Raw genomic sequence first — 115343 nt, 5'->3', positions numbered from 1 at the left:
CCATAAAAGGATATCCCGTAAGAATTCCGGCAGTAAGTATTCCTTGCGATTGGAGCGATGGATACTTGGAAAGAAGTGCCCGAACGTGAACATATCAGGTATTGCCAATTTATAGGACTTATCCGCCTGCAGTTTCTCTCCTTTTATAAGGATCCCTTTTACGATTCCATTCTCCATTTCGTTAAATTCAATTTGATCATAATGCATGACTCCCATGATTTTTCCGCGGAAACCGAAACCTTTCACCTGAATATGAGGCCACTCTTCATTTCTTGATTGCATTAAGATTTCCTTTAATTCATTCCCATCGACTTCAACGACGCAAGGATTGATCGGATGTGGGCAGATTCTGTGAATATCCCCTTTTGTGACAGGTCCCTTCGGAAGCCCTTCGAGGAGAAGACCTGCATTCAAAAAGGAACAATCCGCCTGACTCCACTCCCTTAGGGCCTCCCCAAGGATTTCCGTCAAAGGACTTCGTTTGAACCAATCATTATCCAGTGCAATCGGTAAGTCCACAGCAACCTGTTTTAGCGTTTTCCCTCCGGCCTGGTATATCTCTTCAATCCATGACCGTTCATTCTCCAATTCCAAAAAATCATTGGTATCATAAAGAATGGCTCTCTTCTGGCTAATTTTCTTTTCCTGATTGACGGTCATTTCCACCTGTCCAACAAAAAAACCATATTTCCCTGCCCCGCAAAGGAGTGTGTCATTGATCAATTTACCTTGGTGGAGGATGTGGTGGGTATGCGCGCCAAGTATAATGTCAATCTCCGGAAAGTCCCTTGCCATCCTCTCATCATCATGGATGCCCAGGTGGGAAAGGATAATGATTACATCCGCCTCTGTTTTGACCCTTTCAAGCTGTGCCTTTAACTCCATGAATGGTTCCGTTATTTCCCAGCCCATCGCAGAATAAAACTTTTGAAAAAAGGCTGTCAAACCTATCATCGCGATTTTGGTGCCTTTTACCGTTGTATGTATCCAAAATGGAAGCGCCCATTCCGGCCTTTCATTATCACCGTAATAAATATTGGCTGCCAAGACCTTGAACCTTGCATGATCATATAAGGAGTCCAACGCATCATGAGGTAAAGTGATCCCTTCATTATTGCCGATGGTCACATATTGGTAGCCCGCTTCATTAAGCAGTTCAATATTTCCTTTACCCAACGTACCTTCTGTATATGGATGCCAGCGGTCCACATGATCGCCTATATCCAGTATGATCGCTTCTTCTCCCGTTTCTTGATGAAGTTGTCTTCTTTCTTTAAGAAACTTATCAATACGAGGCCAATTCTCAAAATGACTATGGAGATCATTGGTGTGATATAAATGAATGATTTCTGACATCATTTTTCCTCCTCGTTTATCCTGTAATGCCTTGGTATATAAGACGTAAACCAATGATTATCAGCACTATTTTCAACATATTTTCCAGCGACGCACTCTTTAGGCGCGTATTTATGAATGCACCCAATTTAGCACCGAACCACGCACCTGGAATCAGGGCAAAAGCATATGGCCAATTTACATTTCCAAGGGAAATATGCGTAATCGAATTAGTGATGGAAGATAGAAATACCATGAACATCGAAGTCGCTACAGCCATATGCGGAGGGAAGAAGAAAAGAAGCATCATGACGGGTACCATTAAGGCTCCGCCGCCAATTCCAAATAACCCGGAGCTGAATCCCACGACAAAAGAAATCAATACAGCTAACAGGGGGTGGTAACCATAGGAAAATGAATGTCCATTTTCGGTTTTATACGTTTTCACTATTTTCCCTTTTCCAGGCTTGAAAAGCATGGGCTTCAAACGATTTTTCACTAATAACACGATGGCCATGAAAACCATGAAAATTCCAAAGTACAATGAAAAAGCTTCGGCGTTAAGGTTTTTATTCACATAGGCCCCCATTATTCCACCAGGTGCACTGCCAATAAAAAAGATTAAGCCGGCCTTATAATCCACCACCTTATGTTTTAAATAAGATAGAGTGGAAGATAGGCCGGTAAAAATCATGATTACGGTTGAAACACCAACGGCGACCTGTGGAGTCAGCTCATCGATAATATTTGTAGATGTACCTAAATATAAAAGGGAAGGCACGATGATGATGCCCCCGCCCAGACCGACAAGAGCGCCGATTGATCCCGCTAATAATCCAATACCCACTAATACTAACCATACCATGAAAAAATCCGCCTTTACCTGTTTGTGAGGATATGCCTCTACTAGCTTGTCACATCATTTCATTATTCATTATATAATTCCTCTTAAAACAAACCAAGCTGCTTAGGAGCCAGCCCTTCATATTCTATACCGAGCAACTCAATCATTTGTTTGGCATTATCAGCGGCATCCCCGCCTGAGTTATTATTGAACAGGACATATAACTCCTTGGATTCCTTTTCCAATATCCTGATTTTCTCCACCCATTCAGTCAATTCCTGATGATTATATCGATATAGGTACCTGACCTCACGCCAATCATCCCCCGAAGCAGGCCTTTGCCAACCATGCAGGTTACGGCCATGAAAGCGCACCAGGGTTTTATCTTTATCGGTGGCATGCAGAACGACAGGAATGGATCCCTCTCCAGCCTGCGGCTCATCGCATACAGTATGGATCCAGCCTTCCTTTTCGATAAAATCCAAAGTTTGCTGGACTACGTTGGGCCTGTACCAGCTTTGATTCCGGAACTCTATGGCAACTGGGATATCGCCCATTTCAGCTTTGCACCATCGCAGGTAATTCACATTTTCACGTTTACAATCAAACCATGGCGGAAACTGAAATAAGACCATCGCGAGCTTGCCGGACTTCCGATATGCTTCCAGTGAGTCGCAAAACGCCTTGAACATCTCCTTCTTACTTTCAAATGGGATTTCCCCACGTTGATGTCCTGTCATCCCTTGGTAGGCTTTAACGACAAACTGGAAGGATGCTGGCGTCTCGGATACCCACTTTTCACTGTTCCTCTTTGGCTGGACTGCATAGAATGAGGCATCCACCTCCACAATGGGAAAATGAGCCCCGTACTCTTTGAGTTTATCACGTTGGGACACACCGCCATATAAACTATCATGATCACCCCAACCGGTTACACCAACATAAATCATCTGCATCATCACTCCTTTGGGACAGGACCATTTCCTGACTTCTCCGTTTATTATTTTTTACCCTTATTGAGCCATATCTAATCTTTGGTATAAGGGTGCCAAATATCAAAACAAAAAGCCTGCCAGTCAGACCCGGCAGGCTTTTGTATGAATGGTTATTCTAAATCGCCTTACAGGCAGGCCAGTCGGTCATTATCCGATGGAGCCTTCCATTTCGAACTTGATCAGACGGTTCATTTCAACCGCATATTCCATTGGAAGTTCTTTTGTAAATGGTTCGATGAAGCCCATTACGATCATTTCCGTTGCTTCTTGCTCAGAAATTCCGCGGCTCATCAAGTAGAACAATTGTTCTTCAGATACTTTGGAAACCTTCGCTTCGTGTTCAAGGGAAATGTTATCATTCAAGATTTCATTGTAAGGGATCGTATCAGATGTAGACTGATTATCCATGATTAATGTATCACATTCAATGTTGGAACGGGCTCCATCCGCTTTACGTCCAAAATGAACGATACCACGGTATGTTACTTTACCGCCCTGTTTAGAAATTGATTTTGATACAATCGTTGAAGATGTATTTGGCGCTAGGTGAATCATTTTCGCTCCAGCGTCTTGGTGTTGGCCTTTTCCTGCAATGGCAATCGATAATGTCATACCGCGAGCGCCTTCACCTTTTAAGATGACAGCAGGATATTTCATTGTCAATTTGGAACCGATGTTACCATCAATCCATTCCATTGTTGCATTAGCGTCACAAACCGCACGTTTCGTAACCAGGTTAAACACGTTGTTTGCCCAGTTTTGGATCGTCGTATAACGGCAGTAAGCATCTTTCTTGATGACAATTTCAACAACCGCACTATGAAGGGAGTTAGTTGTATAAACAGGAGCTGTACAACCTTCTACATAGTGAACGGATGCGCCTTCATCAACAATGATTAGCGTACGTTCGAATTGCCCCATGTTTTCAGAGTTGATCCGGAAATAAGCTTGAAGCGGAGTATCCACTTTAACGCCTTTTGGTACATAGATGAATGATCCACCTGACCAAACTGCCGAGTTCAATGCAGAGAATTTATTGTCAGTAGGCGGGATCGTTTTCCCGAAATGCTCACGGAAGATATCTTCATTTTCACGAAGTGCTGAGTCCGTATCTTTAAACACGATACCCAAGTCTTCCAATTCTTCTTTCATGCTATGGTAAACCACTTCAGATTCATATTGGGCAGATACACCGGCAAGGTATTTTTGTTCGGCTTCAGGAATTCCCAATTTATCAAAAGTCTGTTTGATTTCATCAGGAACTTCATCCCAAGACTTCTCTGATTTCTCTGATGGCTTAACATAGTATGTGATTTCATCAAAGTTCAGGCTCTGCATGTCGCCGCCCCATTGAGGCATTGGCATGTTGTAAAAATGCTCCAATGATTTCAAACGGAAATCAAGCATCCATTGCGGTTCATCCTTCATTCGAGAAATCTCTTCCACGATTTCTTTTGTCAGACCACGCTTTGAACGGAAGATGGAAACATCTTTATCCGCAAAGCCATATTTATAATCGCCGATATCAGGCATTTTCTTTGCCATAGCTCGTATTCCTCCATTTCAAATGGCTGAATTACAACAGCTCATTTTAATTTAATTATTCCTTCAATCCCTTTTCCATGGCTTTCCAAGCTAGGGTAGCACACTTGATTCGGGCAGGAAATTTAGAAACACCCTGAAGGGCTTCAATATCCCCAAGGTCCATCTCATCGTCGTATTCTTTTCCCTGAATCATTAAGGAAAAAGTCTCGGACATCGCTAGGGCAGTATCAACGTCTTTGCCCTTAATGGCTTGCGTCATCATGGAAGCCGAACTCATGGATATCGAACAACCATCACCATCGAATTTAACATCGCTGACCTTGCCATCTTCAATCTTCATCGTTAAACGAATCCGATCGCCGCAAGTTGGATTATTCATATCGATTGTCATGCTTCCATCTTCTAGCATGCCCTTATTACGAGGTTTCTTATAGTGATCCATAATGACTTGACGGTAAAGTGTATCAAGGTTATCAAAAGACATTACTGAAATACTCCTTCGTTTTAACAAGCCCGGACACAAGCTTATCAATATCTTCTTCCGTGTTATATAGATAGAAACTTGCTCTTGCTGTCGCTGATACGTCAAGCCATTTCATTAATGGCTGTGCGCAGTGGTGACCGGCACGGACAGCAATTCCATCTGCATCAAGAACGGTAGCGACATCATGTGGATGTACGTCATCAATATTGAAGGTAATTACACCAGCACGTTTTTCTGCATCTTTAGGACCGTAAATGGTCAGCCCTTCAACTGCTGACATTTTTTCCATTGCATAAGCGGCAAGCTTATGTTCATGCCGTTCAATATTATCCAAACCGATTTCTTCCAAGAAATCAATGGCAGCCCCCATGCCGATGGCGCCGGCGATGATTGGGGTACCGCCTTCGAATTTCCACGGGAGTTCTTTCCATGTAGACTCATACAAACCTACAAAATCAATCATCTCTCCGCCGAATTCGATCGGTTCCATTTTTTCTAGAAGATCTTTCTTGCCATATAATGCGCCGATGCCTGTTGGACCGACCATTTTATGACCTGAGAAGGCAAAGAAATCACAATCCAAATCACGGACATCCACTTTTAGATGCGGCGTGCTTTGTGCCCCGTCGACTACCATTACAGCATTGTGATCATGGGCAATTTGGGCGATTTCCTTCACAGGATTGATAACGCCAAGCACATTCGAAACCTGCATGATGGACACGATTTTCGTTGCTTCCGTAATTGTAGCCCTCGCATCGTCAACGGAAATCGTGCCATCCTCCTGAAGCGGAATATACTTCAATACAGCGCCTTTTTCTTTGGCAAGCTGCTGCCACGGAATGATATTACTGTGATGCTCCATGTAAGAGATGACGATTTCGTCACCCTCTTTAATATTTGCGCCACCGTAACTTCTTGCTACAGTATTCAAAGCAGTCGTTGTGCCTCTGGTAAAGATGATTTCTTCTGTAGAAGAAGCATTAATGAATTTACGTACCTTTTCACGAGCACCTTCATACGCATCCGTAGCTTTTGTTCCTAGTGTATGCACCCCGCGGTGAACATTCGAGTTGTAGCCGCGGTAATATTGCTCAATCGCTTCAATCACTGCAGCCGGTTTTTGAGAGGTTGCAGCACTATCTAAATATACTAATGGCTGACCATTGACTTCTTGATCTAATATTGGAAAAAGCTTACGAATTTCGTATGGGTTCATTACTGTACTTTCCTTTCAATGACCGCTACTAATTGTTTTTTGACTCCCTCAATTGGAAGCTCGTTAACAACAGGGGCCAAGAATCCGTGAATGACAAGTCTTTCTGCTTCTTTCTTTGTAATACCACGGCTCATTAAATAATACAGTTGAAGCGGATCGACACGGCCGACGGAAGCAGCATGACCAGCCGTTACATCATCTTCATCGATCAAGAGGATCGGATTGGCGTCTCCGCGTGCTTTTTCACTTAACATCAATACGCGTGACTCTTGTTCGGCATTGGCCTTTGTAGCACCATACTCTATTTTCCCAATTCCATTAAAAATGGAGGATGCTGATTCTTTCATGACACCGTGCTTAAGGATATAACCCTCAGAGCGTTTGCCATAATGAATGATGGCAGTCGTGAAGTTCTGCTTTTGTTCCCCGCGCCCGACTACAACGGTTTTTGTATCACCGTGGGAGCCATCGCCCATTAGATATGTTGTATTATCTGAAATCGTATTTCCGTCGTTCATCAGGCCAAGCGCCCACTCAATGCGTGCGTCACGTCCTGCCACTCCACGGCGGTTAACATATGTCGTGAAGCCTTTTGAAAGGGTATCGACCGCACCATATTGGACTTTGGCATTCGCATTTGCAAATACTTCAGTTACGATGTTGGCAACACCTTCGTTAGACTCAACGGTTGAGAAATAGTTCTCTACATATGTTACAGAGCTATTATCTTCAGCTACGATCAAGACGTGGTTGAAAAGTGTAGTATCTGGATTATCCAAAAGGAATACCGATTGAATCGGCTCTTTGATTTCTACATTTTTCGGAACATAAAGGAATGCTCCCCCATTAACCAATGCAGCATGAAGTGCTGTTAAACGATGCTCATCTATTTTAACGCCGTCTTTCATGAAATATTTTTGCACGAGCTCAGCATGATCACGAGCCGCTGATAAAATATCCGTAAAAATGACGCCTTGTTCTTTCACATTTGCTGACAGATTGATATGTGCCGGCGTATTATTGCGTTGGATGTATAAGTTTTCATTTTCTTCAATGATGGACTTAATTTCTTCCGGAAGCTCCTCTAAAGAGGCAAAAGCTTCACTCTCAACCGTATGAGTTTGGAAAGAAGTGAAATTCCATTTATCGATTTTCGTTTTATCCGGCTTTGGCATCGGGAGCTTTTCTAATTCAGAAAACGCTTGAATCCGAAGCTCGGATAGCCAAGCTGGATCATTATTTTTAGTTGAATAGGAGCTTATATCCTCTTGTTCAAACGGTAATTTCGTTTCTGTAGTCATTGCAAATCCTCCTACTTACGCTTCTTCGCCAACAGTTTCGTCTTCAATGCCCAATTCTTGTTTAATCCAGTCATAACCTTCCGCTTCCAAGCGGGCAGCAAGTTCAGGACCGCCTGATTTTACGACACGCCCTTGCATCATTACATGTACAAAATCAGGAGTGATGTAATTTAATAGACGTTGGTAGTGAGTGATGATCAAGCATCCAAAGTCTTCTCCGCGCATTTCGTTGATTCCTTTTGAAACGACTTTAAGTGCATCGATATCTAGACCTGAATCAATCTCATCCAAGATTGCAATTTTAGGTTGGATCATCATTAATTGAAGAATCTCGTTGCGTTTTTTCTCTCCGCCTGAGAAACCTTCATTCAAATAGCGTTGCGCCATATCTTCATCCATTTCAAGGAATTCCATTTTTTGGTCCATTTGACGGATGAATTTCATCAATGAAATTTCATCGCCTTCTTCACGGCGTGCGTTAATGGAAGAACGTAAGAAGTCTGCGTTTGTAACACCGCTGATTTCACTTGGATATTGCATAGCTAGGAATAGACCGACACGAGCGCGCTCGTCTACTTCCATCTCCAATACATCTTCACCATCGAATGTGATGCTTCCGCTAGTTACCTCATATTTAGGGTGACCCATGATTGCTGATGATAAAGTGGATTTACCAGTTCCATTTGGTCCCATGATCGCATGGATTTCTCCACCTTTGACTTCAAGGTTTACCCCTTTTAAAATCTCTTTGCCTTCAATTGATACGTGAAGATCTTTAACCGTTAATGTAGAAGCTGACATAATAATACCTCCGTGAACTAATTCCAATTTTATTACCAGAAAGTAAAGATTACTTTCATTACTATAATTTGCGTAAAAGCATTCTCACTTTATTCTCATTCCAATTTTATAACAAATCCAATTTGGAATCAACTAAATAGATAGGGGTTTCCACTTCTGCCATGTTAAAAACCTGTCCAATTCATACAATACTAACAGATATGGCCTGTTTACTGCATATTCATACTTATTTTAGCTTTTGTTAAAATTATCTTATTATTCGGCAAATCTTCGTCCTTATTACTATATGTTCAAAGAATTCGATTGCAAGGTATGAACGTTCCGCTTTAAAAAGAAAAAAATCGGACTGTCAGGTATTATGTAAGTTTATCCAATAAGGAAACCCTTATTTTATGGACCACTTTCCATTTTACCTCTACAGACCGATCTTTTAAAGAACTACTTTTATATGCTTAGCCGTGAATTTTGCGTTGTAGGTCCTGGACCATTTTGTTGCACTTTACATGTTCCCTATCCCGTTCTTTCTCAACCTCGATACGGAGGTCTAAGTTTCTACTGTACTCACTGTAGCCAATCCCATGTGAAGACTGCATCGCCTTTTCCATTTCGCTTGTTACATTTAGATCCAGAGTATTGATAGTGAACCATCCTTTCAAATTTGTGTATCATTTTTTTCCTTCATTATCTCTATACCCTTTCCTTTCCTGATTAAACATAAAAGGAATTAAATTAAGCCGCAGACCGAAACAACCTGGATCATCATTATCCGAACTTAGAGAAGTGAGGCACTTTATTATGGAAATCCTAACCAGCATTGAACGGAATACAGAATGTAGGTGAAAGTGATTCTATCTGATTGTTTAGTCTTAGTGGATTGGAGCGGGTGTTCGAGACTCCTGCGGGAAAAGCGAGCCAAGGGAGACCCCGCAGGCGCAAAAGCGCCGAGGGCGGACCGCCCGCGGAAAGCGAGTGCCTGAAGTGGAAAGTAACGTTCAAATTTTGAAAACCTAAAAATCTAAAAAACTGTAGACAAACTAAAAATCATGAGCGACGCACTATGTGAAAGCTGAATGGACAAACCAGCTCGCTTATTTATTTATTTATTTATTTATGCGCCAGCAGACCGTAACGGTTTTGTGCTGGGACGATAGTAATACCCGGAAATACTCGTATTAAGAGCCTCTGATTGAACAAGTGATTAAGAAAGCTGTAAAACCTGAAGCTGTTGACGCAGATTCCGCAACCATGCTTATGTTTAATATGAGCGTTTTGGTTGTTATCTATGCCCATCGGCACTCAATAGCTATTATCGATTCAAATACATTATAAAAACAAAAAGGTTTCGGAATGAGACCATCCCGAAACCTTTTTAAACTGCGACCTGAATTAAACCAGGCCGCCATTCTCGAATTATTTATCCGCAGGTACAACTGCACCTTTGTATTCTTTAAGAATGAAATCTTGAATTTCTTTAGAATGCAATACTTCTACAAGCGCTTTGATTGCTTCTTTATTTTCGTCACCTTTGTTTACGGCAATGACATTCACATAAGGTGATTCGGAATCTTCAATCGCAATCGAATCTTCAAGCGGGTTCAAACCGGCGTCAATTGCATAGTTGGAGTTGATCAAGACTGCATCGCCTTCACCGCTCTCATAAATCTTAGGAAGCAGGGCCGCTTCATAATCTGCATCGAATTTAAGGTTTTTCTTATTTTCTACGATGTCTTTCGTTGTAGCCGTCGTTTTATCGATGCCTTCTTTCAAGGTGATCAGGCCATTCTTTTCCAAAAGGGATAAAGCGCGTCCATGATCAGCAACAGAGCTGCTCATAATGATTGTTGCACCTTCCGGAAGTTTATCAATGCTTTTATATTTTTGTGAATATAGAGCAATCGGCTCGATATGGATTCCGCCAGCATTGACGAAGTCATATCCATTTTCTTTAATTTGCCCCTCTAAATATGGAATGTGTTGAAAGTAGTTAGCATCCAATTCCTTATCATTCAGCGCCTTATTCGGTAAAATATAGTCCTGGAATGTTTCGATTTCCAATTCGATTCCTTTTTCTTCAAGAAGCGGTTTGGCTTCCTCAAGGATTTCTGCATGAGGAACATTGGATGCCCCTACAACTATTTTCTTAGATTCTTTTTCCGTATCGCTGCCACTTTTATCCTTTTCACTTCCACAAGCAGCCAAAGCGATAGATAACACTAAGATTAATGCAAATCCTAAAAACTTTTTCATCCTATTCATCTCCCTTTATCTTTTGTCCAATTTAGATGTAATCACATCTCCAATAATCTGAATTATGAAGACGATAATTAGAATAACGATCGTCGCTACAAGCGTAACGTCATTTTGATTTCTTTGATAGCCGTCCAAGTAGGCTAGATTACCAAGCCCGCCTGCGCCGATGACCCCGGCCATCGCGGTATATCCAACCAAGGCAATCGATGTTACCGTAATCCCGGAAATAAGGGCAGGCATCGACTCTGGAAGAAGGACCTTCCAAATGATCGTGCTCGTTTTTGCCCCCATCGATTTAGCGGCTTCAATTACACCTTTATCGATTTCACGAAGGCCGATTTCAACCATACGCGCATAAAATGGGGCCGCACCGATAATAAGTGCCGGCAGTGCAGCGTTCTCACCGATCATGGAACCGACAAGCGCTTTAGTGAAAGGAATGAGCAGCACGATCAAAATAAGAAATGGAATCGAACGGAATATATTGACGATAGCACTCATGACTCCGTTGACTGCCTGGTTTTGCCACATATTACCCTTCCCTGTCAGGAAAAGGATCAATCCTAGTATTATGCCTATAAAAAAGGTTGCCACTACAGAGACGCTTGTCATGTAAAGCGTTTCTTTCGTAGCTTCAATGATGTCTTCCCAATCAACATTCGGCAATAATTCTTCAAGCATGAGTAATCACCTCCACGCCTACCTGCTGTGCTTTAATGAATTCGATTGCGCGGAGCATTTCATCCTCTTTGCCATCTAGATGGATAAACAATGTGCCATATGAACCGCTTCTTGTTTGGGATATCTTACCTTGAACGATATTGACATCCAACTCGAAGTTACGTACAAGTTTGGTGATCAATGGGCTTTCTGCATGATCGCCTACAAAGGTCAATTGAATCACTTTGCCTGCTGGATAGCGTTCGAGCAAATGGTCCATCGTTTCTTTCGTTTCTTCCGGTTCCGTTACCTGTTGCACGAAACGCTTCGTCATTTGTTCTTTAGGATTCTTGAAGACATCCAGGACAGGACCCTGTTCAACAACCTGCCCGCTTTCCATCACGGCGACACGATGGCAGATTTTACGTATTACATGCATTTCATGCGTAATCAAGACGATCGTCAATCCCAAACGCTGATTGATGTCAACAAGCAATTCGAGTATGGAGTCGGTAGTCTGCGGATCCAAAGCAGAAGTCGCTTCATCACACAGCAGCACTTTAGGGTCATTTGCCAGTGCCCTGGCTATTCCCACCCTTTGCTTTTGCCCTCCGCTTAATTGCGAAGGATAGGCCTTTTCCCTGCCTTCAAGTCCGACTAACTTGATCAATTCGTTCACACGCTTGGTGCGTTCAGGTTTAGAAACTCCTGCAATTTCCAATGGAAAAGATATATTCTCCTGAACGGTCCTTGACCATAATAGATTGAAATGTTGGAAAATCATGCTGATTTCTTGACGGGCCTTACGGAGCTGAGCCCCTTTAATTTTTGAAATTTCCTTTTCAGCCACCACGACGGATCCCTCTGTCGGTGTTTCCAATCCATTGAGCATTCTGATCAAAGTACTTTTCCCCGCTCCACTGTAACCGATGATCCCGAAAATCTCGCCTTTATTTATTTCAACATTCACATTATTTACAGCCTTTATCGTCTCACTGTTTCCTTTTCCTGTTCGGAACAGCTTACTGACTTTCGTCAATGTAATCATTAACCCTCACCTCTTTTATCCAATAAAACCTATGAACTTAGTTGATTTCTCTACATTATTAGTCTGTTTCTCCTATCATGTAAAAGTTTTCTCCATTAATAAATAGAAAAAACCTTTCTGCATGAGCAGAAAGGCAGGTGAAGAAACAGGCCTTCCTCTCATCTTCCAAAGTGATTAAACTTTGTGTGAATTGGCACCTTTCCAAGGAAATCTCCTTGTCGGTTGCCGGGTTTCATCGGGCACATCCCTCCACCTCTCTTGATAAGAGCTAATATATAGAATATTTAAATATCATTAAGTTCTTTAGTATGCTGAAATTTTATCATAGATAAAAAAAGAGCGCAATGTATATTATTTCTAGTACAAGAATGAACAGGAACTTTACTTAAACCGATTTGGAAGTCAAGGAGACGATGTTCGTCGCCTTTTCAATTGCCTGCTCCAAATCTTCTATTAAGTCCTCTACATTTTCAATCCCAATCGATAATCGGACTTGATCGGCACTTACACCCGCTTTCTCAAGACCCGCCTCATTCAATTGTTGATGGGTTGTACTGGCTGGGTGGATGATCAAGCTCTTCGCATCCCCTACATTCGCCACATGGGACCATAATTCCACCGAATTGATAAGTTTTGCCCCAGCTTCGCGATTACCTTGAATCCCAAATGTCACGACAGATCCAGCTCCCTTTGGCAAATATTTATCCGCAAGGGCTTTATCGGGATGATCCTCATCACCAGGATGTGAAACCCAGGTCACGGCTGGATGGTTTTTTAAATAGTTTATGACAGACTTGGTGTTTGATAGATGCTCTTTCATCCTTACATGCAGCGTTTCAAGTCCAAGCGTAAACTGGAATGCACTTTGGGCACTTAGCGCAGGGCCCAAATCACGGAGTAACTGAACTCGGGCTTTCGTTATGAATGCGGCAGGTCCAACTGCCTCTGCGTATACCAGACCGTCGTAACTTGGGTCAGGCTCCGTGAAGCCTGGGTAGTTTGGCGAGTTCCAATCGAATTTCCCTCCATCCACTATGACACCGCCTAGCGTGGTTCCATTTCCAAGAAGCCATTTTGTAGCGGAATGGATGACAATATCCGCTCCAAAGTCAATTGGTCTGCAAAGATACGGTGTCGCGAAGGTATTATCAATGATTAAAGGTATGCCGGCTTCATGGGCGATTTCCGCTACCGCTTCAATATCAAGTACCCTCAAACTTGGATTTCCGATCGTTTCAGCAAAAATGGCTTTAGTTCTTGGCGTAATCGCCCTTTTGAAGTTTTCGGGATCATCGGGAGAAACGAACTTCACTTTGATCCCATATTTAGGAAGAGTGTTTTCAAATAGGTTATACGTACCGCCATATAATGTAGAGGCAGAAACAATCTCATCCCCTGCAGCGGCGATATTCAGGATTGAAAGTGAGATGGCGGCCATTCCGCTTGCCGTTGCCAATCCGCCGATACCGCCTTCCAATAAGGCCATCCTTTCCTCAAAAACACTGACCGTGGGATTATGAAGCCGTGTATATATATAACCATTCTCCTTTAGGCCAAATAAATTCGCTGCATGGTCGGTGTCTTTGAACAAGTATGCATTGCTTTGGTAGATAGGAACGGCACGTGCACCTGTTTCATCAGCTTGCAGACCTCCATGAACACTCAATGTTTCGAAGCGCAACTTTTTCTCTGACATATGAATTCACCTTTTTCTATGGATTTAGTTGGAATTATTTGAGTTCCGACTTTTTTATAAACAAAAAAACCACTTCAATAAGAAGAGGTTTCCAGAACACACCTCATCTACCAGAGCCAACACTCTGCTGGAATTAGCACCGTATATAAAAATTTATACCGGTTGCCGGGCTTCGTCGGGCCAGTCCCTCCGCCACTCTTGATAAGAACTATTAAATTCTGCCATTACTTATTTCAAAATATAGCATTTTAGATTAAATCAGTCAATGAATTGTTAGAATATTCTTTGTTTATTTCCTGCTCTCATTCAAATGTCAGCAACAAAGAAAACCAACCGCGGTCCTGATTGGTTTCCTAACTGATTTCCTTAAGCAATCCGTACAAATAAGGAACGGATTGAAAGGCATATATTTTTTTGTGCAGCTGCCCTTCTTTGAAAAGCAATAAGCAAGGAACACTTTCGATTTCATATGATTCGGCAATTGCTTGGACATAGTTCATATTCATTTTGCCTGCCTTCAATCCCGGAAAAAGCTCCAAGGATATCGTCAGCATCTTGGAGGCCACCTGACAGGTGCCGCATAAAGGCGTGTATAAATATAAGCAAAAGGTTTCCCCATTTTCAACAGCAAGCTTACACTCTTCTTCTTTCCATTCCTGCATCAATTAGTCGTTCACCCTTTGACTTAAAAATTTCATTTTCACATTCATATTGGCAGATAGGAGCACAGTTGCGATATGATGTTCGGGTGAGCTCTCCACTTCTTTGTACATTTTATTAATATACAGGTGGTTCGCTTCCGGCATTTCCCTTCGGAACTGCTTCCGCAGCTTTTCTCCTGATTCATCTGCGTCAAAAAGGAGATAAACATCACGGTCCATCAATTCATCCACTAATTCATCCAGCTTAGTTAATGATATGGTCCCATTCGTACATCTTATTTCCACATCTTCATTTAAAACGGAGGCAACTTTTCTTCTATCGGAACTGCCTTCTACAATGATCACTTTATCGAATTCGCCCCACTCCATGTCATCACTCCATCTCACGAATTATGTGCGCAACTCACCCACTGTACAAATGAAAAAGAGAGCAGGCCTTTTCAGTCCCCCCTCTCCTTTCTTTTTAACCGTTGATTAAACTCTCATACTCTTCAGCGCTCATCAAGTTTTCAATATCACTGCTATTAGATGGTTCAAGCACGACCATCCATGCCTTTTCATAAGGAGACTCATTTACATATTCAGGGTTGTCACTTAAATCTTCGTTCACTTCAACAACCTTGCCACTGATAGGTGCATAAAGCTCAGAAACGGTCTTAACGGATTCAACACTTCCAAATGGTTCGTTCGCTTTCAATTCATCGCCGATTTCCGGAAGCTCAACGAATACGATGTCCCCAAGCTCGGACTGTGCGAATGCCGTAATTCCAATTCGCACTGTTCCATCTTCCGTTTTGACCCATTCATGTTCTTTAGTGTAACGAAGTTCTTTTGGTGTTGTTGTCATAATTAACCCTCCATATGTACATCTTATTTTATCTATTCCATTATAAGGTAGATTGTTTGTTTAAGTAAGGAATTAACCAAATATTTCGTGAAATTTCAGTTCCAAACCTGTTCGAATTGCTCTTCTTTGAAACCTACCGTCACTTTGGTGCCATCCGTAACGATCGGCCTTTTCAGAAGCATGCCATCTGTGGACAATATATCAAGCATCTCTGCTTCAGAAGCTTCTTTCAGCTTATCCTTTAAGCCCAGCTCCCGATATTTTTGACCGCTAGTATTGAAAAACTTCTTCAACTCCAAATTGCTGTTTTTATATAGTTGTTCTATTTCAGTTCGCGAAGGGGGATTATCCGCTATATGGATCGCTTCATATTGCAGTTCATGATTATCCAGCCACTTCTTCGCATTACGGCATGTACCGCATTTCGGGTACCAATATAATGTAAAGCCCATCATTTCACCACCTATCAATAGAATACCCGTTTTTACCACGCAATACAACGAAATGTCTTTTGAATTTCCTATGCGATTTCATCAAAGGAAATAAAGGGAATGCCTTTACGGGCATTCCCTTTACGGATTCTGACTCATTGCTTAAAGAGCATATTTTTCCGTTTCGATTACTTTGACGGATGCTTCGCGTTTTTTCGCAATGACATTGATCGGAGTGTGTCTTGTCAGCTTACGGAGCGACGAAAGCATGATGCGAAGAGTATCGCCTGTTTCCACCGCAATTAACGTTTCCTTTGCATGCTGTTCTATTTCATTGAAAGCTTCCTGAACGAAGATTTCCGTGTAAAGCACTTTTTGTTTGTTCTTCTCCATACCTGTAGCTGCAATTGCTTTTTCCGTACGCAATACCACGGATTCAGCTGCATAGGCAAGGGATGCGATATCAGCAATGTTGGAGAGGATTTCTTGTTCTTGATCAAGATTTTTGCCATATTTCTGTGCCGCAAGCCCAGCTGCCAGAATACCGATTTTCTTAGCGTTCCTAACAAGCATTTTTTCTTGTGCCAGTGGCTCATCGCCAGGTTCTTCCGGCATCATCATCATCAATTCCTCTTGCAGGCCTTGAGCTTTTTGAAGTAGCGGCAATTCCCCTTTAAGTGCTTTCTTCAGGAATGTTCCCGGGACAAGCAATCTATTGATTTCATTTGTACCTTCAAAGATCCGGTTAATACGGGAATCGCGATATGCTTTTTCAATTTCATATTCCTGCATGAAACCATAACCGCCATGAAGCTGTACGCCTTCGTCCGTAACGTAATCCAATACTTCGGAAGCAAAGAATTTATTCAATGAACATTCAATGGCATATTCAGCGATTGCAGCCGCCATTGATTTCCCATCTTTCACTTGCTCATCCGTCAATTTGCTTTGTCTTTGATCATAAAGTCCAACCGTACGATATACAGAGCTTTCTGCTGCATAAATTTTCGCTGCCATTGTTGCAAGTTTTTCTTTCGTCAAGTTAAAATCGGAAATTTTCGTTTTGAACTGTTGACGTTGATTCGTATAAGCAGCTGTAATCTCAAGGGCACGTTTAGATCCGCCGACAGCACCGACGCCTAATTTATAGCGGCCGATATTCAGGATATTGAAAGCGATGACATGCCCTTTTCCGGCTACACCCAAAAGGTTTTCGACTGGTACATGAACATCTTCGAGGATTAAAGTTCGTGTAGATGAGCTTTTGATCCCCATTTTCTTTTCTTCAGCCCCAGTTGATACGCCTTTATAATCACGCTCAACAATGAAAGCGGAGAATTGTTCACCGTCGATTTTGGCGTATACACAGAAGACATCTGCAAAACCTGCATTTGTAATCCATTGTTTTTCGCCATTTAAAATATAGTGTGTTCCTTCTGCATTCAATTTCGCTGTCGTTTTTGCTCCCAAGGCATCTGAACCTGAGCTTGGTTCCGTTAAGGCATACGCAGCAATCTTCTCACCCGTTGCCAGTAAAGGAAGGTATTTTTTCTTTTGGTCTTCATTCCCGAATAATACGATTGGCAAAGAGCCGATACCAACATGTGCACCATGCGTAATTCCGAAGCCGCCTGCAAGTGCCATTTTTTCCGTAATCAATGCCGAACTGATTTTATCAAGACCCAATCCGCTGTATTCCTCAGGAACATCAGCACCAAGTAAACCGATTTCACCTGCATGCTTCAGTAATTTAACGGAACGGTCAAATTCATGGTTTTCTAAATGTTCAACCTGCGGCAGAATTTCATTCACTACGAATTCCTCCGAGGTTTTGGCAATCATTTTATGCTCATCAGAATAATCTTCCGGTGTAAACACTTGATCATACGTAATATCTTCTATTAAAAAGGCCCCGCCTTTAATGAGGTTATCTGTAGTTTGATTGGACATGTTATTTCCTCCTATGTGTTTAAGATAGTGATCCCGCCGGAAGCATGACAGCTTCCGGAAGGGGTCGGATTACGCCATTAATTCAAACACTCCGGCAGCACCCATCCCGCCGCCGATACACATTGTCACGACTCCGAACTGTTGGTTTCTGCGCTTCATTTCATGAAGCAGGCTTAATGTCAATTTTGCTCCCGAACATCCTAGTGGATGGCCTAAAGCGATGGCTCCTCCATTTACATTGACAATCTCTTCATTCAATCCAAGTTCACGAATGATTTGAATGGATTGGGAAGCAAAGGCTTCATTCAATTCAAATAAACCAATATCCGATAATTCAAGACCCGCTAGCTTCAAAGCTTTAGGTATGGCTGCAATCGGTCCGATGCCCATTATTTCAGGCGGTACTCCTGCTACAGCAAAGGAACGGAACTTACCCATCGGTTTCATTCCCAAGGAAGAAGCCTTTTCCCCGTCCATGACCATGACCGCGGCTGCACCATCACTCGTCTGTGATGAATTCCCTGCTGTTACGGATCCTGTAACGGAGAATGCAGGTCTTAGTTTTTTCAGCACTTCAGCTGTCGTTCCTGGACGAACGCCCTCATCCTGTGTAAAAGTAAATGATTTTTCCTTTAACTTAAGATCTGGTCCCACTGAACGAAGGGTAACGTCAACCGGTACGATTTCATCGGAAAACTTTCCTTCTGCAATGGCCTTAGCCGCCTTCTGATGACTTCTAACAGAAAATGCATCTTGATCGTCACGGGAAATGCCGTATTTTTTTGCAACGGCTTCAGCAGTGTGACCCATACCCATATAATATTCCGGTGCCGTTTCCGCAAGTCTCGCGTTCGGACGTGTTACATGGCCCATCATTGGCAAAAGGCTCATGGATTCCGCTCCGCCTGCAATGACTGTATCACTTTGGCCGAGCATGATCCTTTCCGCTCCATATGCGATACTTTGCAGACCGCTTGAACAGTAACGATTAATCGTTATGGCCGGTACTGTATAAGGCAATCCTGCCAATGCTCCAATGTTACGCGCCATGTTCAATCCTTGTTCCGCTTCAGGCATTGCGCAACCGATAATCAGGTCATCTATCGTTCCTTCATAATTCCCTGCACGCTTTAACGTTTCCTTTACGACAAGAGCCCCTAAATCATCAGGGCGTACACTGGCAAGAGAACCTTTTTTCGCTCTTCCTACCGGAGTCCTTGCTCCAGCTACTATTACCGCTTCTTTCATGAGGATCCCCCTTACTCATTTTTAAGCTATCGATCTATTGATCTCGTTTTGGCCATATCTTCATCTATCCATCAATTACGGAGTGGTTTACCTTTAACGAGCATGTGCTGCATCCTTGCCTGGGATTTCGGAGTCGAAATCAGTTTCAGGAATGCCTGTTTTTCCAGGTTCAAGATATACTGTTCATCTACTTCCGTGCCAAAGGGGAGTTTTCCTCCTGCCAGGACGTATGCCAGCTCTTTGGCTATGACAAGGTCATGTTCTGATAAGAATCCTGAAAGGCGCATGGATTCCGCCCCTAATAGCAGTGCGGCATATCCAGTTTCACCTACGACAGGGATCTTTGTGCGGGCTGGAGCGGTATAGCCTTGTTCATGCATGGAAAGTACCGCCTGTTTCGCATCATATAGCTGATGATCCGCATTCACGCTTATTCCATCAGATGAATTAAGGAAATTATTCCCCCTCGCTTCCTCGGCTGAGGTCGAAACTTTTGCCATGGCGACCGTTTCAAATACTTGGTTGGCCACTTTCTGTAAGTCGAAGTCAACGCCCTTCGGCATATTCCTCAACGTCTTCACATAAAGTTCTTTAGTCCCGCCGCCGCCTGGGATCAAGCCGACACCAGGTTCCACTAGTCCCATATACGTTTCAGTCGTTGCCTGGATGCGCGCTGCCGGAAGGGACACTTCAGCACCCCCGCCAAGTGTCATATTAAACGGGGCAGCCACTACAGGAACTGCACTGTACTTAATTTTAAGCATCGCCTGTTGGAATTGGCTGATGACCATATCGAGTTCAAAAATATTGTCATCCTGCGCTTCCATCAGCATCATTGCAATATTAGCGCCGACACAGAAATTCTTTCCTTGGTTTCCGATGACCAGGCCTTTAAAATTCGCTTCCGCTTCGTCAACCGCGGCATTGATCATTTGTATGATATCCAGACCGATTGCATTATTCGGCGAAGTGAATTCAAGCAGAGCCACTCCATCGCCGATATCGATCAAGCTTGCACCACTGTTTTTCTTGATTACGCCTTTTTGCTTCTTGATCGCTTTAAGATTGATCACTTTAGGATTTTCGACAAGCTCTTTATATTCACCATTATCATAATAGTGAACTATGCCATTTTCTTCTTTATAGAATGACTTGATGCCTTTAGCGAGCATATCCTTCACCCATTGCGGGACGGTTATGCCTTCCGCTTCCATTCGGGCTGCCGATTTTTCTACACCTATCGCATCCCAGGTTTCAAATGGGCCTGTGGACCATCCAAATCCCCATTTCATCGCTTGATCGATCGCCACGATGTCATCCGCGATGTCCCCAAGCAGCTGGGCAGAATACACAAGCGCCGGATTCAGGACATTCCATAGTAATTGGCCGGCACGGTCTTCGCTATAAACAAGCGCTTTCATTTTATTATCCAAGCCCTTGGCCTGTTTAGCCATTTCGATGGAAGGCGTTTTTAATCTTTTTCGTGCGGCATATTCAAGGGTTTCAGGATTCAGTTCAAGGATTTCCTTGCCTTTTTTCAAGAAGAATCCCTGTCCTGACTTGCTTCCAAGCCACCCATTCTTAAGCATTTCATTCATGAAATCAGGTATCTTGAAAACTTCTTTTTCTTCTCCGTCCACCTGGTCATAAACGTTTCTGGCAACATGTGCAAAGGTATCCAATCCAACGACATCAAGTGTCCGGAAAGTGGCGCTAGTTGCCCTTCCAATCAACGGACCTGTAACCGAATCGACCTCACCGACACTGTATCCGCCTTTTTGCATTTCCCGCAAAGTGACCAATAAACCATAAGTTCCAATGCGGTTTGCGATGAAGTTGGGGGTATCCTTGGCTTCGACAACACCTTTTCCAAGTACATCTTCGCCAAATCGCTTCATATATTCGAGCACTTCTGATGAAGTTGCCTTAGTAGGGATGATCTCCAACAATTTAAGATAACGCGGCGGATTGAAGAAGTGAGTTCCCAGAAAGTGCTTTTGAAAGTCCTCCGAACGTCCTTCTGCCATCGCTTCGATTGAAATTCCGGATGTATTCGAAGAAACGATGCTTCCTGGTTTACGATGCTGATCAACCTGGGCGAACACACTTTGCTTAACCTCAAGCTTCTCAACGACCACTTCGATGATCCAATCGACATCCTTTAAACGACTTATATCATCTTCCAGGTTTCCAGCCTCGATCAACGCGATGTTTCCCTTAGCCGAAAGCGGAGCTGGTTTCTGTTTTAAAAGTTTCGTAATCGCCGTTTGGCTGATGCGGTTACGCACTTGTTTATTATCTAATGTCAGTCCCTTTTTCTTTTCATCCTCAGTGAGTTCACGAGGTACAATATCCAATAATAAAGTCGGAATGCCGATGTTAGCAAGGTGTGCAGCAATCCCTGATCCCATAACTCCTGACCCTAGAACAGCAGCCTTTCGTATTTGTCGAACCAAGTTTATATCCCCCTTACACAATTTATTGAATGAATGTTCATTCATTTTTAATTCAAAAAAATTTTGAATATTTTTTCTTATTACTAATATAGAATATATTTGGAAATTCCGCAATGATTAAACAGGAAAAAATATATTTTTTTCTCCGCGTTCTTCCGGTTATTTCTCCTCCGTTCAGTAAAAAATAACCGGGCAGGAGGTGACTTATATAATGAAGCGTAAAGATAATCCTTCTAAAGCAGCCGTGAGCGCAGCAAGTGTTAAAGGCAATGCCGGCCCTGGCGCTGAACGTCAACATGGAATCAATAAAGTGAACAGCCAAAACAATCAGTTCAAAAGATAATCCTTCTTGATTTGAGCAGCCGTCCCTTTTCCAGGGCGGCTCTCGCTTCCTATTTCTTGAATAGGCCTTTTAAAACGAAAGCAATATTGGCCGGCCTCTCCGCAAGGCGGCGCATGAAATATCCATACCAATCCGTACCATAAGGAACATACACCCTTACCTTATATCCTTCTTTAGCAAGTTCAAGCTGCTTTTCAGTGCGGATTCCATATAACATTTGAAATTCAAATGAATCCCGGGATATTCCCTGATCTTTGACCAAGTCCCTCGTATAATCAATGATACTATCATCATGTGTGGCAACGGCTGTGTAATTTCCATTTTGCATATGCTTCTTGATGATTTTCTTGAAATTCTCATCCACATCTTTTTTTTCGGGAAAAGCCACTTCCCTTGGTTCTTTATAAGCCCCTTTAACAAGTCTTAAATTCGGATGGTATGCATCCAGCTCTTCAATATCCCTCTCAGTCCGATACAGATAAGCTTGAATGACAGTCCCCAATTCATTATATTCAGACTTCAAGGTTTTGAATACATCCAAAGTCGGCTGGCAGCGCGGAAAATCTTCCATATCAAGCGTCACGAAAACACGATGGTCTCTAGCTTCATCCAAGATTCTCCGCATGTTATTCATTACGACTTGTTCGGACACATCCAAGCCCATCGAGGTCAGCTTCAGGGATAACTGTGAATCGAGTTCATTTGTGCCAATCATCCGGATGGCTTCAATGCACTCTTCTGCCATCTTCCCTGCTTCTTGTTCATCTTCAATGAATTCACCCAAATAATCAATGGTGACAGCAAGCCCCTTCCGGTTAAGGTCAGCAATCACATCACATGCCATATCCAAGGATTCTCCTGCCACGAAGCGAGATGCACCAAACCGCAGCCCGTATTTTTTCGCTGCCTGTGTCATAGCTTTATTCTTTGATAAAAAAAGGAACAGATTTTTCAAAATCCTTTCCATCTGCATTCCCCTCCAAATCATTTTGGAAAATAGATGCACCTATTATTTTAACATTTAATTCATTTTTCAGATATTTAGAATCAAGAATAAAAAATTTCATGAAGGGAAAATTAAGCCCGATTAAAGAACACATAAGGAGGTAGAATGATGGAACAGCAAAATTCGTTTAATAGCCAACAGCAGTCGACCGGCTTCATGAAACAGCCACCGGAAATGGTTTCGGTGAAAGATAGCTTATACTTAACCGATATGCTTGCATGGAATCTGAATGCGGTTAAAAAAGCACATTTTTTTGCCACACAATGTAAGGACCCGCAAATCATTGATGCGTTAAATCGGTGCGGACTCATGCATCAACGCCATTACGATACCATTTTGAAACATTTGAACCCGGACCAAAACCAGAGTCAACAACAATATCAATAAAGGAGGGTTCTTGATGCCCAATGAAAACAAAGTCCAAAACCCTGAATCTCCCGTGGCAAAAACACCGCAAATGAATGACAGGGATTTTATAAATGATATGCTCACAACTGAAAAGTACTTTTGTAACTCCCTTTCCGTTGCCCTGCATGAAATGAGCAATCAAGCATTATTCCAAGACATTTTCTCCATTTCCAAAGAAAATCAGGAGATGCAGCGTGAACTCTATAACCTTATGTTCGAAAAAGGCTGGTATAGTTTAGAAAAGGCGCAAGCTACCAGCTTAGGCCAATCGTATCAACAATTTTCCGGTTATAAAAATCAATTTCCATCTGGAACGAACATTCAATAAACAAACATTCAGGGGGGTGGATTCTGCTCCTTTTGTTTTTTGCTACAAATAAAGCCGGCCCATCGGGGGCCGGCTTTATTATTAGATATCCGTAGAAAACATATACTTCTTATAGTGATACCGAATGCTGAATATTAAGCCCATCGCCATCATGTTCCCCATGAGCGAGCTTCCTCCATAACTGACAAATGGAAGCGGAATCCCCGTAATCGGCAAAAGGCCTACAGTCATGCCGATATTTTGAAAAACGTGGAACGTCAACATGCTTATAACGCCCACACAGATATATGTATAGAAGTTATTTTTCGTGTCCATTCCCGTTTTTGTTATGTGGTAAATCAATAGGAAAAACAAGGAAATGATGATGCTTGATCCGATGAAGCCGAATTCTTCACCGATGATGCTGAAAATGAAATCCGAATGACTCTCGGGCAAATACACTTCCCTTGAACCGATTCCCTTGCCTGTAGTCTGGCCGGAGCCTATGGCCAGTAAGGATTTGGTTAAGTGATACCCTTCGGAGCTGGCATAATTATATGGATCCAGCCAAGAATAGATACGGCCGAATTGATAAGATTTTACCCCTAGGTATTTTTCCAGGATTTCCGGCTTCCAAAGTACAAAGTACAGGACCGTGGACGCGACGACAATTCCTCCCGAAACGATCGGCAGCAGGATCTTCCATGTTACCCCTGATATGAAAATCATTCCGAGCATGATTGACATGATGACAAGCGAGGTGCCCAAATCCGGCTGTTGCATGATTAACAATAAAGGGGCACCGGTCACAAGACCGATTTTAATAAGCAGCCAGATATCCGTTTGAATCGTTTTCAGCGTGTTTTTGAGATGATGGTTCGATATGACATTCGCTAAAGCCAGGATCAGGAAAACCTTCATGAATTCCGATGGCTGAATCGAACCGATTCCCGGAATGATGAACCAACTTTTCGCACCATTCCGGACAGGAACGATGCTTTCCGGCATAATGATCAGCAAAAAAAGTAAAAATAATCCGAAGCCATAAGCGTACCATGAGATTTTTTTCAACTGGTCCGAATCCAGTGTGATGAACCCTAATACGATTCCAATCCCCACTATATACCAAAAAATTTGTTTTATTAAGAAGTTTTCAGCGTACTGTCCAGTCGTTTGGGCACTATAGATTGCCAGGCAACTTCCAACGCATAATAACAGCAATATTGTGACCAAAGAAAAATCTATTCGAGATGAAAATTTATTTTGTTCTTCCATACTAAACTCTCCCTTAAAAAGGCTCCTGCGATACTCTATAAATACACTTATTCATTATACTTTAAACAAATAAAATCACAACTATATCGAAGAATAGTTTACAGGCCTCATGGAGTTATTTCCATGAAGCCTGCAGGCATGGAGAGCTATGCATGTGATTCCTTTGATTTTCTCCGTTTCAGCAATAGGCTGACCAATCCATTGCCAGGGGAGAAGAGAAAGGCCAATCCGAATAATATGGCGGCCGAACCCACCATGCAACCTGATATCGAGGCATCCAAAATGGTGGCTGAATAGTAGCCGATGACGGAACTTAGCACCCCAACCCCGATACTGACCAATATCATGCGGCTTAAACGGTCTGACAGCAGATAGGCCGTTGCCGCAGGTATGATGAGCATCCCAACTACTAAAATGGAACCTACACTATCAAAAGAAGCAACAGTTGTCAGTGAAATGAGGCTCATCAATAAGTAATGAAAGAACAGTACAGGAATTCCCATCGCGGCAGCAAGTGATGGATCAAATGAAACGAGTTTAAACTGTTTGAAGAAAAGGAAAATCAGTAAGAGGTTCAGGATAAAACAACTGCCGACTATCCAAACAGCTTTTGGTCCAGCCTCGATTCCAGCGATTGTCATCGTGTTCCACGGAGTATAGGCTATTTCCCCATAAAGGACATGTTCCAGGTCAAAATCTATTTGTTGCGTGTACAAGCTCACAAGTACGATCCCCGTTGCAAAGAGGGAAGTGAATACAATCCCGATCGCAGCGTCGGATTGAACGCCCGACGATTGGAAAAGCTGGATCAAGAATACGGTAAGCAAGCCGAGCGCAGCAGCCCCGATCAGCATTGGAACCGAATCCCGGGTTCCGGTTATTAAAAATGCCAATACGATTCCCGGCAAAACGGAATGACTGATTGCATCCCCAATCAACGTCATTTTCCTGACTATCAAAAAACACCCTAATACACTACAAGAACCCGCCACTAATGCTCCGACTAAGATAATCCAAAAATCATTCATGATGAGTGGCTCCCTTTCCTTCTATCCTTTTCGAGAGAATATTTCTTTTTCGTCGAAACCCTTCTCCATATAGATGAAAGCACTCCGCGTTTAGGTGCAAAAAGCATGGAAAAGAAAAACCATACCGTCGCGGATAAGACAATTAACGGTCCTGTCGGCAAATCATTGACAGAGGTACTGATCAACGTTCCAGACACACCGCTCAACATTCCGAATATACCAGACAGGATGACCATGATATGCAGGCGCTCCGTCCAATATCTCGCGGATACCGCAGGTGTTATCAGTAAAGATGCCATCAATACGACGCCTACTGCCTGGATACCGATCACTACAGCTGCCACGATCAGCATCATGATGAAATAATCCAGAAAAACAACCGGCAATCCCATCCCCTTAGCAAACCCGGGATCAAAGGACAGTAATTTGAATTCTTTAAAAAATACGGTACAAGTGAAAATGAGAATAAAGGAAACCGTCATCATCATATATACATCGGACATGACCATTGACGCCGTCTGTCCGAATAAAAAGGTATCCAATCCGCTTTGGTTTCCATACTCGCTCTGCTGGATTTGCGTAAGCATCACAATTCCGAAACCAAAGAAAGAGGATAAGACGATTCCCAAGGCCGCATCCTGCTTGATCTTACTGTATCTCGTAAGCACACTGATCAAGAAGACAGCGACTAAGCCAGCCAGGGCGGCACCTATCAAAAAGTAGGAAGTGGATTTCACTCCAGTTAACATGAAGGCGACACAGATACCGGGTAACGCTGCATGTGCGAGCGTGTCGCCAAGCAAAGACTGCTTTCTGAGGTAGGCAAAGCTGCCGATGACCCCGCTGCTTAATCCGAGGAACATCGTGCCAAGCAATATCCACCTTGTATTTGGATCGGTGATAATGTCCATTATATTCATCGTGTACACCTCATTTTAATAAAAGGCCGGACTTTGTGTCTGATAGTATCGCTAGGCGGCCTCCATATGTTGCCTGTAGGTATTCGGGAATGAACACTTCATCTGTCGGACCTATTTTCATCACCTTCTTATTCAATAACATCGTCCAGTCGAAATATTCCTTCACGGTGGATAGGTCATGGTGCACAACCAGAACGGTTTTGCCTTTTTCCTTCAATTCCATCAGCAATTGTATGATCGCTTTCTCTGTTGCGGCATCCACCCCTACGAACGGTTCATCCATAAAATAAATATCCGCTTCCTGTGCCAATGCACGGGCCAGGAATATCCGTTGCTGCTGTCCGCCTGATAGCTGGCTGATCTGGCGGTTTGCGTATTCAGCCATCCCCACCTTCTCCAGGCACTCCATCCCCTTCTGCCTTTCGGACTTCCCAGGTCGCCTCAGCCATCCGAGATGACCATATCTGCCCATCATCACGACATCAAGTGCGTTGGTCGGAAAATCCCAATCCACTGACTCCCGCTGTGGTACATAGCCGATACTCTTCCTCATCGATTTATAAGTAGAGCCCTTTATCGTGATGTGCCCCGATATTTTTGGGATCAATTCGAGTATCCCCTTTATCAAAGTGGACTTCCCTGCTCCATTGGGGCCTATGATTCCGATTAAATTCCCTTCCGGCACCTCAAATGAGACATCTTCGACAACCGGCTTCTTATGATAAGCAATCGTTAAATTCTCGACCTTCAAAGCTGCTTGATTCATAGTTTCTCCCCCCTATTTCAAAGCACGGACGATGGTGTCCGTATTATGACGGACCATTCCGATATACGTTCCTTCTTCCGTCCCTCTTTCACCCATGGCATCCGAGAACAATTCACCGCCGATTTCCACTTTATGGCCCTGCTTACCTGCTCCTTGAATGACAGCCTCGATAGCCTTCCTCGGTACGCTTGACTCTATGAAAATCGCTTTTATTTTGTTCTCCACAAGATAGTTCCGCATATCCGTCACATCTTTTGATCCATATTCCGATAATGTATTGATCCCCTGGAGCCCTCTTACGTCCAGGCCATATGACTGCCCGTAGTATCCAAAAGCATCATGTGCCGTAACGAGCACCCGTTGATCTTCAGGCACTTTATTGATTTCCTCATGGACATATTTATCAAGTTCCTCCAATTGCAGAACGTACTCCTCATAATTTTCACGATACTCCGCTTCATGGTCCGGGTCCTTGGCAATCAATTCTTTCTTAACTGCCTCCGCCGCAACGATCCAAAGCTTTACATCAAACCAAACGTGGGGATCATGCTCCGTTGCACCCACTTTGCGAAGTTGGTTCTCCTTGAAGTCTTCCGTTACGGCAATCGTCGGTTTATCCTTGCTCATCATTTCAAATATATCCGTCATTTTCCCTTCAAGATGCAATCCGTTATAAAAAATCATATCAGCCGAATCCAGTGTCTTCACATCACCCTGCGTCGCTTTATATAGATGGGGGTCGACTCCCGGTCCCATTAAACTTGAGACCTCGACATGTTTACCGCCGATATTCTCAACCAAATCCCCAATCATTCCCGTTGTTGTAACGACATCCAGCTTGCCATTGCCATTATCGCTTTCGGCCGTATCATTGCCGCACCCCGTTAAAACCAGCAATGCAGCAAGCACGCCTCCAATAGATTTAAGAAAACCCATCCATATTCCCTCCCTTTTTCATCTTTCTAAAATAGTTTGCCATGTGCAAAACTAAGTGTAAATTTTTTTACATTGTCGTAAATGCTAAAAAGTTTCCTCTACACAACTTATTTTATACTATACACAAATATACAAAAAAAGTGCAACTATTTTTAAACATTTCAAAAAGGCAAATGACTTTTACATACAGCAAAAACTGTCAGGAAGCTCCACTAGGCAGCTTCCTGACAGTCAGTCATTCCGTATGATGAAATTATATTTATATTGTGGAGTTTTACTGGTGAACATAACTAGGGGAGCTATTTCTGGACGACGTGAAATTCACGAGTAAACGCGGTTTCCGCGCATAAAGCCGCGGACTTCTTGACGGGCATTGCCACTCATTTCTCCTGTTTCAAGGAAATGGCCAAGTACGCAAATCCCAATTCGATTCCGCAAAGCACAAACAGGGTGATTAAAGTTTGGAACATCATGATTTCCTCCTCCTCTAAGACTTAGACCAATCTTAAAGGATGAAACCAATACCATAACAAGACCTTATTTGAAGAAATCTTCAGCAGTCCCACACTGTTCCCTTGCCCTGAAATGGGTTTCATACTGTACAATATAAAAAAAGAAAAACGGTGATACCATGACAAATATTAAAGAAATAGCTCAATGTGCTGGTGTATCTGTCTCAACAGTGTCTCGTGTATTGAATGATCATCCATATGTAAGCCCCGATAAAAGAAAGAGCGTCTTAGAAGCGATCAATCGTTTGAATTATACGAGAAACATCAACGCCATTCATCTTTCAAAAGGGAAAACCAACCTTATCGGCGTCATCATCCCCTTCAACAATCACCCATATTACGGGGCAATCGTTAACGGAATCACAAAACAGGCAAATGCAATTGGCTGTCATATCGTCATCTTTCAAACAAATTATGACAGGGAGAAAGAGATCCAGGCTTTTAATATGCTGCAAATGAAGCAGCTCGATGGCATTATCGTTTGTTCAAGGATTTCGGAAATGAAAATCCTCTTGGATTATCAAAAATACGGACCGATTATTTTATGTGAAGATACCGCCCAGGCTGAATTCTCATCCATCAGCATTGATCATTATGCAGCTTTCTCCTGTGCCCTTGAGTACGTGATTGCTAAAGGATATAAGAAAATCGGATACAGCCTCGGCCGTAAAAAGAGCAGAAATAGTTCCCATCGTACAAAGGCCTTTAACGATATCATGAGTAAACATCAACTGATAAACAATGAAGCATGGCTGTTTGAAGGCAGTTATCACATCAAAGACGGTGAACAATTGTTTCAGGAATGGAATTCGATGATGGATAAACCTGAAGCCATCATCATCACGAATGATGACACGGCGGCGGGCTTCATTCTTACCGCTAGGAAATCGGGTATAAGGGTACCGGAAGATGTGGCCATTCTCGGCTTCAATAATGATAGCCTTGGCGAAATGCTCGACATCACGACCATTTCCTTACCGCTGGAATGGATCGGGAAAATGGCAGTGGATCTCTTTGAGAATCCTGAAGAGGTCAAACATGTAAAACTGGACTATGCCCTAATAAAACGGAAAACCGTTTAGTTATCAGGATGTGCTATATTTTAGTATATCGTCACTTGATTCTTCCTTCCTGCCTTCATTCATTAACTAGGGAAAAATAACCACATAAAATAATCATTGCGATATCCCAGAAGTTATTTTATAATTTTGATATAGTAAAGTTTACTCAATTACTAGCAATCTATTAGCGATTGCATGAATTTCATGAGTAAAATCGTCCGACGTCACCTACAAACTGACGCCAACGATTTTAGAAAATTGAATACTTCCTCATTTACCGATGAGTTAGAGGCTGCAGCTTATAAAAGTAAAACGGACGAGATTCTGGAAAATTAAAGACTCCGTTTGAAAGGATAAGTTGCCGAAGTTAGGGTATATTCCATGTATATTCTTGCTGGCGGTGTAACCGAATAGGAACACCACTGTCACGTTTTTTTTAAAAGCGTGGGGAGCTATCTTCGGAAGGATAAACGGGTTTATTATAAACAGCCGTCGATCTTTTTCGACTGCTGTTTTTTTATTTTTCGTTCCCTTCCAATAAAAAGGAGTGTAACATCAATTGTCAAATTCACAATCACCTTCAAGCCCTACTGAATTGAAAAGGAGCCTGAAAGCGCGTCATTTAATGATGATTTCATTAGGTGGAACGATAGGAACAGGTTTATTTTTAGCAAGTGGCGGTGCCATTCATTCAGCCGGTCCCGGCGGTGCCTTGGTGGCATACGCGGTCATCGGCATCATGGTTTATTACTTAATGACAAGTCTTGCAGAAATGGCAGCGTTCATGCCAGTGGCCGGTTCGTTCCGTGTCTATGCATCCAAATTCGTCGATCCGTCCTTCGGTTTTGCGATTGGTTGGAACTACTGGTATAACTGGGCAATCACCATTGCCGCCGAATTGGCAGCCGTTGTCTTAATTATGAAGTTCTGGTTCCCGGATAGCCCTTCATTTATCTGGAGTGCCATTGCGTTAATCACTATGTTTCTTATCAATTACATGTCAGTTAAAGGTTTCGGGGAAACAGAATTCTGGTTTGCCATGATCAAGGTCGTGACAGTCGTCATTTTCTTGATTACGGGTGTTCTGATCATTCTCGGAATCATGGGTGGGAATGACCCAATCGGTTTTTCCAATTTCACAATGGGCGAAGGTCCCTTTAACGGAGGGTTCTTCACGATTCTAGGCGTATTCATGGCTGCCGGCTTTTCTTTCCAAGGAACGGAATTGCTTGGAGTGACTGCTGGTGAAAGTGAAGATCCAGAAAAAAATATCCCAAAAGCGATCAGATCCGTTTTCTGGCGCATCCTCTTGTTCTATATCCTTGCAATTTTCGTTATTGGAATGATCATTCCGTTTACGGATTCACGTTTATTGAGTCAAGATGTTGCCGTAAGTCCATTCACGCTTGTATTTGAACGGGCCGGCCTTGCATTTGCTGCATCCATCATGAACGCGATCATTTTATCATCCGTACTCTCTGCCGGTAACTCTGGCATGTACGCTTCAACCCGTATGTTATGGGACTTGGCACGTGATGGGAAAGCACCGAAATTCCTAGGTAAGTTAGATAAAAGAGGAGTGCCCGTGAATGCACTTATCGTGACTTCTTTAGTTGGCTGCGTTGCATTCTTAGCTTCATTTTTCGGGGATGGCGTCGTTTATATCTGGTTATTGAACGCTTCAGGCATGGCAGGATTCGTCACCTGGGTAGGGATTGCGATTGCCCATTATCGGTTCCGCAAAGCTTACGCCGCTCAAGGCCTTGATATGAATGCTTTACCATTCCGGGCAAAAGGCTTCCCATTCGGACCTATATTCGCACTTGTCCTTTGTATTATCATTATCATCGGACAAGGCTATCAGGCTTTCAGCAGCGATGGGATCGACTGGAATTCAATGTTCGTTTCCTACATTGGCTTGATTCTATTTTTCGTTCTATGGTTCGGCTATAAAATTAAGCATAAAACGAAAATCATTCCGCTTGAGGAATGTGACCTTAAATCAAAATAATACGCAAAGGACCTGTTCTTCCCTAACCGGAGAAGAACAGGTCCTTTTTTCATTTCAAATGATAAACACGGCATTCATATGGTTGCAGGGGTTTGCTGGAGATTCCTTCTTCCTCCTGATCATAATTGCCGATCAGCTTTGTGGCAGAATATGCATGCAGCTCTTCAGGCAAAGTATAAGAGGCCTGCTCTTCTTTAAAGTTGCACAGCACCAACAGCTTTTCTTCCTCAAACGATCTCGTGTAGGCAAATATTCGTTCATCATCCGGCAACAGCAGTTCAAAACGGCCATAAACGACGATATCATGTTCCTTGCGCAGTTGGATAAGCTTTTTATAAAAATGAAAAATGGAATTCGGATCATTGTAAGCCTTTTCTGCATTAATCTCGGGAAAATTGGGATTAACCTTAATCCAAGGGGTCCCTTTCGTGAATCCTGCGTTCCGGGAGTCATTCCACTGAATAGGTGTCCTCGCATTATCCCGGCTGCGGGCGTGGATGGCTGACATCATCCGCTCTTTTGACCAGCCATGAGAATGGACGAGTTCGTCATATGAATTCAATGTTTCGATATCCCGGTATTCATCGATATTTTCAAATGCAACATTGGTCATTCCCAGCTCTTCCCCTTGATATATATAAGGTGTACCTTGCAGCATATGAAGACAAGCGGCAAGCATCTTTGCGCTTTCAATACGATACTTTCCATCATTACCAAACCTTGAGACAACCCGGGGCTGATCATGGTTGTTCCAGTATAAACTGTTCCAGCCATCCCCCTCCAAACCAGTCTGCCACTTAGAGAGGATTCGCTTTAAATCGGTTAGCTTCCATTTATCGTTACTCCATTTCCCTTCTGGTCCCCTCCCCAAATCCATATGTTCGAATTGAAAGACCATATGTAGCTCACCACGATCTTTACCTGTGAACAATTGCGCTTCCTCCGGTGTGACGCCTGGCATTTCCCCAACCGTAATCACGTCATGCCCAGAAAGTGCCCGTTGATTGATTTCCTGCAGAAACTCATGTATGCGCGGTCCATTCAGGAAAAAGGGGCTTCCATCACCATACTGCTTCTCATGATGAACGGCTCCATCTGAATAGCTTTGATCTTTTGAAAGGAAGTCGATGACATCCATCCGGAAGCCATCGACACCCTTATCCAGCCACCAAGTCATGATGCTGTAAACTTCTTCACGGAGCTTAGGGTTCTCCCAGTTTAAATCCGGTTGTTTCCTGCTGAATAAATGTAAATAATATTCATCGGTTCTTTCATCATATGCCCATGCTGAACCTTTAAAAATCGACTCCCAATTATTTGGCTCTTTCCCATTCCTGCCAGGTTTCCAAATATAGTAATCACGTTTCGGATTGTCTTTTGAGGAACGGGATTCCTCGAACCATGGATGTTCATCTGAAGAATGATTGACCACCAGGTCCATCATGATCTTCATTCCACGTTCATGAACGGCCTTCAACAACCTATCGAAATCGGCCATGGTCCCGAATTCAGTCATGATTGCTTTATAATCACTGATATCGTACCCATTGTCATCATTGGGAGATTGATAAACTGGGGATAGCCATATCACGTTCACACCCAGCTCTTGTAAATAATCTAGCTTCATCAAAATCCCGTTTATATCACCAATACCATCGCCATCACTATCCATAAAACTCCTTGGATACACTTGATACACAACTGCCTCTTTCCACCATGCTTTGTCCATGCTTTTCCCCCTTTTTTAGCCGCATTGACACAATCCTTACACCAATACCCTATTATAAAGGGGGAAACTCCAGAATATTCTACTTTTATTCAGCTATTCCCGTTTGAATCATTTCAATATCCAGATCGACCTCGATTGGAATATCGGGATATGCCTCCTCCCAATGTTTTTGATCAAAATTTCTTGTTTTACTTTTAGCATGATCACCGAGTGCAAGCGGATCTATATGGTTCTCCTGAAACATGGTTACCATCTCATTTAATTTTTTGCCAATGACCTGCTCGGCCCTGGCCTCTATTTTATTCAGGTCGACCGCTTTGCCCAAGTCGTAGCCTTGGACCTCTAGCAGACTCGCTTTCATTTTCACTTCAATCCTGACCTTTGGGTCTTGATTGGCATTCGAAATATGATAATGGACACGTGACTCCACGTTATTGATATCGGTAAAGTCATTTTCCTTCCATTTAATTTCATAACTCCCCAGCTTAAAATTTTCACTAAGGACCTTATATAAAAAGCCGTCTTCATAAGGTATATATTTGCCAATATAACGATCCGTTTTAAACAAGGCGATCCCCCTTACCCGTATTTGGTCTCCTGTTGTTTCCAATAAGGGCAAGACCGGATCGATCCCTTTACCATGACACGCATATAAATACCTGTGAAGATCTACATCAGGCAAATTAGTCCTTATATTCTGTTCGATCAGCTCCTTCACTTGAACCCCTGGCGTTTTAATCAACTTCGGCTCCATTTTAACTACATCCTCCGCTTTGCCATGAACGACCGCTAAATACAAATCCCTTCCCACCATTGGGTCACGCCTATATGTATCGACATAATCATTCAACCCCTTACTTGCCAATTCTTCACCATATAGAGTGACTGTCAGTCTCCCGCCGACAATCGGGTATGGTGTTTTTGCATTTTCCTGCTGGCGGGCCGCCTTTATATCATGGGAGTCCGCTTCATATACTTCTTTACCCAGATCTGCTTCCTCCCCAGGCTGAGGAACGCTGACAACGACCGTTCCTTTGATTTTCTTGTCTCCGGCATCATCATAACCTACGACTTCAGCAATTAATATATCTTCTAATATTTGCTTTTCCACGCCGCACGCCGTCATCAAAAAGCTTGCTAATGTTATCAAGAGAAGTTTGATTTTCATGATTTATGCCCCCTGAATTTATAGACGATCGACTGCCATATGAATAAGAGAGGAAGATACAAATAAACGATATAAAAACCAATTTGCGAACTGATCGTGTTAAACTTATCGATTCTATAGCGGTTATCCAAAAAAATGCAGGAAGCCAAAATGATGATCAGAATGAGAACCAACATCTTTTTTTGTCTAAATCCGAATACTCTTTTCGCTGTCCTGCTTGCTGCCCAAACCCCTAGGCAAACATTCGGCAGCACCATGAACAGCCAAACGGAAATCCCTATGTATTCGAACCTTTCAATGAATGGAAGGTCTACAATTTTCCATAACGTCAAAGTTGCCCAAATTACATCTTTCAGCTGATCCTGATGATAGTAGGCTAATGTAACAAGTATGGATACTACATAGATCACCATAGTGAACAACGCCCCTAAGTGGGCCCACTTTTGAGATTTTTCACGATTTTTAATGAAAGGATAATAAATGAGGATTAATTCAAAACCAAGGTAATTCAGGGTCATCTTCTTACAGGCCTTCATGATTTCCAAAAAGGAATGATCAAGAAAAGGACCCAAATTTTCAAAGTGGGCGTACTTCAAAGGGAAATAATTCAAAAGGAATAATGGCGATCCGATCATAAGGCCGATTATGCAAAAACCGGTAATGACCCTGAAACCTCCCTCCACAAAGCGATATACGAGAATTAGAATGATGGTTATCAGCATCAGGACATTGACACCTGGGAACATCCAAACCTGAATGACTTCTAAATAAGTCCTGATAAGAATGATGGAAATCATTATGAAGTAGAGGATGAATAATATATTGAAAGCATTTCCGACCCATTTACCAAACAAATCCTTGTGGATGGCAACCAAATCAAGTGTTTGGGGGCCCCTGCCCAAAAGCTTGAAACACATCCAAAGCAGAACATTTATGATCAACCCTGATATCAGGACCGATATCCATGCGTCTTGGCCAGCCTCTTTCGCTATGATCCGTTCAAACCCCAATATCCCTACTCCAATCTGCATGCCGGGCATGAGGAAAAAAACAAAAAATGGAGATATTTGTTTTGTTTCATTTGGTTTGACTTCCATTCCTTCTCACCGCTTTCTACTTCCTTATTCATCGATATCATTACGGGTGTTTCGTTTTTCCGCCTCTTTCCTTATCCTTAGTGGATTTTCCGTCCGCAGAAACTGCGGGCGTTTTTTCTGCTTTGAAAAAGGGAGGCGAATCAGACTATCTTTAAAGTCATGAATTCTTAACGGGTAAAGCGGGTCTAAATAAGGACTGCCAAGCGAAGTCAATTTCAATAAATGACTTAAAATGAATGCACTGCATAAAGCTATTCCAAACAGCCCGTATAACTGGGCAGCAATTAGAAAGGGAAAGCGGATAAGGCGAATCGTATTGCTGATTTGGTAAATCGGCACCGTAAATGAAGCCAAGGCAGCCAAAGCGACAAGCATCAACAAGACATTACTGACAAATCCCGCTTCCACAGCGGCTGAACCGATGACTATACCGCCAACAATGCCGATGGTCGAGCCAACCTTGGCAGGCAGCCTGACCGCCGCTTCCCTCAGCAATTCGATCGTGCCTTCCAGCACGATCGCTTCCAAGATCGGCGGAAAAGGGATCACTCCCCTGGATGATATTAAGATTGGCAGCAAATCCGTTGGGATCACTTGATAATGATAGGTTAAAACGGCCACATACAGAGGTGATGACAAAACGGAAAACAGCACGGCGAAAAGCCGAATCAAACGGAATGAAGTACCGAGATTCCAAATTTGAAAATAATCTTCAAATGACGAGAAGAATGAAATGATGGTATTGGGACCAACCAATGCATGAGGAGATCCATCCAGCATGATCCCTATTTTCCCTTCCGATAATACACTGGCCAGATGATCAGGCCGCTCCGTATCAATCAATTGCGGGAACATCGAATTCCGATTATCCGTGATCATCTGGCTTACGAACGAAATATCGACGATCGTATCATATTCTATATCTTCTATTCTCTGTATGACCGTCTTGATGATCTGTTGATTTACCACCCCATCTATGTAGAGTACCGCTATCCTTGTTTGCGAGATGCTCCCGACCCTAAATTCCTTGGACTGCAATTCAGGAGTGGGCAATCTGTTACGGATCAGATTCAAATTCGAATCAAGCGATTCAACAAACGCTTCCTTGGATCCAACGACCGTATACTCCGACTCAGGTGTTGAAATTTGCCTTTTCACACTGTGAACACACGGAATGAGCAAACACATTTCATCATCTTGCTTGTATTGAATCATGATCGATCCTTCCAAAACCAATCTTTGAATGTCTTTTAAATCAGCCGTCAATTTCATATCTTCCATCGGAATATCGCCTTTTAGTTGCTTAAGGACCTTCTTTGGTTGATTCGACATGACCGCCAATACTTGTTCGTGGAGCTGTTGAACACTGACCAGTGAATTGAAGTAGGAGATGATATAGCCATCATCATTCGGGAATTGGAAGGTAAGAAAATCATTAGATGCTTTAAACTTTTTAAGGAGTTCCTGAAAATCCTTGGAAGTAACCTGAAAGGATGCTGAATCCGTTTCCCTCTTGTCCTTAAAAAACCTCACCATCCCACCCCCAATACAAAGTTTTTCGTTCATTCGATTATTGTAACCACCCTATTTAAAGTTAGTCATGTTCCACATCTTTAAAATAGGAAAAGACCTATCCGGAATCCACCGGATAGGTCTTTACTTCTTAATTTTCCAATTATCTTGGACTTGGAAAGATCCGTGTTACAAGTTCACGGAACTCTTCAGCAAATCCTTCAACGGGTTTTCCATTCTCGATATCATTCGCATACCCATCCATTCTTTGAACAAAGTCCGGATTTGCCGACACATAAACTTGGTCTACAGATGGATCTGCTGCCCTTACTGCATCAGCAACCCTTTCTTTAAGGTCATTCGAGATATCCTTTTCCCCGCCGTCTTTTAATACTGCGCCTACATAGGCATTATTTTCAGTCACGATGACATTTGCGTTACTTACTTCCTTCAAAGCTTCGACTCGATTTGAGATATCCTCTGAGACCCTCATACCGTTTACGCCATTATCATTATTATCATTATTGATATTATTATCATTATTGACATTATTAACATTTTGCCTTGTGTCGCCTACATTCATCGGATTATCCAAATTATCCTGATGAGTACGATTCAGGCCAAGATTTTCACTGGCATCTTCGTTATCATTCGTTGCACAACCTGTAATCACTAAAGCCATCATTGCACTTGATACTATCGCTTTATAGTTCATATTCTTCACTCCTCAAAAATCATTTAACATTACTATTTGCGAGGAGTGGGCAGATTATTCAGAAGAAGTGACCTTCAAGCCGATAATTCCAACCAAAATAAAACCGGCGAATACCAATCGCATCGCATCCTTAGGCTCGTTAAAAACGATGATGCCTACCAGAACAGCCCCAAGAGCCCCTATTCCAGTCCAGATTGCATACGCTGTTCCCATAGGCAGAGTTTTTATCGCCGATGACAAAAAATAAAAACTAATAACCATGCCAGCAATCGTTATGATAGAAGGTAATAATTTCGTAAAACCCTCGGTATACTTTAGACTTGTCGCCCATACCACTTCAAATAATCCTGCAATCACCAATTGAATCCATGCCATCTTTTCCGCCTCCAATTACAGAAAAAGCCCGGGAGGTCATCTTTCATAACCTCCCGGGCTTTTTTCCCTCCGTGTACGCAGATTACTGCGCGTTTCTCTTGGACCATTCCGGTAACATTCAACCGAGGAACCCTAGAAACATAGTATTTCCATACTATATCATGTACATTTCAGATCGTTCAAACACTTATGCATCGCTTCTGTTTCTAAGCTTCCACTTGTCACCTTTTATTGAAAACCAAATAATCTTAAAGGGTTCAGGTATTTCTTTAGCCGCCTCAACCGTATATTGGACAGCCTCTTTTTTATATTCAACATCTTCAGTGATTTCTTGCTGGGTCATGGCGAGTTGGTCCGTTTCCGATTTAATCTGATCCGTTTTGGCCTGGATGCGTGTAACGGTTTGATTCACATTTTCAATTGTCGGTTTGGTATCCTTAAATGTTTTAAAAGCAAAAAACGCTAAATAAATAATCGATCCGATAAAGAGGGCAAGACTAATATATACAATGATCACCTAGATTCCTCCTTTTATTTTACCTTTACTATACCCGTAATAATTGAGCAGAAAACGAATCCCCATGTATTTTCTTTTATGCCTGGTCATATTATTGAAAGTAAAAGGAGGAATGAAAATGAATCAAATGCCTCTTCTTAAAGCCTGTTTTAAAGCTGGAATCCACTTCATTAGACATATGACCATACAGCAGGCCGCCACGATTGCAGGAATCATTTTTTTAATCATTCATCCAGAAGTTTTCAGCCCCCTTTGGCTTACATTGGCAACATCCGTCTTGATTCTGCTCCTGCTTTGAAGATTGTAAGTATCCCTGCACACTGGCTGTGTTATGGATTTCTTCGCTGACACCCCCATCCAGATCAGTAAAAAATACCGAGGATATGCACCAGCATTCTACCCTTGCTTCGGAAGAATGTTCCTGTACGGATCAAACTGCCATGGAGACCCGACCATTACTATTGCTAGGACTGTATCTATGCAGGATTTCAATCTTCATAGCGATGATCTATACAGTTTAATCAATCGTTTGATTAAAACGGAATTGGACTTCAACCCCCTTGTGACAGCTGAGCTTCCCTCCCCCTTCAGATGTTAATTACACTACACTTACCATTTTATCAAACGGAAAACTATTACTTTATTCAACAGTTCAGGAATTTGCCCACCACGGCGATTTCAGATGCAATGGAAGGGTGAGCAATCACCTTAAGTTTTAATCAACCAATGAAGAATGTAGGCAAAAGGGTTCCATCTAAGAGTTAAACAATTGGAGCAGGTGTGCGAGACTCCTGCGGAAATGCGCGTCCAGAAAAAAGAACCCACAGGCCCAGAAGCCGCAGAGAGGCTACCGGAGGAGTAACTTTCAAATTGTACAAACCGTAAAAAAACTTTAGGCAAATTCGATTTTCATCGAGTTTATCTAAAGCCTGAAGCCCCTCTAAAATGGGTCTTTTCATTAATATAATGGTTGTGTGTTCTGACAGGGCGGAAATGCATTTATATCCTGAATCATATAAAAATCGTATTGTTTTAAGGCGAATTGTGCTTGATACATATATTCAATAACAAGAAGCTTTTCACCTGAAGTACCACACAAAACACCTGACGTCCCTTGTCCATTCGTTAATGAAATCCCAACAGGCTGACCTATTAAATAGCTAATTTTTTGTTGCCATGTCCTTCAAGCACATCCTATTAAAAATGAAAAAATGGGCGGTTTATTTCTTAAAAATTCGCAGTTCGGTTATGAACCGGCCTAACAGACAGAACAACACTTACCATTTTATCAAGCTGAAAACTATCAGAAAATTACGAAGTTTGTGTATAATTAGGCTATATTCATTAACTCTTAAGGAGGAATCATAGTCATGGATAATCATATTCAACAGTTCAGGAATTTGCCCACCACGGCGATTTCAGATGCAATGGATGGGTTGAGCAATCTGGATTCGGCAATAAAACCCTTAAAGGAAGAATTCCGGATGGCCGGACGGGCTTTGACCGTACAGATCCCCGTCGGTGATAATTCTGCCGTGTTAAAAGCAATCGGTGAAGCCAAGCCTGGGGATATAATTGTCGTTGACAGCAAGGGTGATACATACCGGGCTATAGCAGGAGACTTTGTTGTCGGCATGATGCAGACCATGGAAATAGGCGGCCTCGTAGTCGATGGGGTCATTCGCGACCTTGAAGCCATTAAAGAATTGAATTTCCCTGTATTCAGCAAAGGGACGACGGTTGCCTCTAGCGGCAAGGCAGGTGTAGGCGAAACCAATGTGCCCATATCATGTGGAGGTGTCACCGTATATCCAGGGGACATCATCATAGGGGACATAGATGGAGTCGTGGTCGTGCCCAAAGATAAGGGTGAAGAAATCCTGGTCAAAGCAAAGGATAAAATCACCAAAGACGAACAGCGTGCTGAAAAATATGCCGGGAAGCCTGATGAAATCAGAAAGTATATTGCCATGATGACCAATAAAGGATGACGCATAAAAAAACAGGCAGGAAGCGATGGCTTCCTGCCTGTTCTTTCATTAGCCTTATTTATCGGTCTTTTCTTCCTTAGAACCTTCTTCATCATATGTGTAATCATAATCAGCAGGATCAATCGGTTTAAAGCCGTTTGGAGTATAGAAACGGAGTAAGTCGCCGTTCACTACTTGGTCGGATAAATTGAGCATCGTTTCAGCTCTCGTTTTATAATTGAGGATGGCATCATTTTCCTCGACCAATTCTCCCGTTTTAGTATCGTAGTATTTCCCTTTAATGGAAGTGACCTCCGGTGTTACAAAATCACCATTCCTGAAAGGTACCACTTCATTATGATCTTTTGACAATAAATCGGAACCGAATTGTACATAATCTTTAGATTCAATTCCTAACAGATGCAATAAAGTCGGGAGAAGGTCAATCTGTCCTCCGTATTGGTGCATTTCCCCGCCTTCAACACCTGGAACATGGATCAATAATGGTACACGTTGCAATTGGGCATTCTCAAATGCGCCAACATCCTCGCCAAGAACTTTTGACATGGCTTCTTTATGGTTTTCGGAAATACCATAATGATCACCATACATAACGATTACCGAGTTATCATATAGACCGGATTCCTTCAGATAATCGAAAAACTCTTTAAGCGCCTCATCGGCATAGCGTGCAGTTTGGAAGTAACTATCAACGGAAGCATCACCTGTCGTATGCTTGCCGATTGTTGCTTTTTCCTGGTCCATTGCATATGGGAAATGATGGGATACCGTTATGAATTTTGTATAGAAAGGCTGTTTAAGCGTTTCTAACATTGGAATCGATTCCTTAAAGAACGGCTTATCCATTAATCCATAACTTAGTACTTCCTCTTTATTTTCCATATTATAATGGTTTGCATCGAAGAACTGATTAAAACCAAGAGACTTATACATATTATCCCGGTTCCAGAAAGATTTGTAATTACCATGGAACACAGCAGATGTGTATCCTTGTTGTCCTAAAATAGCTGGTGCTGCTTGATACGTATTTTGGGAACGGTTTGTGAATGCTGCCCCCTGTGGTAAGCCGAACAGGGAATTTTCAAGCATGAATTCGGCATCCGCCGTTTTCCCTTGGCCTACTTGATGGAAGAAATTATCAAAGTGCATGAAATCTGATTTATCATGTGCAAGTGAGTTTAAAAATGGAGTTACTTCTTCCCCATTCAACTTATAATCGATAAGGAAATTCTGCATCGATTCCAAATGCAGGTAGATGACATTCTTGCCTTTGGCTGCCCCAAAATACTTAGGGTTCGGCTCAGCGCTTGTTGCCTTCGTATAGTTGACGACTTCGGCGATATCCGTACTGTTTGCAGTCGCACGCTGGGCGTATGTTTTAGTATTCTGAACGGCGTCATAAACCGTATAGTTGAACATGCCCAAGTATTTGACGATATAGTTCCGGTCGAATGTTCTTGATAACAATTGCGGGCGATCCTTTTCAGCAAGTCCCAAATTGATGGCAAAAATTGCTAGTCCCGCTAGGTAAACCATTCCAACTGTACGGCGTTTGACTTTGAAGTCTTCCGCTTTAAAGTCTTTGAATCTGTACAACACGATCAAAAGTATCGTATCAAGGAAATAAAATACATCATGGCCTTTAAATAATTCTAAAATACTCGGTCCCAAATCCCCGGCATTTTGCACTTGCGTCAAGGTTGGCAATGTAATGAAATCGGTAAATGACCGGTAATATACAATATTGAAGAATAACCATAAGGACATCAATAGGTTCAACCTGATGATCCATTTAAACGATTTTTTGCCTCTAGCCAATAGTGCCAAGCCAAAGAATAAAATGGCTGAACTAATCGGATTTATAAACAGTAAGAACTGTTGCAGGCCATTTTCAAGACCTAAGTTAAATTCAATTCGATATCCAATATAAGTTTTTATCCAAAACAAGACTACCGCAATAAAGAAAAAGCCTAGTATGTTATCTGCAAATAAATGCCGGCTTTTTTTAAGAAAATTATTCATGCTTTCACCTCTATTAATCTAGTGGTTTATTTATATAAATTTTTACAAACTTACAAAAGACGGAAAATCAGAAACCTTATAATAGCATTCTTTCACTTGGATAGTCAAGATTGTGAAAACCACCTTTTGTCACATCCATAACTCTTATATCCAGAATACTTCTTTAGCTTATGAACAAGCCTTTGAAAAAATAACAGAGTTTCGCCCGTCTCGAATGTTCAGCGCACCTATAACAAATATATAGGAAGTACATGTCTTAATCCAATAAATATTACCGTAATTTTTTGGTGTGACTGCGGATGACAGTCACTAAATATTTTAACGTCCTTCAGGCTTTTACCATTATAAACGAGTCTTTATAAAAAAACCAGCACATTACAAAATATGTAAAGATATAAACCTTCAATTATTGAAAGCTATGGTTATATCCCAGGATTTTTTTCCCGATAATTCGACATTTGAAAATGGATTGCCGGTTACATGGATGCTTTTCTCATCCGCACTTTTGAAACCCCGTGCCTGTAAAAGTTTGACCCGTTCAATATTGCGTCCTGCCACCATTAAATCCCATAAAATAACAAATGGATTACACGAAGTATCGACATCATTCCCCTCCGGCTTTTTTATTCAGCTTTTTTCAAATAATTTTTCCTGAAAAATATTAATCCACCGAATTCTCCCCGATAATTTGAAGTGGAGATCATATTATTTTTATCATCCATAATAGATGAAATTTCCCAAATTTAACATTAATTACGATTTCAAAACCGGAAAGGATGCAAAAGACAATATAATAGGAAGAAACTGAATTTTCCATTTTGGCTGGAGGGTCATATTCTTACGATTGCAGCCCATATAAGCCATAGCGGCAGCAACAGGCGGAATATAGACCTTGTCCTTTCCCACTCCCCTTGATTGGGTTGTGGGCGCCTTATTATAAGCTTACCTGTGTTTTGCAGGAATTCTTTTCTTCCCCTTTGTTAGTATATTTGTTTCATCCAGGTTTATTATAAAAAATAAAAAATCCTGCCCCTCGATCGAGGACAGGATTATCTTTAATCATATTTATATTACTTGATGCCTTCTGAAACTTCTTTAACCATAGCGTCAACAGATTCTAAACCGCCGCCTGATAAGTACCAGTAGTTAGGGTCTAGATAAATGATGTTACCTTCTTTAAATGCCTTTGTATTTTTTACAATGTCATTTTCAATCGTTTCTTTTGCTGCAGCTCCATCACCGGCAACCGCATCTCTATCTACAACGAATAGGTAGTCAGGATTTTTTTCAGCAATGTATTCGAAAGAAATACTTTGACCATGTGTCGATACTTCCAATTTATCATCCACTGCAGGTACTCCGAATACATCATGGATGATTCCAAATCTTGAATCCGGTCCGTAAGCACTTACTTTTCCGCCGCTGGCAAGAACGATTAAACCAGTCTTGTCAGTCGGGGCTTTTTCTTTCAAAGCGTTAATGTTTTCTTCAACACTTGCCAATTCTTTAGCTGCTTCGTCTTTTTTATCGAAGATTTTACCCAAAAGTGTCACGTTTTCTTCAAACGATTCCATATACTTTGTTGTATCCACACCCACAAAAACAGTAGGGGCAATTTTGCTTAATTCTTTATAGGCTTCAGATTGACGGCCAGAAATAAGGATTAAGTCTGGAGCAATTTCGTTGATTTTCTCGAAGTCAGGCTCTTTTAATCCACCGGCATTCTCAGTTGTACCTTCATATTTAGAAAGGTATTTCGGAAGTCCATCATGAGGGACAGCTGCTACTTCCACACCTAATTTATCAAGAGTATCAAGAGCCCCCATATCGAATACAACGACTTTTTCAGGGTTTGTTTTCACTTTCGTTTCGCCTAGTTGGTGCTTAACCGTAATTTCTTCACTTTTAGCACTTTCTTTTTTCGTGCTTGATTCTTCTTTTTCCTTATCTGATCCACAAGCTACAGCCACTACAGCCAGCATTGCAACCAAAAGCAGTAAGGATAATTTCTTAATCATTATGGTCACCTCGAAAAATTTTTTTATTTAAAATTACATATTGAATCCTCACCATCACAGAGTTCACTTCAACACTTTTCCTGCCAGATGAAACAGGAGGCGGCTAAAGTCTTGGGCGCCCGCCAACTCTTAACTGCTAAGAAGCGTATAGTGTGACTTCTGGACGGCTATGAATACTGAAGTAATTTAAAACCAATTTTGGAATTGCCTTATGTGAAGTACACACAGATCTTATTGTCATTGATACTTTGGATTTCAATATCCATATCATAAATTTCCTTTAATACATTGGAATTGATGACTTGTTCGGTAGGTCCATTATGAACAACCTTGCCATCCTTCAATGCGACGATGTAGTCGGAATAACAGGATGCAAAATTAATGTCATGAATGACGATGATGACCGTTTTCCCCAATTCATCGGCCAATCTCCTCAATACCTTCATGATTTGGACGGAATGCTTCATATCAAGATTGTTCAGGGGTTCATCAAGAAGCACATACTCCGTGTTCTGAGCAATGACCATGGCAATGAAGGCCCGCTGTTGCTGGCCGCCGCTAAGCTGGTCAAGAAACTTATCCTGCATGTCAGCAAGTTCCATATATTCAATCGCTTCATCGACGTATTTCCAATCCTCTTTCGTCAGCTTACCTTGTGAATAAGGAAAACGGCCAAAGGCGACCAGTTCACGAATCGTTAAACGGATATTGATGTGGTTAGCCTGCTTTAAGATGGCAATCTTTTTCGCAAGTTCATTGCTATTGAATTTCCCCATATCCTTACCCTCGATAAGGACTTCTCCTGAATCCCGGGTAATGAGACGGCTGATCATCGAAAGGACGGTACTTTTACCCGCTCCATTGGGACCGATGAAGGATGTGATTTTCCCTTTCATTATTTCGATGGAAACATCCTCGACAACCGTTTTATTATTATATTTTTTGAATAAATTTTTCACTTCTACCATGATTTATTCTCCTTTAATAGAAGATAGATGAAATAGACACCGCCGACAAAGTTGATGATGACACTTAAGGTCGTGGAAAACGTGAAGATCCTCTCTACAATGAATTGGCCGCCGACCAAGGCAATCACACTGATCAGCATTGCACCCGGGAGGATATGTTTATGCTGATAGGACTTAATGAATTGATAAGCCACATTTGCAACAAGCAATCCGAGGAACGTGATCGGACCGATCAAGGCAGTCGAAATGGAAATTAAAACCGTAACGACGATTAAAACCCGCTTCGTGACAAAATCATAATCCACACCCAAGTTTATGGCTTGGTCCCTCCCAAGGGACATGACATCTAAATACTTCAAAAACCTCATGAAATATATCATTGCCGCAATCATGAGGATAATAGCTAACGTTAACAGGTCCGTGTTGACATTATTGAAGCTGGCGAACATTTTATTTTGAATGATTTGGAATTCATTCGGGTCAATCAATACCTGCATGAATGAAGACATGCTGCCGAATAAGGTTCCGAAGATGATACCGATCAGTAATAGGAAGTAAATATTGCGGTTTTTCTTGAACATGAACTTGAACAGCAGGCTTGCAAAAATGAGCATGGCCGCAAGTGTAATCAGGAAATTGAGATTTTTATTCATGATCATGATATGCGTTGAACCGAAGATGAAAATCACTCCCGTTTGAATCAGCATATACATGGAGTCCAACCCTAAAATGCTTGGCGTCAGGATTTTATTATTCGTGACCGTCTGGAAAATTACTGTTGAAAAAGCAATTGCACAGCCAACCACGATGATGGCGATGATTTTTATGACCCTTCTCGGCAGTGCATAGTCCCAATTCGGGCCAAGGTCCCAAAAGATATAACCTGCCGTTAAAGCAGCTGCAAGAACAGCCAATATAATGATCCTACTTTTATTATTCATATGCCTTTCTCCTCAGTATCAGATAGATAAATACGGCGCTTCCTATCACACCAACCACGAGTCCGATCGGGATTTCAAATGGATATATGAGGATCCTGCCCAGAATATCGCAGATCAATAGGAAGACTGCCCCTAGCAATGCTGTATGAGAAAGACTCTTTTTCAAATTGTCACCAAGGTAAAGGGATACAATATTCGGTACGATCAATCCTATGAAAGGAATCGTTCCCACCGTTAACAAAACGACAGTGGAGGATAATGCCACGATGATCAATCCAAAATTGACTATAAGCTTATAATTGAGTCCTAGATTGATAGCAAACTCCTCACCCATCCCTGCCACAGTGAATTTATTGGCAAAGAAGTATGCGAGAATGACTAGCGGGATACTTAGATATATAAGCTCGTACCTTCCCGACATGATCATCGAGAAATCACCATTCATCCATGTGTTGAGGCTTTGAATCAAATCATATTTATAGGCAAAGAAAGTCGAGATCGATCCTACGATATTACCAAACATCAAACCAACCAATGGAATGAAGATCGTATCCTTATATTTCACTTGATCAAGAATTTTCATGAACAAGAATGTACCTGCCAAAGCGAATATGAAAGCGAATGCCATTTTCTCAATAAGTGCTGCCGATGGAAAAATGATAATGGCAAGAAGAAGTCCCAGCCTTGCAGAGTCCATGGTACCGGCAGTCGTCGGGGATACAAATTTATTGCGGCTCAATTGCTGCATGATCAGACCGCTTATACTCATCACAATACCGGCAATGACTATGGTCACCATTCTGGGGAAACGGCTTTGCAGCATGATTTGCACTTTATCATCACTGAGATTCAATAAATCCAGGGGGGTAATATCTTTTACACCAATGAATAATGACGTAAATGATAGAACAATTAACGCCATGACTAAATATCTTATCTTCATCTACATTTCCTACTCTTCCTATCTCACTTTAATACAGCGATAATATTTTTAATTAAATATATTTGAATAAAGACTATCATTAAGTCACCTATTGAAATGGGACTCATTAAGTTGCTATAGTTACAAGGATATTCCATTCGTGATAATGAGATTCATTATCATCCATTCTTATTCTATCATTTCTTGGACATGTGTCAATATATACAAGGGAAATACTTGATATTCTCCCGATAGTCAAATTGTAATGGATTCGGATGAATCAACCATGCATTTCGTTTCAGGAAGTGATAAAATCAAAATAACAAATATTTACTCTTCCAATGAAAGAAGCGATATGATGAAAAACTTGTTATCCAAAGTGTTCTCAAAAAAGGCGAAAATCCAAATTGAATTTTGCCAAAATAATCTTGACCGCTTCCTTAATGAACAAACAATTGCCGATTATGGTAAGTTCTTAGAGAATCCAAGGATTCAATATAAGGAATATGAATGTTTGAGTGAGTGTAAACTTTGTAAGAAAACCCCCTATGCGAAAGTGAACGGCCAGATAATGAGCGGCGAAGATTCACAGGATCTTTTAAATAAGTTATATGATGAATTGAAATGATACGGGCCAAGCAAATAGCTTGATCTGTATCATTTTGACTTTCCACCTGTAATTATACAGAATACAGGTGATGAACATCTATTAAAAGGATTGCGAATTTTACCATGGAATCATTAATCTAGTCGTTACTTCCTGTTTTTCACTATTTCATACGTTTTCACTGTATAAATAGTTTAATATATGATAATTTATGGAAAAAGATAGACAGGAGGACGTCCATGAAAAAAATCATTCCTACCATTGTATCAGTCGTAACACTAGGTCTCGTCACTGGATTGCCTGTCCCCTTAGCCGAAGCCGAAGAATTCACCCCTTATTATGGAAATGGTCCAAGCTACATTCAACCAGATAACCTCTCCCACCTTTTCCCTGACCCTAATGTTTCTTTCAAGACCCCTGCCTTTAAACAAAACAAGATCGCCTTTACGAGCCAGGAAGAAATGTTTAATCATATCAAGTCCCTCGCCCATAAAAACAAGAACATCCAGGTCAAGACGATAGGTAAATCCACAGAAGGACGCGACATCCCGATGCTTCTTTTCAGCAAGGATTCAAAAAGACCGATTAAGGGTTCCCATAAACCATTGATTTGGATTCAAGGCCAGATCCATGGCAATGAACCCGCATCTGGTGAATCAACATTAGTCCTTGCACAATGGCTGGCTGAAGGCAAGCTTGGTGATGTCCTCGATAAAGTCAATGTTGCCATCGTTCCACGGGTCAATCCCGATGGCTCTTATTATTTCAAACGATTTACCGCAAATGACATGGATGCGAATAGGGACTACTTAAAAGTGGAATATCCTGAAGTACAGACGATTCATCAATCAATCGATGATTATGAACCGGAAGTCATTCTGGATGTACATGAATATACAGTGAATCCCGCCCCCCTGAAAAAGGTCGGAGCAAATGGATCGATCGCTTCCTATGATTTACTCATCTCCTCAGCCAAGAATTTAAATATTCCCGAACAGCTTCGAAAAGCATCCGATCAACTGCTTTTACCCAATGTTTTTAAAACATTGGAAAAAGAAAAGCTTTCCTATCACGATTACTATACACTGGCCACTTCTGATGATGGGGTCCTTACCGCCACAGAAGGAAGCACCGAAGCCCGGATTGGCCGAAACGCCCTCGGTTTGAAAAATACAATGACCTATTTAATCGAAACAAGGGGAATCAATATCGGCCGTACCGATTTTAAACGACGTGTTTTTGCACAAGCTACAGCACAGGCAGCCTTCATCAAAACGACAGCCGAACAGGCAAGTAAAGTTAAAAAGGCCGTTAAACAGGCAGATACGGAAATCGTGCAAAAAGGGCGAAGAGCAAATGATAACGATAAAATCGTCATCACCAGCGAAAATAAATTGGTTAAGGATCAAAAATTGACGGTAGTCGATTTAGCGAAAGCGAAAATGGTCGATGCCTCCATCGATTGGCTGGATTCAACCGATGCCTACCCTACCCTTGTCAGAGATCGTCCGACAGCCTATATCCTTCCGCCCGAATATAAAAATATCGCTGAAAAACTTCAGCTATTGGGAGTAGAAGTGAAAAGATTAAAAAAACCCATGAAGGTAGCTGTTGAAAGCTATAGGGTCAATGATATAAAAGTTTCCGCTGAACTGGAAAGCGGACATTCCACAAGGGAAGTCACGACCAACGTCACTTCAAAAACTCGGGATTTCCCAAAAGGAAGCTATGTTTTCGACATGGCTCAGCCTGATGCCAACTTCATCTCCCTTGCCCTCGAACCTGAAGGCATAGACAGCTACGTGACATTCAATTTCATCCCGGCTGCCAAAGGAAAAGAACTGCCGATTTACCGCTATATGCGGTCATCTTCCTTACCAGTTAAATGATGCATGGGATCTAAATGACGCTTTGGCAGCTTTCATTGCCAAAGCGTTTTTAGTTCCACCCCTCCTCTATTCATGTGGGACGATGCGCCTGACATGATTTCTTGAATGCAACGACAAGTTTTGAATATACATATAAACGGAAAATGTGTTTTTTGAGGAGGAAAGACATTGAACCAACATGTACAATCGGAAATCAATCGCCTTGTTCATCGCTTGAAACAAGACCAATCCGCTGATGGTTCGTGGAATTATCCCTTTGACACCGGGATAACAGCAGATGCCTATATGATCATATTATTGAAAATTCTAGATATGGAAGATACCCCTCTTATAGAGGCTTTAGTAAAAAGAATCGAAAGCAAGCAAACGGAAAACGGGTCATGGAAACTTTTCCAAGATGAGAAGGACGGCAATGTTACGGTTACGATCGAGGCTTACTATGGCCTTCTTTTTAGCGGACTCCGCAATAAGAATCATCCCCATATGAGGAAAGCCAAACAATTCATTCTTTCCAAGGGCGGCATCAAACAGGCCAAAATGTTAACGAAAATGATGCTTACCGTCACCGGACAATATCAATGGCCGCGCCTATTCCCCATTCCTCTCGAAGTGGTCTTACTGCCTCCGACCTTTTTCGTCAGCATTTATGATCTTTCCGTATATGGGCGGGTCAACATGATTCCATTGCTATTGCTTGGCCATAAAAAGTTTCAGATCACGACCCCGGACACGCCAAGTTTAAAAGATTTATTTCAAACAAGGGAGGACAGTTCCGAAGAGCAAGTGTGGGAAGAATACCGTACCGAAGAATATCGTTCCTTCTTCTCCAAACTTCAAACAGGCGTCAAAACCTTGATTGGATATCCGGATTATTTGCATTCCTTGGCCCTGGATTCAACGAAAAGGTTCATGCTCGACAGGCTGGAACCAGACGGGACACTGTACAATTATTTCGGCTCCACCTTTTTCATGATCTTTGCCCTCCTTTCAATTGGATATTCGAAAAGAGATCCAGTGATTCTAAAGGCCATTGCCGGTCTGAAGGGGATGGCCTGCTCCATTGAGGGACATACACATATCCAGTTCACGACGCCCCATGTTTGGAATACCTCCTTAATAAGCTACGCCCTTCAAGAAGCGGGAATGCCTTTCAAAGACAAAGCGGTCAAGGCGGCCAATCAGTACTTGCTGTCACGCCAGCATTATATGTATGGAGATTGGCTGATCCATAATCCTGACGCAATTCCTGGCGGCTGGGGGTTCTCGGATTTGAATACCATGAATCCGGATGTCGATGATACGACCGCCTCACTGCGGGCGCTGGCTAAGCAATTGCAAGCGAAACCGGATAATCGGGACAGCTGGCAGCGCGGTGTCGCCTTCACGATCTCCATGCAAAATGATGACGGTGGATTTCCAGCCTTCGAACGGAATAACGACCATAAATGGCTGCAGCTTCTTCCAATAGAGGGTTCTAAATATCTCCTGACCGACCCTTCCACCGCTGATCTGACAGGAAGGACGCTGGAATTCCTGGGGAACTATACAAATATGAAAAAGCCGGAAGAAGTCAGTAAAAGAGCGGTGGATTGGCTATTGGAAGACCAGAAGCGTGATGGCTCCTGGTATGGGCGCTGGGGCATCTGCTATCTATATGGCACTTGGTCTGCACTGACCGGCATGAAGGCAGCAGGGCAAGCCACTGGACATCCATCCATCCAAAAAGCCTTAACTTGGTTGAAGAAAATTCAAAATGAAGATGGCGGCTGGGGTGAATCTTGTTACAGTGATATCAAGCAACGATATATCCCCCTCGGAACTAGCACACTGACACATACAGCCTGGGCTGTGGATGCGTTGATATCGGCATCAGAAAAGCCGACAGCCGAGATTGAAAAAGGCATTGCCTATCTCATCCGTGCAGGTCAACAAGAAAGCTGGACCAATGATTATCCTGCAGGCCAGGGAATGGCAGATTTTTTGTATATCCATTATCATAGCTATCGTTATATTTATCCCCTTTTAGCCTTAAGTCATTACAATAAAAAATTCCTGGAGACTTAATCGCCAGTGTTTTTTCATATTAAAAGTGAATATGTGGATTATCTGTGGAAAAGTAGTGAATAACACCGGAAAGTTATCCACAATCCGAGGTTATCCACATTCATTTATCCGTAAAAGTGGCAAAAGCAAGAATTTTCCCATCAAATTTGTTGATTCATTCATTTCTGCTATGTAAAAATGACTTGTTTATACAGGTTTTGTGGATAGTTTGGGGATGATCACGATTATGTGAAAACTTTATCCAGTTTATCACTATAAAATTCTATCGCCTTAGCATAAGATTGTATTTCTCGATCCCTCGACGTTTCGGCAATGATCTTCAAAAGAGATTCCATCGCAAGATCATGTTGGCCCAAATTATAAAATGCCATGGCCCTGAATACCAATAAAGCCTTATCCCCAGGAAACTTCGCCAGCCCGGATTCAAATGTCCATCTTGATTTTTCATATTCCCCTATTGTGCGATATGTGCTCCCCAACTCGAGGTAGGCCCCTTTTGCATCGTCCTCCGGCAAACCTAATTCGAGTGCCGCTTCATAATAGGGGACCGCCGTTACCTCAAGTCCGAGAATATCCAAACTCCAGGCACACTGATACTGTATGACTGCATCGCCAGGGTTTTGTTTTGCCAGATCCATCAATAAACGATTGGATTTTTCGAATTCTTTCTTTTCCCTTAAGTACAGGGCCCTTTCCAAATTCCCCATAAACATTCCTCCATTGTATATGATTCCTTAATGCCCCTATTCGCGATTCTTCTTTTCAATTCCTTCTTATATATATAAACAGCCCATCTTTCAACAATGCTGAAGCCAGGAACTAATATGATCGTTAAGGAAGCGGGAGCTTCACTTCCCCACTGGCTTGGCAAATAAAAAAAGGATCTGCCACCCGGCAAATCCTTTCATACACTTCAATCTCCTTATATCATGGATTACTATCGACATGACATATGATTAATCATCCAATTGGTTTTTCAATACTTTTCCCGTGGTGGCATCCACCACCACATCATATTCCTTTAGTCCTTGTTTTATTTCCAGCTCGTACACAAGGGTGCCATTCTCTGAATCCAGCTCCATATCCGTTACTTGACCATCCACCGCTTTCAAGGCAATCTTTTCAGCTTGATCACTGCTGACTTTTGCAGTTTCCACGGCTTGTTGTGTGCTCATATCCTCATCATCACCGTCTTCCATCTCCTGAGAAAGAATCTCTCCTTTTTCAGCATCAACGTCAACGTCCTGATAGCCTTCTTTCGTTTTTACGGTCATCTCATAGGTCATCGGCTGGTCCCAATCCTTTTCAAATTGAGTAACTTCCCCGCCTAGTTTTTCTGAAATCATTTTGACAGCCTCATCCTCGGATAGGTTCCCCTTATTGACTGCATATACCGCCGTTCCAGCAGCACCGCCGAAAAGCAATACAGACGCTATGGACACTGTCATGATTACCTTTTTCCTTTGAATGATACCTTCTTTAATCGTACTCCACTGTTTTTTCATGAATGATTCCTCCTTTAAGTTGTTACCTTTATAATAAGCACCCTTCATGAAATGAACATGAGCGTTAGATTAGAATTTGATGAGAAAGAGTAAGAGTCACCAACGTTCCCTCTCCCACCTCGCTTTGAATCTCCAATTTACCGTCGAATGACTCTACAAGCGTCCGGGCAATGGATAGCCCGAGCCCATTGCCTCCCGTTTTCCTTGCCCTTGATGAATCAACGCGATAAAAACGGTCAAATACATGTGGGAGATGTTCTGGTGATATCCCTCCGCCGTGATCTTTCACACCGATGACAATTTCATTATCCTGCCGTTTTATCATGATCTGTATACTTGATTCACTATATTTCATTGCATTGTCCAATAGGATGACAATTACCTGTTCAAGCTTACTGGAAATGGTCATTGCATAGATTTCCTTAAACTCTGACTCTATCGTTATTTCACGATTTCCCGTCCTTCTGAATGTTTGGGCAATCCCTTCACAAAACGAAATGAGTTCTATTTTTCCTTCCACATCTTCTGAAGGTTCCGTTTGGGAAGCAGACTGCAGAAGATGTTCCGTCAGCTTTTTCATCCGGACGGCTTCATGATGGATTGCCTCCACTGCCTCTTCCTGAATAGCCTGATCCTTCATTCCCCAGCGTTTCAATAGAGAGGAGTAGCTTTCGATTACCGTAATCGGTGTTTTCAATTCATGTGAGGCATCTGAAAGGAATTGCTGCTGTTGGTTATAATTCCGCTCCAGCCTTTCCATCATCCTGTTGAATGCCGCTCCCATCACCTGCAGCTCGTCCTTTGATTGATCCGATAGCGGTATCCGTTTGAATTCCCCGCTTTTCTCAATATCCTTCATCGTTCCGCTCATGACCGATATCGGTTTGAGGATCAGGTTGGCCAGCCACTTACCGGCAAGTATCGATAACAGAATGACAAAAAGGGATGCACCGCCCAAAACGAGGGCAAGCGTCGATAAATTATCAAGAAGGGTATCCTGCGGCTGTGTGACCTCGATCATCCCCAGTTTCTTCCCCTCATCAGGATAAGGATAACGGTAGGTCAATACATATTCACCGTCAGCTTTGGCAAAATCATATCCTTTCTCGTTAATGGATTTAACCGCAAGCCCCTTGAGGTCCTCTTCATCCGTAAATGATTTTACCAGCCTTCCATCCATGTCGAATATCCGCACCATTCCATCGTCCGGGATATACGGCTCCATTAAATCGGAATCACCGGAAATCAAATCTTTCGTCAGGATATTTTCTTCGATTAATGAAGCTTGATCTTCAAGCAGATCCCGTTCCCTCTCTAACGATATCCAAAGGAAGGCGATTAAAACGATGATACTCAACAATATGAGCATGACGCTTAAAAAAAGACTGGAATACGATTGGATTTTCGTCCGAATCTTCATACGGGCTCCTTCAGGCTGTAACCCACCCCGCGGTAAGTATGGATGAGCTGCAGCTCAAAGGGATAATCTATCTTTTTGCGCAAATAACGGATATACACATCAACCACATTCGTATCCCCTGCAAAGTCATATCCCCATACATGTGTGAGGATTTGCTCCCTTGAAAGTACTTGATTTTTATTTTGCAAAAGATAAACCAGCAAATCGAATTCACGTGAAGTCAGCTCAATCCTATTGCCTTGCCTGTGAATGTCCCTAGTACCAAGGTTCAGCTTCAGATCATGGATCTTTAATTCATCCGCTTCCCCTTCTGATTGACTCTCCCTTACATGGGTACGAAAACAAGCACGGATCCGTGCCAGCAGCTCTTCAATTTCAAACGGCTTCGTTACATAATCATTCGCGCCATGGTCCAGGCCGTTCACCTTGTCTGGCACAGCATCCCTTGCGGTCAGAAGGATGACCGGTGTCGATCCATTCTTTTTCCGGTAACGCCTTAGTACCTCTATGCCATTCAACTCGGGCAGCATTACATCCAATAAGATTAAATCCCACTCTTCGGCTTCCGCCCTTTCCAGACCTGCCTTTCCCGTAAAAGCCGATTCTGTTTGATAACCCTCATGATTAAGTTCCAGCTGAAGGACCCTCGCTATTTTTTCTTCATCTTCTATTATTAAAATTCTCTTATTCATGATCATCACCACCTACCCCTTAGTGTACTGAAGAAATATGAAAATATCATGAGAAATTGACCCCTCCGCATAAAATAATGAATTTAATTTTTGTACCTTTAAAAGGACAATAAAAAGAACCGGATGTGATAACACACCCGATCCATTTCATTCACCGTTCCAATGCTGGCCAATGAATTCATCGCGTCCCGATTTCGCACGGTCCGCTTTATAATCATCTTTGTTTTTTTTATGATAGCCTTGATGGTATTCTTCGGCAGGGTAAAAGGTTTGGGCCGGAAGGATTTCCGTTACGATTGGTTTTTGGAACTTCCCGCTGGCTGCTACCTTTTCTTTCGCTTCAAGGGCCAGTTTTTCTTGAGCTTCATCATGATAGAAGATGGCCGTCCGATATTGGCTTCCTCTGTCATGGAATTGACCGCCATCGTCGGTTGGATCGATTTGCTGCCAATATAATTCCAGCAATCTTTCATAAGGAAATAACTGAGGATCGAAAGTGATTTCCACGACTTCATAATGCCCCGTAGTTCCCGTCTTCACTTCCTCGTAAGTCGGGTTTTCAACATGTCCTCCCGTATAACCGGATATGATTCCCCCAATCCCCGGTTGTTCTTCAAATGGTGTCACCATGCACCAGAAACAGCCTCCAGCAAATGTAGCCTTTTGCATAATGGTCATCCTCTTTCCTTATGTAATAGAAATTAATATACCATATTTCAATCCTGACACTGTGCTTTTTTGATTTGCGAAGCCTCCAGGGATTTACGCTTTGTTCAATCTTTTGACCAGCCCTTTTCCTTGAATCTTACGATCGCTTCAACGCGGTTGCTTACATCCAATTTATCAAGGATGACTGATATATAATTACGGACCGTTCCATTGGTCAGATAAAGCTGGCTTGCGATTTCCTTTGTGGTCTTACCATCTGCGATCAATTTGAGCACCTGGCTCTCTCTTTCAGTCAAAGGGTTTTCTTCTTCGAAAGCCATATCCACCAGCTCGGGAGCATAAATGCGCCGCCCATCCATGATGACACGGATCGAGTTCGCCAGTTCCTCACTAGGGCTATCCTTGAGAAGATATCCGCCTACCTCGGCCTTTCTTGCTCTTTCAAAATACCCAGGACGTGCAAAGGTGGTCAAAATGATGACTTTGCATTGGTGGCCCTGATCCTTGATCTCCTCCGCTACATCTAGCCCGGTTTTAACTGGCATTTCAATATCGGTTATGCAGATATCCGGCTTTAATTGATTGACGAGATTCATTGCTTCTTCCCCATTGCTCGCTTTTCCGACAACTTCCATGTCACTTTCCAAATCAAGGATGGAACCTAGCGCACCAAGCAGCATCCGCTGATCTTCGGCAATTACGATTCGAATCAAGGTTAATCCCACCTATCCATTATTTTTTATAGCATTCGGAACCCTTATATACAGTGTCGTTCCATCTGTTGATCTAATATCCAGGCTGCCATTAACGAATTCGAGCCTTTCTTTCATTCCTTGAAGTCCATTTCCTTTAATATACTCTGATCGATGTGAAAGTCCCACTCCATTATCCTGTACTGTGATCGTCACCCCTGTTTGTAATTCTTCGATGACGATATTACAGCAGTCCGCACCGCTATGCTTGACGATATTGGTCACAGCTTCCTTCAAGCACATGCTCAAAACCGTTTCAACAAGCAATGGGGTATCTCTCAATTCCGTGGTGCCTTCCAAATTGAATTCTATCTCTGCGGCTTTCAATATTTGCTTGACCCGGATGATTTCATCGCTTAGCTTCGCCCCACGCATTTCCGACACCATTTCACGTACTTCCTTGAGTGCCGTCCTCGCCGTTTGACGAATATCCTTGATTTCCTTCTTGGCTGTCTCCGGATTCAAATCGATCAATTTCCCTGCAAGGTCACTTTTCAAGCCAATCAAAGACAGCTTTTGTCCAAGTGTATCATGTAAGTCACGGGCAATCCGCTGACGTTCTTCCATTTTGCCAAGCTCTGATATTCGTTTATGGGCGTCCTCCAATTGTTCTTCCAGCATACCCCGTTTGTTCCGATTATACGTGTTGAAAGGGAGAAGGATCACGCCTACGACACAAATGAGCATAAAGGGAAATTGCGAAAAGAAGGTAGGGTCTTTCATGATGAAGCCAATATTGACAGACACGATGGTTGCCAATAGCTGGATTGAATATAATACGAAAAAGCCAACCTTATTTTGAACATTCCCAATAAAGAATGCCAAAAAGAGTGAAAAGTAAATGTAGCTGAAAAATATGGTCATCGATATGGAAATGATTATTTGTATCGCCGTCCACACGTATACGGGCCATCCCTTCGAAACGAATGAGAGACCATATGATATGAAAAACAAAATGATCATGACGATTCCAAAGACTATCTCCAACATCGAAGAGGATTTGAAGATGAAATAAAAAGGAAGGATACAAAAAATGATCCAGACATAAGGGCTCAGCCCTGTGTTTTTCGGAAAGATATGATACCAACTTTGCATGGCGCCGCCTCTATTTCTTTTTACCCTAGTATATACTAAGGAGTTTCATCAAAAAACCATCCAATGGGAATCGAATGGTTTTTTGATGAACTATTTATTTTTCTTGCAGACTTGGACGTTTATTATTGATTTCCATCTTAGACTTTGTTTCATTTAGACGTTCCTTAATCTCTTTAAAACTTACAAACGTCTTGTTTTCCCCATCATAAAGGCGAAAGCGAAGCGATTTTAAACTTGAACTAAGGGTGATTGTCGTTGCCTGCTGCAATGGCAGGGTGGAATCATGGACTTTTTCCAAGTTATAGTTTGGCACTCTTGGACTAAGGTGATGCACGTGGTGGAAACCGATATTACCGGTTACCCATTGCAAAACCTTTGGAAGTTTATAATAAGAACTTCCATCAATGGCAGCCTTCACGTAATCCCATTCAGATTCCTCTTCAAAATAAGAATCTTCGAACTGATGCTGTACATAAAACAGCCAGATGCCCAGTGATCCCGTTACAAAAAGCATCGGTACCTGAATCATCAGGAATGCCTGCCATCCGATAGCCAAGCATAAAAGACCATAAATTGCCACGATTGCAGCATTTGTCAAATACGTATTCATCCGTTCTTTCTTTTTAGCGCCCTTTTTATTCAGACGGTTGGATACAAGAAATAGATAAAATGGACCCAATCCAAACATGACGATCGGATTTCTATATAAACGGTAAGCAAGACGCCCCCAGAATGAAGCGGCGATATATTCATCAACGGTCATGATCCAAATATCCCCTGTACCGCGTTTGTTTAAATTACTGCTTGTTGCATGATGTATGGAGTGGCTATGCTTCCATTGCTCATACGGAAATAATGTAACGATCCCACTGATTGTACCCAGGACGCTATTCGCTTTCCTGCTTTTGAAAAACGATTGATGGCAGCAATCATGGAAAATGATGAAAATCCTGACTACGAATCCAGAAGCAAGGACGGCCAATGCAAGTGTCAGCCAGTATGAAATGGTTAAGCTTTGATAAGCTAAAAACCATAACAGGAAAAATGGCGGAAATGTATTTATGAGCTGTTTCACGCTTGATTTAGTACTGGATTTTTCAAAAGGGGCAATATCTTTTCTCAATTGTTTTTGATTATGGTTACTCATGGTTTCCTCCTCTTAAAATATATGGAGTGTTTGAATGCATTAATTCGAAAAAATATGTCGGCATCTCTGCTTTAAGTATAAGATTAATAATCGACTTTCTATAGTCATAAACGTCAAATACCTGCCATGACACTTGTCATATACTTGTCTGCATCAAAACTTTTCACACGTATTTTTTCCTCATTCATCATTTTTAAACTGCAAAAAAACGTGAATTTCCCATCAATCCGATTCCAAGAAATCGCCTGCATTTATGCGATCAAATAAAAAAAGATCCGCCTTTGGCGAACCCATTATATCTTGATGGCATAAACCCGTTCAGGTCGTCCTACCGTGCCATATGTTAAATCGGCATCAATTTTTTCCTCTGACATCAAGTGCTCCAGATACCGCCTTGCCGTTGTCCTGCTCACCCCGATTTCCTTCGCCACTATTTCCGCAGTTAACCCCGAGGAAGATTTCCCCAACACAACCATCACCTTCTCCAAAGTCATCCGATCGATTCCTTTTGGCAGTGAAGTTTGTTCCCTCTCTTTTTCTTTCATTTCCTTTCGCAAAAGCTTGTCCACCTGTTGCTGCGTTACGGGAAAATTGCCCTTTTCCAATTCAGACAGTTTAATGTGATACTCTTGATACCTGTGTAACGACTGCTTGAAACGTTCAAATGCAACAGGCTTGATTATATAATCAAATATGCCGATCTTGATGGCTTCCTGGACTTTTTCGATTTCTTTAGCCGCCGTTATCATGATGACATCCATTTGTTTGCTTTGCTGCTTGATTTCTTTCAGGATATCGAGCCCATTCATATCCGGAAAATACATATCGAGCAGCAATAGATCCGGCTGCATGATTTCAATGAAGCTTTTAGCCTCGTCATAGCTTGAAGCGATCCCGATCGTTTGAAACCCCTCAAGCTTTTCGATGAATAGCTTTTGTATCTCGGCAATCCGCAGGTCATCCTCGACGATCAGAACTTCTATAGCGCGATGGCCCATCATTTAATCCCCCTCTGTCTTTTGGTATAGCTACGGTAAAGATCGTATATTCCCCTTCTTTCGTCGAAAAAGTGATATAACCCCCTAAACCATCAATTGCTTCCTGAACAAGGCTCAAACCTATACCTGAATTGGTTTGATGGCTTTTCGTCGTAAAACCGTTCCGGAAAATCAGTTCGGTAACCTCTGAGCTCATCCCTTTTCCATTATCTTCTACCTCTATGATCAACTCTTTACCCAAGTCCGTGACGAACAACGATACCCTTTTTTCCTCCCTTTCGTTTTCCCGTACAGCTTCGAAGGCATTATTGATGAGATTGCCGATGATCGTCACTAATAAATCCCGATCTATTTCGGACGGAATATCTTTAAAACTGCTTTCTCTATCGATGGTAAAATCAATTTTCAGTTCGCTGGCTAAACTTACCTTCCCTAAGATGAACCCCGCAATGATCGGATCGGGCACTTCCTTCATCAGAAAGTGAAGGAAGCCCTGGGTCACATCGACTTCCTTCGATATGAAATCCATCGCTTCTTTATATGAACCAAGTTGAATCAAGCCCAGCAGTGTATAAAGCCGATTGGAATATTCATGTGTCTGGGCCCTAAGCCCTTCTGCATACGCCTTTACATGTGACAGTTCTTGAAGGAGATTGGATAGCTCCGATTTATTTCTCAAACTTGCAACGGCACCGATGATTTCCCCCTGTCCATTCAAAATGGGGATCCGGCTTGCCAAAAAAACTTCACCGTCAATCATGAATTCCTGATCATATTCGGCCCGTGCCGTGCTTACTACATCAAGTAAATGTGTATGCGTTATGACTTCTTCGATTTTTTGTCCGCGAAGCATGACGTCTTTAGGAATATGAAGGATTTTATGCGCCGTTTCATTGACGACCGTGATTTTCCCATGAACATCAATGGCAATGATGCCTTCATGAATGGATTCCAAAATGGCATGCTTCTCTTGAAACATCCAGGCGATCTCTTTCGGCTCCAGACCCAATATCGCCTTTTTTATATTGAATGAAATGAAAAAGGCCACCAACAAACCGCCGATTAATATAAAAGAGATGATCAAGACGATCTTTCTTTGTATACTGGACACTTCTTTTTCAATATCATCCTGTAGGTAGCCAACGGAGACGACACCAATGACCTTTTCATTGGCGATTATCGGGGATTTCCCCCTTATGGAAGGTCCCAATGTGCCAGTGGACTCCGTGATGATGGATTTCCCATCCCAAACCTCGGCGTTATCTCCCCCAACCATTTTCTTTCCGATCAAGTCGGGATTTGGATGGGACAGCCGTGTTTCATTCTCATCTCCTATTACTATGAATTCCGCATCGATCTGCCTGCGAATTCTTTCCGCGATGGGCTGGATGATTACAGAAGGATGATCCGTTCGAAAAGCTTGTTTAATTTCAGGCAGCAAAGAAATGGTCTGGGCAACCGACAATGCTTTTTCCCCTGTTTCCTGCTTCAGGTTATTTTCCAGGATATTTATGAAAATAACTTCAAAGATTCCACCCATTAAGATGATTAACGTACAGATGCCCAGCATCAACTTGGTGTGTAAACGCATTCAATCACCTCTACTTACATCATATAAAAAATAACCCCTTTAAAAAAGGGGTTATTTCGCAACATTCAGAAAATATCGATTAACCTTCAATATTGATGACAACATCCTTCCCTCTCTTCTTAAGTAAAACCGGAATGAGCAGCCATAATGCCGTTACGATCAAGAAGGTCAGCGAAAGCGGCCGAGTGAAAAACAAACTGTAATCCCCATCGGATATCGTCAGTGCCCTGCGCATATTGTTTTCTATCATCGGCCCTAAAACCAGGCCTAATACCAACGGGGCGATTGGATAATCATTTTTACTTAAGAAGTATCCCAAGACCCCGCACCCTAGTAATAGCAATAAATCATAAGTCGATACTTGTACCGCGTAAACACCAAAAATGGAAATCGCGATAATGATCGGAATCAAATATTTCTTTGGCGTTTCAATGATTTTCGCAAATACCTTAACGAGCGGGAGATTAAGGATGAGGAGCATCAGATTCCCGATGAACATACTGGCGATAAGTCCCCAAGCCACCTGGGGATGGTCCTCGAATAATAATGGACCTGGCTGAACATTGTACATCATGAGCGCCCCCATTAAAATCGCCGTCGTACCGGAACCCGGAATTCCCAGCGTCAATAATGGTATCATCGCTCCGCCAGAAGCCGCGTTATTGGCCGTTTCAGGACCAGCCACACCAGCGATCGCCCCTGTACCGAATCTACCAGGTTTTTTTGAAATCCGTTTTTCCATAAGGTATGAGAAGAAGGAAGCAAGAGTGGCCCCTGCACCCGGCAGGATTCCTACAAAGAAACCTAAGAGCGATCCCCTCGCAATCGGCCCCGCAGATTCCTTGAATTCTTCTTTGGAAGGAATCAAATTATTGATCTTTGCGATTTCCCCATCATCCTCGTCCTTTTCCAAGATTGTCTTGAATACTTCCCCAAGGGCGAATAGACCAACAGCGATCGTCAGGAATTCGACCCCTTGATACAGCCAAGGAATGTCGAATGTAAAACGGGCGATCCCGGAAACATTATCAATGCCTATCGTCCCGATCAACAAACCGCAAACCGTCATGATCAGTGCCTTGGTTACGGATTTTCCCGCAAGGCCGCTGACTGCCGCCAACCCTAGAAGCATGAGTGAAAAATACTCCGCCGGACCGAATTTAATGGCAATCGTCGATAATGGCTGAGCCAAGGCAATCATGGCGATAAGGGTGACGATCCCTCCGACGAAGGAACCGATCGCCGAAATGGATAAAGCACTCCCCGCTCTTCCCTTCTTGGCCATTTGGTAGCCATCCAATGTGGTGACGACAGAGGAAGATTCGCCAGGTGTATTCAATAGGATTGAAGTTGTCGATCCTCCATACATCGCTCCATAATAAACACCTGCAAGTAAAATGATGGCGCTTGTTGCCGCTTGCTCTGGAGGAAGTCCACCTGTAATTGAAGCGGTTACCGGAATTAAAAGAGCCACACCGCTCATCGGCCCGATCCCCGGCAAAACGCCGACCGCCGTACCGATCAATACTCCGACAAATGCAAATAGTATGTTATACCAAGTTAGTGCCGTTTCAAATCCATGCATTAAATAATCAAAAGTGCCCACTTCACATCCCCCTTCCTTTTATGAAAACCAGATTGGCCAACCCGGCAGTGTTCCCTTTAACACATTCACGAATAAATAATAGATGATTCCGGAAAAACCTGCGGAAATGATCAGCGATGTCACCCACTTATTCCGTTCCATCGTTTGAAAGCAAACAAACAAAAACAGAAAGGTCGTAATGACATATCCTATCGTTTCCAACGTCAAAACATAAATCAAGGTGGAGAGCAGAATGATGATAAAAGGCTTATATTGCAGCTTTTCCTTACGTGATTCCTGCCCCTTGCCCCGAAATGCCTCATAGAACAGGCGAATACTTAAAAGAGAAAGAACGAGCCCCAATACAAAAGGGAAAATGTCCGGTCCTACCGAACTTCCATAAGAAGAACTGGCCAGTTTCCTGCTTCCTATCATAAACAGCACTCCGACAGCCAGAAAGGCTGCAGAAGCAAAGCGATCAAATTTAACATCCATCACAATCCCCCCATTTCAGAAAATAAGAAGAAGGTGAAAGCACCCCCTTCTTCCCGATTATTTTTCCATGCCTAAAGCTTTCAATAATTGCTGCACCTGTTTCTCCTGTTCTACTAAAAACTTGCTGAATTCTTCACTATTTTTATATTCTTGTTCCCATCCCTGCACTTCCACTTCCTTTTTCCATTCAGAAGTTTCAACTAGCTTCTCAATGGTTCCGTCCCAAAAGGTTTTCGCTTCACCAGACATATTCTGAGGTCCAAAAACGCCTCTCCAAATCGTGAATTCAGCATCGACCCCTTGTTCCTTTGCTGTCGGTATGTCTTTAAGATCCCCACCTAAACGTTCATTCGAGGTTACGGCCAACACTCTAATCTTTCCTGCTTTTAAAAATTCCCTGACACTGGATGCATCCGTTCCGATCACATCCGCATTTCCGCCAAGCAATGCCGTAATCGCTTCCCCGCCACCGTCGTAAGAAACGTATTTAAGTTCGGTTGGATTCAAGCCATATTCATAGGCTGGAAGAATGGAAATCAAATGATCCATGGATCCCGGTGCCGATCCCCCTGCAAAGGTCAGCTTACGCGGATCTTTCTTCACCGCTTCAAGCACTGATTTCAAATCCTTGAATTCAGAATCCGCCTTTACCACTATCGCCCCATAATCCTTTGTCAGCTGCGCCAAAGGAGTCGTATTTTTATATCCATAAGGACTGTTGCCTTCTTTTTTAAGGTTATTGATGATGACAGGCGGTGAATTAACGAACAGCATGTCATTATTATCCGCTTGCTGTGTTGCATAATCCGCCATGAAGACAGCGCCCCCGCCGCCGGGTTTGTTTTCTACGGTCAATGGCTGGTTCACCAATTTCGTCTCACCCAAGACCTTTGTAAATGAACGGGCCGTTAAATCCCATCCCCCGCCTGCACCCGAAGGAGCAACGACCGTTATCGCTTTTTTCGGATAACCTGTATCTTCTTTCTTTTCTCCTGATGTCCCCGAACTGCTGCATGCACCTAAACTTAATGCTAACGAACCTGCCAATAGTACCGCTGATATCTTTTTACGAGAAAACATAGTAATCCCCCTTTTGAAAGCGTTTTCTTAATTCTACAAAAATATCTTCGCTTTCAATGATTGCCCAACTAAAATGCATAAATTCCAAAACCTTCATATTGTTCATAAAGTTTTATCGCAGGAAAAGGGGAAAAGACTGCTCCTTCAGAGCAGTCCCAGTTTGCAGACAAAAGGGGTTCTATCTAAATGAAATAAAATGATTGAGACTCCTGCGGTAAAAGCGTGTCCAAGGGAGACCCCGCAGGCGTAAAGAACGCCGCGGAAAGCGCGGTTCGATTTTACAAATACTTCAAACTGCAGACAAACTTTTGAGCAGCCCTGCTAGAATAGTATTTTTGATAGATACACGACCATCGTTACCGTTATGCTGCTGAATAAAGTCGACATCAAAACCGCCTGTGCCGCATACTCCGGATGGTTGTCATATTCCAAAGCGAATAATGCGCTGTTTCTGGATGTGGGAAATGAGCTTGCGATAAACAACCCTTGGGCGACAGTCCCTTCCAAGCCCAGCATGAGAATGATCAGGAAGGCGATGGATGGTGAGAGTATTAAACGCCCCGCCAAGCTAAGGATAAGCGGAAGCGGGAAATGCGTTATTTTCAAATAGGCACTCTGTGCACCTAATGTAATCAATGCAATGGCTATGAAGGCACTCGCGATATTATCAATCGGGGTCCATAAGAACAGAGGGATTTCGAAAGAAACGGAATGTAATATTAAACCAAGCAATAAAGCATAAATGACGGGGTTCTTCAAGAACTCGCGAATGGCACCCTTCGCACTTTTTGTATGGACGGAAACAGAATTCATCAATCCATAGGTATAGGTCAACAGGTTTTGAAAAATGATCACGATGACTTGGATCGACAGGCCAAGGGGGTTTCCATTAAAAACCATCTGACTGACAGGTAACCCGAAATTGGCCGAGTTATTCAGGACTACACTATTTTTAAACGTGGCCGAAAGACTTTGATCAAACCTGGCTAGTTTTGCTACCACTGTACTCACGATGATGAGACTTACTGCTTGAAGAGCAAGGAAGCTGAATATCTGGACGATCATCCCCCCGCCCAATTTGCTTTGATAGATATTGACAAAGCTAATGGCGGGCATGAGCAGGAAGTGATTCAATTTAGACAGCGTATTCATATCCAACTTGAATTTACGATGCAGAATGGCCCCCGCCCCTATAAGGAAAAAAACCGGTACAATGACATTCAATACGATCAGAAACAGGACACTCACTTGACTTCCTCTCCATTCCTTAGGCAAATTCCTGATGATTTACATCTCCCATCTATCATAATGCCGGGATGACCATAATTAAAATACCAATAAATTATCGTTATCCATTCAAAAAAGGAATGATAAAAAAGCACAGAGGTTTCTGCGCTTCCCGTTAAATATCCCTCATGAAATCGACGCCTTTGACAAATTCGACAAACTCTTTGACCAGTTTTAATTCCAGCGACTTTCCATGATATAACATCCACGTATTCCTGATAAGGGGATTACCTTGCTTGTCCTTAAGGTCCATTTGACGGAGGTTTTGGTCTTTCTCCAATAAAACACTGGGGAGGATGCCATATCCCAGGCCATTCCTGACCATTTCCTTGCATGTATCCCCTTTGTCCACTTCCATACCCACCAAAGGAGGTCCGGAAAAATTGTCTCTCCACCAATTATCGATCATTGTTTTCAAAAGGGCATCTGTCCCATAATCGATCCTCGGCAGGAAAGGCAGGTTCCGGACATCGATTTCTTCCTTGGAAGCAATACAAATGGTTTCCTCAAAAAGATGATGCCTTGATCCTGACCATTGATAGTCCCCCCGAACAATCCCGACATGCACTTCTTCCTTATAAATGAGGTCCAGCACTTCTTTACTCCAGCCAGTTGTCACATGGAAATCCACTTTAGGAAATCGCTCACGAAATATTTTCAGCAGGCCTGGCAACTTATGCAGCGTAATATAGTTGGAAACACCCAGCCGTAATGTTCCACTGATCTCCTGACCCATATTGGATGCTGTCTCTTTTATCTGCCGGAGCCTGATCAGCATCTCATCTGCACAGATGGCCAAATATTCACCTTGAGGGGTGAACTGCACTCCCCTAGTTCCCCGCTCCACAATCTTCAGATTGAATTCCTTCTCCATTTGTTGAATCCGTTTCGTTAAAGAAGGTTGCGAGATATATAAACTTTGCGCCGTTTTAGTAATATTCCTGTGTTCATGCAACACCTTTAAAATATGCCAATCCCTTTCGTTCATAACCCTTCCCCCGATACGAATTCCCTTGAATGTTTTATAAAAACTGTACCATAAATGGCCTGTTGGATATATCCTTTTACAAAGACAAAAAAGCCCAGGCCAAACCGGCAGGACTTTCCGATAAGCATCCTTCCAGCGAAGGATGCTCAGTCATTCAATAGAATTCTTTCAGGACATGTGTAGATATTCAGTGAATCATTGCGAATGAACCCGACCGTCGTGATTCCCAATCCTTCAGCCAACTCCAAAGCCAATTCGGTTGGAGCGGATTTCGAGAGTATCAGTTCACAGCCGATTTTCGCCACTTTCAAGAGAATTTCCGATGAAATCCGGCCGCTGAACACGATAGCCTTCCCTTCCATCGAAATGCCATTTTTCAAGCAATGGCCGTATATTTTGTCCAAGGCATTATGCCTTCCGATGTCCATCCTGCTTAATACGAGGCCATTGGCATCACATAAAGCGGCATTGTGGACTCCGCCCGTGTTCTGGAAGGTGACAGCAGAATTTTGTAAATCCTTCATCAAGCGGAAGCAGTCATCAGGAGTCAGTTTCACCGAAACATCATCCATTTTCTTGGCAGTCAATGCATCATTTACAAAGACGAAACCTTGTCTGCTCATTCCGCAGCATGATGTAATATACCGCTTATTTTGAAAGTCCTGGAAGTAGGGATTCACTTTATCCGTCTTCACATGAACAAAGCCTTCTTTTTCCTGGACCCAGATTTCTTTTATCTCATCATATTTTTTGATGATTCCTTCCGAAGCCAAATAACCAATCACCATATCCTCGATGTATTCAGGTGTACAAACCATCGTGACGAATTCCTGGCCATTTATTTTGACAGTAACGGGATGCTCCGTTACGATCGCATCTTCCGTCCGCTCGATGTTACCTTTGGTTATCCGGATGATGTCCCTCTTGATTTCAATCGCTTTCATGTTCCCACTCCTTTTACTATCCAGGAGCCAATTGACCAATATGTAGGAGCATGGTCAATGCCCGTTGAGTTTGTCCGCTATATTCTTATCAAATACGAATACGGAAATCGCTATATTCTCTTTGATTTTGATGTCCGAAAACAAATGGAGCAGTTTAGCTCCAACCAGATCTTCCATTCCATCAGGAGGACTCTCCGAATACACATCCTGAACCATTTTGGTTCGTGCAGAATGGACCATATCCCTTCCTTCCTCCGATCTTGATATGAACATTTCCGTAGGAGTCAAATTCCCATATAACGTAGAAACGGCCATATTTTCCACGAAAACCGTGTGTATGCGTTCTGGTCCTTTACCGAATAGTTCCTTGCGCAGCTTACGAATCATATCATTGAATTCATGGATAACTTTTGACACCGTTGCGTCACTCCATTTCAAGAAAAATTAAGTTCTCAATTTTCTTATCATAAATCAACGCGAAGAAAAACGAAAGGGATTTGGGAATGATACCCTCTTTCCAGGATTGTTTCTTTTCATAATAAAAGGTATAATATCAATGATGAAAGTTGGGAGCATGATAGTGTACTGTTGTGTCCTATCTTTTTTAAAATTATCCATTATGGTATGGATTGGTATATTGGCAAGCTTTGCTATTAAACTATTCCACCATGACCTACATTTCCGTTCAGAGAAGGAGGTGTAATCATGGTGGTTTTTTTGCGTCTTTTTGGCTATAAAAGGGGGAAATATAATGAGCGATTCAAACATCACCATCACAATCAACGGGAAGGCTTATACCGCTAATGAAGGTGCGACAATACTGGAGGTCATCAACCAAAATGAGATGGCTCACCCACAGATTTGTTATGTTCCTGAAGTGGATCCGATCCAAACATGCGACACATGCATCGTCGAAGTTAATGGGAAACTCGTCCGGTCATGTTCGACAAAAGCAGTGAGCGGCATGGATATAGCCTTGGACTCAAGCAAGGCAAAAGAAGCCCAAACCGAGGCCATGGACCGGATACTGGAAAACCATTCTTTATACTGTACTGTATGTGATAATAATAACGGAAATTGCAAACTACATAACACAGCAGAATTAATGGAAATTGAACACCAAAAATATCCTTATACACCGAAAGTGGAATTGGGTGCCGTCGATATGTCCCATCCATTTTACCGCTATGATGCCAATCAATGCATCGCATGCGGGCAATGTGTTGAAGTGTGCCAAAACCTTCAGGTCAACGAGACGCTGTCCATCGACTGGGAAGCAGAACGCCCTCGGGTAATCTGGGATGAAGGAACGGAAATCAATAACTCATCTTGTGTAGGCTGTGGACAGTGTGTAACGATTTGTCCATGTAATGCATTAATGGAAAAATCGATGCTTGGCGAAGCTGGTTTCATGTCAGGCTTGAAAAACGATATGCTGGAACCAATGATAGACCTTGTCAAAGAAGTGGAACCTGGATACAGCGGGATTTTTGCCATTTCGGAGATTGAAGCGGCAATGCGAGAGACACGGACGAAGAAGACAAAAACGGTCTGTACGTTCTGTGGGGTAGGATGCACATTCGAAGTCTGGACAAAAGGCCGTAAAATCCTTAAAGTCCAACCTACTCATGAAGCACCCGTCAATGCGATATCAACATGTGTCAAAGGGAAATTCGGTTGGGACTTCGTAAACTCGGAAGAACGTTTGACAAAGCCCCTGATTCGGAAAAACGGAAGATTCGTTGAATCAAGCTGGGATGAAGCACTTGATTTGGTTGCTTCCAGACTGGCTTCGATCAAACAGCAATACGGCGGAAATTCAGTAGGCTTCATTTCCTCATCCAAGATTACGAATGAAGAAAACTATGTCATTCAAAAACTGGCACGGCAAATGTTCGAAACGAATAACGTCGACAACTGCTCGCGTTACTGTCAATCTCCGGCAACAGACGGACTGTTCCGTACAGTCGGCATGGGCGGAGATGCTGGTACGATCAAGGATATCGCCGCAGCAGGACTTGTCATCATCGTTGGGGCCAACCCGGCAGAAGGACATCCCGTACTGGCGACACGCGTTAAACGGGCACACAAGCTTCACGGACAAAAACTGATTGTAGCTGACATCCGCAAAAACGAAATGGCCGAACGTTCCGACATCCATATCAGCCCAAAACAAGGAACGGATCAAGTTTGGTTGATGGCGGTTACAAAATATATGATCGATCAAGGCTGGCATGATCAAGAATTCATCAATGAAAATGTTAACTTCTTCGACGATTATAAAGAAGTACTTGAAAAATATACCCTGGAATATGCAGAAACACACACAGGCATTTCAAGAGAAACATTGATCCAAATAGCTGAGACCATTCGCGATGCAGACGGAACATGCATTCTTTGGGGAATGGGCGTTACACAAAACACCGGTGCTTCCGATACTTCGGCGGCAATTTCCAACCTGCTATTGGCTACGGGTAACTACCGTCGTCCAGGAGCGGGAGCCTATCCGCTTCGCGGCCATAACAATGTACAGGGCGCTTGCGATATGGGTACACTTCCAACATGGCTTCCAGGATATCAGCATGTTACCGATGACGTGGCACGTGCTAAATTCGAAAAAGCTTATGGAGTGAAAATCGATGGCCAACCAGGCTTGAACAATATTGAAATGCTTAAAGCGATAGAAAAAGGCGACATGAAGGCGATGTATCTTGTAGGTGAAGATATGGTACTTGTTGACGCGGATGCCAACCATGTTGATAAAGTGTTATCCGGATTGGACTTCTTTGTTGTCCAGGATATTTTCCTTTCAAGGACAGCCCAATATGCCGACGTGGTATTGCCCGGAGCTCCATCTCTTGAAAAAGACGGAACGTTCACCAATACGGAGCGCCGTGTACAGCGATTATATAAAGCCTTTCCCACTATGGGAGATTCTAAAGCGGACTGGGAAATCACCCAAGAGATCGCCAACCGCTTAGGTGCGAATTGGAACTACTCTCACCCTAGTGAAATCTATGACGAAATGGCAAGCCTGTCACCGATATTCAGCCAAGCGAATTACGAAGTGCTGGAAGGATGGAACAGCTTCCTCTGGGGGAGCCATGATGGATCAAGCACGCCGCTTCTTTATGTGGATGGCTTCAACTTCCCTGATAAAAAAGCGCGCTTTGCACTGGCTGACTGGGTGGAACCTCATAAATTCCCGGAAGAATATGACCTTCATATCAATAATGGACGCATGCTGGAGCATTTCCATGAAGGCAATATGACGAACAAATCCAATGGAATCCAATCGAAAGTACCTGATATTTTCGTCGAGGTTTCACCAGAACTTGCCAAAGAACGCAAAGTCAGTGATGGCGGACTCGTTCGCTTAGTGTCTCCATTCGGGGCCGTTAAGTTAAAAGCATTGATCACAGACCGTGTTAAAAATAATGAGCTATTTTTACCGATGAACTCCGTCGATAAAGACTCTGCCATTAACTTCCTGACCGGTCCCATCTATGATCGCCGTACAAGCACGCCTGCTTACAAACAGACGATGGTCCGCATGGAAGTATTAAGCGCAAACGGAGACATTCCATTACCGGGTACCAATCCACGGAACAAAAAACGTCATCCTCAAAATGGTGTCGAGGTTGAACGTAAATGGGCCCGTCCAGGGTATGTTCACTTAACGGATAAATAAACAAGGAGGGTGAAGATCATGGCAGCTCCTATAACGGAAATCCATAATTCCATTACTGAGGAAGAAATAAAGCTACAAAAACTGGAAGAACTGAAAACGCTGATCACCGATAATGAAGATGCCTTGAACAATATGTTTAAAATCGTCAATGAACTGAATGACTCGGGAGTATTCGAAGCCGCGACCTCCATGCTTCAAGGAAAAGAACAAATTGCTAAAATCGCACTTCAACAAATCACAAGGCAACCTGTAACAAACCTGATCAATACCCTTATGGGTGCAACAGGAGCCTTGATGAACGCCGATGCTGCACAATCCACGAAACTGCTGAACAGTGCACTTGCAGGAATCGATGAAGGAAACAAATTCCTTCAGGCCGAAAAGAAGATCGGCGTTCTGGAATTAATGAAAACATTGAATGATCCAGACATAAACCGGGCAATCGGCTTTGGCGTTCACTTCCTCAAGGGAATGGGCAGGGAATTAAAAGAATAGAAACGGAACAAAGACTCAAGAGAAGCTTCTTTTGAGTCTTTGTTTATCATAGGGCTTAGTTGCTGCAAAACTGCTGAACGCGCGCAAAAGAATTACATCTTGTCACAGTAAAAATCCCCAAAATGTTGATGTGAATATAAAGAAATGATTTAAAGTCACTCATCAAAATACAGGCTGTACACCCTCCCCTTATTCGCACCACTGCTTGTCAGATTCAATGATTGCAAGATCCTCGTTGCACTGGACGAAGAGGAAATGTTTAAAAAGTTCCTCAACTGCCGATTCGTTATGGTCGAGCCTAATAGATAAAAATAATCTCGTAAAGCCGGGATATGTGCTTTTTTACTGGAGAGTTGGCATTGATTGCAAAGCCATGTGCCATGCCTTCTAAATAATTTATTGCCCTTACAATTCTCACAAATCACTCCTTTAATTAGGTCCTTTTCGGTAAGATTGTATCGTTCCAGAATAGAAAAGTCCGCATCGATGTGGTGATTATTCATTACGCGAATTGCTTTCTTCAAATCTTTCTCACTAAAACTGGATTCTGTTATGGAATGCTCCATTTGATTAATTTTAGCGGGAAGTGCATCGCGATGTATAACTTTATAGTGAAGTTCATGGTTTTCAAGAGCTGTACGGATGATTGTTTGGGGATTACTGATGACAATCAATGAAAGGATGGGCAGTGAGGGAAAACCGTTTTTCAAGAACCAATTGGTCAATTGTGATTCCTGGCGGCTGACTTGTGTGACGGGATCTGGAAAGGCCGTTTCTTTTCCTTCTATCGTTCGAATGAGCTGATTGAAATGCGGATCAAAATAGATTGACCCTGCAATGTTCTTCACTTCAATGATAAGCGCATATTTCTTGGAGATTAATAAGGTATCCAGTTGAAAAAATCGGGATTGATCCTGAAGCCTTAAATCGTGGAAGATGAAATAGCTTTTCGGTTCAAGAAAGCTTAATGGAAAATCAATGGAACATTCCCCTTTATAGCCCGCTTCCCTTTTTTTGAGATCGTTCATGATTAAGGGAACTTTAGGGTGATTCGGAGGAAGCCTGCACGCTAATGCACGTAATCTGTGGACGGCAAGAGGAACTTTTCGTTTTTTTACAATCAATTTCATCGCTCCAATCCTATTTTCTTCAAAAGGATTCTACAGCAAATGATGGAAATTGTACAGTTTATCTCCGAAATCGGGAATATATCTTCGAAATTGGAGATATATCAACGAAAAATCATCTGCGAATTATACGATTTATCGATTTTTCGACAAAAACGACGAAAAAAAACCAAATAAAAAACCACCAATATATGTATTGGTGGAGACGGTGGGAGTCGAACCCACGTCCAGACATAACGGCACTTAAGCTTCTACGAGTGTAGTCGATATATTCGCATTTCGCGAACTCATTAGCCTATCGACAGGCGGCAGAGCAGCTAGTCTGATTGGTCTCTTCCTTCATCCTCAGACGGTGGATTCCGGCGTATCCCACTTAGAGTGAGTCCCTTACCCTACCACGTGGGCCATGGAGGGAGGAACAGCTATCGACTGTTATTAAGCAGCGAAAGCTAGGTTGTTGTTTTGTTTGCCAGTTATAGGCGTTGACGTTTTAACGAGGCCGATCCCCTCGACTCGCAACTTAAGCTCGAACTATCCCTGTCGAATCCGTAACGTCCCCATGATATAAATGGAGCGTACGAGAGAAGAATAGTCAGCAAGTTGGCTGATATTCAATTGTCATCGGTACAGGATTAATTATAACAGATTGGTTCAAAAAATCAATTGTAAGGTCTTGGCAGTTCTACATCTTCTGACGTTCACGGAAAGCACGTTCAATATCACGCTTCGCTTCCTTCTTCTTCAGGTCATCACGCTTGTCATATTGTTTCTTCCCTTTACCCAGTCCGATTAAAACTTTGGCAAAGCCATTCTTTAAATACATTTTCAACGGGACAATGGTGTAACCTGTTTCCTTTGTCACACCGATCAGTTTACTGATTTCTTTTTTATGCAAAAGAAGTTTCCGTGTCCGCAACGGGTCATGGTTAAACTGGTTTCCCTGCTCATAAGGGCTGACGTGCATATTATGAAGATAAATTTCGCCATTTTCTATTTTAGCGAAGGCATCCTTCAAATTCACTCGGGCCGCACGGATTGCTTTGATTTCGGTCCCTTTTAAAACGATTCCCGCTTCAAACGTTTGTTCAATAAAGAAATCATGATATGCTTTTTTATTTTGTGCTAGTTGTTTACCTGAGCCTTTTGGCATCTAACTCTCCCCTTTTACATCCAATCGCGGCAAGAGGATGAAAGAATCATCCCCCCGCCTCAATCTTTATCTCTTTTTAGGTTTTCTCTTGCGCTTGGCAGCTGGCGCATTTTCAAAGAATTTTTTCTTCTTTTTCGGTTTTCTTCCAGTAGAAGGCGAATCCCCATTACGGCCGCCGCCTTTTCCTTCATTACGTCCTCCATTGCCGCCTCGGCCGCGTTTGCGTTCACCTGAATTGGCTTTGAATATTTTCTTCTCGCCGGATGGACGCGGACGGCTTACCTTCATGCCGATAATTTCAAAATCGATGGCGCGTTCCTCTTTATTGACGTTGGAAACACGAACGTCGATTTCATCGCCAATCCGGAATACATTACCGGTACGTTCCCCGATCATTGCTAGCTGACGCTCATCGAAGCGATAATAATCATCCGTCATGAAGCTGACATGGACAAGTCCTTCAATCGTGTTCGGCAACTCGACGAACATCCCGAAATTCGTGACTGAACCAATGATCCCGGTATATTCTTCGCCGATTTTATCCAGCATGTATTCCGCTTTTTTCAGATCATCCGTTTCCCGCTCGGCATCGACTGAGCGACGTTCACGTTTCGATGTATGATCGGCAATCTCAGGTAAATTGGCATTCCATTTCTCCTTCGTAGCTTCATCCATTTTACCTTCCACCAAGTAGGTCCTGATCAACCTGTGCACGATCAAATCCGGGTAACGGCGAATCGGCGATGTGAAATGTGTATAAAACTCAGCAGATAAACCAAAGTGGCCTAAGCTCTCCGGATCATATTTCGCCTGTTGCATGGAACGAAGCATGACGGTGGATATGACCGTTTCTTCCGGTTTACCGGCAACCGCCTCAATGATTTCCTGTAACGCCTTAGGATGGACGTCATTGGCCGATCCCCTTACAATGTATCCGAAGTTCGTAATGAATTCAAAGAAACGCTGCAGTTTTTCCGGCTTGGGATCTTCATGAATACGATAAATGAACGGCACGTCAAGACGGTGGAAATGCTCAGCAACGGTTTCATTAGCAGCAAGCATGAACTCTTCAATCAGCTTTTCCGCAACCGACCTTTCACGTAAAACCACATCAGTCGGATGGCCCTCTTCATCAACGATTACTCTCGCTTCATTGAAATCAAAGTCGATCGCACCGCGGTTCATCCGGTTCTTGCGAAGGATGGCCGCTAGCTTTTCCATGTCCTGGAACATCGGCACCAACGCTTCATAGCGTTCAAGCTGTTCTTCATCTTTATCGACAAGGATTTTGTTCACATTGCCATATGTCATACGTTCCGTCGTTTTAATGACACTTTCAAAAATATCATGGTTGACGACTTTGCCATCCGGCGTGATTTCCATTTCACATGAGAGTGTAAAACGATCGACTTGTGGGTTCAAGGAACAAATGCCATTCGATAAACGATGCGGGATCATCGGGATGACCCTGTCCACCAAATACACGCTCGTCCCTCTTTCCAGGGCTTCCTTATCGATTGGAGAGCCTTCCTTCACGTAATGACTGACATCAGCAATATGAACGCCCAGCTTGTAATTGCCATTTTCAAGCTTGGAAACAGTGACGGCATCATCCAGATCCTTTGCATCCGCTCCATCAATCGTGACCAAAACATCATTACGCAAGTCCCTGCGGTTGCCAATTTCACTTTCCTGAATGGTATCGGAAACGGCATTGGCCTGCTCCATGACGTCATCCGGGAACTCCATCGGCAAACCATACTTATGGATCACGGAAAGAATATCCACACCAGGATCATTTTTATGGCCAAGAATCTCAATGACTTCACCTTCGGCACTTATGCGTCCTTCAGGATAAGATGTAAGCTTGACGACAACCTTATGTCCCTCTACCGCTCCATGTGAAGCATGCTGTGGAATGAAGATATCGTTTGCGATCTTTTTATCATCAGGGATGACGAAACCAAAACTTTTACTTTCGGAGTATGTACCGACCACTTGTGTAATTCCGCGTTCAAGTATTCTGATGACCGTGCCTTCTTGCCTTGAGCCCGATGTTTCCGAAGATACCCGTACCATGACGACATCTCCATGCATAGCTGTGCCCGTTTCATTTGGCGGAATGAAAATATCATCCATTCCCGGGTTGTCTTCAGGTGTGACAAAGGCAAACCCCTTTGCGTGCCCCGTTAATTTACCGCGGAACAAATTCATTTTTTGCGGCAGGCCGTAACGATTGCTCCTCGTTCTGACCACCAATCCCTTTTCTTCCATCTTTACTAAAGCCTTAACGAAATTCTTGAAATCTGCCGAGTCTTCGATTTTCAAAGCCTCTTCCAGTTCTTGTACCGTTAACGGCTTATACGCTTCATCCGTCATGTATGTCAGAAGCTTATTAATATGTTCTTGAATGTTATCTTCCATGAAAACCCTCCTATTCAGGGTATATTTTTGTTATTCGGACCAATCCAGACTTTCTAAAAATTCCAATACATCTTCATGCAGCTCGTCTTTTTCTTTATCAAGGGTTATGACATGACCGGATTCTTCATACCACTTGATTTTTTTGACCGGTGATTCAATGGAATCAATAATAATATCGGCACTTTTTGGATTGATAACATCATCATGCCGGCCCTGCACGACAAATGTCGGAGCGTAAATAAGATCGACGTGCTCCCGTACATCCGTTATCAATTCCTGAAGGGCTTTCAATGTATTCATCGGTTTATCGGCAAGGAGGTCCATTTCAAGCTCTATTTGCTCTTGAGTTTTTCCTTCATACTTCTTAAATTCTCTGGCGTACTCCAATACTCCTTTAAACATCATTTCTTCACTTTTGATATACATAGGCGCACACATTGATACGATACCCTTTATAGGTACAGTGTAACCTAATTTAAGAGAAAATACGCCTCCTAATGAGAGTCCGGCAACAGCAATTTCTTCATGGCCTTTGCTTTTCAGGAAATCGTAGCCCATCATGACATCTTTCCACCAATCTTCCGGACCTGTTTTCACCAGCTCCTCTGGGGGAACGCCATGCCCTTCATAGTGCGGGGCATGGCAGGTGTACCCCTGTTTCTCCAAGTAACGGCCCAGCATCCGTACATCCGCTGAATTCCCCGTGAATCCATGTAAAAGTAAGACAGCCCTTTTTCCGCCTTCAAAAGTAAAGGGCTGCTGCAGCTTGATTTTCATGACCTTAAACTCCTTTATCAGTAAATAGAATTTTTAAAAATCCCTATCCTATAATTAAGTACTAAAATCACTATATCTATTCATGCAACTATTGTGCAAAGAAAAAAGCCTAGCTATTTAGCTAGACTCATTTTTGATCCATTACACATCAAAGTATGCAACAAGTAAAGTTAAAGCAAAGAATAGAATCGCCAATACTATTGTCGCACGATGTAAAACCAGGTCCAAACCGCGTGCCTTTTGCTTTCCGAATAACTGCTCAGCACCGCCGGCAATCGCACCTGATAAACCTGCACTCTTACCTGATTGAAGCAATACCGTCACAATGAGGGCTATACTGACAATCACTAAAAGCGTTATGAGAAATGCATGCATGCAATTACACCTCCTGAAGAACCAATAAACAATTACTTTAACTTTACCACACCCAATAAATATCCACAATCTTTGTTATACTATGATGGTAAGAATTCCTAAAAACCCATAGTCATTTATTTCTTTTTGAATCAAAGTTTGAGATAATTTGCATAAATAGAGAAAGAGGTGTCAACATGTTTAAGTCCATACTACGGATTCTTGATCTCCTGACCATCCTATTCTCGGCGGTTGCCGGCTATTCTTTATGGACAGGCGGAAGCAATTTCATCAGCGTCCTATTAATCATCCTATCACCGCTTTTATTGCTGCTGGCAAAGTATCACGGAAATCGATACTTATTATTTGCTGCATATATCACGACAACCGTTTATTTTACTGCTATCATTTATAATGGACTTTCCAATAGCGGTATCGACTTTTTCCAATCAAGCTTCAATGTCCTCCTGATCGGGGCAGCAGCCGCCTTGCTGAGCGTCATAGCGGCGGTCATTGGGTTCGGGACCAATACCCTTACGATTCTTTGGTTATCGCTTCACGCCCTTGTCACATTCGAGACAATCAGGATGTCATCTGGTTTCCTTTCGAGCTTTTGGTCTGATCCCGTCGTGGAAACCGCAATCCGTAACGATTATCCATTTTTATTGATGGTCGTCTGGATTGGCTTATTTCTTGATAAATATCAAAGTGAATTAACTAGGGATTACTTATCACGATAATTTTTCAAAACTACTTTTATTGGAAATCTTATATTAAAAGCAAGGGGCCTTTCATATGTTAAAACCTATATTTGCAGCAACCGCTCTATCATCTTTCATTCTGATGGCTGGCTGTTCATCCGACCTGACCAGCGAGCATGAAAAAGAGCAAAAAGAAGAACAGCAGAGCTCCCAGGAGACTGAGAAAGAGACTGAGACCGACAAGAATAATGATTCAAAAGAATCGGCCCAGCGCCAGGTGGAGGTTGATGAAGCGGCTAAACCCGGACAGGCTGGCCTTCAGACGTTGGCCCATCCGGAAAGCATACCTGTACTTGTCAATAAACAATACAGCCTGCCTGAAGATTACAAACCTGCTGACCTTATCTACCCAAATGTAGATTTCATCTTTGAAGATAAAATCGAAAAAAGAATGATGCGAGAAGAAGCGGGAAAGGCTCTTGAATTAATGTTCCAAGCTGCCGAAAAAGACAATATGCACTTTGCCGGAGTTTCCGCTTATCGCTCTCACCAAAGACAGATCGAGGTCTTTAATAACTATGTGGCTAAGGACGGGGAAGAAAAAGCGAAAACCTACAGTGCAATGCCTGGGACAAGCGAGCATGAAACGGGACTCGCGATTGATGTCACGACTCACGATGGGGCATGTGCTGCCCAAGACTGCTTCGGTGATACTAAAGAAGCCGCCTGGCTTGCTGAACATGCACATGAATACGGATTTATCATCCGCTACCCTGAAGGCAAGGAAAACATCACAGGTTATAAATACGAACCATGGCATATCCGCTATGTTGGTGTCGATGCCGCAACTGAAATCTTTGAAGCGAAGATTACATTAGAAGAATACTATAATGCCGTACCAGTGGAAGCTGTATCGGATAATTAAAAAAAGGTGCCCGGAGCGGCACCTTTTTTTATTAATCAAACGTTTGATTAAATCCTTTTATCAGCCCTGAACCAAGGCGGAATCAGTGAATGGACGGCTAACTTTATAAGCAAAAAACCTCCCATACAATGTGTATTCTCACATTGTATGGGAGGTGAAAAGAAATTACTGTGCAGAATCCATCTTCTCGTCAGAAGCAGAATCCCAAAGTAATTGGGTAAATGGATTTCAACGACTGAAAGAACGAAACCTAATTTTGGAGCATTGCATATTTAAGCAACGAAAAAAGGACTCCGCATAATTGGCGGGGTCCTTCAATATTTATCGTTTTTATTTTCAACTGCAACTAGGTTGAAACTTGATGATTCATCTGGGTTGAATGCAGGTTCTTCATTTTCATATTTATATTTATGTTCTTCTACGTATTTAATTATCTGATATTCCTCTTTTGACATACCCTCCCAAATTTTTGTTGCATTGTGGTCTTCATGGCCAGGCTGAGGATTCGTATGCGGTGTTGGGTCCAAGATAAAACTACCCAAAAAAATGGTTGTGTAGAAAAATGGCATTGCCATAATCAAAACGATTAAGCCCAATGCTCCAACTATATTTATGTATTTTTTCATTGGTGACATACCTCCCAATTTTTGAATTTTCATATTCAATTGATGTACAACCAGCATATTTTAGTCACTCCAAAACCAATCACGAAACAACTTGACGGGAAGAACAGCCAATAAACAAATTACAAGAAGTATAAATGCAATATACAGCATTCCTAAATCAATCAGTATGCCCATTACTACAGCTACACAGGAGATTATAATAGCGATAGAAAAACGTTCAGTCATTGTCTCACCTCCCGTTTGGTTAACTCCAGTATTATTAATTCATCGGTATGGATGAAAACAAACACTTGGTATTTTTTTTTGTTTCGATTGGGCATAGTATGATGAATGTCATGTCCAGCCCGTACCAGAGCCATAGACAATGATTTTTTGTAAATGTTCTTGAGCCCCATAATATCCACCTCCCATTTATGAAATTGGCAAAGGAGGTAAAATGCTTACCTCCTTAAATTCATTCCTTTTCCATCTTTTCTTTCTTTTCCATTTTATGAAGGATGATATTGGAAACAATCGCATAGACCACAAACGCCATCCAATAATAACCATACTCTTTATCGTTGCCAATGGGCGAAAACATTAATATCGCAAATAACAAATATGGAATGGTCAATAACAATCGGAGTTTCCAAAGGTATCGTCCCCACATCGGTATTCCTCCTTTTAAAATCATTGGCAGTGCTTTTGAGATTTTTTCCACTCCTCAAATACTATGTCACTGGCAATAATTTCAGCATCGGTATATCCCAACCCACCTAGAGCAACTTCGATTTCATCAGCGCTCTTGCTGTCAAATAATCGTAGCTTGGGAATGAGAGCCCACTCTCGCTGTTTATCAATTTCCACAGCTATAGAGTTGATATAACCAAGCAAATCAAGGTCATTTATATAATGGTCCAATGTGCGTTTGGCAAGAAAGTCAGTTCCTTCATTATTGTTACGGAAAAACAATCCTGTTAGCGTTTCGATGGCTGTTGATAAGATTTCTGGTTTCATGGCTTTCGTCCTCCTAATTAACTAAATATTCCGTTACATCTATTGCTATAGAAGTATGAAGTACCAAAATTATGCTGTCAATCCAAAAAAGACCATTCCTATTGGAACGGTCTAAAAGTTTGGCATATAAGATTTTTCGTCTGTATTTTTAACATCCAGCTCATGACCATCTACCATGTAATCATAAACAAGCTTGGCTTGTGGGACATACTTTCCATCTATCTTTGCTTGATGTATTGCTCTGTCCACTTTACCGAAACCGTGATTTGTCGCCTTTCTGCTAATTGCAAATTATATTTTCTAGCCACAATATCGAACACAAGTTTTGCATCATCTTGAGTTTTAGGCAGCTCTAGGCTTTCACGAACTTTACTTTCAGTTTTCGTTAAATAAGCACAGTAAGCATTATATTTAAAGCGAATGCCATAGTATGCGTGGATTTCCTTGTGTTTTTTTATAAACTCCTTGGAGTTTGGATGATTGCCTTTTTTTGGATATCCAATCCCCAATTCCTCTTTTAACAAGTTGACCCTATCGTCAATATCTTTAGCAAATATCAATATCCAATGGGCCATACCATTTTTTAATTGTAGGTCTCGATAGTTCGCTTGGAATAATTTTTAATTTGTAAGTCAAATGAAAACTCTTTCAACAAGTCCTGTATTAGCACGCAAAAACCCCCAATTCATAAGCGATTTCACTCACTTATAAATCAGGGGTTGATACTAAACATTTGTATTGCTAAGTTCGAGTTGATGTACTACATAACTCAAAGTGTCCAAGAGTGCCTTGTATGACAAAATTCGGACGTATTTTATGCTTGATAATTACTTCTTCAAGTTATAGAAAGATTTCAAGCCGCCATATACAGCCAAGTCACCAAGCTGGTCTTCGATGCGAAGAAGTTGGTTGTATTTAGCGATACGGTCCGTACGGGACATGGAACCGGTTTTGATTTGTCCTGCGTTTGTTGCAACGGCGATATCAGCGATCGTTGCATCTTCCGTTTCACCTGAACGGTGGGAAACGACTGCAGTGTAGCCTGCGCGTTTAGCCATTTCGATTGCATCAAACGTTTCAGTCAGTGTACCAATTTGGTTCACTTTGATCAGGATGGAGTTACCGATGCCTTTTTCGATGCCTTCAGCCAATTTTTTCGTGTTCGTTACGAAAAGATCGTCACCAACAAGCTGAACTTTAGAACCGATGCGTTCCGTTAGAAGCTTGTGGCCATCCCAGTCATTTTCATCCAGGCCGTCTTCGATGGAGATAATAGGGAATTCATTCACTAGCTCTTCATAGAAAGCAACCATTTCTTCGGATGTAACACCATTGCGGCCTTCGCCTGCAAGATCATATTTGCCTGTTTCTTTGTTATAGAATTCAGATGAAGCCACGTCCATGCCAAGGTAGATATCTTCGCCTGCTTTGTAGCCAGCTTTTTCAATTGCCTCGATGATGACTTGAAGCGCTTCACGGTTTGAACCAAGGTTTGGCGCAAAGCCGCCTTCATCGCCGACTGCCGTATTCAAGCCTTTGGCAGAAAGGACAGATTTCAAGGCATGGAATACTTCTGCACCCATACGAACTGCTTCTTTGAAGCTAGGAGCTCCTACAGGAAGGATCATGAATTCCTGGAAGTCAACATTGTTATCGGCATGTGATCCGCCGTTAATGATATTCATCATTGGAGTCGGAAGTTGTTTCGCATTGAACCCACCAAGGTAACGATACAATGGTAATCCAGAAAATTCCGCAGCGGCATGGGCAGCAGCCATTGAGACGCCAAGGATTGCATTAGCTCCCAAGTTTCCTTTGTTTTCAGTGCCATCCAATTCAATCATAGTAAGGTCAAGGCCTGCTTGGTTCGTTACATCCAAACCGATGACAGCTTCAGCAATGATATCATTTACATTATCGACTGCTTTTTGTACCCCTTTACCCAGGTAGCGAGATTTATCCCCGTCACGAAGCTCAACCGCTTCGTGTTCTCCTGTTGAAGCACCTGATGGTACGATTGCACGTCCGAAGTATCCGGACTCTGTTTGGATTTCTACTTCTATTGTTGGGTTACCACGTGAATCTAGCACTTCGCGTGCATATACATGTTCGATGTACGGCATTATAAATCTCTCCTTTTCCTATTCAAAATTTTATTTAGATAATAGGGATTTCCCTGTCATTTCAACAGGTTTTTCGACTCCAAGCAAATCAAGCATCGTTGGAGCTAAATCGCCTAAGATACCACCTGTTCTTAATGTTACCTGATTTTTAGTGATAATGACAGGAACGGGATTCGTAGTATGGGCTGTCATCGGGTTGCCTTCTAGCGTTACCACTTCGTCAGCATTCCCATGGTCAGCGGTGATGATCGCTGTACCGCCTTTTGAGACGATTAAATCGACAATCCTGCCTAGGCATTCATCCACTGTTTCAATCGCTTTAATGGTAGGCTCAAGCATCCCTGAATGACCAACCATGTCCGGGTTGGCAAAATTCAAGAGAATGGCATCAAAGCGGTCAGCCTCAATTTGTTCCACCAATGCATCCGTCACTTCATAAGCACTCATTTCCGGTTGTAAATCATATGTAGCGACTTTCGGAGAATTTATTAAAATCCTCTCTTCACCAGGAAACTTCTCTTCACGTCCGCCGCTCATGAAAAACGTCACATGCGGATATTTTTCGGTTTCAGCGATGCGAAGCTGGGTAAGCTGGTTTTGGGAAAGTACTTCCCCTAATGTATTATCAAGATTTGTCGGATTAAATGCAACATATCCGTCAACTGTTTCTGAAAAATGTGTCAAGCAGACAAAATGGAGATGCTTCGGATGTCCAGGACCGCGGTCAAATGAGCGAAAATCCTCATTCGTGAACGTATTGGAAATCTGGATCGCCCGGTCTGGACGGAAGTTATAAAAGATTACGGCATCATCATCTTTAATCGTTGCCACCGGTTTACCGTCTTCCGCCGTTATGACTGAAGGTATCACGAACTCGTCGAAAATTCCATGTTCGTACGAATCCTCGACACATTCCATCGCAGAAGAGTAAGCAGGGCCATCACCATACACCATCGAACGGTAGGATTTCTCCACACGTTCCCAGCGCTTATCACGGTCCATCGAATAATATCTTCCGGATATGGTCGCAAACTGACCAACACCGATTTCCTTCATTTTCGCTTCCGCTTCCTTAATATAACCCTGTGCCGTTTTCGGTCCGACATCACGGCCATCTAAAAATGCATGTACATATACATTTTTAACTCCTTCTTTAGCGGCCAATTTCAAAAGGGCATACATATGATCAATATGACTATGCACCCCGCCATCTGAAAGAAGACCGAAAAGATGTAGGTCCGTGCCTTTTTTCTTGGTATGGCTCATGGCATCGACCAAAGTTGGGTTTTGTGCAAACTCACCTTCACGGATTGCCAGGTTCACACGGGTCAGGCTTTGATAAACGATCCGTCCTGCCCCGATATTCAAATGGCCCACTTCCGAGTTCCCCATTTGACCGGCAGGCAAGCCGACCGCTTCTCCGCTTGCAGTTAAATGGGAATGCGGATACTGATCCCAATAACGGTCGAAGTTCGGTTTTTTCGCATGAAAAACAGCATTACCCTTTTCTTCGTTACGGCAGCCAAAACCGTCTAAGATGATAAGTGCCACAGGCGACTTACTCATAGTGACCAGCCTCCAGCAATTGTAAAAATGAATCGGATTTCAAGCTAGCACCGCCAACCAACGCACCGTCTATATCAGGTTGTGCCATGTACTCTTTAATATTCTCAGGTTTTACACTGCCACCGTACTGAATGCGGATGGCTGCAGCTGCTTCATTTGAAAATTTGTCGGCAACAACTGAGCGGATATGCGCACAAACTTCATTAGCATCTTGAGCAGATGACGATTTTCCTGTTCCAATCGCCCAAATCGGCTCATAAGCAATAACGGCTTGTTTCAATTGATCGTCAGATAATCCTGCTAGGCCCTTTTCAATCTGGCTGCCTACGAAATCATTCGTTTCACCAGCTTCCCTTTGCTCAAGTGTTTCACCGCAGCAAACGATCGGGGTCAACTGGTGGGCAAAAGCGGCATGAGCTTTTTTATTAACGGCTTCATCCGTTTCGTTGAACATTTCCCTGCGTTCAGAATGACCAAGTATAACGTAGGATACCCCAAGATCAGCCAATGCGATTGGGCTGATTTCTCCTGTGAAAGCACCGCTTTCTTCAAAGTGCATGTTCTGTGCCCCGATTTTCACATCGGTTCCTTTCGCTGCTTGAACGAGCTGATCCAAAAATAAAGCTGGAGCACATACAACCGTATCGATTACATCTTGCTTCGGAATCAAATTGCTCACTTCTTCTAAAAAGGCAGTCGCTTCAGATAGTGTTTTATTCATTTTCCAGTTTCCTGCAATAATCGGTTTACGCATTTGGTTTCTCATCCCTTCTAATGTTTAAATATGTAACGGTTTAATCTTATTTATCGTTCAAGGCTACAACGCCAGGCAACTCTTTGCCTTCCATGAACTCAAGAGATGCACCGCCGCCAGTTGAAATATGGGACATCTTTTCTGCCAGGCCAAACTTTTCTGCAGCTGCGGCCGAATCCCCTCCGCCAACAATGCTGTACGTATCATTTGCTTCCGCCAAGGCTTGAGCAACGGTTCTCGTTCCATTCGCAAATTTATCGAACTCGAATACACCCATTGGTCCATTCCAAATGACAAGCTTGGAACTTTTGATTACATCCGCAAATAATTCACTTGTTTTTGGTCCGATATCAAGAGCCATTTTATCATTTGGAATAGCATCGATATCGACATTATCCGTCTCTGCATCAGGTGAAAATTCAGCAGTTATGACTGCATCGATAGGCAAATGAAGTTTTACGCCTTTTTCTTTTGCACTTTCGATGAAAGATTTGGCCAATTCTATTTTGTCTTCTTCCAATAAAGAATTACCGATTTCATGACCTTGCGCTTTAATGAATGTGTAACCCAATCCACCACCAATGATCAAGTGATCGACTTTTTCCAAAAGGTTTTCGATAACGCCTATCTTATCCTTTACTTTTGCTCCGCCAATTATAGCTGTAAAAGGACGTTCTGGGTTGGATAGGGCTTTTCCAAGTACAGAAAGCTCTTTTTCCATCAGCAATCCAGCAACGGCTGGGAGATGGTGAGCTATTCCTTCAGTTGAAGCATGTGCACGGTGCGCAGCTCCGAATGCATCGTTAACATAAACATCAGCCAGTGCTGCAAATGACTTCGCCAATTCTTGATCGTTCTTCTCTTCTCCTGGATAGAAACGAACGTTTTCCAACAACAGGATCTCGCCATTTTGCATGTTATCAATGATGGATTGAACGGTCTCGCCGTATGCTTCTTCTGCCTTTTGCACATCTTTGCCGCTAAGTTCGCTTAGTCTTTCCGCAACAGGTGCTAAACGCAATTCTTCTACGACTTGTCCTTTAGGACGCCCAAGATGGCTGGCTAAGATGACTTTTGCGCCTTGTTCTGTCAAATAGGAAATCGTCGGCAGTGCAGCCTTGATTCTCGTATCATCCGAAATCTTTCCGTCCTGCATCGGCACGTTGAAATCAACACGGCAAAATACGCGTTTCCCCTTTAATTCAATATCTTTAATCGACTTTTTATTCATAATCCAAGAACCTCCTTAGATATTGTTATCATATTTTTGATTCTTTTAGCCAAAAAGGGAGAGGGTAAATTTCCCAACTCCCCTTTTCTCTTTTTCATTATAGTCGGTTTCCAGGAAATTATCCAAAAACAAGAAATGTAAACGCTTGACTGATTAATGACTTACTAATAATATCATCTTCTGCCAAGTTTTTTTAGGGCTGTGATAAAAAAAACCTCACCTTGGTGAGGTTTTTTATTATTCTAATTACAATCCTTTTTTAGCCAAATAGTCGATCAAATCAACAACACGGCTTGAATATCCTGTTTCATTATCATACCAAGATAATACTTTAACCATGTTTCCTTCCATTACCATTGTGGAAAGGGCATCGATTGTAGATGATGATGGGTTACCGTTATAGTCAGTTGATACTAGCGGAAGTTCGCTGTACTCAAGGATTCCTTTTAATTCACCTTCAGAAGCCTTTTTGAATGCTGCATTAACTTCTTCAACTGTTGTGTCTTTTTCAAGTTCTGCAACAAGGTCGACAACAGACACGTTTGGAGTAGGTACGCGCATTGCCATACCATTCAATTTCCCTTTAAGTTCAGGAAGGACAAGTGCAACAGCTTTTGCTGCCCCAGTTGTTGTAGGAATGATATTCTCGGCAGCTGCACGTGCACGACGGTAATCTTTATGAGGCAAATCAAGGATTTGCTGATCATTTGTATAAGAGTGAACAGTAGTCATCATACCGCGTTTGATTCCGAATTGTTCATGAAGCACTTTAGCAAATGGAGCTAAGCAGTTCGTTGTACAAGAAGCATTAGAGATTACATGGTGGTTTGCTGCATCATATTTGTCTTCGTTTACACCCATGACGATCGTGATATCTTCATCAGATGCAGGAGCAGAGATGATTACTTTTTTCGCGCCAGCTTCTAAATGCTTAGCTGCATCCGCACGTTTTGTGAAACGTCCTGTAGATTCCACAACTACTTCTACTCCCAGTTCACCCCATGCTAATTGTGCAGGATCACGTTCAGCCAATACTTTTACTTTGTGACCATCAACAACAAGGTAATCCCCATCAACTGCTACTTTTTCATTAAGAGATCCATGAATTGTATCGTATTGAAGAAGGTGCGCTAACATATTAGCATCCGTTAAGTCGTTAATAGCAACGATCTCTACCCCAGGATTACTCAATGCTGCACGAAATACATTACGTCCAATACGTCCAAAACCATTAATACCAACTTTTACTGCCATGAAAAATTCCTCCTTTTAAGTTCGCAAATATATTAAGGGGTGTAATTCCCCTGAATTAACTCTTGTGCCGCAGCTTCATCCGTGATCAAAACGGTTGATGAAGGTGCGCCTTTCATGTAGGAACGGATAGCCTTTGCTTTAGTTTTGCCACCTGCCACAGTTATCACTCGCTTTTCAGGGCTAAGATCATCTAACTGGATGCCGACTGTCAAAACTTTATGAACAACTTTGCCGTTTTCATCGTAATAATAACCGAATGCCTCTCCTACAGCATTTCCATCTAACAGCTTCTTTAACATTTCTGGCGAAGAATTTCTTCTCTCTGCCATAGCCATGGCATCACCGATTCCATGAATGATCATATCGGCAGACTTGATTTGGGAAATCACTTCTTTAATTGCAGGTTCCTTCTGAAATGATGCATAAACCTCACCGCTTAATTGATCGGGTACATATAACACTCTGTATGAGGCTTGAGCCTTCTGTGCCATTTTTTCGACAATCGTATTGGCCTGATTCTGCACCGCTTCACCAATTCCCCCGCGGGCTGGGACAAATGTCAATTTCCTGGATGCTTCATCAGGTGACAACGAATTAGCCACTTCGGCCATTGTCGATCCGCCAGTAACCGCAATGATATTCTTTGAGTTCCATTCTCGTTTCATACGGTTTGCACAAGCTTTGCCCAATTCTTTTTTCACCCATGGGGTTTCATCACAATTTCCTGAGACAATTATGACTTCATCCACTTGTAACAAATCCTGCAATTGCTTTTCCATTATGTCTATACCCATTACTTCACGCATTATTCCTTCTAACTTATCCAGGATTTCAATCCCTTCATCAGTCAGCGTCATGCCAGAGCTGAAGATGTTAACCAGGTTCTGACTTTTCAGAAAATCAACCTCGCCTCTAAGCGTCCGCTCTGTCAAATTAAGGCTCACGGACAGACTGCGCCTTCCAACCGGCTGCATCATTTTGATATAACGCAGGATATCATATCTTTTTTGCATAACCATAAGGAAATCGGGCAATAATTTTCTTTGTACCTCGAGTAATGTACGCATATTTAAAACTCCTAAAAAGTTAAGTTGGACATTTAACGTCCCGCGTAGTCATTTTCTGTCCCACTTAAAACAAAAAAATATTCCTGCTACATATTTTATTCTAGCAGGAACGGAATGTTTCTTCAAATGATTTGAAAAATTATTTTTCCAAAAGCCTATTTAGAGCTGATTTATCAACGTTTCCGAACTGAACGATTTCATCTTTCCATTCAACGACAGGGATCATCAGCCCGAATCTCCCAAGCAAATCATCATCGGTATGGATATCGATTTCCTTATAGCCTATGCCTGACTCCACTTTCACTTCTTCGAGTACCTGCTTGGCTTTATCACATAACGGGCATTTATCCCTACTATATAAAACAAACGCATTCGATTCCAAAACCACTCATCCTTTTCAATCATATCTTTTTCGTTTAGATGAAGAAGGGATCCCTAATTGTTCCCGGTACTTGGCAACGGTTCGGCGTGCCAGGATAATTCCATGCTCTTCTTTCAGCCGTTCCGCCAAGTCTTGATCCGAAAGCGGCTTTTGTTTATTTTCCCCATTGATGGCTGCCTGGAGGCTCTTTTTCGCCTGCATGCCCGACATATCCTCATCAAGGCCGACCGACTGTAAAGAAGTAGTGAAAAATATCCGCATCTCTATCGTGCCAAATGGTGTCTGTACGTACTTCCCTTTAACCGCCCGGCTTACTGTGGACTCATGTATGCCAAGTTCGTCTGCGATTTCTTTCATCGTCATCGGCTTCAAATAGTTCAGGCCATGATGAAAGCACGCCGGCTGTTTTTCGACGATGCACTGAATAACCTTCAATATCGTTTCTTTTCTCTGTTGGATTCCTCTGGAGATCCATTGGTATTCCTGCCACTTATCCTGGATAAACCGCTGAACTCCCTGATCCTTATGGCTCTTCATTCGGTTTAAATATCCTTTATCCACATTAAGATTGGGTGTGTTACCATCATAATTCCCGACAAGCAGCATGCCATCCCGAACTTCCACGACTACATCCGGCACTATATAAGAAGGTTTTTCCTGAAAAAAGAGTGATGCCGGACGCGGGTTCAACGTCTGGACATAATCAAAGACTTCTTGAATCTCCTTCAGAGTAACACCGATTTTCTTACTTAGGTCTTTCCAGCGCTTTTCAGCAAAATCGAGGAAATGGTTTTCTATGATCGATTCTGCCAGAAGATTCTCCCCTTCTGCTTTCACTTGAAGCAAAAGGCACTCTTGAAGATTCCTCGCTCCAATACCATGCGGTTCAAGTTCCTGTAAAATCGAGAGACTCTCTTCCAAAACGGCCGGAGATATGCCTGGGATGCATATATCATCCAGCTGAGTCCTTAAGTAACCGTTTTCATCAAGATTATGAATTAATAGAAGCATTGCCTTTTGCTGCTCACCGGAAAACTGCTGGTGATTCACCTGGGACATGATATGCTGTTCAAGCGATATGGTATCTTCACTGATCTGTTCAATCCAATAGTTGGCATCATACGTATTTTTAAGAGTCCGTTTACCTTTTTTGCGGTCAAAAGTTGGCTGAAATAAAGAAGATGTTGGCTGATCTATGGACAGTAATGGGTTCTCCACCATTTTATTTTCTAAAAAAGCCGATAGCTCCTGCGAGGAGTATTGCAGCAATGTAATAGCTTGCATGAGCTCCTGGGTCATTGCCATCTTTAATGTTTGCTGTTGAAAAAGTCCTGCTTTCATATTCATACTCATCGATTCATCCCTCCCCCACTCCATTTTACATTATCAGGAGAAAATTCTACACAAAAACCCATGAAAACGCTTACGATTTTTTTCTGAATAGTTTATTTGTTTTAAATACTATATGTTAGAAACGCAAATTTAACAACTACTTTTATTGAAAAATCACCATTTTTCAATAGTGTGGGCGAATATTTTCAAGACAGGACCGACATTACAGGATTCGATGGAATATTACGGAAAACGAGCAAATTCAGCAAAAATTTCAACTCTCCTAAAAATGACAAATAAAAAATCCCCCACTTTATTAAGCAGAAGATTGGTAATGCCCTCGGCAGGAATCGAACCTGCATTTCAAGCTTCGGAGGCTTGCGTTCTATCCGTTGCACTACGAGGGCGTAATAGAAAATATTTTTTCAACAGACTTCATTATATGATAGAATCCCCTCCTTTGCAAGGGTTATCAGGTTTAAAACTTTATCATTTGGGTATTATGGGTAATGTGGAAATTCATCCCTGTGCGGCATAATATATAAAATAATCTATCAGGAAGGAGCCTTAGCCAGAAAATTGTCGAACAAATTATCCATAATAGGGTTTGTTTTGTTTGACCTAAATTGACCAAAAAGTGTATCATACATACATAAAGAATTTAAATGATTCTCTTAATCGAAGGAGGAAATGAACATGAATTTAATTCCTACAGTTATCGAACAAACAAGTCGTGGGGAGCGTGCCTACGATATTTACTCCCGTTTATTAAAAGACCGGATCATTATGCTAGGAAGTGCAATTGACGATAATGTTTCCAACTCCATTGTTGCTCAATTACTATTTTTAGAAGCGGAAAATCCTGAAAAAGATATCACTCTATACATCAACAGCCCTGGCGGAAGCATCACTTCCGGTATGGCCATTTACGATACTATGCAATATATCAAACCTAATGTATCGACAGTATGCATCGGTATGGCCGCTTCCATGGGTGCTTTCCTATTGGCCGCTGGCGAAAAAGGCAAACGTTATGCGTTGCCAAACAGTGAAGTCATGATTCACCAACCACTTGGAGGAGCTCAAGGTCAAGCTACGGAAATTGAAATTGCTGCCCGCCGTATCCTTCACTTGAAAGATAAGCTGAACCAAATCTTGGCAGAACGTACGGGACAACCTATCGAAGTCCTTCAAAGAGATACGGAACGTGATAACTTCATGACTTCCGAAAGAGCTCTTGAATATGGCTTGATTGACAAAGTCATCACGCGCAGCGTTCTTGATGATAAAAACTCTAAGTAATCCTGCAACAAAAGAAAGGCTCCGGAGATCGCCATAAGCGACTTCCGGAGCCTTTTTTTCATGATAAAAGAAAAGGATGCACATTTAGGCACCCCCTTTTTTAACCCTCTTGCTGAACGAACTCTTCCAATGCTTCTAACGCTTCTTTTTCATCGCGTCCTTCGACGATTAACTTCACGGACACGCCAGAACTGATGGCTAGGCTCATTAATCCCATTATACTTTTTGCATTCACTTTCTTTCCTTCTTTTTCAAGAAAAACATCTGAATGAAAGCGGTTAGCTTCTTGTACAAAAAGAGCCGCCGGCCGAGCTTGCAAACCCGTTTTCAATTTTACCTCAACTTGTTTCTCCACCATCTTGATCTCCCCTGTTAGCTTTATTTTTTCGCAGCAATAGCCTCTCCTCCACGGAGCCTGTCAGCTATTTCATCAATCTTTCGCAATCGGTGATTAATCCCGGACTTACTGATGGTTCCCCCGGATACCATTTCCCCAAGTTCCTTTAAGGTTATATCCTGAAACGCTATCCTAAGCTCCGCAATTTCCCGAAGCTTATCCGGTAAAATGCCAAGTCCTACCGTATCCTCGATATAATGGATATTTTCAACCTGGCGCAATGATGCCCCGATCGTTTTGTTCAAATTGGCTGTTTCACAATTCACAAGCCGATTCACTGAATTACGCATATCACGGACAATCCGTACATCCTCGAACCTTAATAAAGCTGAATGGGCGCCAACTATACTTAAAAACTCGGCAATCTTTTCGGCTTCTTTCAAATAAATGATGTACCCCTTCTTGCGTTCAAGTGTCTTGGCCTTCAAGCCAAACTTATTCATTAGCTCACAAAGGGCATCATTGTGCTCTTTATAAAGTGAGAAAATCTCAAGGTGATAGGAAGACGTTTCCGGATTGTTAACCGAACCCCCTGCAAGAAATGCACCTCTTAGATAAGAACGCTTACAGCATTTCTTCCCAACAATAGTATCGGATATATCATGGAGAATTTCAAAGCCATCGCCTAAAATTTCCAAATCGGTTAAAACCCGCTGCCCTCCGGATGACATCCTGACAATATATACATTGTTCTTTTTAAGCTTCATCTTTTTACGGACCAACAGCTCGACCTGGACCTCATAACTTTTTTTCAGCAGCGTATAAATCCTTCTGGCAATCGCAGCATTCTCAGTTTGAATATCCACAACAAGCTTCCGATTAGAAAATGAAAGGGATCCGTTCATCCGGATAAGCGCACACAATTCCGCTTTACCGCAGCAATCCTTCCCCTCTAATGTTGTAAGCTCTTTTTTTGTTTCTGAAGCAAAAGACATCCATTTCACCCCCAATCGAACGCAGGTAATCTATTTTTATCAATCAAAAAACCGTCCCCGCTTATATCTACGGTACTATGTGGCTTTTTGTTTCATTTACAAGCATATTATAAAGCAAATCCGCCACTTTTTTCGTATCATGGCGTATTACATTCCCTTCATAGCTGAAAATGCGTTCTTGTATGATTTCAAGACCCATCATTTTTAAGCTTTCCACATCATACATGACCGGTTTTGCATATTCAGCTTGATAGCGCTGCTGAATCTCGGTTGGTATTTCCTCATTATTAACAAGTATCCTGTCAATATATGCATTTCCCATATGGTCATATATCGCTTTTATATGATCACTCGCGCTATAATCCAGAGTCTCGCCGGCTTGTGTCATCAAATTGCAAATGTACACCTTCTTAGCCTTGGAACGGGCTACCTCTTCTCCTAAACCAGGGACAAGTAAGTTAGGCAGAATGCTAGTATATAGGCTTCCTGGACCTATGACTATAAGATCTGCCTGCTTGATTTCCTGGAGAGTTTCACTAAGCGGCTTTATATGACGAGGAGACAGGAATACTTTTTTTATTTTCTTTCCTGAGAAGGGAATCTTGGATTCTCCTGTAACAATCGTTTCGTCATCCATCTCTGCATGGAGAACCACACTTTGGTTGGCAGCCGGAAGCACTTTACCGCGGACATTAAGGAATTTACTCATTTCCTGGATCGCATGGACGAAATCCCCGGTCAGCGAAGTCATTGCCGCCAGTATCAAATTCCCAAGCGAATGCCCTGACAACTCATTTTTACTCTGAAAGCGATGCTGAAACATTTGTTCAACAAGGGGCTCTACATCCGATAACGCAGCCAGCACGTTACGAATATCACCCGGAGCGGGAATATCCATATCCTCGCGAAGGCGGCCTGAACTTCCACCATCATCAGCAACCGTTACGATTGCCGTTATATCCACCGGATGCTTCTTTAACCCTCTCAACAAAACAGGAAGGCCGGTTCCCCCTCCGATGATCACAACCTTAGGCTGTTTCTTTTTATCTAACATCTGCTTTCCCCTTACTTTTTTCGATATCGCGATGTGATACTTGAACCCTGTAATCCTTTTTGAAGTGGTTTGAAATATACTCCGTCAAAGCTACAGAACGGTGCTGACCGCCTGTACACCCAATCGCAACAACAAGCTGTGCTTTCCCTTCACGTTTATAATATGGAAGCATGAAAGCGAGCAGATCGGTCACTTTTTCCAAGAATTTTTGCGTCTCACTCCATTTTAAAACGTAACTCGACACTTCCTGTTCCAAACCAGTCCTTGGCCTCATATGATCAATATAATATGGATTTGGCAGGAACCGTACATCAAACACAAGGTCGGCATCTATGGGCAGACCATGCTTGAACCCGAACGACATGACATTGACTGTAAAACCGACACTTTTATCGGCAGAAAACTCCGAAGCGATTTTCTCCCTCAATTCGCGCGGCTTCAGTTGGGAAGTATTAAAGATCAGCTGGGCCCTTCCCTTCAATTCGTCCAAAAGTTCCCGTTCCATTTTAATGCCTTCCAATGGCCGACCTAATGGAGCAAGGGGATGGGTCCTTCTCGTTTCCTTATATCTGCGTACCAAGGAATCATCATCCGCTTCAAGAAAAAGGATTCTTGGTGATACTGCAGCTGCATCCGTTAAATTATCCAGTGCAAGAAATAAGGAATCAAAAAATTCCCTTCCCCTTAAATCCATGACAAGAGCCACTTTATTCATCTTATTCCCGGAGTCCTTCATTAACTCCAAAAACTTTGGCAACAGCGTGGGCGGCAAATTATCGACGCAAAAAAAGCCGAGGTCTTCAAAACTTTGAACCGCCACTGTCTTGCCTGCTCCGGACATACCGGTAATGATGACCAATTGCGTTTCACTCATCTGCCCTGTACTCATAGTTTCTCCGCCCCCATGTATAGCAATCTTTTTTATATCTAAAAATTAACCTGGATCCAACCGGTAAGAAAGCAGCTTGAACTCTGGCGTATAGGTAAAGGTTCCATAGATGATCCCACTGCCATGAACCATATAATCCAGGATGTGAAAATCACCTTCAGCCATCATCAGCTTTTTAACATCTTCAACCGGATGCCAGCTAAGTTCCCCTTCTTCACAAACATCCACATTTACACCATCGGAATCCGTTGCAAAGAAAGTGAACATCATCCATTCTGATAAAACTTTATCTCCGTCCTTCATGATGAAGGTGAAAATACCTTTGATGGAAGGGTTTTTTAAATAAACGCCCGTTTCTTCGCGATATTCCCTAATGCAAGCATCGCGTACAGACTCCCCAGGTTCCATCTTGCCGCCGGGAGCTACCCACCATCCGCGTCTAGGCTTTTTCAATAAGAGGATTTGATTATCTCTGATCAATACACAGTTTGTGACACGTTGCACGTTCTTCACCTCGATTGGCTCTGCTCGACTATAGAAACCTTCACCCCCCGTGTTGAAGAGATTCAGTTTATATCCTTAAACCGCCGCTAGATATCCATTTGGCGATTTACAAATGCTAATAGTTCAAACAAGTTGTATTTTTCATCTTCTTACCATTATGAAAGATATATATATGTTTAGTATATCTTATCATTATACTATTTTTAAAATGAGCAAACAATAAAGTAAACTTCCTGCATTGGGGGAATCTTCATTCGCAAGGAATCACATAGGTAAGCCTTTATCCTGCTTAACTCCTATTCTTCTCCACTTTCGCTTCCTAAATGCAAAGGAAAGGCTTACTTCACATTAAAAACCGCTCGGGAACATCCTAAAAATTGGAACTAAAGATATAGTCTCAAAGCAGGAAAACAAAAAAAAGACACAGAAACTTATTCTGTGTCCTTAAACGTTTATAATTAAAGGGGGTCAACTTCTATCCCCTACTATACCGAATCATTATTTCACGCGTGTTACAACATCGTTAAAACGGAATTACGATTGTATATTCTTGTGATATCAAGCCTTTGGCTGCAATTTTTCTTGAAGTTCCTCAACAAAATGCTGAGCGGATTGGGCGGCAATGCTTCCATCGCCTGTAGCTGTAACGATTTGGCGCAATGTTTTTTCACGAACATCACCTGCAGCAAAAATACCAGGTACACGTGTTTCCATCCGATCATTCGTTTCAATATAGCCTGTTGAGTTCAAGATGCCCAAGTTTTCAAATGGTTTCGTTAGCGGAAGCATTCCGATATAAATGAATACACCGTCTGCGTCCATCACTGTCTCTTCTCCGTTTTCAGTGGAAACTAGTGTGACACCGCCGACCTTGCCGCCTTTTTCATTGATTTCCTTCAAAGTGTGATTCCAGATGAAGTTAATTTTCTCATTGGCAAATGCACGATCTTGAAGAATCTTTTGAGCACGAAGTTCGTCACGTCTGTGAACGATCGTCACTTTTGAAGCAAAGCGGGTTAAGTACACACCCTCTTCAACAGCAGAGTCTCCGCCGCCGATAACGAACAGTTCTTTTTGCTTGAAGAATGCACCATCACAAACTGCACAATACGATACACCGCGGCCGCCCAATTCTTTTTCGCCAGGAACGCCGATTTTCTTGTATTCGGCACCAGATGAAATGATGATTGAACGTGCTTTGAATTCCTTTGAACCGGCTTTGATCGTTTTATACTCTTCACCGTCGATGATTTCCTTAACATCCCCATAGGCATACTCCGCACCGAATTTCTTTGCATGGTCAAACATTTTCGTTGAAAGTTCAGGTCCGAGTATAGTGTCGAACCCAGGATAATTTTCAACTTCCTCCGTATTGGCCATTTGCCCGCCTGGTACTCCGCGTTCTAACATCAATGTTGAAAGGTTCGCACGTGATGTATAGACAGCCGCCGTCATCCCTGCAGGACCAGCTCCAATAATAACAACGTCATAAATTTTTTCAGACATGTTTTCACTCCTCCATATTCCATTACAAATGGAACCTTCACTACGGTTAGTGTTCCCTACCTATTATCCTATATAACAAATAATTTTTCGTCCAAATATCTGCTCATCCGATTAAGTTTTGAACCAACTTCACGTACTTCGATAAGGTGGACACCGAAATGAAATGTTTGTCTGCGATTGCCTGTTTGCTCGCCTTCTCACTTTTAAGCTGAATCCACACGTACTCCACCGCAGATGCCCATCCTGCAGGATTATTTAGCTTCTGCTCGGATTTCACCGCTTCGATGAAAACGGAAAACCACATTAAATAGAGCCCGGCTTCATTTAATTGTATCGGTTGGAAATGCTGATATAATAACTCAGCTGTGCGATCGGCAAAATCAATCGGTGTTAATTGGCGATCTTTAGCAGGACCTTGAACAAGTTCGGCATAATCACGTTCCAAGTCAGTGAAATTCTGGTTTAGGTTGAGGACCTGGTTTTTCAATAGCTTCTGTTTATGAACCGAATGTTTCAGAAGGAAAATGGCAAAAAGCCTTTCTTCGATGAATTCACTTTCCAGCCTTTTTATAATAGAAGGAAAATGATGTTCAAAACCATCTGAAGTTGCATTCATATCTCCCCAAGGCTCCATGCCTTCCTTTTCCGGGTTCATTTCCACGACCTTTTTCCATGCCTTTTTAGCAGCCTGTTCGTGGCCTAAGTGGTAAGCGGAAATGGTAAGCCAATAGTAGAAGGTTCCATCTCCTTCGAACCCTTGCTTTTGAAGTCCTTTAAGCCAATTATATGCAGAATCATAATTTCCGATCAGAGCGAAGGTCGCTCCAAGCTTGAAACGATGTTCGGATAGCATCGGCCTAATTTTCTCCAGCATCTGTATGAGCTCTTCAACCTTTGCCTCATCCTGTTGATAATGATGAAATACAACAAGGTTACAAAGCGCATGCAGGTTTCCCGGACTTTTTTCCAGTACCTCATCAAGTGTCGCAAAAGCTTCATTCACTTGACCAAGATAGAAATAGGCAAGTGCCAGGTTATTATAAGCGGACCAGTAATCCTCGTACTCGGCAATAGTTTCTTTCAGCACTTCGATCGCCTTCGGGAAATTGCCTGATTCCAGGTACTCACGGGCTTGTTCCTGTTTGGTAATGAGCCCATCATGCTTAAAGGGATTTTCTTCTGACTCATCCGACTCAAAAGTTATCAATTCAAGCAGATCCTCTGCGTCATCGCTGAACTCCCCGTCTTCTTCTTTATCAAGATAAGCACTGGCGTGACGATAAGCCTCCTTGAACATGCCTAAGTGGGCATAATTATTCGCCAGGAAGTAATGACATTCCGACATATAGGGATCCATCACATCCAAGATGTTTTCCAAAAGGTTGTTTGAATAATTATATTCACCGATTTCCGAGCAAGTGATTGCCAATTGACAAGCTATCATCGGTTCAGCAGGTTCAAGTTCCAGCGCACGTTCCAGGTATTTCTTTGATTTAGGTAATTCCCGTCTATGATAAGCTTTTAAACCCTTGGTGAAATAATACTCACCTGTTGGGTGAAAGGTTAGAATTTTTGCCTGTTGGCCAAATTTAGAGTCTTTACTCATGTAATCCTCCATCTACAAGTTGATTAACCATAGTATTATAACATATTGGAGAAAATTTGCCGAACAATTCAAGAAAATGGAAAACGGGAATCATCAAGCTTTCTTCAAGAAAAATCGAAGCATTTTCCTTGTCATATGGGGATTCAAGATCGCTGCTCGCCATCGCAAATACACACAAAAGCCCTCCTATTGACGGAGGGCAATCACATTCATTCGGTTTCTTTCGGTTCGTCCTTATCGGCATGTCTAGCCTTCAATACATCAAGCACCGCTTGGAAAGGCAGCTCCTGCTCTTGAAGAAGAACGAATAAGTGATAGAGGAGATCGGCACTTTCCATCGAAAGTTCCTCTGCATCACGGTTCTTAGCAGCAATGATCACTTCTGCCGCTTCTTCACCGACTTTCTTCAGGATCTTATCCACGCCCTTATCGAATAGGTAGGTCGTATATGAACCTTCAGGCATTTCCGACTTTCTTTTTTCAATCAATCTTTCCAATTCCGTCAAGAAAGTCACATCCGCCTTCACGTGTTGTCCGGCTTCACCATTTTGGTAAATCGTTTCGCTAAAACAGCTTGTTGCCCCTGTATGGCACGCAGGACCTGCAGGAACGACCCGAACGACCAATGCATCTTGATCGCAGTCATACTTCATTTCGGTGATTTTCTGGATATTGCCGCTGGTTGCTCCTTTATGCCATAATTCATTGCGCGAACGGCTGAAGAAAACCGTTTCCCCTTTTTCAATCGACAATTGCAGAGATTCTTGATTCATGTAAGCAAGTGTCAGCACTTCGCCTGTTCCTGCATCTTGAATAATTGCCGGTACCAAACCTTTTTCATCGTATTTAATAGTTTCAAGATTCATCGTACAACCACTCCTTGTTGTTTGAGAAACGCTTTGACTTCTTTAACGGATGTTTCTTTATAATGAAAAATAGATGCCGCCAATGCTGCGTCGGCTTTACCTTCTTGGAAGGCTTCCTGGAAATGTTCAGCGTTGCCTGCCCCGCCAGAGGCGATGACCGGAACTGAAACGGCTTCAGATACCGTTTTTGTCAAAGCGATATTAAACCCTTGTTTCTCGCCGTCACAATCCATGCTTGTCAATAAAATTTCCCCAGCACCGCGGGATATGGCTTCCTTCGCCCACTCGGTCACTTCCCATTCAGTCGGTTTCCGGCCGCCGTGGGTATATACGCGCCAAGACCCAAGCCCTTCATCATATCGGGCGTCTATGGCAACCACGATACATTGGGAACCAAAATAATCAGCACCTTCATTAATTAAATCAGGACGGAGGATGGCTGCTGTATTTAAGGATACTTTATCGGCACCGGCCCGCAGGATCTTCTTCATATCCGCCAATGAATTAATGCCGCCGCCCACCGTGAACGGGATTGCCAAGCTGCCCGCTACCGCTTGAACGACGTCGACGATCGTTTCCCTGCCTTCATGTGATGCGGAAATATCCAGGAAGACAAGCTCATCGGCACCTTCTTGGTCGTAAAAGGCTGCAAGTTCGACCGGATCTCCAGCATCCCTAAGGGAAACAAATTGTATGCCCTTGACTACACGCCCATCTTTTACATCGAGACATGGAATAATTCGTTTAGTGAGCATTTAACCACGCACCTTTTCTAGTGCATCTTCTACAGTAAAGCGGTTGGTATAAAGTGCCTTGCCAATGATAGCCCCTGCAATTCCTTGGGCTTCATACTCCTTGAGGGTGATAAGGTCTTCGAGTGAACTAATCCCTCCTGAAGCAATCACGTTTTTACCAGTTGCCTCCGCCATGGCCAATATACCTTTCACATTCGGCCCTGAAAGCATGCCATCCGTTGCGATATCAGTCACGATAAAGGTCTCGGCACCAGCATCGGCCAGTAGTTTGCCAAGATCTACCGCAAGGGTTCCAGACGTTTGAAGCCAGCCATGAGTGGCAACCTTGCCATCCTTCGCATCGATCCCGATAGCGATATGGCTTCCATATTTCCTAATCATATCTTTAGTGAAATCAGGGTCTGAAACGGCCGAGCTGCCTAGAATGACACGTTCCACTCCATTATCCAGATAATGGGCTATATCCCGTTCCGTTCGGATTCCGCCGCCGATTTGAATGCGGGCGCCTAACTCACTTGCCGCTTTAATTACGTATGAATCATTGATTCTTACTCCCTCTTTAGCTCCGTCAAGGTCGACCATATGTATCCAACCGGCTCCTTGGTCCGCAAAGCTTTTAGCCATATCGAAGGGGGAATCACCATAAACGGTTTCCTGATTGTAATCTCCCTGGATTAAGCGGACGCATTTGCCTCCGCGCATATCAATCGCCGGGTAAATAGTAAAGTTGCTCATGCTTCTTCCTTCCCTTCTACTAATGACAGATAATTTCTCAAGAGTGACATACCCATATTCCCGCTTTTTTCCGGATGGAACTGCATGCCGAATACATTCCCTTTACCAACGATCGCCGGCACTTCCACATCATACGTCGCCGAAGCAGTAACGAATGATTCATCTGTATCGACGTAGTATGAATGGACGAAATAAACATGTTCCTCTTCCAGCCCCTCATTCACTGGTGATGCGTGTTTGAATTCAAGTCGATTCCAGCCCATGTGCGGCACTTTATAAACCTGGTCATTCGTATCCACTCCCTTAAAACGAACGACTTTTCCCGGGATGAGGGATAATCCTTTTGCCGGTCCATTTTCCTCACTTTCATCAAAGAGAAGCTGCATACCAAGGCAGATGCCTAATAGATACCCCCCATCCGCTACATATCCCCGCAGAAATTCATCCAGCTTTTGTTTTTCCAAGAGACTCATGGCATCCCTGAAAGAGCCAACGCCGGGAAGTATGATCCCTTTCGCCTTTGAAAGTTCTTTTGGGTCATCGGAAATGAATGAATCGGCACCAAGGCGCTCAAGCCCTTTACTTACAGAAAATAAATTCCCCATGCCATAATCGACGATCCCGATCATTTACAACATTCCTTTCGTCGAAGGGATGCCTTTGACACGTGGATCGATTGTCGTAGCTTCATCCAATGCACGTCCAAGCGCTTTGAATATTGCTTCGATCATATGATGTGTGTTGTGACCGTAATGAACGACTACATGAAGGTTCATCCTGGCTTCAAGTGCGAATTTCCAAAGAAACTCGTGCACCAGTTCAGTATCGAAAGTACCGACCTTTTGCGAAGGAAACTCAGCCCGGAACTCAAGATGCGGACGATTGCTTAAATCGATGACAACCTGGGCGAGTGCTTCATCCATAGGTACGAAAGCATTTCCGTAACGCTTTATCCCGCGCTTGTCTCCAAGGGCCTCCAATAACGTCTGACCCAAGCAAATGCCAATATCTTCAGTTGTATGGTGATCATCCACGTCCGTATCCCCATTTGCATCTACTGTCAAATCAAACTTCCCGTGTTTCGTGAACAAATCCAGCATATGCGTCATAAACGGAACGCCGGTCTTAATGGAGGAATTACCTTCCCCATCCACATCAAATTTCAAACTTATTTCCGTCTCATTCGTCTTTCGCTCCACACTAGCAAAACGTTCCATTACAGCTCCTCCTCAACGGGGTACGACCCCTTTTCCTAAGATGTAAAAGCATGTCTAAAGTTTTTATATCACTGATTTCACTTATTTAATCATTCAGGACCTTTTCCCGATTCATTCACACCACGTGATTCGATGGCACGGGCATGGGCCTCCAATCCTTCCATTCGGGCAAATGCTGCGATTTTTTCTGCATTTTTGCGGAAGGCTTTTTCACTATACATGATGATGCTCGATTTCTTTTGGAAATCATCCACATTCAGCGGGCTGGAAAAACGGGCGGTTCCATTGGTAGGCAACACATGATTGGGGCCTGCAAAGTAATCCCCGACGGGCTCCGAGCTATAGCGGCCAATGAAGATTGCACCGGCATGGCGGATTTTAGCCATGATTTCAAGTGCATCTGTGGTCACAATTTCCAAATGTTCCGGTGCAAGTTCATTAATCGCTTCAACAGCTTCTGCCATATTCCCGCATACAACGATTCTTCCATAATCCCTTATCGAGGCTGCAGCAATATCATGACGTGGAAGCAACGCCACCTGCTTGGTCACTTCTTCAGCCACTTCTTCTGCAAGAGACGTAGAAGTCGTGACCAAAACACTGCAAGCCCGGGCATCATGCTCCGCCTGTGATAACAAGTCTGCCGCTACTTCTGCAGCGATGGCCGTTTCGTCCGCCAATACCGCTATTTCACTTGGACCTGCTATCATATCAATGGCGACATCCCCGAATACTTCGCGCTTCGCTAACGCCACATATATATTTCCCGGACCCACTATTTTATCCACTTTCTTAATTGTTTCCGTCCCATAAGCGAGGGCAGCTATGGCCTGGGCCCCGCCAACTTTATAGATTTCCTTAACTCCGGCAATTTTAGCGGCTGCCAAAACCGCTGGCGATAATTTCCCATCTTTCCCTGGAGGAGATACCATAACGATCCGTTCCACCCCCGCGGCCTTCGCAGGCAGTGCATTCATCAATACTGACGAAGGATAGGCCGCTGTGCCTCCAGGTACATAAACACCTACAGCATCAAGAGGTGTCAATTTTTGTCCTAGCATCGTTCCCGTATCATCAGTCGTAAACCATGAATTTCGAATTTGTTTCTCGTGAAACATTCGGATATTATTCGCAGCTTCTTGAATAATCTCAAGCTGCTCAGCAGTCAATGCCGCTGTCGCTTCTTCCATTTCCAGCTCCGATACAAGCAATTCCCCTGGACTGACACCATCGAAACGTTCGGTATAGGTATGTAAAGCCGCGTTTCCGCTTTTCCTGACATCATAAATAATATCCTGAACCGCTTTTCTTTGATCGGCAGTACCTGCTTCAACCGAGCGTTTCAGGGAAATCCCTTCAGCAAACCGTTCTATTTTCATACCTTCACCTCATTAGCGATTCTTTACTATTCAATAATTTCTGCTAGCCGTTCCACGATTTCGGTAATCCTTGCTTCTTTAATTCGATAGCTGACAGGGTTTGCTACCAGCCTCGAAGTCACATTGGCGATTTTCGCATATTCCACAAGACCGTTTTCCTTCAATGTCCGCCCGGTTGAAACGATATCGACGATTCGTTCAGCTAAACCAATTAACGGTGCTAACTCAATAGACCCATTCAACTTTATAATCTCGACTTGCTCCCCCTGCTCGCGAAAATAACTGGAAGCAACATTCGGGTATTTACTGGCTATTTTGGGGGCGATGTCACTTATTTTCGTACCTGGCAGTCCAGCTACAGCCAAGTAGCAGGCACTGATTTTCAAATCAAGTAACTCATAGACATCACGTTCTTCCTCAAGCATGACATCCTTCCCTGCAATTCCAATGTCAGCGACGCCGTGTTCCACATAGGTTACGACATCCATCGGTTTAGCTAAAATGAACCGCAGATTCTCTTCTTCCACCTCAAGGATCAATTTCCGGGAATCATCAAACTCGGGAGGGAGACGAAAACCGGCCCTTCTTAATAGCTCTGCCGCTTCTTCAAATATTCTCCCTTTCGGCATGGCAATCGTTAAAAAGCTATTATTCATCTTTTCCATTCCCCCCGTTCCCCACGAATAAATGAACTTCAGAAAATGTCCGTGTAAAAGCATCGACATTTTGGACGACTGTAATATCCTGAATCGTTACCAATTTCCCTACGGAGCGTTTTTCCCTTGCAAAACCGATCGCTTCCAATCTTCGTTCGGGACTGAATAAAATACATTCTGGCGCGACAGGCTGAATCGGCTCCCCAAGAGCTTCTGCAAGACGATCCACCCGGATTGCAAAACCTGTGGCCGAAGCATTCCAGCCGAACTTCTCAAGCAGATTATCATACCGGCCACCATTGCCGATTGGAGAACCGACTTGTCCGGCATACACTTCAAATAAAGTTCCCGTGTAATAACTCATATGACTGACCAATGTTAGGTCGAAGCTCACATATTGTTCAACGTCAAATTCTTTTAGCTGCGCAGACAATTCCTTCAGTTCAGCCAAAGAATCTTGCCCTTTATTATTTTCAACCAACCCTAGCGCCTTTTCCACGGTTCCTTCACTGCCACGTAAGGAGGTAAATTCGATAAGCCGTTGTTTATCAATGGATGAAAGCGGCAGTGATTTAACATGCTCGCGATAACCAACATAATTTTTTTCATACAAAAACTTCCTTAATATAGAGGCCCTTTCCTCCGTACCTAGAATACTCAAGAAAAACTCTTGCAGAAATCCGATATGTCCAATGGAAATTTTAAATTCCTGAAGCCCTGCAGCCTTTAGAGCATCCGCAAGCAGGGCAATCATTTCAGCATCGGCACTTATTGACTTATTTCCGATACATTCAATGCCAATCTGTTCGAATTCTGCCGGCCTGCCTCCTTCACGCTGCTGTGCCCGGTATACATTCGCGGAATAGGCCAGGCGAAGCGGAATTTGCTGTTTTAGCAGCTTGGATGCTGCGACCCGTGCAATGGGCGCTGTCATCTCGGGACGAAGTACGAGCGTATGCCCCTGGGAATCAAGAAGTTTAAACAACTGTTGATCCAATATTGCTGAAGCCTCGCCAATTGTTTCATAATATTCCAAAGCTGGCGTTTCAATAAATTGATAGCCCCACTTCTTGATTTCATCACTCATTTTATTTCTGGCCGACACTTTCGTTTCATACAGCACCGGCAATGTATCTCTCATGCCTAATGGTTTTTCAAACATAAATGGCTTTGTCACGACTGCACATCCTTTTGCAATATTGATTACTATCTATATCCAATCGGTCCGCCTTAGGCAAAAACCGATGCACCCATTCCCTATTTTGTTTATCCCTTTATCTTTCCAAGGTTTTCACGCTTAAATCCAATTTTCGGATAACATATAAAAATAGTATCAAATTAAATGACATAATCATATAAATAATCGCAATAATCTATTAAATTACTTTAGTTCGCTAATATGGTAGCAGGTTGAAGTTATTAATAGTTTACCCCCGCCCCCACCTCACGTCAAGGAAAATATGCCTAATCCCATTCCTTCCATACCACGTCGGTCTTGAATATTCTTCACGATCGGTTTAAGCCCTTTTCCCCAGACAATTCCTCCTATCTTTAGCCATTCATTGTTATTAATGTGTACCTTTTGGTTTAGCTGTTTTATAATACATAGGGGTTTGGCAATATTAGAGAAATTTAGGGGGATATGGGAATGAAGAAATATTTTTCGTTTTTTGTGGCACTTATCGTTCTTTTTTCACTGGGTTCAAGCGGAACGAAGGGTTTTGCGGCAACTAAGATCAACCAGGATGAGCTTAATGCATACCTTTCTGAAGTTAGAATGACGCAAGAAGAATTGGAAGAGTATTTATCCTATTACGACTTAACATTGAATGAATTGAAATCGGCAGAAGAGTTGCGTGAAACATTAGGACCTGCCGTCACTCCTGAGACCTTACAGAATCTACTTAAACAATATGAAATGACAGAAGCTGAACTTACTGAATTACTAATGGAATACGGCGAACTGGAAGAGGGGGATTCCATCATCGATACCTTCCATTTCATTTACGACATTGAGGATATCATCGATTTAGAAATGAATTATGATGAGGAAGAGATGGAATATGATGAAGAAGAGATCAGCGATTTAATGGATGGTCTCTTTACTGAGATCGGCCTTACGGACGAAGAGCTCGACAGATTCATGAACCACCTTTTGCCTATCGTCGAAGACCCTTCTTTTGAATCTCGTTTAATGGCGATCTCCGATAGGATGAATCAACTAGAGTATTTTGAAACAATTGATGAATTATCTGCAGAACAAGTGGCAGAATTGCTTTCGATATATAATGATCTTCAAAGCTTGCTGCAAATTCAATTCAAATTCGCTTTAATTCAGGATGGTGCCAAGACAAACCTTTCCCTTGATGCATTATTCCAGCTTAAGGAATTGACGAATGCTAGTTTACTAGTTTCCATTTATGATTTAAACGGCAAGTTCCTGCTCGATTTTACATTGACCGGTGAAATGATCGGTTCCGATTTAGTGAAAGAAACCGGCAATGACATGAAACAGTCCACTGAGGTCATTTCTAAAGTGGCTGAGGTAAAAAAAGAAAAGAAGAAACCGGCAAAACCTGAGCATAAAACGGAAAAAGGCGGAGTGCTTCCTAAAACGGCAGGTAATTATTTATTCGGTGCTTTATTCGGTTTAGTGTTGATGGGTATCGCTTTCGGATTAATTAGAAAAGCGAGACTCACTAATTAAGATGAGCAAAAAAAGGCAATCCAGGCATAAGAAAAAATCGTTGCTTATCACTGCTGTATGCTTTTTGACCTTAGGTTTTTATTTTACAACGACAAACGCTTATACGCTGTTAAAAGGCTATGCCCTATATAAATGGAATAATTCTGACACGACGGAAGCAACGGCTAAGCTCCCCGAACCGAAGACGAAAGCAGATAATCCTGATGGCATTGAACTATATGAAGAACGACCGGAAACCGGTGATTTGATGGGTGAGCTATATATTCCAAAAATCGAAGCAACACTCCCGATTTATCACGGAACGTACGAAGATGAGCTCGAAAAGGGCGTCGGCCATTATGCGGGGTCCGTCCTTCCCGGTGAAAAGGATAATTCCGTTTTATCCGGTCATCGAGATACAATTTTCAGAGATCTAGGTGAAGTCGGCGAGGGTGACTTGCTGATTGCCAAGACAGAAGCAGGTACGTTTACATATAAAGTGAGGAAGGTCCGTATCGTCGATGCAGATGACCGTACCGTGATCGTTCCCAAGCCTAAAGCCACACTTACAGTAACAACCTGCTACCCGTTTTCATATATTGGTAGTGCACCGGAACGGTACGTATTGGTTGCCGATTTATTGAAATCGGAATAGATAAATGAGATGCGGGGCTGAAGTCGTTCAGCTCCCTCTTCATAAATCTTTACTAGATGATAGGAGGACAAGCTCAATATGGAAAAACAGGCACAGGAAAGGTTTTTTCAAATTTTAAAAGAAACGTATGAAGCGACGGTGAACCAGGAAAATGTATCAATCAACGAAGTGATAGAGCGTCTAAAGAATGAACTGACTCCGTTATACCCAAAATGCCATTAAAAAAGGACCTGCCGCATATAGGGGCAAGTCCCTTTTTTCATAAGGAAGTTTGCTGCTCTCTCTCAAGCATTTCCTCTTTGGTATATATGATTTTCATTGGATTCCCGCCAACGAAAGCTCCCTCCGGAACATCCTTATGGACAAGCGTCCCCGCAGAGACAATCGCCCCATTACCAATTGAAAGTCCTGGAAGAATGGTCGAATTCGCGCCAATCAATACTTCATCGCCAATGACCACTTCTCCTAAACGATATTCATGAATCAAATATTCATGAGCAAGGATCGTCGTATTATAGCCAATGACAGTATTTATTCCGACCGTTATTTTTTCCGGAAACATCACATCCGGCATGACCATCAAGGCAAACGAAGTATGCTTCCCGACCTTCATATGTAAAAAAGTCCTGTATAGCCAATTCTTCATGCCCAGAAAAGGCGTGTAACGAGCTAGCTGTATCACCACAAAATTCTTGACGACTTTCCAGAATGGAACGGTCTTATATACATGCCATAGTGAATTGGCCCCTTCAACTGGATAGCGGGACGTGCGTCTCATTTTTTTCTAGCCTCCGTGAGTTTTTCAACCTCAACGATACTCAATAAATCCGCCATCTGCTCAAGCATATAATCAGGGTGATAGCTTTCCAGTAATTCACGGCCTTTAATGGACCAGGAGACCCCTGCCGTTTTTGTACCTGTATTTTTCCCGCCCATGATATCATGATAACTGTCGCCAATCATGATCGCTTCTTCAGGAACCGAACCGAGCTGATGTAAAGCTTTTACCAAAGGCTCTGGGTCCGGCTTTGCCTTTTCCACCTCATCCAGTGTGACCACCACTTCAAAGAACTGATCCAGATTGCTTAAACGCAGGCCCTTTTCGACGACATCGCGCTTCTTTGTCGTTACGACTGCCAATTTATAACCGCTCTGCTTCAGCGTTTGAACGGTTTCGAACACCCCGTCAAATTGTGTGACAAGCAAATCATGGTTCCTCCAATTATGCTCCCGATAGTATGCGATCATTTCATCCACACGTTTTGGATCGATGGAAGAAAACGTATCGACCAAAGTCGGTCCGATAAATGGAATGATATCTTCCCGATTGTACTTTCCAGGACAAAAGTGGTTTAAAGTTTCTGTAAAAGAGGCGATGATCAATTCATTTGTATTGATCAACGTACCATCAAGATCAAATAATAATGTAGTTATGTTACTGTTCATATACAGCTTCCTTTCTCTGTACCCTATCAGTCCGATTCCATATATACGCAACGACCATCGTTAAAACAATGGCAGTGAGCAGCCGAATAAGTAACAACGGCAAGACCGGAATCCCCAGCGGAATAAAAATCAGTGTGTCTTCTACAACAGCATGGCAGGCAACTAAAAAGATGAATGCAATCGTCATATCCTTCTTCGAAACATTATCCTCTTTAGCCGCTTGAATCATCACGCCTGCACCATATGCCAAACCGAGAGTCAGGCCTGTAACGAAAGGCATGGAAGCATTCGGCTTCATCCCCAGGACCTTCATGAAAGGGGCAAGGGCTTTCGAGAAGGCTTCCAGCCACTTTAAATCCTTCATGATTTGAACCGCAACCATGAGCGGAATAACGATGACCGCCAGCTGGCCAATGCCTGAAAGGGCCTGGATGACCCCATGGAAAAGGATTGCTCCCGTTCCGTTAATCTCTGCAGCCTGCCCGATAGCCGTTCCTTGGGCCATTTCAGATCCGCCCTGCCAAACAAGATTGATGACGACAGCGGACAAAAGCGCAAGCCCGATCCGTACTGTTAGGATGACCCACAGCTTGACACCGGTTTTCATCGCCACACCTGACTCGATCAATAAATTATGTGAAAAAGATAGCATCATAGCGATGATAAAAACTTCTTTCACAGTCAAATCAAGCGTTAATATGCCTGCAATCGCTGCGTATAAATTCAGGAAATTCCCTAATACAAGCGGAATTGCAGCATCCCCTGGAAGACCGATGAGATTCATCAAAGGCGCTATCAAGTTGATGATGAACGGCAATACAGGCGTATATTGAAGCACAGTGACGATCAGAGTAACCGGAAATATCACTTTCCCCAAAGACCAGGTTGTATTCAAGCCTGAAAGAAGTCCCTTTTTAACCGAATCCACTATCACTATGCCCTCTCCCTTTTCACATATTACCTATGCATCTAAATATCTTTTGTCTGCATGCCCGCGGACCCTTCTATAGACCACTAAAGCAATGGCTACAGCTATCAACACTATCGAAATCACTTGTGCGATACGCAGTGACTCCGTCAGCATCAAACTGTCCGTCCGCAATCCTTCGATGAAATAACGTCCGATGGAATACCATATTACATAGGTTAAAAACAGTTCCCCCCTGCGCAAGTTCACTTTCCGTAAACTTAAGAGAATTATGACTCCGAGGATATTCCAAATCGATTCATACAAGAAGGTTGGGTGATAATACGTACCGTTTATGTACATTTGATTTATGATGAATTCAGGCAAATGCATATTTTCAAGGAATGACCGTGTTACTTCTCCCCCATGCGCTTCCTGATTCATGAAATTACCCCAACGGCCAATCGCCTGCCCCAACAATAAGCTCGGTGCAGCAATATCCACCAGCTTCCAAAATGAGACCTTCTTGACCTTTGCAAAAACGATTGCAGTCAGCACCGATCCGATCAACGCACCATGTATGGCAATTCCGCCATTCCATATTTTTATGATATCCCCCGGGTTTTGTGAATAGTACTCCCATTGGAAGATCACATAATAAATACGGGCACTAATGATCGCGATCGGGACAGCAAACAAAATCAAATCAGTAAATATTTCCTTATCAAGACCTCTTCGCTCCGACTCCCTTAATGCGATAATAAGACCCAATAACACACCGAAACCGATGATTAGCCCATACCAATGTACCTGAATGGGACCTAGATCAATCGCTATCGGATTCAGCGGCTGTATTCCTTGTTCCATTTTGTCCCCTCTTTTCCTATAACCTTTTAAAATTCATCATGTTCCGGATCTGCAATGGCATGGTTCAAGCGATCTGAAAACTGTTCTGCAGCATTTACTCCCATTCGTTTCAGGCGGTAATTCATGGCTGCCACTTCAATGATAACAGCTAAATTTCGCCCTGGACGGACAGGTACGGTAATTTTCGTCACTTCCGTATCGATGATTTTCATTTTCTCTTCATCAAGGCCAACCCGGTCATACTGCTTATTTTTTTCCCATAGTTCCAGATTGATGACGATTGAGATCTTTTTATTGCTGCGGACTGCACCAGCTCCAAAAAGTGTCATTACATTTATGATTCCCAATCCCCTAATTTCAAGAAGATGTTCAATTAAATCCGGGGCATTCCCGACTAGCGTATCTTGATCTTCCTGCCTGATTTCGACACAGTCATCGGCTACGAGGCGATGACCCCGTTTCACTAATTCCAGGGCTGTCTCACTTTTACCGACTCCGCTTTTACCGGTGATCAACACACCTAAACCATAGATATCCACCAATACACCATGAACGGCAGTGGTTGGTGCCAACCTGCTTTCAAGGAAATTTGTCAGACGGCTGTATAACCTTGTCGTCTTCATATTGGATCTCATCACAGGAACGGATTCCCGCTCAGAAGCTTCGATCAATTCTAACGGCACTTCCTGACCACGCGTAATGATGATGCCTGGAGTAAAGTCCCGGCACAACTCTTCCATCCTCTGTATTCGATCCGGTTCATTCAACCGATTAAAAAAGGACATCTCCGTCATACCTAACAGCTGTACTCGATCTGCGGGATAATAATCAAAAAAACCGGCTATTTCAAGTCCGGGACGAGATAAATCACTCGTGACGATCGGTCGGTTAATTCCTTCTTCCCCACTGATAAGTTCTAGACCGAACGCTTCTACTATATCCTTTGTACGGACTTTTGCCATATATCTTTCCTCCTTTTGGAGCGATGCTATTTTTTGAGATACTTTTTCTATTTTAGCATTTTTCTGTTAATAACCAAACAATGCATTATCGATTTATCGTTTTTTTATTCACTCCGCACGGATGATGGCAGCGGGATGGCCCCATAACCAGTAAAGAGAGGGGAGGGACATACATGAATCCTTACACCAAAATAAAAGCAAGCCCGGCAGTTTATATTGGCGGGCTCTCTTAGTAGACAAAAGAGGGAGAATAATGTTCCTGAACCAACTCCAACGCAAAACCTTCAACTCCTTAAATATGGTTTCTATCTAAATTTAATAACAAATTTGATTGGAGAGGAAGGTACGAGACTCCTGCGGGCAAAGCGCGTCTAGGGGATACCCCACAGGCGCAAGCCGAGGAGACTCCACGACCGCCTCTGGATAAGCGAGTGGCTGGAGCGGAAATCAACATCCAAATTGTACAATCCAAAAAAAAATGCAGGCAAACTCATTTTCAGAGAGTTTGCATGCATTTTGCGCCGCCAGTGAACTTTCCCTTTTCAGGAAACCGTTATTGCTGCAGTCTTCGTTTCTGCAAAAACATGAAGCACAGGAACCTCTTCTTTAACTGTCTTGAACTTAAGGACCTTCTGAACCACATCACTTTTCTCTTCGATGATGGTCATCCCTTCCAAAGTTACATTAAAGCTTCCTAAATTGGATTTCAACTCTCCTTCGATCGCCTTACCTGGAGGCAGGGTCAGCTGGACTTTTCCAGTGACTGACTTAGCATGGATCGAATCGCAATCCATCCCTGAATTCGTACAGATGACTTCACCATTGAACGTTTGAACATCCAATTTCTTGAAGTACCCATCGGCATTAATCGCTCCATTCAGGGTCTCGGCTTCCAAGTCATTAAAATTTGTATCTGAAATGGTGATCATCCCGTTACCAGTTTCAAGGTCACAGGAATCACCCGTACCCTGCATGATATGAATGGCACCATTCGCCGTTTTCGCTTTAAAGTTCTCTGATTTCAATGATTCAGCCGTGATTGCGCCATTGAACATCCTTACATGAATGTCCTCATATTCTTTTCTTGGAATGTACATGGTCGTATCAACCTTTATGGATTTTTCACGAACCATGAACTTCAATTTTCCATTTTCAATCGTGAAATCGACTTCTTCCAAAAAGTTTTTCCTGGCTTCTTCTATATCTTCCACACGGTATACCTTAGCTTGGCATTCCACCCGGACATCATCATGGTCCCATGCGGCGATTTTCATTTTCCCATTCGCTATATCTACATCAACTACATTCAGGAAATCTTGATCATGCTGGAAAATATGACTGACCTCCACAGATTTCCCGAAATTGAAATCAAGATCCGTTTCTTTGATTTTCTTAAAAGCACTTTCAACGAAATCCATAATCTTTTCTTTCGATGACTGGATATTCTTCTTAAACGTATCCTGATTGCTTCCTTCGCTTTTCTTATCCACGACTACCGTCGATAATTCATTTTGCAATTTCTGCTCTTTAGCTTCACTTTCCTGACTGGCTTTATCTAATTCTTCCAATAGGCCCATGGCTTCTTCCGCTGATAACTTTCCATCCTGAATCATTTCTAAAATTCTCTTTCTTTCCTCCTGCATGAACATTCCTCGCTTTCTTCTATCATTTTATTCATACATACGCCTAGATATCTAAAAAGTTTCATAAATACCGTTTTTCCCATCATTCGACAAACGAAAATGACAATTTCCGAAAAGGAAGATGTTTGATTTCCCCGGAAATATCTTGTTTTCCCATTCTTTAATCAAATGATTGATTAAATGCACACCGTCATTTTTCTACAAAAAAACAAGCCTGATGGCTTGTTCCAGACTGTAGACAAACTCGATGAAAATCGAGTTTGTCTATTTTTA

At 42.6% G+C, this 115343-nt stretch carries 113 protein-coding genes, 1 tRNA gene, 1 other RNA gene and 4 riboswitches (1 of these 119 running past the window's edge); of the genes, 18 read left to right on the top strand and 97 right to left on the bottom strand.

What is annotated here, in order from left to right:
* The 19 genes from ADA55_RS24045 to ADA55_RS23955 all read right to left on the bottom strand — a co-directional run.
* On the bottom strand, nucleotides 1-1356 hold the 5' portion of the coding sequence (locus ADA55_RS24045) for a bifunctional metallophosphatase/5'-nucleotidase (protein WP_048688234.1). 30 nt of this gene lie to the left of the window's left edge; the window shows 1356 of its 1386 coding nt (coding positions 1-1356); it begins with the start codon at nucleotides 1354-1356; the stop codon falls past the left edge of the window.
* A gap of 16 nt (nucleotides 1357-1372) precedes the next feature.
* Nucleotides 1373-2200: a sulfite exporter TauE/SafE family protein gene (locus tag ADA55_RS24040; protein WP_048688231.1), complete on the bottom strand. Its 828-nt coding sequence runs from the start codon at nucleotides 2198-2200 to the stop codon at nucleotides 1373-1375.
* An 83-nt stretch (nucleotides 2201-2283) separates the two neighbouring features.
* Nucleotides 2284-3129, bottom strand: a complete 846-nt coding sequence (locus tag ADA55_RS24035; protein ID WP_048688228.1) for a DUF72 domain-containing protein — start codon at nucleotides 3127-3129, stop codon at nucleotides 2284-2286.
* 192 nt (nucleotides 3130-3321) lie between these two features.
* A complete protein-coding gene (sufB, locus tag ADA55_RS24030; protein WP_034310152.1) occupies nucleotides 3322-4719 on the bottom strand; it encodes a Fe-S cluster assembly protein SufB in 1398 nt (465 codons plus the stop codon).
* A gap of 55 nt (nucleotides 4720-4774) precedes the next feature.
* Nucleotides 4775-5203 (bottom strand): Fe-S cluster assembly sulfur transfer protein SufU, encoded by a 429-nt coding sequence (gene sufU, locus ADA55_RS24025; RefSeq protein WP_034310148.1) that lies wholly within the window; start codon nucleotides 5201-5203, stop codon nucleotides 4775-4777.
* Entirely contained in the window at nucleotides 5193-6422 is a 1230-nt protein-coding gene (locus ADA55_RS24020; protein ID WP_048688225.1) for a cysteine desulfurase, read from the bottom strand. Before ADA55_RS24020 ends, sufU begins: the two co-directional genes overlap by 11 nt.
* Nucleotides 6422-7723: a Fe-S cluster assembly protein SufD gene (sufD, locus tag ADA55_RS24015; protein ID WP_034310144.1), complete on the bottom strand. Its 1302-nt coding sequence runs from the start codon at nucleotides 7721-7723 to the stop codon at nucleotides 6422-6424. The genes ADA55_RS24020 and sufD overlap by 1 nt, the downstream gene beginning before the upstream one ends.
* A 15-nt stretch (nucleotides 7724-7738) precedes the next feature.
* Nucleotides 7739-8524, bottom strand: a complete 786-nt coding sequence (gene sufC / locus ADA55_RS24010; protein ID WP_034310141.1) for a Fe-S cluster assembly ATPase SufC — start codon at nucleotides 8522-8524, stop codon at nucleotides 7739-7741.
* Between the two features lie 1410 nt (nucleotides 8525-9934).
* Nucleotides 9935-10771: a MetQ/NlpA family ABC transporter substrate-binding protein gene (locus ADA55_RS24005; protein ID WP_048688220.1), complete on the bottom strand. Its 837-nt coding sequence runs from the start codon at nucleotides 10769-10771 to the stop codon at nucleotides 9935-9937.
* Nucleotides 10772-10786: 15 nt separating this feature from the next.
* Nucleotides 10787-11455: a methionine ABC transporter permease gene (locus tag ADA55_RS24000; protein ID WP_048688217.1), complete on the bottom strand. Its 669-nt coding sequence runs from the start codon at nucleotides 11453-11455 to the stop codon at nucleotides 10787-10789.
* Nucleotides 11448-12482, bottom strand: coding sequence for a methionine ABC transporter ATP-binding protein (locus ADA55_RS23995; protein WP_048688213.1), 1035 nt, complete (start codon nucleotides 12480-12482; stop codon nucleotides 11448-11450). Before ADA55_RS23995 ends, ADA55_RS24000 begins: the two co-directional genes overlap by 8 nt.
* A gap of 155 nt (nucleotides 12483-12637) precedes the next feature.
* Nucleotides 12638-12750, bottom strand: a riboswitch (SAM riboswitch).
* A 117-nt stretch (nucleotides 12751-12867) separates the two neighbouring features.
* A complete protein-coding gene (locus tag ADA55_RS23990; RefSeq protein ID WP_176702814.1) occupies nucleotides 12868-14178 on the bottom strand; it encodes an O-acetylhomoserine aminocarboxypropyltransferase/cysteine synthase family protein in 1311 nt (436 codons plus the stop codon).
* A 100-nt stretch (nucleotides 14179-14278) separates the two neighbouring features.
* A riboswitch (SAM riboswitch) is annotated at nucleotides 14279-14386 on the bottom strand.
* Between the two features lie 145 nt (nucleotides 14387-14531).
* Nucleotides 14532-14840 carry a thioredoxin family protein gene (locus ADA55_RS23985; RefSeq protein ID WP_048688277.1) on the bottom strand — a complete coding sequence of 103 codons (309 nt, stop codon included), beginning with the start codon at nucleotides 14838-14840 and terminating at the stop codon, nucleotides 14532-14534.
* A 3-nt stretch (nucleotides 14841-14843) separates the two neighbouring features.
* A complete protein-coding gene (locus ADA55_RS23980; RefSeq protein WP_048688210.1) occupies nucleotides 14844-15209 on the bottom strand; it encodes a toprim domain-containing protein in 366 nt (121 codons plus the stop codon).
* 94 nt (nucleotides 15210-15303) lie between these two features.
* A complete protein-coding gene (gene gcvH / locus ADA55_RS23975; RefSeq protein WP_034310122.1) occupies nucleotides 15304-15687 on the bottom strand; it encodes a glycine cleavage system protein GcvH in 384 nt (127 codons plus the stop codon).
* 95 nt (nucleotides 15688-15782) lie between these two features.
* Nucleotides 15783-16139 (bottom strand): arsenate reductase family protein, encoded by a 357-nt coding sequence (locus ADA55_RS23970; RefSeq protein ID WP_048688207.1) that lies wholly within the window; start codon nucleotides 16137-16139, stop codon nucleotides 15783-15785.
* 141 nt (nucleotides 16140-16280) lie between these two features.
* Entirely contained in the window at nucleotides 16281-18068 is a 1788-nt protein-coding gene (locus tag ADA55_RS23965; protein ID WP_048688204.1) for an acyl-CoA dehydrogenase family protein, read from the bottom strand.
* A 69-nt stretch (nucleotides 18069-18137) separates the two neighbouring features.
* Nucleotides 18138-19316 (bottom strand): acetyl-CoA C-acetyltransferase, encoded by a 1179-nt coding sequence (locus tag ADA55_RS23960; protein WP_048688201.1) that lies wholly within the window; start codon nucleotides 19314-19316, stop codon nucleotides 18138-18140.
* A gap of 71 nt (nucleotides 19317-19387) precedes the next feature.
* Entirely contained in the window at nucleotides 19388-21817 is a 2430-nt protein-coding gene (locus tag ADA55_RS23955) for a 3-hydroxyacyl-CoA dehydrogenase/enoyl-CoA hydratase family protein (protein ID WP_414629834.1), read from the bottom strand.
* Nucleotides 21818-21980: 163 nt separating this feature from the next.
* On the opposite strand from ADA55_RS23955, the gene ADA55_RS28925 reads away from it, so the two are divergent.
* Complete coding sequence (locus ADA55_RS28925; protein ID WP_072273724.1) at nucleotides 21981-22115, top strand: YuzL family protein; 135 nt, start codon at nucleotides 21981-21983, stop codon at nucleotides 22113-22115.
* Between the two features lie 49 nt (nucleotides 22116-22164).
* Here the strand turns inward: ADA55_RS28925 and ADA55_RS23950 are convergent, their stop codons facing one another.
* Nucleotides 22165-23082 carry a proline dehydrogenase family protein gene (locus tag ADA55_RS23950; protein WP_048688192.1) on the bottom strand — a complete coding sequence of 306 codons (918 nt, stop codon included), beginning with the start codon at nucleotides 23080-23082 and terminating at the stop codon, nucleotides 22165-22167.
* A 147-nt stretch (nucleotides 23083-23229) separates the two neighbouring features.
* On the opposite strand from ADA55_RS23950, the gene ADA55_RS23945 reads away from it, so the two are divergent.
* Together ADA55_RS23945 and ADA55_RS23940 are read left to right on the top strand one after the other, a co-directional pair.
* Nucleotides 23230-23508 (top strand): hypothetical protein, encoded by a 279-nt coding sequence (locus tag ADA55_RS23945; protein WP_034310108.1) that lies wholly within the window; start codon nucleotides 23230-23232, stop codon nucleotides 23506-23508.
* 13 nt (nucleotides 23509-23521) lie between these two features.
* A complete protein-coding gene (locus ADA55_RS23940; RefSeq protein ID WP_048688189.1) occupies nucleotides 23522-23857 on the top strand; it encodes a spore coat protein in 336 nt (111 codons plus the stop codon).
* Nucleotides 23858-23938: 81 nt separating this feature from the next.
* On the opposite strand, the gene ADA55_RS23935 is transcribed toward ADA55_RS23940, so the two are convergent.
* From ADA55_RS23935 to ADA55_RS23915, 5 genes are all read right to left on the bottom strand, one after another.
* Complete coding sequence (locus tag ADA55_RS23935; protein ID WP_048688186.1) at nucleotides 23939-25111, bottom strand: FtsW/RodA/SpoVE family cell cycle protein; 1173 nt, start codon at nucleotides 25109-25111, stop codon at nucleotides 23939-23941.
* A gap of 146 nt (nucleotides 25112-25257) precedes the next feature.
* A complete protein-coding gene (locus tag ADA55_RS23930; RefSeq protein ID WP_048688183.1) occupies nucleotides 25258-26139 on the bottom strand; it encodes a metal ABC transporter permease in 882 nt (293 codons plus the stop codon).
* On the bottom strand, nucleotides 26136-27059 hold the full coding sequence (locus ADA55_RS23925) for a metal ABC transporter permease (protein WP_048688180.1): 924 nt from the start codon (nucleotides 27057-27059) through the stop codon (nucleotides 26136-26138). The genes ADA55_RS23930 and ADA55_RS23925 overlap by 4 nt, the downstream gene beginning before the upstream one ends.
* Before the next feature lie 10 nt (nucleotides 27060-27069).
* Nucleotides 27070-27825 (bottom strand): metal ABC transporter ATP-binding protein, encoded by a 756-nt coding sequence (locus ADA55_RS23920; RefSeq protein WP_048688176.1) that lies wholly within the window; start codon nucleotides 27823-27825, stop codon nucleotides 27070-27072.
* Nucleotides 27826-27837: 12 nt separating this feature from the next.
* On the bottom strand, nucleotides 27838-28761 hold the full coding sequence (locus tag ADA55_RS23915; protein ID WP_048688172.1) for a metal ABC transporter solute-binding protein, Zn/Mn family: 924 nt from the start codon (nucleotides 28759-28761) through the stop codon (nucleotides 27838-27840).
* Between the two features lie 631 nt (nucleotides 28762-29392).
* On the opposite strand from ADA55_RS23915, the gene ADA55_RS23910 reads away from it, so the two are divergent.
* Nucleotides 29393-30355, top strand: coding sequence for a LacI family DNA-binding transcriptional regulator (locus tag ADA55_RS23910; protein WP_048688169.1), 963 nt, complete (start codon nucleotides 29393-29395; stop codon nucleotides 30353-30355).
* Nucleotides 30356-30612: 257 nt separating this feature from the next.
* A riboswitch (Lysine riboswitch) is annotated at nucleotides 30613-30797 on the top strand.
* Nucleotides 30798-30893: 96 nt separating this feature from the next.
* Complete coding sequence (locus tag ADA55_RS23905; protein WP_048688168.1) at nucleotides 30894-32345, top strand: amino acid permease; 1452 nt, start codon at nucleotides 30894-30896, stop codon at nucleotides 32343-32345.
* Between the two features lie 49 nt (nucleotides 32346-32394).
* Here the strand turns inward: ADA55_RS23905 and ADA55_RS23900 are convergent, their stop codons facing one another.
* The 7 genes from ADA55_RS23900 to ADA55_RS23870 form a co-directional block, all read right to left on the bottom strand.
* Complete coding sequence (locus ADA55_RS23900) at nucleotides 32395-34074, bottom strand: glycoside hydrolase family 13 protein (protein ID WP_048688166.1); 1680 nt, start codon at nucleotides 34072-34074, stop codon at nucleotides 32395-32397.
* An 85-nt stretch (nucleotides 34075-34159) separates the two neighbouring features.
* Entirely contained in the window at nucleotides 34160-35242 is a 1083-nt protein-coding gene (locus ADA55_RS23895; RefSeq protein WP_048688163.1) for a Ger(x)C family spore germination protein, read from the bottom strand.
* Nucleotides 35239-36339, bottom strand: a complete 1101-nt coding sequence (locus ADA55_RS23890; RefSeq protein WP_048688158.1) for a GerAB/ArcD/ProY family transporter — start codon at nucleotides 36337-36339, stop codon at nucleotides 35239-35241. The genes ADA55_RS23895 and ADA55_RS23890 overlap by 4 nt, the downstream gene beginning before the upstream one ends.
* Nucleotides 36340-36363: 24 nt before the next feature.
* Nucleotides 36364-37875, bottom strand: a complete 1512-nt coding sequence (locus tag ADA55_RS23885) for a spore germination protein (protein ID WP_048688155.1) — start codon at nucleotides 37873-37875, stop codon at nucleotides 36364-36366.
* 139 nt (nucleotides 37876-38014) lie between these two features.
* Nucleotides 38015-38566, bottom strand: coding sequence for a YhcN/YlaJ family sporulation lipoprotein (locus ADA55_RS23880; RefSeq protein ID WP_048688153.1), 552 nt, complete (start codon nucleotides 38564-38566; stop codon nucleotides 38015-38017).
* A 54-nt stretch (nucleotides 38567-38620) separates the two neighbouring features.
* Nucleotides 38621-38941 carry a quaternary ammonium compound efflux SMR transporter SugE gene (sugE, locus tag ADA55_RS23875; protein ID WP_034310082.1) on the bottom strand — a complete coding sequence of 107 codons (321 nt, stop codon included), beginning with the start codon at nucleotides 38939-38941 and terminating at the stop codon, nucleotides 38621-38623.
* Nucleotides 38942-38989: 48 nt separating this feature from the next.
* A riboswitch (guanidine-I (ykkC/yxkD leader) is annotated at nucleotides 38990-39088 on the bottom strand.
* 40 nt (nucleotides 39089-39128) lie between these two features.
* Nucleotides 39129-39458 carry a DUF948 domain-containing protein gene (locus tag ADA55_RS23870; RefSeq protein WP_048688149.1) on the bottom strand — a complete coding sequence of 110 codons (330 nt, stop codon included), beginning with the start codon at nucleotides 39456-39458 and terminating at the stop codon, nucleotides 39129-39131.
* Between the two features lie 118 nt (nucleotides 39459-39576).
* On the opposite strand from ADA55_RS23870, the gene ADA55_RS23865 reads away from it, so the two are divergent.
* Complete coding sequence (locus ADA55_RS23865) at nucleotides 39577-39756, top strand: hypothetical protein (protein WP_034310080.1); 180 nt, start codon at nucleotides 39577-39579, stop codon at nucleotides 39754-39756.
* A 660-nt stretch (nucleotides 39757-40416) separates the two neighbouring features.
* On the opposite strand, the gene ADA55_RS28920 is transcribed toward ADA55_RS23865, so the two are convergent.
* Complete coding sequence (locus tag ADA55_RS28920) at nucleotides 40417-40623, bottom strand: hypothetical protein (protein ID WP_082162901.1); 207 nt, start codon at nucleotides 40621-40623, stop codon at nucleotides 40417-40419.
* Nucleotides 40624-40828: 205 nt separating this feature from the next.
* Between ADA55_RS28920 and ADA55_RS23860 the strand changes: the two genes are divergently transcribed.
* A complete protein-coding gene (locus ADA55_RS23860) occupies nucleotides 40829-41449 on the top strand; it encodes an RraA family protein (RefSeq protein ID WP_048688145.1) in 621 nt (206 codons plus the stop codon).
* Between the two features lie 54 nt (nucleotides 41450-41503).
* On the opposite strand, the gene ADA55_RS23855 is transcribed toward ADA55_RS23860, so the two are convergent.
* The 6 genes from ADA55_RS23855 to ADA55_RS23835 form a co-directional block, all read right to left on the bottom strand.
* Nucleotides 41504-43471 carry an LTA synthase family protein gene (locus tag ADA55_RS23855; RefSeq protein ID WP_048688142.1) on the bottom strand — a complete coding sequence of 656 codons (1968 nt, stop codon included), beginning with the start codon at nucleotides 43469-43471 and terminating at the stop codon, nucleotides 41504-41506.
* Between the two features lie 402 nt (nucleotides 43472-43873).
* The gene (locus tag ADA55_RS29700; protein ID WP_153246171.1) at nucleotides 43874-44029 is read right to left on the bottom strand and encodes a hypothetical protein; all 156 of its coding nucleotides are present in this window, start codon (nucleotides 44027-44029) and stop codon (nucleotides 43874-43876) included.
* 512 nt (nucleotides 44030-44541) lie between these two features.
* Nucleotides 44542-45486 carry a siderophore ABC transporter substrate-binding protein gene (locus ADA55_RS23850; RefSeq protein ID WP_181151551.1) on the bottom strand — a complete coding sequence of 315 codons (945 nt, stop codon included), beginning with the start codon at nucleotides 45484-45486 and terminating at the stop codon, nucleotides 44542-44544.
* Nucleotides 45487-45698: 212 nt separating this feature from the next.
* Nucleotides 45699-46457, bottom strand: a complete 759-nt coding sequence (locus ADA55_RS23845) for an ABC transporter ATP-binding protein (protein WP_034310071.1) — start codon at nucleotides 46455-46457, stop codon at nucleotides 45699-45701.
* Nucleotides 46451-47398: an iron chelate uptake ABC transporter family permease subunit gene (locus tag ADA55_RS23840; protein WP_048688138.1), complete on the bottom strand. Its 948-nt coding sequence runs from the start codon at nucleotides 47396-47398 to the stop codon at nucleotides 46451-46453. Before ADA55_RS23840 ends, ADA55_RS23845 begins: the two co-directional genes overlap by 7 nt.
* A complete protein-coding gene (locus tag ADA55_RS23835; RefSeq protein ID WP_048688135.1) occupies nucleotides 47391-48341 on the bottom strand; it encodes an ABC transporter permease in 951 nt (316 codons plus the stop codon). Before ADA55_RS23835 ends, ADA55_RS23840 begins: the two co-directional genes overlap by 8 nt.
* A 265-nt stretch (nucleotides 48342-48606) precedes the next feature.
* Between ADA55_RS23835 and ADA55_RS23830 the strand changes: the two genes are divergently transcribed.
* The 3 genes from ADA55_RS23830 to shc all read left to right on the top strand — a co-directional run bounded on the left by ADA55_RS23830 (nucleotide 48607) and on the right by shc (nucleotide 52880).
* A complete protein-coding gene (locus ADA55_RS23830; protein WP_226990537.1) occupies nucleotides 48607-48948 on the top strand; it encodes a DUF1450 domain-containing protein in 342 nt (113 codons plus the stop codon).
* Between the two features lie 218 nt (nucleotides 48949-49166).
* Entirely contained in the window at nucleotides 49167-50816 is a 1650-nt protein-coding gene (locus ADA55_RS23825) for a M14 family metallopeptidase (RefSeq protein ID WP_048688133.1), read from the top strand.
* Between the two features lie 168 nt (nucleotides 50817-50984).
* Nucleotides 50985-52880 carry a squalene--hopene cyclase gene (shc, locus tag ADA55_RS23820; RefSeq protein ID WP_048688130.1) on the top strand — a complete coding sequence of 632 codons (1896 nt, stop codon included), beginning with the start codon at nucleotides 50985-50987 and terminating at the stop codon, nucleotides 52878-52880.
* A gap of 224 nt (nucleotides 52881-53104) precedes the next feature.
* Here shc and ADA55_RS23815 read toward each other — a convergent pair whose 3' ends face one another.
* The 17 genes from ADA55_RS23815 to ADA55_RS23730 all read right to left on the bottom strand — a co-directional run bounded on the left by ADA55_RS23815 (nucleotide 53105) and on the right by ADA55_RS23730 (nucleotide 69545).
* Nucleotides 53105-53587, bottom strand: coding sequence for a tetratricopeptide repeat protein (locus ADA55_RS23815; protein WP_181151549.1), 483 nt, complete (start codon nucleotides 53585-53587; stop codon nucleotides 53105-53107).
* Nucleotides 53588-53836: 249 nt separating this feature from the next.
* Complete coding sequence (locus tag ADA55_RS23805; RefSeq protein ID WP_048688116.1) at nucleotides 53837-54385, bottom strand: PepSY domain-containing protein; 549 nt, start codon at nucleotides 54383-54385, stop codon at nucleotides 53837-53839.
* 64 nt (nucleotides 54386-54449) lie between these two features.
* Nucleotides 54450-55805, bottom strand: a complete 1356-nt coding sequence (locus tag ADA55_RS23800) for a sensor histidine kinase (RefSeq protein ID WP_048688112.1) — start codon at nucleotides 55803-55805, stop codon at nucleotides 54450-54452.
* Nucleotides 55802-56497 (bottom strand): response regulator transcription factor, encoded by a 696-nt coding sequence (locus tag ADA55_RS23795; RefSeq protein ID WP_048688273.1) that lies wholly within the window; start codon nucleotides 56495-56497, stop codon nucleotides 55802-55804. The genes ADA55_RS23800 and ADA55_RS23795 overlap by 4 nt, the downstream gene beginning before the upstream one ends.
* A gap of 147 nt (nucleotides 56498-56644) precedes the next feature.
* Nucleotides 56645-57166: a peptide-methionine (S)-S-oxide reductase MsrA gene (gene msrA, locus ADA55_RS23790; protein ID WP_048688109.1), complete on the bottom strand. Its 522-nt coding sequence runs from the start codon at nucleotides 57164-57166 to the stop codon at nucleotides 56645-56647.
* A gap of 104 nt (nucleotides 57167-57270) precedes the next feature.
* Nucleotides 57271-57879, bottom strand: a complete 609-nt coding sequence (locus ADA55_RS23785; RefSeq protein WP_034310044.1) for a response regulator transcription factor — start codon at nucleotides 57877-57879, stop codon at nucleotides 57271-57273.
* A 12-nt stretch (nucleotides 57880-57891) separates the two neighbouring features.
* On the bottom strand, nucleotides 57892-59013 hold the full coding sequence (locus tag ADA55_RS23780) for a sensor histidine kinase (RefSeq protein ID WP_048688106.1): 1122 nt from the start codon (nucleotides 59011-59013) through the stop codon (nucleotides 57892-57894).
* A 94-nt stretch (nucleotides 59014-59107) separates the two neighbouring features.
* Nucleotides 59108-60160 (bottom strand): fatty acid desaturase, encoded by a 1053-nt coding sequence (locus tag ADA55_RS23775; RefSeq protein WP_048688102.1) that lies wholly within the window; start codon nucleotides 60158-60160, stop codon nucleotides 59108-59110.
* A 293-nt stretch (nucleotides 60161-60453) separates the two neighbouring features.
* The gene (locus ADA55_RS23770; protein ID WP_048688098.1) at nucleotides 60454-61161 is read right to left on the bottom strand and encodes a response regulator; all 708 of its coding nucleotides are present in this window, start codon (nucleotides 61159-61161) and stop codon (nucleotides 60454-60456) included.
* Nucleotides 61118-62749, bottom strand: coding sequence for an ATP-binding protein (locus tag ADA55_RS23765; RefSeq protein WP_048688096.1), 1632 nt, complete (start codon nucleotides 62747-62749; stop codon nucleotides 61118-61120). The genes ADA55_RS23770 and ADA55_RS23765 overlap by 44 nt, the downstream gene beginning before the upstream one ends.
* Before the next feature lie 79 nt (nucleotides 62750-62828).
* A complete protein-coding gene (locus ADA55_RS23760; RefSeq protein ID WP_048688093.1) occupies nucleotides 62829-64355 on the bottom strand; it encodes a tripartite tricarboxylate transporter permease in 1527 nt (508 codons plus the stop codon).
* 18 nt (nucleotides 64356-64373) lie between these two features.
* Entirely contained in the window at nucleotides 64374-64829 is a 456-nt protein-coding gene (locus ADA55_RS23755; RefSeq protein WP_048688092.1) for a tripartite tricarboxylate transporter TctB family protein, read from the bottom strand.
* A gap of 57 nt (nucleotides 64830-64886) precedes the next feature.
* Nucleotides 64887-65909, bottom strand: coding sequence for a tripartite tricarboxylate transporter substrate binding protein (locus ADA55_RS23750; RefSeq protein WP_034310025.1), 1023 nt, complete (start codon nucleotides 65907-65909; stop codon nucleotides 64887-64889).
* Nucleotides 65910-66230: 321 nt separating this feature from the next.
* Nucleotides 66231-67157, bottom strand: coding sequence for an AEC family transporter (locus ADA55_RS23745; protein WP_034310023.1), 927 nt, complete (start codon nucleotides 67155-67157; stop codon nucleotides 66231-66233).
* Between the two features lie 154 nt (nucleotides 67158-67311).
* Nucleotides 67312-68184, bottom strand: a complete 873-nt coding sequence (locus ADA55_RS23740) for a LysR family transcriptional regulator (protein WP_048688088.1) — start codon at nucleotides 68182-68184, stop codon at nucleotides 67312-67314.
* A 146-nt stretch (nucleotides 68185-68330) separates the two neighbouring features.
* Nucleotides 68331-69128: a formate dehydrogenase accessory sulfurtransferase FdhD gene (gene fdhD / locus ADA55_RS23735; RefSeq protein ID WP_048688085.1), complete on the bottom strand. Its 798-nt coding sequence runs from the start codon at nucleotides 69126-69128 to the stop codon at nucleotides 68331-68333.
* Between the two features lie 54 nt (nucleotides 69129-69182).
* Nucleotides 69183-69545, bottom strand: coding sequence for a DUF2294 domain-containing protein (locus ADA55_RS23730; protein ID WP_048688083.1), 363 nt, complete (start codon nucleotides 69543-69545; stop codon nucleotides 69183-69185).
* A 334-nt stretch (nucleotides 69546-69879) separates the two neighbouring features.
* Between ADA55_RS23730 and fdhF the strand changes: the two genes are divergently transcribed.
* On the top strand, nucleotides 69880-72819 hold the full coding sequence (gene fdhF, locus ADA55_RS23725; RefSeq protein ID WP_048688080.1) for a formate dehydrogenase subunit alpha: 2940 nt from the start codon (nucleotides 69880-69882) through the stop codon (nucleotides 72817-72819).
* A gap of 18 nt (nucleotides 72820-72837) precedes the next feature.
* The gene (locus ADA55_RS23720; protein ID WP_048688078.1) at nucleotides 72838-73314 is read left to right on the top strand and encodes a DUF1641 domain-containing protein; all 477 of its coding nucleotides are present in this window, start codon (nucleotides 72838-72840) and stop codon (nucleotides 73312-73314) included.
* A gap of 155 nt (nucleotides 73315-73469) precedes the next feature.
* On the opposite strand, the gene ADA55_RS23715 is transcribed toward ADA55_RS23720, so the two are convergent.
* From ADA55_RS23715 to secG, 6 genes are all read right to left on the bottom strand, one after another.
* Nucleotides 73470-74444 (bottom strand): nuclease-related domain-containing protein, encoded by a 975-nt coding sequence (locus tag ADA55_RS23715; RefSeq protein WP_226990536.1) that lies wholly within the window; start codon nucleotides 74442-74444, stop codon nucleotides 73470-73472.
* A gap of 194 nt (nucleotides 74445-74638) precedes the next feature.
* Nucleotides 74639-75000: a transfer-messenger RNA gene (gene ssrA, locus ADA55_RS28045) on the bottom strand.
* 123 nt (nucleotides 75001-75123) lie between these two features.
* Nucleotides 75124-75591: an SsrA-binding protein SmpB gene (gene smpB / locus ADA55_RS23710; protein ID WP_048688075.1), complete on the bottom strand. Its 468-nt coding sequence runs from the start codon at nucleotides 75589-75591 to the stop codon at nucleotides 75124-75126.
* Between the two features lie 66 nt (nucleotides 75592-75657).
* Nucleotides 75658-78015, bottom strand: coding sequence for a ribonuclease R (rnr, locus tag ADA55_RS23705; RefSeq protein WP_048688073.1), 2358 nt, complete (start codon nucleotides 78013-78015; stop codon nucleotides 75658-75660).
* A gap of 30 nt (nucleotides 78016-78045) precedes the next feature.
* Nucleotides 78046-78792 (bottom strand): alpha/beta hydrolase, encoded by a 747-nt coding sequence (locus tag ADA55_RS23700; protein ID WP_048688071.1) that lies wholly within the window; start codon nucleotides 78790-78792, stop codon nucleotides 78046-78048.
* Nucleotides 78793-78933: 141 nt separating this feature from the next.
* A complete protein-coding gene (gene secG, locus ADA55_RS23695) occupies nucleotides 78934-79167 on the bottom strand; it encodes a preprotein translocase subunit SecG (protein ID WP_034309999.1) in 234 nt (77 codons plus the stop codon).
* A gap of 176 nt (nucleotides 79168-79343) precedes the next feature.
* Here secG and ADA55_RS23690 point away from each other — a divergent pair, with 176 nt between their 5' ends.
* Together ADA55_RS23690 and ADA55_RS23685 are read left to right on the top strand one after the other, a co-directional pair.
* Complete coding sequence (locus tag ADA55_RS23690) at nucleotides 79344-79886, top strand: hypothetical protein (RefSeq protein ID WP_048688068.1); 543 nt, start codon at nucleotides 79344-79346, stop codon at nucleotides 79884-79886.
* A gap of 55 nt (nucleotides 79887-79941) precedes the next feature.
* The gene (locus ADA55_RS23685; RefSeq protein ID WP_048688066.1) at nucleotides 79942-80772 is read left to right on the top strand and encodes a M15 family metallopeptidase; all 831 of its coding nucleotides are present in this window, start codon (nucleotides 79942-79944) and stop codon (nucleotides 80770-80772) included.
* A 314-nt stretch (nucleotides 80773-81086) separates the two neighbouring features.
* Here the strand turns inward: ADA55_RS23685 and ADA55_RS23680 are convergent, their stop codons facing one another.
* From ADA55_RS23680 to ADA55_RS23620, 14 genes are all read right to left on the bottom strand, one after another.
* Nucleotides 81087-81398, bottom strand: a complete 312-nt coding sequence (locus tag ADA55_RS23680) for a hypothetical protein (RefSeq protein ID WP_142398484.1) — start codon at nucleotides 81396-81398, stop codon at nucleotides 81087-81089.
* A 60-nt stretch (nucleotides 81399-81458) separates the two neighbouring features.
* Complete coding sequence (locus tag ADA55_RS29695; RefSeq protein WP_153246170.1) at nucleotides 81459-81623, bottom strand: hypothetical protein; 165 nt, start codon at nucleotides 81621-81623, stop codon at nucleotides 81459-81461.
* A 229-nt stretch (nucleotides 81624-81852) separates the two neighbouring features.
* Complete coding sequence (locus tag ADA55_RS23675) at nucleotides 81853-82047, bottom strand: hypothetical protein (RefSeq protein WP_048688057.1); 195 nt, start codon at nucleotides 82045-82047, stop codon at nucleotides 81853-81855.
* Between the two features lie 20 nt (nucleotides 82048-82067).
* Nucleotides 82068-82394, bottom strand: coding sequence for a hypothetical protein (locus ADA55_RS23670; RefSeq protein ID WP_048688052.1), 327 nt, complete (start codon nucleotides 82392-82394; stop codon nucleotides 82068-82070).
* A gap of 218 nt (nucleotides 82395-82612) precedes the next feature.
* Nucleotides 82613-82918 (bottom strand): hypothetical protein, encoded by a 306-nt coding sequence (locus ADA55_RS23665; RefSeq protein WP_142398485.1) that lies wholly within the window; start codon nucleotides 82916-82918, stop codon nucleotides 82613-82615.
* Nucleotides 82919-83221: 303 nt separating this feature from the next.
* Entirely contained in the window at nucleotides 83222-84517 is a 1296-nt protein-coding gene (eno, locus tag ADA55_RS23660) for a phosphopyruvate hydratase (RefSeq protein WP_034309992.1), read from the bottom strand.
* 30 nt (nucleotides 84518-84547) lie between these two features.
* Nucleotides 84548-86083 (bottom strand): 2,3-bisphosphoglycerate-independent phosphoglycerate mutase, encoded by a 1536-nt coding sequence (gene gpmI / locus ADA55_RS23655; RefSeq protein ID WP_048688044.1) that lies wholly within the window; start codon nucleotides 86081-86083, stop codon nucleotides 84548-84550.
* Nucleotides 86076-86837, bottom strand: coding sequence for a triose-phosphate isomerase (gene tpiA, locus ADA55_RS23650; RefSeq protein WP_048688041.1), 762 nt, complete (start codon nucleotides 86835-86837; stop codon nucleotides 86076-86078). Before tpiA ends, gpmI begins: the two co-directional genes overlap by 8 nt.
* Before the next feature lie 46 nt (nucleotides 86838-86883).
* Nucleotides 86884-88068 (bottom strand): phosphoglycerate kinase, encoded by a 1185-nt coding sequence (locus ADA55_RS23645; RefSeq protein ID WP_048688039.1) that lies wholly within the window; start codon nucleotides 88066-88068, stop codon nucleotides 86884-86886.
* Between the two features lie 246 nt (nucleotides 88069-88314).
* Nucleotides 88315-89322, bottom strand: coding sequence for a type I glyceraldehyde-3-phosphate dehydrogenase (gene gap, locus ADA55_RS23640; RefSeq protein ID WP_034309982.1), 1008 nt, complete (start codon nucleotides 89320-89322; stop codon nucleotides 88315-88317).
* Between the two features lie 32 nt (nucleotides 89323-89354).
* The gene (locus ADA55_RS23635) at nucleotides 89355-90389 is read right to left on the bottom strand and encodes a sugar-binding transcriptional regulator (protein ID WP_048688036.1); all 1035 of its coding nucleotides are present in this window, start codon (nucleotides 90387-90389) and stop codon (nucleotides 89355-89357) included.
* Between the two features lie 139 nt (nucleotides 90390-90528).
* The gene (locus tag ADA55_RS23630; RefSeq protein WP_048688033.1) at nucleotides 90529-90771 is read right to left on the bottom strand and encodes a glutaredoxin family protein; all 243 of its coding nucleotides are present in this window, start codon (nucleotides 90769-90771) and stop codon (nucleotides 90529-90531) included.
* 15 nt (nucleotides 90772-90786) lie between these two features.
* On the bottom strand, nucleotides 90787-92124 hold the full coding sequence (gene rpoN, locus ADA55_RS23625) for an RNA polymerase factor sigma-54 (protein ID WP_309076871.1): 1338 nt from the start codon (nucleotides 92122-92124) through the stop codon (nucleotides 90787-90789).
* A 314-nt stretch (nucleotides 92125-92438) separates the two neighbouring features.
* Nucleotides 92439-92510, bottom strand: a tRNA-Arg gene (locus ADA55_RS23620).
* A gap of 289 nt (nucleotides 92511-92799) precedes the next feature.
* Between ADA55_RS23620 and clpP the strand changes: the two genes are divergently transcribed.
* Entirely contained in the window at nucleotides 92800-93405 is a 606-nt protein-coding gene (gene clpP, locus ADA55_RS23615) for an ATP-dependent Clp endopeptidase proteolytic subunit ClpP (protein ID WP_034309977.1), read from the top strand.
* A gap of 100 nt (nucleotides 93406-93505) precedes the next feature.
* Here the strand turns inward: clpP and ADA55_RS23610 are convergent, their stop codons facing one another.
* The 15 genes from ADA55_RS23610 to ADA55_RS23535 form a co-directional block, all read right to left on the bottom strand.
* On the bottom strand, nucleotides 93506-93763 hold the full coding sequence (locus tag ADA55_RS23610; protein WP_048688029.1) for an HPr family phosphocarrier protein: 258 nt from the start codon (nucleotides 93761-93763) through the stop codon (nucleotides 93506-93508).
* A gap of 20 nt (nucleotides 93764-93783) precedes the next feature.
* Nucleotides 93784-94737 (bottom strand): DNA-binding protein WhiA, encoded by a 954-nt coding sequence (gene whiA, locus ADA55_RS23605; RefSeq protein ID WP_048688026.1) that lies wholly within the window; start codon nucleotides 94735-94737, stop codon nucleotides 93784-93786.
* Between the two features lie 67 nt (nucleotides 94738-94804).
* Complete coding sequence (locus ADA55_RS23600; RefSeq protein ID WP_048688023.1) at nucleotides 94805-95791, bottom strand: gluconeogenesis factor YvcK family protein; 987 nt, start codon at nucleotides 95789-95791, stop codon at nucleotides 94805-94807.
* Nucleotides 95781-96680 (bottom strand): RNase adapter RapZ, encoded by a 900-nt coding sequence (rapZ, locus tag ADA55_RS23595; protein ID WP_048688021.1) that lies wholly within the window; start codon nucleotides 96678-96680, stop codon nucleotides 95781-95783. The genes ADA55_RS23600 and rapZ overlap by 11 nt, the downstream gene beginning before the upstream one ends.
* A gap of 45 nt (nucleotides 96681-96725) precedes the next feature.
* Complete coding sequence (locus ADA55_RS23590; protein ID WP_034309963.1) at nucleotides 96726-97184, bottom strand: NUDIX hydrolase; 459 nt, start codon at nucleotides 97182-97184, stop codon at nucleotides 96726-96728.
* Between the two features lie 558 nt (nucleotides 97185-97742).
* Nucleotides 97743-98690 carry a thioredoxin-disulfide reductase gene (gene trxB, locus ADA55_RS23585; RefSeq protein WP_034309960.1) on the bottom strand — a complete coding sequence of 316 codons (948 nt, stop codon included), beginning with the start codon at nucleotides 98688-98690 and terminating at the stop codon, nucleotides 97743-97745.
* Between the two features lie 103 nt (nucleotides 98691-98793).
* Nucleotides 98794-100296, bottom strand: coding sequence for a tetratricopeptide repeat protein (locus ADA55_RS23580; RefSeq protein ID WP_048688018.1), 1503 nt, complete (start codon nucleotides 100294-100296; stop codon nucleotides 98794-98796).
* A 209-nt stretch (nucleotides 100297-100505) separates the two neighbouring features.
* On the bottom strand, nucleotides 100506-101162 hold the full coding sequence (gene hisIE / locus ADA55_RS23570) for a bifunctional phosphoribosyl-AMP cyclohydrolase/phosphoribosyl-ATP diphosphatase HisIE (protein ID WP_048688014.1): 657 nt from the start codon (nucleotides 101160-101162) through the stop codon (nucleotides 100506-100508).
* Nucleotides 101159-101917, bottom strand: a complete 759-nt coding sequence (gene hisF, locus ADA55_RS23565; protein WP_048688012.1) for an imidazole glycerol phosphate synthase subunit HisF — start codon at nucleotides 101915-101917, stop codon at nucleotides 101159-101161. The genes hisIE and hisF overlap by 4 nt, the downstream gene beginning before the upstream one ends.
* On the bottom strand, nucleotides 101918-102652 hold the full coding sequence (hisA, locus tag ADA55_RS23560; RefSeq protein WP_048688010.1) for a 1-(5-phosphoribosyl)-5-[(5-phosphoribosylamino)methylideneamino]imidazole-4-carboxamide isomerase: 735 nt from the start codon (nucleotides 102650-102652) through the stop codon (nucleotides 101918-101920).
* Complete coding sequence (gene hisH, locus ADA55_RS23555; RefSeq protein ID WP_048688008.1) at nucleotides 102649-103281, bottom strand: imidazole glycerol phosphate synthase subunit HisH; 633 nt, start codon at nucleotides 103279-103281, stop codon at nucleotides 102649-102651. Before hisH ends, hisA begins: the two co-directional genes overlap by 4 nt.
* A complete protein-coding gene (gene hisB / locus ADA55_RS23550; protein ID WP_048688005.1) occupies nucleotides 103282-103869 on the bottom strand; it encodes an imidazoleglycerol-phosphate dehydratase HisB in 588 nt (195 codons plus the stop codon).
* Nucleotides 103870-103958: 89 nt separating this feature from the next.
* Nucleotides 103959-105248, bottom strand: a complete 1290-nt coding sequence (gene hisD / locus ADA55_RS23545; protein ID WP_048688002.1) for a histidinol dehydrogenase — start codon at nucleotides 105246-105248, stop codon at nucleotides 103959-103961.
* 26 nt (nucleotides 105249-105274) lie between these two features.
* A complete protein-coding gene (hisG, locus tag ADA55_RS23540) occupies nucleotides 105275-105904 on the bottom strand; it encodes an ATP phosphoribosyltransferase (protein ID WP_034311625.1) in 630 nt (209 codons plus the stop codon).
* Nucleotides 105897-107081 carry an ATP phosphoribosyltransferase regulatory subunit gene (locus ADA55_RS23535; RefSeq protein ID WP_048687999.1) on the bottom strand — a complete coding sequence of 395 codons (1185 nt, stop codon included), beginning with the start codon at nucleotides 107079-107081 and terminating at the stop codon, nucleotides 105897-105899. Before ADA55_RS23535 ends, hisG begins: the two co-directional genes overlap by 8 nt.
* A gap of 471 nt (nucleotides 107082-107552) precedes the next feature.
* Here ADA55_RS23535 and ADA55_RS23530 point away from each other — a divergent pair, with 471 nt between their 5' ends.
* From ADA55_RS23530 to ADA55_RS29690, 3 genes are all read left to right on the top strand, one after another.
* Nucleotides 107553-108611, top strand: a complete 1059-nt coding sequence (locus ADA55_RS23530; RefSeq protein WP_048687997.1) for a processed acidic surface protein — start codon at nucleotides 107553-107555, stop codon at nucleotides 108609-108611.
* Between the two features lies 1 nt (nucleotide 108612).
* Nucleotides 108613-109245 carry a class D sortase gene (locus ADA55_RS23525; protein WP_181151550.1) on the top strand — a complete coding sequence of 211 codons (633 nt, stop codon included), beginning with the start codon at nucleotides 108613-108615 and terminating at the stop codon, nucleotides 109243-109245.
* Between the two features lie 78 nt (nucleotides 109246-109323).
* The gene (locus ADA55_RS29690; protein ID WP_153246169.1) at nucleotides 109324-109467 is read left to right on the top strand and encodes a hypothetical protein; all 144 of its coding nucleotides are present in this window, start codon (nucleotides 109324-109326) and stop codon (nucleotides 109465-109467) included.
* A 37-nt stretch (nucleotides 109468-109504) separates the two neighbouring features.
* Here ADA55_RS29690 and ADA55_RS23520 read toward each other — a convergent pair whose 3' ends face one another.
* From ADA55_RS23520 to ADA55_RS23495, 6 genes are all read right to left on the bottom strand, one after another.
* Complete coding sequence (locus tag ADA55_RS23520; RefSeq protein ID WP_048687993.1) at nucleotides 109505-110023, bottom strand: acyltransferase; 519 nt, start codon at nucleotides 110021-110023, stop codon at nucleotides 109505-109507.
* A complete protein-coding gene (ppaX, locus tag ADA55_RS23515; RefSeq protein WP_048687991.1) occupies nucleotides 110020-110691 on the bottom strand; it encodes a pyrophosphatase PpaX in 672 nt (223 codons plus the stop codon). The genes ADA55_RS23520 and ppaX overlap by 4 nt, the downstream gene beginning before the upstream one ends.
* On the bottom strand, nucleotides 110681-111625 hold the full coding sequence (locus ADA55_RS23510; protein ID WP_048687986.1) for a nucleoside recognition domain-containing protein: 945 nt from the start codon (nucleotides 111623-111625) through the stop codon (nucleotides 110681-110683). Before ADA55_RS23510 ends, ppaX begins: the two co-directional genes overlap by 11 nt.
* Nucleotides 111626-111652: 27 nt before the next feature.
* Nucleotides 111653-112465: a prolipoprotein diacylglyceryl transferase gene (gene lgt / locus ADA55_RS23505; protein WP_034309934.1), complete on the bottom strand. Its 813-nt coding sequence runs from the start codon at nucleotides 112463-112465 to the stop codon at nucleotides 111653-111655.
* A 26-nt stretch (nucleotides 112466-112491) separates the two neighbouring features.
* Nucleotides 112492-113427, bottom strand: a complete 936-nt coding sequence (gene hprK, locus ADA55_RS23500) for an HPr(Ser) kinase/phosphatase (RefSeq protein ID WP_048687982.1) — start codon at nucleotides 113425-113427, stop codon at nucleotides 112492-112494.
* 542 nt (nucleotides 113428-113969) lie between these two features.
* Nucleotides 113970-115070, bottom strand: a complete 1101-nt coding sequence (locus ADA55_RS23495; RefSeq protein ID WP_048688261.1) for a DUF4097 family beta strand repeat-containing protein — start codon at nucleotides 115068-115070, stop codon at nucleotides 113970-113972.
* Nucleotides 115071-115343: the final 273 nt, after the last annotated feature.

The organism is Bacillus sp. 220_BSPC (assembly GCF_001054655.1).
GTDB lineage: Bacteria > Bacillota > Bacilli > Bacillales > DSM-1321 > Peribacillus > Peribacillus frigoritolerans.
The sequence above is the reverse complement of the archived record's forward strand: the minus strand, read 5'-3'. Positions and strand labels throughout refer to the sequence as shown.

Bases quoted from the DNA above. Each gene is read 5' to 3' on its own strand.
- ADA55_RS24040 (WP_048688231.1), bottom strand. From the start codon at position 2,200: ATGGTATGGTTAGTATTAGTGGGTATTGGATTATTAGCGGGATCAATC.
- ADA55_RS24035 (WP_048688228.1), bottom strand. From the start codon at position 3,129: ATGATTTATGTTGGTGTAACCGGTTGGGGTGATCATGATAGTTTATAT.
- sufB (WP_034310152.1), bottom strand. From the start codon at position 4,719: ATGGCAAAGAAAATGCCTGATATCGGCGATTATAAATATGGCTTTGCG.
- sufU (WP_034310148.1), bottom strand. From the start codon at position 5,203: ATGTCTTTTGATAACCTTGATACACTTTACCGTCAAGTCATTATGGAT.
- ADA55_RS24020 (WP_048688225.1), bottom strand. From the start codon at position 6,422: ATGAACCCATACGAAATTCGTAAGCTTTTTCCAATATTAGATCAAGAA.
- sufD (WP_034310144.1), bottom strand. From the start codon at position 7,723: ATGACTACAGAAACGAAATTACCGTTTGAACAAGAGGATATAAGCTCC.
- sufC (WP_034310141.1), bottom strand. From the start codon at position 8,524: ATGTCAGCTTCTACATTAACGGTTAAAGATCTTCACGTATCAATTGAA.
- ADA55_RS24005 (WP_048688220.1), bottom strand. From the start codon at position 10,771: ATGAAAAAGTTTTTAGGATTTGCATTAATCTTAGTGTTATCTATCGCT.
- ADA55_RS24000 (WP_048688217.1), bottom strand. From the start codon at position 11,455: ATGCTTGAAGAATTATTGCCGAATGTTGATTGGGAAGACATCATTGAA.
- ADA55_RS23995 (WP_048688213.1), bottom strand. From the start codon at position 12,482: ATGATTACATTGACGAAAGTCAGTAAGCTGTTCCGAACAGGAAAAGGA.
- ADA55_RS23990 (WP_176702814.1), bottom strand. From the start codon at position 14,178: ATGTCAGAGAAAAAGTTGCGCTTCGAAACATTGAGTGTTCATGGAGGT.
- ADA55_RS23985 (WP_048688277.1), bottom strand. From the start codon at position 14,840: ATGCAGGAATGGAAAGAAGAAGAGTGTAAGCTTGCTGTTGAAAATGGG.
- ADA55_RS23980 (WP_048688210.1), bottom strand. From the start codon at position 15,209: ATGGAGTGGGGCGAATTCGATAAAGTGATCATTGTAGAAGGCAGTTCC.
- gcvH (WP_034310122.1), bottom strand. From the start codon at position 15,687: ATGACAACAACACCAAAAGAACTTCGTTACACTAAAGAACATGAATGG.
- ADA55_RS23970 (WP_048688207.1), bottom strand. From the start codon at position 16,139: ATGGGCTTTACATTATATTGGTACCCGAAATGCGGTACATGCCGTAAT.
- ADA55_RS23965 (WP_048688204.1), bottom strand. From the start codon at position 18,068: ATGTCCAATCAAACTACAGATAACCTCATTAAAGGCGGGGCCTTTTTA.
- ADA55_RS23960 (WP_048688201.1), bottom strand. From the start codon at position 19,316: ATGAAAGAAGCGGTAATAGTAGCTGGAGCAAGGACTCCGGTAGGAAGA.
- ADA55_RS23955 (WP_414629834.1), bottom strand. From the start codon at position 21,817: ATGAATGAACATTCATTCAATAAATTGTGTAAGGGGGATATAAACTTG.
- ADA55_RS23950 (WP_048688192.1), bottom strand. From the start codon at position 23,082: ATGGAAAGGATTTTGAAAAATCTGTTCCTTTTTTTATCAAAGAATAAA.
- ADA55_RS23945 (WP_034310108.1), top strand. From the start codon at position 23,230: ATGGAACAGCAAAATTCGTTTAATAGCCAACAGCAGTCGACCGGCTTC.
- ADA55_RS23940 (WP_048688189.1), top strand. From the start codon at position 23,522: ATGCCCAATGAAAACAAAGTCCAAAACCCTGAATCTCCCGTGGCAAAA.
- ADA55_RS23935 (WP_048688186.1), bottom strand. From the start codon at position 25,111: ATGGAAGAACAAAATAAATTTTCATCTCGAATAGATTTTTCTTTGGTC.
- ADA55_RS23930 (WP_048688183.1), bottom strand. From the start codon at position 26,139: ATGAATGATTTTTGGATTATCTTAGTCGGAGCATTAGTGGCGGGTTCT.
- ADA55_RS23925 (WP_048688180.1), bottom strand. From the start codon at position 27,059: ATGAATATAATGGACATTATCACCGATCCAAATACAAGGTGGATATTG.
- ADA55_RS23920 (WP_048688176.1), bottom strand. From the start codon at position 27,825: ATGAATCAAGCAGCTTTGAAGGTCGAGAATTTAACGATTGCTTATCAT.
- ADA55_RS23915 (WP_048688172.1), bottom strand. From the start codon at position 28,761: ATGGGTTTTCTTAAATCTATTGGAGGCGTGCTTGCTGCATTGCTGGTT.
- ADA55_RS23910 (WP_048688169.1), top strand. From the start codon at position 29,393: ATGACAAATATTAAAGAAATAGCTCAATGTGCTGGTGTATCTGTCTCA.
- ADA55_RS23900 (WP_048688166.1), bottom strand. From the start codon at position 34,074: ATGGACAAAGCATGGTGGAAAGAGGCAGTTGTGTATCAAGTGTATCCA.
- ADA55_RS23895 (WP_048688163.1), bottom strand. From the start codon at position 35,242: ATGAAAATCAAACTTCTCTTGATAACATTAGCAAGCTTTTTGATGACG.
- ADA55_RS23890 (WP_048688158.1), bottom strand. From the start codon at position 36,339: ATGGAAGTCAAACCAAATGAAACAAAACAAATATCTCCATTTTTTGTT.
- ADA55_RS23885 (WP_048688155.1), bottom strand. From the start codon at position 37,875: ATGGTGAGGTTTTTTAAGGACAAGAGGGAAACGGATTCAGCATCCTTT.
- ADA55_RS23880 (WP_048688153.1), bottom strand. From the start codon at position 38,566: ATGAACTATAAAGCGATAGTATCAAGTGCAATGATGGCTTTAGTGATT.
- sugE (WP_034310082.1), bottom strand. From the start codon at position 38,941: ATGGCATGGATTCAATTGGTGATTGCAGGATTATTTGAAGTGGTATGG.
- ADA55_RS23865 (WP_034310080.1), top strand. From the start codon at position 39,577: ATGAATCAAATGCCTCTTCTTAAAGCCTGTTTTAAAGCTGGAATCCAC.
- ADA55_RS23860 (WP_048688145.1), top strand. From the start codon at position 40,829: ATGGATAATCATATTCAACAGTTCAGGAATTTGCCCACCACGGCGATT.
- ADA55_RS23855 (WP_048688142.1), bottom strand. From the start codon at position 43,471: ATGAATAATTTTCTTAAAAAAAGCCGGCATTTATTTGCAGATAACATA.
- ADA55_RS23845 (WP_034310071.1), bottom strand. From the start codon at position 46,457: ATGGTAGAAGTGAAAAATTTATTCAAAAAATATAATAATAAAACGGTT.
- ADA55_RS23840 (WP_048688138.1), bottom strand. From the start codon at position 47,398: ATGAATAATAAAAGTAGGATCATTATATTGGCTGTTCTTGCAGCTGCT.
- ADA55_RS23835 (WP_048688135.1), bottom strand. From the start codon at position 48,341: ATGAAGATAAGATATTTAGTCATGGCGTTAATTGTTCTATCATTTACG.
- ADA55_RS23830 (WP_226990537.1), top strand. From the start codon at position 48,607: ATGCATTTCGTTTCAGGAAGTGATAAAATCAAAATAACAAATATTTAC.
- ADA55_RS23825 (WP_048688133.1), top strand. From the start codon at position 49,167: ATGAAAAAAATCATTCCTACCATTGTATCAGTCGTAACACTAGGTCTC.
- ADA55_RS23815 (WP_181151549.1), bottom strand. From the start codon at position 53,587: ATGGGGAATTTGGAAAGGGCCCTGTACTTAAGGGAAAAGAAAGAATTC.
- ADA55_RS23805 (WP_048688116.1), bottom strand. From the start codon at position 54,385: ATGAAAAAACAGTGGAGTACGATTAAAGAAGGTATCATTCAAAGGAAA.
- ADA55_RS23800 (WP_048688112.1), bottom strand. From the start codon at position 55,805: ATGAAGATTCGGACGAAAATCCAATCGTATTCCAGTCTTTTTTTAAGC.
- ADA55_RS23795 (WP_048688273.1), bottom strand. From the start codon at position 56,497: ATGAATAAGAGAATTTTAATAATAGAAGATGAAGAAAAAATAGCGAGG.
- msrA (WP_048688109.1), bottom strand. From the start codon at position 57,166: ATGCAAAAGGCTACATTTGCTGGAGGCTGTTTCTGGTGCATGGTGACA.
- ADA55_RS23780 (WP_048688106.1), bottom strand. From the start codon at position 59,013: ATGCAAAGTTGGTATCATATCTTTCCGAAAAACACAGGGCTGAGCCCT.
- ADA55_RS23775 (WP_048688102.1), bottom strand. From the start codon at position 60,160: ATGAGTAACCATAATCAAAAACAATTGAGAAAAGATATTGCCCCTTTT.
- ADA55_RS23770 (WP_048688098.1), bottom strand. From the start codon at position 61,161: ATGATGGGCCATCGCGCTATAGAAGTTCTGATCGTCGAGGATGACCTG.
- ADA55_RS23765 (WP_048688096.1), bottom strand. From the start codon at position 62,749: ATGCGTTTACACACCAAGTTGATGCTGGGCATCTGTACGTTAATCATC.
- ADA55_RS23755 (WP_048688092.1), bottom strand. From the start codon at position 64,829: ATGGATGTTAAATTTGATCGCTTTGCTTCTGCAGCCTTTCTGGCTGTC.
- ADA55_RS23750 (WP_034310025.1), bottom strand. From the start codon at position 65,909: ATGTTTTCTCGTAAAAAGATATCAGCGGTACTATTGGCAGGTTCGTTA.
- ADA55_RS23740 (WP_048688088.1), bottom strand. From the start codon at position 68,184: ATGAACGAAAGGGATTGGCATATTTTAAAGGTGTTGCATGAACACAGG.
- fdhD (WP_048688085.1), bottom strand. From the start codon at position 69,128: ATGAAAGCGATTGAAATCAAGAGGGACATCATCCGGATAACCAAAGGT.
- fdhF (WP_048688080.1), top strand. From the start codon at position 69,880: ATGAGCGATTCAAACATCACCATCACAATCAACGGGAAGGCTTATACC.
- ADA55_RS23720 (WP_048688078.1), top strand. From the start codon at position 72,838: ATGGCAGCTCCTATAACGGAAATCCATAATTCCATTACTGAGGAAGAA.
- ADA55_RS23715 (WP_226990536.1), bottom strand. From the start codon at position 74,444: ATGAAATTGATTGTAAAAAAACGAAAAGTTCCTCTTGCCGTCCACAGA.
- smpB (WP_048688075.1), bottom strand. From the start codon at position 75,591: ATGCCAAAAGGCTCAGGTAAACAACTAGCACAAAATAAAAAAGCATAT.
- rnr (WP_048688073.1), bottom strand. From the start codon at position 78,015: ATGGAAGATAACATTCAAGAACATATTAATAAGCTTCTGACATACATG.
- ADA55_RS23700 (WP_048688071.1), bottom strand. From the start codon at position 78,792: ATGAAAATCAAGCTGCAGCAGCCCTTTACTTTTGAAGGCGGAAAAAGG.
- secG (WP_034309999.1), bottom strand. From the start codon at position 79,167: ATGCATGCATTTCTCATAACGCTTTTAGTGATTGTCAGTATAGCCCTC.
- ADA55_RS23690 (WP_048688068.1), top strand. From the start codon at position 79,344: ATGTTTAAGTCCATACTACGGATTCTTGATCTCCTGACCATCCTATTC.
- ADA55_RS23685 (WP_048688066.1), top strand. From the start codon at position 79,942: ATGTTAAAACCTATATTTGCAGCAACCGCTCTATCATCTTTCATTCTG.
- ADA55_RS23680 (WP_142398484.1), bottom strand. From the start codon at position 81,398: ATGAAAAAATACATAAATATAGTTGGAGCATTGGGCTTAATCGTTTTG.
- ADA55_RS29695 (WP_153246170.1), bottom strand. From the start codon at position 81,623: ATGACTGAACGTTTTTCTATCGCTATTATAATCTCCTGTGTAGCTGTA.
- ADA55_RS23675 (WP_048688057.1), bottom strand. From the start codon at position 82,047: ATGTGGGGACGATACCTTTGGAAACTCCGATTGTTATTGACCATTCCA.
- ADA55_RS23670 (WP_048688052.1), bottom strand. From the start codon at position 82,394: ATGAAACCAGAAATCTTATCAACAGCCATCGAAACGCTAACAGGATTG.
- eno (WP_034309992.1), bottom strand. From the start codon at position 84,517: ATGCCGTACATCGAACATGTATATGCACGCGAAGTGCTAGATTCACGT.
- gpmI (WP_048688044.1), bottom strand. From the start codon at position 86,083: ATGAGTAAGTCGCCTGTGGCACTTATCATCTTAGACGGTTTTGGCTGC.
- tpiA (WP_048688041.1), bottom strand. From the start codon at position 86,837: ATGCGTAAACCGATTATTGCAGGAAACTGGAAAATGAATAAAACACTA.
- ADA55_RS23645 (WP_048688039.1), bottom strand. From the start codon at position 88,068: ATGAATAAAAAGTCGATTAAAGATATTGAATTAAAGGGGAAACGCGTA.
- gap (WP_034309982.1), bottom strand. From the start codon at position 89,322: ATGGCAGTAAAAGTTGGTATTAATGGTTTTGGACGTATTGGACGTAAT.
- ADA55_RS23635 (WP_048688036.1), bottom strand. From the start codon at position 90,389: ATGCGTACATTACTCGAGGTACAAAGAAAATTATTGCCCGATTTCCTT.
- rpoN (WP_309076871.1), bottom strand. From the start codon at position 92,124: ATGAGTATGAATATGAAAGCAGGACTTTTTCAACAGCAAACATTAAAG.
- clpP (WP_034309977.1), top strand. From the start codon at position 92,800: ATGAATTTAATTCCTACAGTTATCGAACAAACAAGTCGTGGGGAGCGT.
- ADA55_RS23610 (WP_048688029.1), bottom strand. From the start codon at position 93,763: ATGGTGGAGAAACAAGTTGAGGTAAAATTGAAAACGGGTTTGCAAGCT.
- whiA (WP_048688026.1), bottom strand. From the start codon at position 94,737: ATGTCTTTTGCTTCAGAAACAAAAAAAGAGCTTACAACATTAGAGGGG.
- ADA55_RS23600 (WP_048688023.1), bottom strand. From the start codon at position 95,791: ATGTTAGATAAAAAGAAACAGCCTAAGGTTGTGATCATCGGAGGGGGA.
- rapZ (WP_048688021.1), bottom strand. From the start codon at position 96,680: ATGAGTACAGGGCAGATGAGTGAAACGCAATTGGTCATCATTACCGGT.
- trxB (WP_034309960.1), bottom strand. From the start codon at position 98,690: ATGTCTGAAAAAATTTATGACGTTGTTATTATTGGAGCTGGTCCTGCA.
- ADA55_RS23580 (WP_048688018.1), bottom strand. From the start codon at position 100,296: ATGAGTAAAGACTCTAAATTTGGCCAACAGGCAAAAATTCTAACCTTT.
- hisIE (WP_048688014.1), bottom strand. From the start codon at position 101,162: ATGAATCTTGAAACTATTAAATACGATGAAAAAGGTTTGGTACCGGCA.
- hisF (WP_048688012.1), bottom strand. From the start codon at position 101,917: ATGCTCACTAAACGAATTATTCCATGTCTCGATGTAAAAGATGGGCGT.
- hisA (WP_048688010.1), bottom strand. From the start codon at position 102,652: ATGAGCAACTTTACTATTTACCCGGCGATTGATATGCGCGGAGGCAAA.
- hisH (WP_048688008.1), bottom strand. From the start codon at position 103,281: ATGATCGGGATCGTCGATTATGGCATGGGGAATTTATTTTCTGTAAGT.
- hisB (WP_048688005.1), bottom strand. From the start codon at position 103,869: ATGGAACGTTTTGCTAGTGTGGAGCGAAAGACGAATGAGACGGAAATA.
- hisD (WP_048688002.1), bottom strand. From the start codon at position 105,248: ATGAAAATAGAACGGTTTGCTGAAGGGATTTCCCTGAAACGCTCGGTT.
- hisG (WP_034311625.1), bottom strand. From the start codon at position 105,904: ATGAATAATAGCTTTTTAACGATTGCCATGCCGAAAGGGAGAATATTT.
- ADA55_RS23530 (WP_048687997.1), top strand. From the start codon at position 107,553: ATGAAGAAATATTTTTCGTTTTTTGTGGCACTTATCGTTCTTTTTTCA.
- ADA55_RS23525 (WP_181151550.1), top strand. From the start codon at position 108,613: ATGAGCAAAAAAAGGCAATCCAGGCATAAGAAAAAATCGTTGCTTATC.
- ADA55_RS29690 (WP_153246169.1), top strand. From the start codon at position 109,324: ATGGAAAAACAGGCACAGGAAAGGTTTTTTCAAATTTTAAAAGAAACG.
- ADA55_RS23520 (WP_048687993.1), bottom strand. From the start codon at position 110,023: ATGAGACGCACGTCCCGCTATCCAGTTGAAGGGGCCAATTCACTATGG.
- ppaX (WP_048687991.1), bottom strand. From the start codon at position 110,691: ATGAACAGTAACATAACTACATTATTATTTGATCTTGATGGTACGTTG.
- lgt (WP_034309934.1), bottom strand. From the start codon at position 112,465: ATGGAACAAGGAATACAGCCGCTGAATCCGATAGCGATTGATCTAGGT.
- hprK (WP_048687982.1), bottom strand. From the start codon at position 113,427: ATGGCAAAAGTCCGTACAAAGGATATAGTAGAAGCGTTCGGTCTAGAA.
- ADA55_RS23495 (WP_048688261.1), bottom strand. From the start codon at position 115,070: ATGCAGGAGGAAAGAAAGAGAATTTTAGAAATGATTCAGGATGGAAAG.